Source organism: Nocardiopsis sp. KDC1DS13DA1, assembly GCF_055632325.1.
The window spans coordinates 1-115,343 of sequence record NZ_JBVMUY010000038.1 but is presented as its reverse complement, the minus strand read 5'-3'; the positions used below and the strand labels follow the sequence as shown (position 1 = coordinate 115,343).

General features: G+C 73.3%; 93 protein-coding genes (1 of these 93 running past the window's edge). 46 read left to right on the top strand and 47 right to left on the bottom strand.

From position 1 onward, the window contains the following. The 5 genes from ACTVAJ_RS25210 to ACTVAJ_RS25190 form a co-directional block, all read left to right on the top strand. Positions 1-3,544, top strand: partial view of a hypothetical protein gene (locus tag ACTVAJ_RS25210; protein ID WP_470390743.1) — the 3' portion only. The gene continues 1,859 nt to the left of window position 1, outside the view; only the last 3,544 of its 5,403 coding nucleotides appear in the window; its start codon lies beyond the left edge, outside the window; the stop codon is at positions 3,542-3,544. A gap of 68 nt (positions 3,545-3,612) precedes the next feature. After that, entirely contained in the window at positions 3,613-3,972 is a 360-nt protein-coding gene (locus ACTVAJ_RS25205) for a hypothetical protein (protein ID WP_470390742.1), read from the top strand. A gap of 403 nt (positions 3,973-4,375) precedes the next feature. Next, the gene (locus ACTVAJ_RS25200) at positions 4,376-6,712 is read left to right on the top strand and encodes a M20/M25/M40 family metallo-hydrolase (RefSeq protein WP_470390741.1); all 2,337 of its coding nucleotides are present in this window, start codon (positions 4,376-4,378) and stop codon (positions 6,710-6,712) included. A 352-nt stretch (positions 6,713-7,064) separates the two neighbouring features. Then, positions 7,065-7,268 carry a cold-shock protein gene (locus tag ACTVAJ_RS25195; protein WP_470390740.1) on the top strand — a complete coding sequence of 68 codons (204 nt, stop codon included), beginning with the start codon at positions 7,065-7,067 and terminating at the stop codon, positions 7,266-7,268. A 233-nt stretch (positions 7,269-7,501) separates the two neighbouring features. Continuing rightward, a complete protein-coding gene (locus tag ACTVAJ_RS25190; RefSeq protein WP_470390739.1) occupies positions 7,502-8,917 on the top strand; it encodes a DEAD/DEAH box helicase in 1,416 nt (471 codons plus the stop codon). Positions 8,918-9,066: 149 nt separating this feature from the next. Here the strand turns inward: ACTVAJ_RS25190 and ACTVAJ_RS25185 are convergent, their stop codons facing one another. The 9 genes from ACTVAJ_RS25185 to ACTVAJ_RS25145 all read right to left on the bottom strand — a co-directional run bounded on the left by ACTVAJ_RS25185 (position 9,067) and on the right by ACTVAJ_RS25145 (position 17,858). Continuing rightward, complete coding sequence (locus ACTVAJ_RS25185) at positions 9,067-9,588, bottom strand: DinB family protein (RefSeq protein WP_470390738.1); 522 nt, start codon at positions 9,586-9,588, stop codon at positions 9,067-9,069. Next, positions 9,585-10,292, bottom strand: coding sequence for an SAM-dependent methyltransferase (locus ACTVAJ_RS25180; RefSeq protein ID WP_470390737.1), 708 nt, complete (start codon positions 10,290-10,292; stop codon positions 9,585-9,587). The genes ACTVAJ_RS25185 and ACTVAJ_RS25180 overlap by 4 nt, the downstream gene beginning before the upstream one ends. Before the next feature lie 107 nt (positions 10,293-10,399). Continuing rightward, positions 10,400-10,999, bottom strand: a complete 600-nt coding sequence (locus ACTVAJ_RS25175; RefSeq protein ID WP_470390736.1) for a helix-turn-helix domain-containing protein — start codon at positions 10,997-10,999, stop codon at positions 10,400-10,402. Between the two features lie 116 nt (positions 11,000-11,115). Continuing rightward, positions 11,116-12,552, bottom strand: coding sequence for a BNR repeat-containing protein (locus ACTVAJ_RS25170; protein ID WP_470390735.1), 1,437 nt, complete (start codon positions 12,550-12,552; stop codon positions 11,116-11,118). A 39-nt stretch (positions 12,553-12,591) separates the two neighbouring features. Continuing rightward, a complete protein-coding gene (locus tag ACTVAJ_RS25165; protein ID WP_470390734.1) occupies positions 12,592-12,909 on the bottom strand; it encodes an L-rhamnose mutarotase in 318 nt (105 codons plus the stop codon). Positions 12,910-13,134: 225 nt separating this feature from the next. Next, positions 13,135-14,202 (bottom strand): rhamnose ABC transporter substrate-binding protein, encoded by a 1,068-nt coding sequence (gene rhaS, locus ACTVAJ_RS25160; protein WP_470390733.1) that lies wholly within the window; start codon positions 14,200-14,202, stop codon positions 13,135-13,137. Continuing rightward, positions 14,199-15,305 (bottom strand): ABC transporter permease, encoded by a 1,107-nt coding sequence (locus ACTVAJ_RS25155; RefSeq protein ID WP_470390732.1) that lies wholly within the window; start codon positions 15,303-15,305, stop codon positions 14,199-14,201. Before ACTVAJ_RS25155 ends, rhaS begins: the two co-directional genes overlap by 4 nt. Beyond that, positions 15,289-16,335 (bottom strand): ABC transporter permease, encoded by a 1,047-nt coding sequence (locus ACTVAJ_RS25150; protein ID WP_470390731.1) that lies wholly within the window; start codon positions 16,333-16,335, stop codon positions 15,289-15,291. Before ACTVAJ_RS25150 ends, ACTVAJ_RS25155 begins: the two co-directional genes overlap by 17 nt. Further along, positions 16,335-17,858, bottom strand: a complete 1,524-nt coding sequence (locus tag ACTVAJ_RS25145) for a sugar ABC transporter ATP-binding protein (RefSeq protein ID WP_470390730.1) — start codon at positions 17,856-17,858, stop codon at positions 16,335-16,337. The genes ACTVAJ_RS25150 and ACTVAJ_RS25145 overlap by 1 nt, the downstream gene beginning before the upstream one ends. 324 nt (positions 17,859-18,182) lie before the next feature. Between ACTVAJ_RS25145 and ACTVAJ_RS25140 the strand changes: the two genes are divergently transcribed. The 9 genes from ACTVAJ_RS25140 to ACTVAJ_RS25100 all read left to right on the top strand — a co-directional run bounded on the left by ACTVAJ_RS25140 (position 18,183) and on the right by ACTVAJ_RS25100 (position 30,211). Further along, the gene (locus tag ACTVAJ_RS25140) at positions 18,183-19,232 is read left to right on the top strand and encodes a LacI family DNA-binding transcriptional regulator (protein WP_470390729.1); all 1,050 of its coding nucleotides are present in this window, start codon (positions 18,183-18,185) and stop codon (positions 19,230-19,232) included. Positions 19,233-19,252: 20 nt separating this feature from the next. Next, positions 19,253-20,695, top strand: coding sequence for an arabinose isomerase (locus tag ACTVAJ_RS25135; protein WP_470390728.1), 1,443 nt, complete (start codon positions 19,253-19,255; stop codon positions 20,693-20,695). A gap of 239 nt (positions 20,696-20,934) precedes the next feature. Further along, on the top strand, positions 20,935-22,113 hold the full coding sequence (gene rhaI, locus ACTVAJ_RS25130) for an L-rhamnose isomerase (protein ID WP_470390727.1): 1,179 nt from the start codon (positions 20,935-20,937) through the stop codon (positions 22,111-22,113). A 44-nt stretch (positions 22,114-22,157) separates the two neighbouring features. Then, a complete protein-coding gene (locus ACTVAJ_RS25125; protein ID WP_470390749.1) occupies positions 22,158-24,194 on the top strand; it encodes a bifunctional aldolase/short-chain dehydrogenase in 2,037 nt (678 codons plus the stop codon). Beyond that, positions 24,191-25,684 (top strand): rhamnulokinase, encoded by a 1,494-nt coding sequence (locus tag ACTVAJ_RS25120; RefSeq protein ID WP_470390726.1) that lies wholly within the window; start codon positions 24,191-24,193, stop codon positions 25,682-25,684. Before ACTVAJ_RS25125 ends, ACTVAJ_RS25120 begins: the two co-directional genes overlap by 4 nt. Before the next feature lie 23 nt (positions 25,685-25,707). Further along, the gene (locus ACTVAJ_RS25115; RefSeq protein ID WP_470390748.1) at positions 25,708-26,457 is read left to right on the top strand and encodes a (Fe-S)-binding protein; all 750 of its coding nucleotides are present in this window, start codon (positions 25,708-25,710) and stop codon (positions 26,455-26,457) included. Beyond that, the gene (locus ACTVAJ_RS25110; RefSeq protein ID WP_470390725.1) at positions 26,454-27,920 is read left to right on the top strand and encodes a LutB/LldF family L-lactate oxidation iron-sulfur protein; all 1,467 of its coding nucleotides are present in this window, start codon (positions 26,454-26,456) and stop codon (positions 27,918-27,920) included. Before ACTVAJ_RS25115 ends, ACTVAJ_RS25110 begins: the two co-directional genes overlap by 4 nt. Positions 27,921-28,005: 85 nt before the next feature. After that, entirely contained in the window at positions 28,006-28,638 is a 633-nt protein-coding gene (locus ACTVAJ_RS25105; RefSeq protein ID WP_470390724.1) for a LutC/YkgG family protein, read from the top strand. A gap of 346 nt (positions 28,639-28,984) precedes the next feature. Then, positions 28,985-30,211, top strand: coding sequence for a PP2C family protein-serine/threonine phosphatase (locus tag ACTVAJ_RS25100; protein WP_470390723.1), 1,227 nt, complete (start codon positions 28,985-28,987; stop codon positions 30,209-30,211). A 366-nt stretch (positions 30,212-30,577) separates the two neighbouring features. Here ACTVAJ_RS25100 and ACTVAJ_RS25095 read toward each other — a convergent pair whose 3' ends face one another. Both ACTVAJ_RS25095 and ACTVAJ_RS25090 read right to left on the bottom strand, forming a co-directional pair. Continuing rightward, entirely contained in the window at positions 30,578-31,972 is a 1,395-nt protein-coding gene (locus tag ACTVAJ_RS25095) for an MBL fold metallo-hydrolase (protein WP_470390722.1), read from the bottom strand. 271 nt (positions 31,973-32,243) lie between these two features. Further along, positions 32,244-33,032, bottom strand: coding sequence for a hypothetical protein (locus tag ACTVAJ_RS25090; protein WP_470390721.1), 789 nt, complete (start codon positions 33,030-33,032; stop codon positions 32,244-32,246). A 223-nt stretch (positions 33,033-33,255) separates the two neighbouring features. Between ACTVAJ_RS25090 and ACTVAJ_RS25085 the strand changes: the two genes are divergently transcribed. Together ACTVAJ_RS25085 and ACTVAJ_RS25080 are read left to right on the top strand one after the other, a co-directional pair. Continuing rightward, a complete protein-coding gene (locus ACTVAJ_RS25085; protein WP_470390720.1) occupies positions 33,256-33,903 on the top strand; it encodes an HNH endonuclease family protein in 648 nt (215 codons plus the stop codon). 270 nt (positions 33,904-34,173) lie between these two features. Next, entirely contained in the window at positions 34,174-34,749 is a 576-nt protein-coding gene (locus ACTVAJ_RS25080) for a snapalysin family zinc-dependent metalloprotease (protein WP_470390719.1), read from the top strand. A gap of 162 nt (positions 34,750-34,911) precedes the next feature. On the opposite strand, the gene ACTVAJ_RS25075 is transcribed toward ACTVAJ_RS25080, so the two are convergent. Beyond that, positions 34,912-36,135 (bottom strand): ROK family transcriptional regulator, encoded by a 1,224-nt coding sequence (locus ACTVAJ_RS25075; RefSeq protein ID WP_470390718.1) that lies wholly within the window; start codon positions 36,133-36,135, stop codon positions 34,912-34,914. A 115-nt stretch (positions 36,136-36,250) separates the two neighbouring features. Between ACTVAJ_RS25075 and ACTVAJ_RS25070 the strand changes: the two genes are divergently transcribed. The 12 genes from ACTVAJ_RS25070 (at position 36,251) to ACTVAJ_RS25015 (ending at position 50,938) form a co-directional block, all read left to right on the top strand. Beyond that, positions 36,251-37,393 carry a Gfo/Idh/MocA family protein gene (locus ACTVAJ_RS25070; protein WP_470390747.1) on the top strand — a complete coding sequence of 381 codons (1,143 nt, stop codon included), beginning with the start codon at positions 36,251-36,253 and terminating at the stop codon, positions 37,391-37,393. Next, entirely contained in the window at positions 37,390-38,991 is a 1,602-nt protein-coding gene (locus ACTVAJ_RS25065; RefSeq protein WP_470390717.1) for a sugar ABC transporter ATP-binding protein, read from the top strand. The genes ACTVAJ_RS25070 and ACTVAJ_RS25065 overlap by 4 nt, the downstream gene beginning before the upstream one ends. Beyond that, positions 38,988-40,058, top strand: coding sequence for an ABC transporter permease (locus ACTVAJ_RS25060; RefSeq protein ID WP_470390716.1), 1,071 nt, complete (start codon positions 38,988-38,990; stop codon positions 40,056-40,058). The genes ACTVAJ_RS25065 and ACTVAJ_RS25060 overlap by 4 nt, the downstream gene beginning before the upstream one ends. A gap of 83 nt (positions 40,059-40,141) precedes the next feature. Continuing rightward, the gene (locus ACTVAJ_RS25055) at positions 40,142-41,167 is read left to right on the top strand and encodes an ABC transporter permease (RefSeq protein WP_470390746.1); all 1,026 of its coding nucleotides are present in this window, start codon (positions 40,142-40,144) and stop codon (positions 41,165-41,167) included. Positions 41,168-41,174: 7 nt separating this feature from the next. Next, positions 41,175-42,356: a substrate-binding domain-containing protein gene (locus ACTVAJ_RS25050; protein ID WP_470390715.1), complete on the top strand. Its 1,182-nt coding sequence runs from the start codon at positions 41,175-41,177 to the stop codon at positions 42,354-42,356. Then, complete coding sequence (locus ACTVAJ_RS25045) at positions 42,357-43,241, top strand: sugar phosphate isomerase/epimerase family protein (protein WP_470390714.1); 885 nt, start codon at positions 42,357-42,359, stop codon at positions 43,239-43,241. Positions 43,242-43,302: 61 nt separating this feature from the next. Further along, positions 43,303-44,307: a sugar phosphate isomerase/epimerase family protein gene (locus ACTVAJ_RS25040; RefSeq protein ID WP_470390713.1), complete on the top strand. Its 1,005-nt coding sequence runs from the start codon at positions 43,303-43,305 to the stop codon at positions 44,305-44,307. Positions 44,308-44,445: 138 nt separating this feature from the next. Then, on the top strand, positions 44,446-44,940 hold the full coding sequence (locus ACTVAJ_RS25035) for a hypothetical protein (protein WP_470390712.1): 495 nt from the start codon (positions 44,446-44,448) through the stop codon (positions 44,938-44,940). A gap of 186 nt (positions 44,941-45,126) precedes the next feature. After that, on the top strand, positions 45,127-46,299 hold the full coding sequence (locus ACTVAJ_RS25030; RefSeq protein ID WP_470390711.1) for a calcium/sodium antiporter: 1,173 nt from the start codon (positions 45,127-45,129) through the stop codon (positions 46,297-46,299). A gap of 160 nt (positions 46,300-46,459) precedes the next feature. Beyond that, positions 46,460-46,915: a LuxR C-terminal-related transcriptional regulator gene (locus ACTVAJ_RS25025; RefSeq protein WP_470390710.1), complete on the top strand. Its 456-nt coding sequence runs from the start codon at positions 46,460-46,462 to the stop codon at positions 46,913-46,915. Between the two features lie 296 nt (positions 46,916-47,211). After that, a complete protein-coding gene (locus tag ACTVAJ_RS25020; protein WP_470390709.1) occupies positions 47,212-47,544 on the top strand; it encodes a YciI family protein in 333 nt (110 codons plus the stop codon). Positions 47,545-47,905: 361 nt separating this feature from the next. After that, positions 47,906-50,938 carry a glycosyl hydrolase gene (locus tag ACTVAJ_RS25015; protein ID WP_470390708.1) on the top strand — a complete coding sequence of 1,011 codons (3,033 nt, stop codon included), beginning with the start codon at positions 47,906-47,908 and terminating at the stop codon, positions 50,936-50,938. A gap of 126 nt (positions 50,939-51,064) precedes the next feature. On the opposite strand, the gene ACTVAJ_RS25010 is transcribed toward ACTVAJ_RS25015, so the two are convergent. Beyond that, positions 51,065-51,646, bottom strand: coding sequence for a TetR/AcrR family transcriptional regulator (locus ACTVAJ_RS25010; RefSeq protein ID WP_470390707.1), 582 nt, complete (start codon positions 51,644-51,646; stop codon positions 51,065-51,067). Positions 51,647-51,755: 109 nt separating this feature from the next. Here ACTVAJ_RS25010 and ACTVAJ_RS25005 point away from each other — a divergent pair, with 109 nt between their 5' ends. Together ACTVAJ_RS25005 and ACTVAJ_RS25000 are read left to right on the top strand one after the other, a co-directional pair. Beyond that, on the top strand, positions 51,756-52,208 hold the full coding sequence (locus tag ACTVAJ_RS25005; protein WP_470390706.1) for a tautomerase family protein: 453 nt from the start codon (positions 51,756-51,758) through the stop codon (positions 52,206-52,208). Then, positions 52,201-53,226 carry a zinc-dependent alcohol dehydrogenase gene (locus tag ACTVAJ_RS25000; protein WP_470390705.1) on the top strand — a complete coding sequence of 342 codons (1,026 nt, stop codon included), beginning with the start codon at positions 52,201-52,203 and terminating at the stop codon, positions 53,224-53,226. Before ACTVAJ_RS25005 ends, ACTVAJ_RS25000 begins: the two co-directional genes overlap by 8 nt. A 39-nt stretch (positions 53,227-53,265) precedes the next feature. Here ACTVAJ_RS25000 and ACTVAJ_RS24995 read toward each other — a convergent pair whose 3' ends face one another. The 9 genes from ACTVAJ_RS24995 to ACTVAJ_RS24955 form a co-directional block, all read right to left on the bottom strand. Further along, entirely contained in the window at positions 53,266-54,432 is a 1,167-nt protein-coding gene (locus tag ACTVAJ_RS24995; protein ID WP_470390704.1) for a zinc-dependent alcohol dehydrogenase, read from the bottom strand. A gap of 383 nt (positions 54,433-54,815) precedes the next feature. Continuing rightward, positions 54,816-55,592 (bottom strand): methyltransferase domain-containing protein, encoded by a 777-nt coding sequence (locus tag ACTVAJ_RS24990; protein ID WP_470390703.1) that lies wholly within the window; start codon positions 55,590-55,592, stop codon positions 54,816-54,818. A 3-nt stretch (positions 55,593-55,595) separates the two neighbouring features. Next, positions 55,596-56,351: an SDR family oxidoreductase gene (locus tag ACTVAJ_RS24985; RefSeq protein WP_470390702.1), complete on the bottom strand. Its 756-nt coding sequence runs from the start codon at positions 56,349-56,351 to the stop codon at positions 55,596-55,598. After that, positions 56,348-57,208: a TauD/TfdA family dioxygenase gene (locus tag ACTVAJ_RS24980; protein WP_470390701.1), complete on the bottom strand. Its 861-nt coding sequence runs from the start codon at positions 57,206-57,208 to the stop codon at positions 56,348-56,350. The genes ACTVAJ_RS24985 and ACTVAJ_RS24980 overlap by 4 nt, the downstream gene beginning before the upstream one ends. 47 nt (positions 57,209-57,255) lie before the next feature. Continuing rightward, positions 57,256-61,614 (bottom strand): AMP-binding protein, encoded by a 4,359-nt coding sequence (locus tag ACTVAJ_RS24975; protein WP_470390700.1) that lies wholly within the window; start codon positions 61,612-61,614, stop codon positions 57,256-57,258. A 51-nt stretch (positions 61,615-61,665) separates the two neighbouring features. Beyond that, positions 61,666-62,199 carry a DUF6309 family protein gene (locus tag ACTVAJ_RS24970; RefSeq protein ID WP_470390699.1) on the bottom strand — a complete coding sequence of 178 codons (534 nt, stop codon included), beginning with the start codon at positions 62,197-62,199 and terminating at the stop codon, positions 61,666-61,668. A gap of 12 nt (positions 62,200-62,211) precedes the next feature. Beyond that, entirely contained in the window at positions 62,212-63,006 is a 795-nt protein-coding gene (locus tag ACTVAJ_RS24965) for a phytanoyl-CoA dioxygenase family protein (protein ID WP_470390698.1), read from the bottom strand. A 539-nt stretch (positions 63,007-63,545) separates the two neighbouring features. Further along, a complete protein-coding gene (locus ACTVAJ_RS24960; RefSeq protein WP_470390697.1) occupies positions 63,546-64,418 on the bottom strand; it encodes a hypothetical protein in 873 nt (290 codons plus the stop codon). A gap of 323 nt (positions 64,419-64,741) precedes the next feature. Then, on the bottom strand, positions 64,742-65,533 hold the full coding sequence (locus ACTVAJ_RS24955) for an MBL fold metallo-hydrolase (RefSeq protein WP_470390696.1): 792 nt from the start codon (positions 65,531-65,533) through the stop codon (positions 64,742-64,744). A 122-nt stretch (positions 65,534-65,655) separates the two neighbouring features. On the opposite strand from ACTVAJ_RS24955, the gene ACTVAJ_RS24950 reads away from it, so the two are divergent. Then, a complete protein-coding gene (locus ACTVAJ_RS24950; RefSeq protein WP_470390695.1) occupies positions 65,656-66,255 on the top strand; it encodes an ABATE domain-containing protein in 600 nt (199 codons plus the stop codon). Between the two features lie 3 nt (positions 66,256-66,258). Here ACTVAJ_RS24950 and ACTVAJ_RS24945 read toward each other — a convergent pair whose 3' ends face one another. Continuing rightward, positions 66,259-66,624, bottom strand: a complete 366-nt coding sequence (locus tag ACTVAJ_RS24945; RefSeq protein WP_470390694.1) for a UBP-type zinc finger domain-containing protein — start codon at positions 66,622-66,624, stop codon at positions 66,259-66,261. Between the two features lie 275 nt (positions 66,625-66,899). On the opposite strand from ACTVAJ_RS24945, the gene ACTVAJ_RS24940 reads away from it, so the two are divergent. Further along, a complete protein-coding gene (locus tag ACTVAJ_RS24940) occupies positions 66,900-67,283 on the top strand; it encodes a DsbA family protein (RefSeq protein WP_470390693.1) in 384 nt (127 codons plus the stop codon). Positions 67,284-67,413: 130 nt separating this feature from the next. Here ACTVAJ_RS24940 and ACTVAJ_RS24935 read toward each other — a convergent pair whose 3' ends face one another. From ACTVAJ_RS24935 to ACTVAJ_RS24925, 3 genes are all read right to left on the bottom strand, one after another. Continuing rightward, positions 67,414-68,931, bottom strand: coding sequence for a serine hydrolase domain-containing protein (locus ACTVAJ_RS24935; RefSeq protein WP_470390692.1), 1,518 nt, complete (start codon positions 68,929-68,931; stop codon positions 67,414-67,416). Between the two features lie 132 nt (positions 68,932-69,063). Next, the gene (locus tag ACTVAJ_RS24930; protein ID WP_470390691.1) at positions 69,064-70,593 is read right to left on the bottom strand and encodes a sodium:solute symporter; all 1,530 of its coding nucleotides are present in this window, start codon (positions 70,591-70,593) and stop codon (positions 69,064-69,066) included. A 33-nt stretch (positions 70,594-70,626) separates the two neighbouring features. Further along, entirely contained in the window at positions 70,627-71,805 is a 1,179-nt protein-coding gene (locus tag ACTVAJ_RS24925) for an anhydro-N-acetylmuramic acid kinase (RefSeq protein ID WP_470390745.1), read from the bottom strand. Between the two features lie 285 nt (positions 71,806-72,090). On the opposite strand from ACTVAJ_RS24925, the gene ACTVAJ_RS24920 reads away from it, so the two are divergent. Continuing rightward, entirely contained in the window at positions 72,091-72,396 is a 306-nt protein-coding gene (locus tag ACTVAJ_RS24920; RefSeq protein ID WP_470390690.1) for a YrhK family protein, read from the top strand. 164 nt (positions 72,397-72,560) lie between these two features. Further along, on the top strand, positions 72,561-74,420 hold the full coding sequence (locus tag ACTVAJ_RS24915) for a DNA/RNA non-specific endonuclease (protein ID WP_470390689.1): 1,860 nt from the start codon (positions 72,561-72,563) through the stop codon (positions 74,418-74,420). Positions 74,421-74,526: 106 nt separating this feature from the next. Here the strand turns inward: ACTVAJ_RS24915 and ACTVAJ_RS24910 are convergent, their stop codons facing one another. Together ACTVAJ_RS24910 and ACTVAJ_RS24905 are read right to left on the bottom strand one after the other, a co-directional pair. Continuing rightward, a complete protein-coding gene (locus ACTVAJ_RS24910; protein ID WP_470390688.1) occupies positions 74,527-75,918 on the bottom strand; it encodes a hypothetical protein in 1,392 nt (463 codons plus the stop codon). Positions 75,919-75,985: 67 nt separating this feature from the next. Further along, positions 75,986-77,095, bottom strand: coding sequence for an alcohol dehydrogenase catalytic domain-containing protein (locus tag ACTVAJ_RS24905; RefSeq protein WP_470390687.1), 1,110 nt, complete (start codon positions 77,093-77,095; stop codon positions 75,986-75,988). A gap of 163 nt (positions 77,096-77,258) precedes the next feature. Here ACTVAJ_RS24905 and ACTVAJ_RS24900 point away from each other — a divergent pair, with 163 nt between their 5' ends. From ACTVAJ_RS24900 to ACTVAJ_RS24885, 4 genes are all read left to right on the top strand, one after another. Then, on the top strand, positions 77,259-78,965 hold the full coding sequence (locus ACTVAJ_RS24900) for a helix-turn-helix domain-containing protein (RefSeq protein WP_470390686.1): 1,707 nt from the start codon (positions 77,259-77,261) through the stop codon (positions 78,963-78,965). A gap of 294 nt (positions 78,966-79,259) precedes the next feature. Continuing rightward, positions 79,260-79,823 (top strand): hypothetical protein, encoded by a 564-nt coding sequence (locus ACTVAJ_RS24895; RefSeq protein ID WP_470390685.1) that lies wholly within the window; start codon positions 79,260-79,262, stop codon positions 79,821-79,823. A 210-nt stretch (positions 79,824-80,033) separates the two neighbouring features. Further along, positions 80,034-80,828 carry a sigma 54 modulation/S30EA ribosomal C-terminal domain-containing protein gene (locus tag ACTVAJ_RS24890; protein ID WP_470390684.1) on the top strand — a complete coding sequence of 265 codons (795 nt, stop codon included), beginning with the start codon at positions 80,034-80,036 and terminating at the stop codon, positions 80,826-80,828. A 16-nt stretch (positions 80,829-80,844) separates the two neighbouring features. After that, on the top strand, positions 80,845-81,498 hold the full coding sequence (locus tag ACTVAJ_RS24885) for a phosphoribosyltransferase (RefSeq protein WP_470390683.1): 654 nt from the start codon (positions 80,845-80,847) through the stop codon (positions 81,496-81,498). A gap of 42 nt (positions 81,499-81,540) precedes the next feature. Here the strand turns inward: ACTVAJ_RS24885 and ACTVAJ_RS24880 are convergent, their stop codons facing one another. Beyond that, positions 81,541-82,791, bottom strand: a complete 1,251-nt coding sequence (locus ACTVAJ_RS24880; RefSeq protein WP_470390682.1) for a serine hydrolase domain-containing protein — start codon at positions 82,789-82,791, stop codon at positions 81,541-81,543. Positions 82,792-83,057: 266 nt separating this feature from the next. After that, the gene (locus ACTVAJ_RS24875) at positions 83,058-83,564 is read right to left on the bottom strand and encodes a carboxymuconolactone decarboxylase family protein (protein ID WP_470390681.1); all 507 of its coding nucleotides are present in this window, start codon (positions 83,562-83,564) and stop codon (positions 83,058-83,060) included. A gap of 60 nt (positions 83,565-83,624) precedes the next feature. On the opposite strand from ACTVAJ_RS24875, the gene sigJ reads away from it, so the two are divergent. The 3 genes from sigJ to ACTVAJ_RS24860 all read left to right on the top strand — a co-directional run bounded on the left by sigJ (position 83,625) and on the right by ACTVAJ_RS24860 (position 86,089). Continuing rightward, complete coding sequence (gene sigJ / locus ACTVAJ_RS24870) at positions 83,625-84,602, top strand: RNA polymerase sigma factor SigJ (protein WP_470390680.1); 978 nt, start codon at positions 83,625-83,627, stop codon at positions 84,600-84,602. 51 nt (positions 84,603-84,653) lie between these two features. Next, complete coding sequence (locus tag ACTVAJ_RS24865; protein WP_470390679.1) at positions 84,654-85,163, top strand: hypothetical protein; 510 nt, start codon at positions 84,654-84,656, stop codon at positions 85,161-85,163. A 245-nt stretch (positions 85,164-85,408) separates the two neighbouring features. After that, on the top strand, positions 85,409-86,089 hold the full coding sequence (locus ACTVAJ_RS24860) for a GntR family transcriptional regulator (RefSeq protein ID WP_470390678.1): 681 nt from the start codon (positions 85,409-85,411) through the stop codon (positions 86,087-86,089). A 166-nt stretch (positions 86,090-86,255) separates the two neighbouring features. Here ACTVAJ_RS24860 and ACTVAJ_RS24855 read toward each other — a convergent pair whose 3' ends face one another. Further along, positions 86,256-86,852, bottom strand: a complete 597-nt coding sequence (locus ACTVAJ_RS24855) for a TetR/AcrR family transcriptional regulator (protein WP_470390677.1) — start codon at positions 86,850-86,852, stop codon at positions 86,256-86,258. Between the two features lie 174 nt (positions 86,853-87,026). Between ACTVAJ_RS24855 and ACTVAJ_RS24850 the strand changes: the two genes are divergently transcribed. Continuing rightward, complete coding sequence (locus tag ACTVAJ_RS24850; RefSeq protein WP_470390676.1) at positions 87,027-87,977, top strand: alpha/beta hydrolase family protein; 951 nt, start codon at positions 87,027-87,029, stop codon at positions 87,975-87,977. Between the two features lie 250 nt (positions 87,978-88,227). On the opposite strand, the gene ACTVAJ_RS24845 is transcribed toward ACTVAJ_RS24850, so the two are convergent. From ACTVAJ_RS24845 to ACTVAJ_RS24825, 5 genes are all read right to left on the bottom strand, one after another. Next, positions 88,228-89,256: an MBL fold metallo-hydrolase gene (locus ACTVAJ_RS24845; RefSeq protein WP_470390675.1), complete on the bottom strand. Its 1,029-nt coding sequence runs from the start codon at positions 89,254-89,256 to the stop codon at positions 88,228-88,230. A gap of 210 nt (positions 89,257-89,466) precedes the next feature. Beyond that, on the bottom strand, positions 89,467-90,462 hold the full coding sequence (locus ACTVAJ_RS24840) for an alcohol dehydrogenase catalytic domain-containing protein (protein ID WP_470390674.1): 996 nt from the start codon (positions 90,460-90,462) through the stop codon (positions 89,467-89,469). Continuing rightward, on the bottom strand, positions 90,462-91,355 hold the full coding sequence (locus ACTVAJ_RS24835) for a carbohydrate ABC transporter permease (protein WP_470390673.1): 894 nt from the start codon (positions 91,353-91,355) through the stop codon (positions 90,462-90,464). The genes ACTVAJ_RS24840 and ACTVAJ_RS24835 overlap by 1 nt, the downstream gene beginning before the upstream one ends. Next, on the bottom strand, positions 91,352-92,272 hold the full coding sequence (locus ACTVAJ_RS24830; RefSeq protein ID WP_470390672.1) for a carbohydrate ABC transporter permease: 921 nt from the start codon (positions 92,270-92,272) through the stop codon (positions 91,352-91,354). The genes ACTVAJ_RS24835 and ACTVAJ_RS24830 overlap by 4 nt, the downstream gene beginning before the upstream one ends. Positions 92,273-92,317: 45 nt before the next feature. Continuing rightward, positions 92,318-93,679, bottom strand: coding sequence for an ABC transporter substrate-binding protein (locus ACTVAJ_RS24825; protein ID WP_470390671.1), 1,362 nt, complete (start codon positions 93,677-93,679; stop codon positions 92,318-92,320). A 193-nt stretch (positions 93,680-93,872) separates the two neighbouring features. Between ACTVAJ_RS24825 and ACTVAJ_RS24820 the strand changes: the two genes are divergently transcribed. Beyond that, on the top strand, positions 93,873-94,826 hold the full coding sequence (locus ACTVAJ_RS24820; protein ID WP_470390670.1) for a sugar-binding transcriptional regulator: 954 nt from the start codon (positions 93,873-93,875) through the stop codon (positions 94,824-94,826). 48 nt (positions 94,827-94,874) lie between these two features. Then, a complete protein-coding gene (xylB, locus tag ACTVAJ_RS24815) occupies positions 94,875-96,260 on the top strand; it encodes a xylulokinase (RefSeq protein WP_470390669.1) in 1,386 nt (461 codons plus the stop codon). 147 nt (positions 96,261-96,407) lie between these two features. Here the strand turns inward: xylB and ACTVAJ_RS24810 are convergent, their stop codons facing one another. The 11 genes from ACTVAJ_RS24810 to ACTVAJ_RS24760 all read right to left on the bottom strand — a co-directional run bounded on the left by ACTVAJ_RS24810 (position 96,408) and on the right by ACTVAJ_RS24760 (position 112,871). Next, positions 96,408-97,379 (bottom strand): bile acid:sodium symporter family protein, encoded by a 972-nt coding sequence (locus ACTVAJ_RS24810; RefSeq protein WP_470390668.1) that lies wholly within the window; start codon positions 97,377-97,379, stop codon positions 96,408-96,410. A 145-nt stretch (positions 97,380-97,524) separates the two neighbouring features. Then, entirely contained in the window at positions 97,525-98,277 is a 753-nt protein-coding gene (locus tag ACTVAJ_RS24805; protein ID WP_470390667.1) for a DUF1963 domain-containing protein, read from the bottom strand. 50 nt (positions 98,278-98,327) lie between these two features. Continuing rightward, positions 98,328-98,753 carry a VOC family protein gene (locus ACTVAJ_RS24800; protein ID WP_470390744.1) on the bottom strand — a complete coding sequence of 142 codons (426 nt, stop codon included), beginning with the start codon at positions 98,751-98,753 and terminating at the stop codon, positions 98,328-98,330. Positions 98,754-98,930: 177 nt separating this feature from the next. Beyond that, entirely contained in the window at positions 98,931-99,935 is a 1,005-nt protein-coding gene (locus ACTVAJ_RS24795) for a hypothetical protein (protein WP_470390666.1), read from the bottom strand. Between the two features lie 715 nt (positions 99,936-100,650). Then, positions 100,651-104,874 carry a TIGR02680 family protein gene (locus tag ACTVAJ_RS24790; protein ID WP_470390665.1) on the bottom strand — a complete coding sequence of 1,408 codons (4,224 nt, stop codon included), beginning with the start codon at positions 104,872-104,874 and terminating at the stop codon, positions 100,651-100,653. Then, on the bottom strand, positions 104,871-106,328 hold the full coding sequence (locus ACTVAJ_RS24785; RefSeq protein WP_470390664.1) for a DUF2398 family protein: 1,458 nt from the start codon (positions 106,326-106,328) through the stop codon (positions 104,871-104,873). The genes ACTVAJ_RS24790 and ACTVAJ_RS24785 overlap by 4 nt, the downstream gene beginning before the upstream one ends. Then, positions 106,328-107,842, bottom strand: coding sequence for a TIGR02677 family protein (locus ACTVAJ_RS24780; protein ID WP_470390663.1), 1,515 nt, complete (start codon positions 107,840-107,842; stop codon positions 106,328-106,330). The genes ACTVAJ_RS24785 and ACTVAJ_RS24780 overlap by 1 nt, the downstream gene beginning before the upstream one ends. 187 nt (positions 107,843-108,029) lie before the next feature. Next, on the bottom strand, positions 108,030-108,941 hold the full coding sequence (locus tag ACTVAJ_RS24775) for a carbohydrate ABC transporter permease (RefSeq protein ID WP_470390662.1): 912 nt from the start codon (positions 108,939-108,941) through the stop codon (positions 108,030-108,032). Further along, positions 108,938-110,308 carry an ABC transporter permease gene (locus tag ACTVAJ_RS24770; RefSeq protein WP_470390661.1) on the bottom strand — a complete coding sequence of 457 codons (1,371 nt, stop codon included), beginning with the start codon at positions 110,306-110,308 and terminating at the stop codon, positions 108,938-108,940. The genes ACTVAJ_RS24775 and ACTVAJ_RS24770 overlap by 4 nt, the downstream gene beginning before the upstream one ends. Positions 110,309-110,333: 25 nt before the next feature. Beyond that, positions 110,334-111,662 (bottom strand): ABC transporter substrate-binding protein, encoded by a 1,329-nt coding sequence (locus ACTVAJ_RS24765; RefSeq protein ID WP_470390660.1) that lies wholly within the window; start codon positions 111,660-111,662, stop codon positions 110,334-110,336. 12 nt (positions 111,663-111,674) lie between these two features. Further along, the gene (locus ACTVAJ_RS24760; RefSeq protein WP_470390659.1) at positions 111,675-112,871 is read right to left on the bottom strand and encodes an ABC transporter ATP-binding protein; all 1,197 of its coding nucleotides are present in this window, start codon (positions 112,869-112,871) and stop codon (positions 111,675-111,677) included. Between the two features lie 256 nt (positions 112,872-113,127). Here ACTVAJ_RS24760 and ACTVAJ_RS24755 point away from each other — a divergent pair, with 256 nt between their 5' ends. Next, positions 113,128-113,823: a response regulator transcription factor gene (locus ACTVAJ_RS24755; RefSeq protein ID WP_470390658.1), complete on the top strand. Its 696-nt coding sequence runs from the start codon at positions 113,128-113,130 to the stop codon at positions 113,821-113,823. Further along, complete coding sequence (locus ACTVAJ_RS24750) at positions 113,820-115,148, top strand: sensor histidine kinase (RefSeq protein WP_470390657.1); 1,329 nt, start codon at positions 113,820-113,822, stop codon at positions 115,146-115,148. The genes ACTVAJ_RS24755 and ACTVAJ_RS24750 overlap by 4 nt, the downstream gene beginning before the upstream one ends. The last annotated feature ends 195 nt before the right edge of the window (positions 115,149-115,343 follow it).

Here is a 115,343-nt window from a genome sequence, read left to right as displayed (position 1 = left end):
CTGGGGCAACGAGGCGGGCGAGCACCGGATCACCGTGCCGGACCACATCTCGCTGTGGCTGACCGCCTCCGTGCGCACCCCCGTTCCCGGGCCCCAGGTGAGCGGGGCGCACACCGGCAGCACGTCGGGGGCGTCGACCGGTCTTCGCCGCCGCGACAACACGTCGCGTACGCACGCGGTGGAACTGCGCGCGAGCGCCACCTGGCGGGGGGTGAACACCGTCGACTCCGGCGACGTCCCGCTGTTCTCCGGAGGCGGCGGGGGGCGGCTGACCGGCGAGCACCGCTCCCTGGACCAGCACGGCTCCGGCCGGTCGGTCACCGCGGAGGACAACGTCAAGGACAAGAGCGGAACGCAGCAGCTCTTCGCCGACGTCGAGTTCGGTGCCTGGATCGGCCCCGGCGACACCCTCCTCCCCCGGTCCGCGCGGATCGACCGGCCCGAGCCGCGTACCTCGCGCGACCTGTTCGCCGACGGCCGGGACCGCGTCCGTGGCCGCGTCGAACTGCACGCCCCGCGGCCGGTGCGGCCGGTCCCGCTCGACCCGGCGCCCACCCGGCCGCCAGGAGCCTTCCGACGGTTGTCGGCGGCCCACGCCCGTGACGTCTTCCGCGCGGGCGCGCCGATGCTGTTGACCGACGCGGGAACGGGGAGCGGACGCACCGGAGAGGACGCCGAGGGACCGCCGACGATCGAGCGCACGCGGGCCGCCGAGGTCCTCACGAACACCTTCCACGTCGTGCAGGTCTTCGACACCACCGTCGACCGGGACGGCGACCGCCCCACCAACGTCCTCTCCCACACCTTCGACGAGCTGAACCGGACGCTGCGCGACCTCCCCGGCAGGTTGGCGTCCCAGACGGGCGCCGGGGAGGTCCTCGCCCACCACATGTCCCCCCAGCAGCTCGCCGCCACCCCGGCGCTGATGTCCGGGTCCGGCAGCCGTCTGCGCTTCCAGACCGACCAGACGCTCCCGCCCACGCGCAACCGCCTGACCGTCGCGACCTGGTACCTGCCCACCAGGGTGGAGTCGCTGACGCCGCGGAAGTCGGCCGCGGTGGAGTCCTCCCACACGAAGGAGAGCGCGATCGGCACCGCGAGGGTCAGCACCAGGGGGCTGTTCCTCGGGGTCTTCGGCCGGAGCGGGCTGAACACCAACACCGGCGCCCCGCCCGGGGAGGCTCCCCCTCCGACCGCGGTGGACCCCATCATCGGCCCCGGGGCGGAGGCGCGCTACCGGCTACTCGGCCGGGGGGACACCACCTCGGCGACACAGAGCCTGCGCTCCCGGACCGAGGTCAAGCTCGCGGGGCCCTCGCTGGAGTTCGTCACCGACGGCGTGGTCGTGCAGGCGTTCGAGCACAAGCACGACCTCAGCCTGGGCCTGACGATCCCCCGCTCCCCGGGGGAGTCGGACCACGCCGCGTGGCTCGCACCGGTCGCCCGGGCCCAGAAGGGAGTGGTTCCCGCCCTCTGGGCGTACATGGAGGGCCTGGTGAAGGACCGTGTCGACTGGGCGCCCGACGGTACGCCCACCGTCGGCTCGCACGCGCCGCCCGCCGCCCCGCGGGCACCGGTCCGCCCCATGGACGGGCTCGCCGACAAGGGCTACCAGTCCCGCCCCCTGGACCCCGGGGAAGCGCTGGACGACCTCATCGCGGCCCTGTCGAACGGCGGCTACGAGCTGACCCGCACCAGCCGTGAGGACCTGCTCCACCAGCTGTCCACGCACATGAGCCGCGACCTGGACGGTGTTCCCCCGATGCGGGTCCGGGTCAACCCCACCTCGACCGTCCACCGGGACACCGGTTCCGACGGGTCCTCCACGCACCCCAGGGGCTTCTCGCGTACCGCGACCCTGAACATCTCCGTGCGCCGCGGCGCCACCCGCACCCGGCAGTTCGGCGGAATGATGGAGTTCGTGGAGCGCGTGGTCGTGGTCCGCAGCGCTGACAGGGGGACCCTGGAGATGTCCGGCTGGTCGTTCTCCGGACTGGTCGGGGCCCGCGCCCCCATCGCCGGCGGCACGGGCTCCAGCGCGGCCCTCCGGGCGGGTGGGGACGTCGTGGTCCGCCACCAGTCGGGTGTGGAGGAGTCGGACTCCGAGAGCGTGTCGGTCGAGCGCACCTACGAGCGGGTCGGTTTCGGGCCGTACGCCGTGGTCTCCACCGAGACCACCCTGACCCTGACGGTGGAGGTCGGCGAGCGCACCTACACGGGGACGGGGCGGAGCGGCACGGTGGAGACCGTCCAACCGGTTCCCTACCTCACCGTCGGGGACGCCACCGGCGCGACCGCGGCTCCCCCGCCCACGCCGGTGGCGGTGCCGACGGACGGCGGCACGGACGCGGGCACGGCCCCTCCCGAGGACGGCGGCACGGACGCGACCGGCGACGCCCCCGAGGCGGACGGCGCGGCCGGTCCGGGAGACGGTGCGGCGGCGGCCGACCCGGTGACCGCCTGGGCGGAGCGCCACGCGTCCCGCGGCTACACGCCGCTCCGGGGCGAGGGCGGCACCGACGCCCCCGTCGCCGTGCAGGGCGCCGGCCGGGGCGTGTTCGACGCGGCGGTGGAGTCGGCCGCCCGGGACAGGGGCTGGCGTCCCGAGGACGGCGGCCGCTCGGCCCGGGAGTATCTGGACGACGCGGCGGGCCGGGACACGGGCACCAACCCGATCAGCACGGTGGCGAGCGAGTTGGTGCTGCGCGGGCTCGCGCCCGAGGCCCTCCGGCACGCGGACGGCGTTCAGCTCTCGGACGTGCGGGGCACGGCGGTGAACCTCAGGGCGCTGGTCGACCCGGGCCGCGCCGCGCTCGTGTCGGTGAGCGGTGAGAGCCGCGCCAGGGACGCCGAACACGAACAGCACGGGTCCTCCTCCTCGCGGTCGGAGTCCGGTGCGAACGCCCTGGACGCCACCGCCCAGGTCCTGACCACCGGCCGTCCCGACGACCGGTTGCGGGAGAGCCCGGCCGGGGCGGACCTGGCGAGCAACGCGCGGTCGGGTCAGGGCCGGTCCTCCTCCGGCAGGACCGGCGCGGTGGCCACAGGACCCGGTACCTCCCGCCAGTTCCTCGTCCGGGTCCCCGCCGTGTGGCTGGCGTGGAGCGGACCGGCCGGTTCCCCCGCGACCCGACGGCACCCCGTCGAGGTGGAGGCCTCCCTCACCCTCTGGATCTCCGAGACCAGGGCCAGGGAGTGGGACCTGGCGACCGACTCCCCCGAGATCAACCGCCTGAGCAGTGCCGAGGCGGCCTTCACGCAGGCCGACGCGGCGTATCTGGACGCCCGCCTGCCGCTGCTGGAACTGGTCGGCACGCTCGATGAGGCCGGTGCGGACCTCCGCGACCGCTACGGCGCGCAGGTGCGCGTCCTGGAGAGGGCCGCCGCCGAACGCGAGCGGGCCCTGCGCGAGCTGGAACAGGCGCTGGCCGCGGCGCGCGGCCGCACATGGCCGCCCGGGCGGACCTCGGCGGACCCGGCCGGGGGGTTGAGCCGACAGGACCGGCTCATCCGGGACTTCGCCCAGAACCTGACGGCGCCGTGAACCGCGCCGGCCCCGTGACCGGTTCGGGCCGGGGCCGCACCGACCGCACCGCGAGAGGAAGACGACCGATGCCGACCCACGACGACCGACTGAGCGTCAGCCCGGAGGAGCTGAGCCGTGCCGGGGAGGGGTTGCGCGAGCCCTCCCGCCTCCTGCGCGAGTCGTTCGCGCGCCTGCACGCCCGGCGCGAGGCCCTGGGTCCGCTGTGGGGCGCGGGCACGGACGAGACCACCGAGTCCGTCCGCGCGAACCTCACACCGATGCTGGACCTGCTGGACGAGTTCGGCGTCGCACTGGCCGAGGCGTTCGAGCAGACGGCGGACGGGGTGATCCTCTCGGCCCGCAACTACGAGAACGCCGAGGAGTTCGCCGTCACGGAGGTCGGCGGGATCACCGCGGAGGGGGTGGAAGACTCCGGACGGCGCTGAGCCGTGCCCGGGGCGCGGCGGGCGCCCGCGAGCGGCGCGGTTCGCGGGGGCGGGCGCGCGCAGGCTCCCGGGTCGCCCGGTGGGAGGAGCCCCCGCCGGTCCGGGCACCGGACCGGGTCCGGGGGATCTCGGGGTTCCCTCAGGGATGTCTCAGGGGGTTCCGCGGTGGTGCCGATAAAAATATGTCGTTAATATTTTTCATGGCACGGGCAGCGACCACGGGCAGCACCGACACCGGTGCGCCGAGGAGCGCCCGCGGGAGGTCGACCCCGCACCGCCCCGTCACGGGAGGGGACCTCGACGCGGAGACGGTCCGTACATCCCTCCACACCCGCACCGACCGGTTCCTCCCCGTCCCCGAGGGTCCGCAGAGCCCCGTCCGCGCACCACGAAAGCGGCCCGCATGACCACTTCCACACGACCGACCGCCGATCGCCCGGAACCTGGGCCGGGGCCGGACTCCCGGATCCCACCGCTGCTCGGGCTCCTGCTGCTCCTCCTGCTGAGCGCGCTCACGGTCCGCGACCTCGCACCCCCTCCCCCCGAGCCGGAGAGCGCACCGGCGACGGCCTTCAGCGCCGCGCGGGCCCACGAGCACATCGAACGGATCGCCCGAGCCCCGCACCCGATGGGCTCCGACGAGCACAGGAGGGTGCGGGACCACCTGGTGGAACAGCTCCGGGAGACAGGGCTGGACCCCCGGGTCCACGAGGCCGTCGGCGTGTTCCCGCGCCAGGTCGACGGCCCCGTCTCCATGGGACGGGTCCACAACATTGTCGCCGTCATCGAGGGCACCGATCCCACCGGCCAGGTGGTGCTGGCCGCGCACTACGACTCGGTGCCCTCCAGCTCCGGCGCCAACGACGACGGAGCGGGTGTGGCGACGGTTCTGGAGGTCGCCCGAGCCCTCCGGGAGAGCGGGGAGGCGCCGCGCAACGACATCGTCATCCTGCTGACCGACGGTGAGGAGAGGGGCCTGCTCGGGGCGGAGGCCTTCGTGGACGACCATCCCCGCGCCCAGGACGGGGGGATCGTGCTCAACCACGAGGCGCGCGGATCGGGCGGACCGGTCGTCCTGTTCCGCGTGACCGAGGGGGGCGCGGAGCTGATCCGCACGTTCGCCTCCGTCGCGCCGTACCCTGTCGCCGACTCCGCCACGGCCGACCTCTTCGCGCTGATGCCCAACGACACCGACTACACCGCGTTCGACCTCGGCGGCCTTCGGGCGATGGACTTCGCCTACGCGGGCGGCAGCGCCCACTACCACAGCGCCCTGGACACGCCCGAGAACGTCGACCGGCGGTCGCTCCAGCAGATGGGCGCCAACACGCTGGCCCTCGCCTCGGCTCTGGGGGCGCGGGACCTGCGGGCGCTCGACTCCGAGGACGAACTCGTCTACTTCAACGTGCCGCCGGGGACGCTGGTCCACTTCTCCGCCGCTTGGATGCCGTTCCTGGCACTGGCCGCGCTCGGGCTGTCCGTCGGGGCCGCAGCCCTGGCGTGGCGGCGTTCCCTCACCTCGCCGCTGAGGGTCCTCGGCGGGCTCGGGCTGACCGTGGTGCTGCTCGCCGCGGGCGTGGCCGCGGGGATGCTGTACTGGTGGGGACTCGTGAGCGTTCGGGAGGACTTCGACCTCCTGCTGACGGGGACTCCGTACGCCCCCGGGTGGTTCCAGGCCGCCCTGCTCCTCCTCGTCGTCGGACTCGGCGGAGCCTGGTACGCGCTGCTGCGGCGCCGGGTGGGCGCGCACGGTCTCGCGCTCGGGGGGCTCCTGGCCCTGGCGCTGGCGGGGACGGCCACCGCGTTCGCGGCCCCGGCGGCCTCGGCGGCCCTGGTGCTGCCGACCCTGGGCGCCGGGCTCGGCGGACTACTCGCGCTCCCGGCCGCCGGGAAACGGCCCCTCCTGGGGGTGGTGCTCCTCACCGCCGGACTCGTCCCGACGGCGGTCCTGCTGCTGGCCGGGGCGTGGGTCGGCTTCGACGTCGGCCTGGAGATGAGCGTGTACACGTCCGTGCCGTTCGCGCTGCTCGGACTCGTGCTCCTGCTGCCGCTCGTCGAACTCCTGTGGCCCGAGCGCCGCACGGTCCTGGTGCCGCTGGTGGCGGTGGCGGCGGCCGCGGCCGTGACGGTCGCGGGTTCGGCGGCCAACCCCGTGGACGCCGCACGGCCGACCCCGACCATGATGACGTACACGCTCGACGCCGACACGGGAGAGGCCCACTGGTCCTCACGCCTTGAGCCGGACCACTGGAGCAGCCGGTACGTGGGCGGGGAGGCCGGGGAACCGCCGCCCGGGCCGTGGTGGCGGGACGTCCACGTCGGACCGGCGGAGGCGGCCCCGCTCGACGCGCCGGAGCTCCGCGTCCGCGAGGACCGGGAGGCGGAGGGGCGGCGCAGGCTCGCGCTCGACGTCTCGTCCGTGCGCGGGGCCGCCCATCTGGCCCTGTTCGTCGAGGGCGCGGGGACCGGCCGGATCGTGGAGATGACGGTCGGGGGCAGGGTCATCACGCCGCAGGAGGACCGGGGCGCGGTCGGATTCTGGTTCCACGCACCGCCCGAGGACGGGCCCGTCGCGGTGGAGATCGTCGCGGAGGCGGGGGAGGAACCGCTCGACGTGCGGCTCGTGGACTACGAGCAGCTGACGCCGGACTTCGAGGGGACCGCCGGATACGTGTCCCCGCCGGACGACCTCTACCTGTTGCTCGGCAGGGTGTCGGTGACCCGGACCTACGAGCTCTGACCCGGCGGACCGGCGCCGGGCGGTCGGGGCCGCGGGGTACCTCCTCGGCGGGGCGCCCCGCCGAGGAGGTACCCGGGACCGGCATCGCGCGCCGCCACCGGGAATCCGGCTCTGAAAACACGGAACACGCCGGGGCGAACCGGCTTCCGACATATTTTTCCCTGGTTTCGTTACCACATACGCCGGTGCCCTTCGACACATCGTTTTTCCGAGACGGGGAGGTCTTCGTGTGCTAGGTTCTAGGGAGTTGCAGTAGTGAGCCCGACGGATCCACATCTTCTCGGGAGATCACCGCGGTGACGGGGAAATCGTCATCTGCGGTTTTCTTCATTTTTCGACGAGAGGTGCCACCATGGCGACCGGTACTGTCAAGTGGTTCAACAGCGACAAGGGCTTCGGCTTCATCCAGCAGGACGGCGGCGGCCCCGACGCCTTCGCCCACTACTCGAGCATCCAGTCCACGGGCTACCGTGAGCTGGTCGAGGGCCAGGCCGTGCAGTTCGACGCCGTCGCCGGGGCCAAGGGCCCCCAGGCCGAGAACATCACCCTGATCTAGGGGAGCCGACGCTCCTCCAGCGGTGGGGTCCGCCCTACGGGCGCCGGACCCCACCGCTTTTCTTTTCCCGCCAGACTTCTTCACCGTCGCTCTTCGACCGCGCTGGCGGATCCGCGCCCCGGAATTCTCCGGGCGGGCGCGGGCTTCGTTTTCATTCACCCGGCGTCACCGGTTTCCCCCTGCGAGGCCGCGAGGCCTCCCGCCCGGCGAACGCCGTCGGCGAAAGGCCATACATGAGTCATCCGTACCCCACCGGTACGAGCCGCAGCCGCCCCGCCCGGGGATACGGCCGACAGCGGCCCCACGGGGGCCAGCGCCCCCGCACCGGCGGCCGAGCGCGTGGCGGCGCCGGCCCCTTCGGGGAGTTCGCGCTCCCCGTCACCGTCACCCCGGCGCTGCCGCCGGCGGAGTCCTTCGAGGCGCTGGACATGCCCGCGCCGCTCAAGCGGACCCTGGCCCGACAGGGCCTGACCACCCCATCCGAGATCCAGGCGGCGACGCTGCCCAACTCCCTGGCCGGGCGCGACGTGCTGGGCCGCAGCCGGACCGGGTCGGGCAAGACCCTGGCCTTCGGTCTGGCACTGCTCGCCCGTCTCGACGGGCGCGACGTGGAGCCCCGGCGCCCGCTGGCCGTCGTGCTCGCGCCCACCCGTGAGCTGGCCCAGCAGGTCACCGACTCGCTGGAGCCCTACGCCCGGTCGGTGGGAGTGCGCACGACCACCGTCGTGGGCGGCATGCCGATCCACCGCCAGGCCGGCGCCCTGCGCCGGGGGGTCCACCTGGTCGTGGCCACACCGGGACGGCTGCGCGACCTGATGGAACGCGGCGACTGCGTCCTGGACCGGGTGGAGTCCGCCGTCCTGGACGAGGCCGACCAGATGACCGACATGGGCTTCATGCCGCAGGTCACCGCGATCCTCCACCAGGTCCCGGCCGACGGTCGGCGCATGCTGTTCTCGGCGACCCTGGACCGCAACGTGGACACCCTGGTCCGCCGGTTCCTCAACGACCCGGTGGTCCACTCGGTCGACCTGTCCGAGGGTGCCGTCTCCACCATGGAGCACCACGTCATGCACGTGTCCTCCGCGAACAAGCAGGACGTCGCCACCCGGATCGCGGCCCGGGAGGGCCGCGTGATCATGTTCCTCGACACCAAGCGCGCGGTGGACCGGATGGCCGAGCACCTGCTCGCCAACGGGGTCCTCGCCGCCGCCCTGCACGGCGGCCGCAGCCAACCGCAGCGCACCCGCACCCTCGACCAGTTCAAGAGGGGCGACGTCACGGCGCTGATCGCGACCAACGTGGCGGCGCGCGGCATCCACGTGGACGGCCTGGACCTGGTGGTCAACATCGATCCGCCCACCGACCACAAGGACTACCTCCACCGGGGAGGACGCACCGCCCGGGCCGGGGAGTCCGGCAACGTGGTCACGCTCGTACTGCCCAGGCAGCGGCGCGACATGACCCGGCTGATGGGGCTGGCGCGGATCGAGCCGCGCACCCTGGAGTCGGCCGCCGGGGACCCCGAGGCGGCCGAGGTGACCGGGGCACGCGAGCCCTCGGGCCAACCGGTCACCGTGCGGTCCTCCGCTCCGCGGGAGCGGGCCCGTGGCCGGGCCCCGCGCGGACGGCGCCGCCCGCGCCGCTGACCCGGAGGCCGGCAGTCCTCCCGCGGGCCCGGAGCCGGTCGAACCGTCCGTGCGCACGGGACACGGCGGGGATCGCGCCGGAGGGCCCGGTCGGTCCGGAGCCGTACACGCTCCGGACCGACCGGGCTCTTCCCGCTTCGACGCACCGGTCAGCGGCCGGTGCGGCCGTCGATCAGCTCGCGGAGGATGTCGAGGTGACCGGCGTGGCGGCCGGTCTCCTCGATCATGTGCGTGAGTGCCCACCGCAGGGAGGGCCCCGGCCTGTTCGGGTCACCCGCGCGGACGGGCCGCCCGAGGTCGTCACAGGCGGCGATGACCCGGTCGGCGGCCGCGACGGCCTCGCGGTACCCCCGCAGGACGCCCGCCGTGGTCTCGTGCGCGTCGGCGTGGAACGTGGCCTGCCAGTCGCGGACCTCCTCCCCGAGGAAGACGTGGCGCTCGACGTGGGTCAGGTGTACGACCAGACCCAGCAGGTTCGTACCGGACGGAACGCCGGGAGCGCGCACGTGCCGCTCGGGCGCGTCGCCCACCTTGGCCAGGACGCCTTCGCGCAGGTAGGCCAGGAACCCGGTGAGCACGTCCTTCTCGCCGGAGCCGGTCGCGGGCGGAGGCTGGTCGCGCCGGCGCCGCGGTGGTCCGGGCGTGTCCGCACGTCCCCTCCGGCCGGTCATCGGCGGTCCGTGTCGTCCCGCGGCGGTGCGCCCGCGCGGCGCCGGGCCACCACCACGTTGTCGACCACCCGCGCGGTCTGGCCGCCGGGTCCGCGGGCCAGCCGCGAACGCCGCTCGCACACGACGCCGGTCCATGCGGTTCCCAGGCCGAGCGACCGCCAGAGGTCCTCCGGGGCGGGGTGGTCGTCGCGCTGTTCCCAGGACCAGGGGGCGCTGGAGCCGTGGTCGAGCACGATCAGCAACCCGCCGTCGGCCACCGATCGCGACACCCGCCGCAGGGCGGCCTCGCGGCCGATGTCCGCCATGGTGTGGAAGTAGCTCGCGTAGACGAGGTCCCACGGCCCGGTGTCCGGGACGGACAGGGCCAGGTCGTGCCGTTGCGTGGTGAGGCGGTCGCCGACACCGGTGCGGCGGGCCCGTTCGGCCAGGACGGCGAGCACGTGTCCGGAGACGTCGACGGCCGTGACGTCCCATCCCCGGGCGGCCAGCCACAGGGCGTCGCCGCCCCGGCCGCAGGCGAGGTCGAGCGCACGGGGTGCGCCCGTCGCGCGTCCCGGTTCCCGGGGCGGCGTCAGCGCGAGTTCACCGGCGAGCGCGGTGAAGGCCGCGTTCGGGCCGGGCGGTGGTGTCGAGGCGTCGTCGTCCTGGTAGCGGCGTTCCCAGAACTCCCGGTTGGGTGAGAAACCCTCGGAGGTGGTGTCCATGGCGCCAGTCTTGGGGGGTCGGCGCCCTGACGCCAGTCGGCGTGCAGATCTGCAACAGCGTGCGCGCCGGTTCCCCCCGGCGACCCCGCCCGGCGGTCCCCTCCCCCTCAGCCGCCGTGCAGGTGGATCCGTTCGCCCTGGGTCCCGAAGATCGCGATGACCTCCGCCGGCGCGCGCTCGGCGGGGTTGCCCATCCAGTGCGGGGTCCGGGTGTCGAACTCGGCCGCCTCCCCCTCGCCCAGCAGCAGGTCCCGCTCGGTACCGAGCACCAGTCGGACGGTTCCCGAGAGCACGTAGAACCACTCGTGTCCCTCGTGGGTGCGCAGCTCGGGTGCCGGAAGCGTCCGCGCCGGGGGGTAGACCACCTTGTACGCCTGGGTCCCGCCCGCGCGCTGGGTGAGCGGGATGAACGTCAGGCCGAAGCGCCGCACCGGACGCAGGTGCACCCGCGGATCGCCCACCCCGGGCGCGTCCACCAGTTCGGAGATCGGCAGCCGGTAGGCGCGCGCGAGCGGGAGCAGCTGGCCCAGGGTCGGCTGCACGCGCCCGGTCTCCAGCCGCGACAGCGTGCTCGGGGTGATCCCCGTCCGCTCCGACAGCTCGGCCAGGGTCAGCCGTGCCCGGTGGCGGAACCGCCTCAGCCGCGCGCCCACCGCGCGCAGTACCTCGGCGTCGTCCTCGTCAGGGTGGTTCCCGCCGTCGTCCATATCCGCAACGTACCGCGCGGCCGCGGGACAACGGTTCGACCGGCTCCCGTACCCGTGCCGAGGGGCCCGTGCGCGCGCACGGGCCCCGGTGGGCGCTCCGACGGCCCGCGGGCGGGTCAGCCGAGCCGGAAGTCGGCGACCCGGATGGGTGTGGACGGCTGGTCACCGGCCTCCTGGTAGAGGATCGACAGCACGCCCTCGGAGGCGACCCGGGTCTCGTCCACGAGCACCTCGCCGAACGCGTCGATGCCGGCCCCGTCGTGGACCATCGTCCAGTCGGTCCAGCCGGACTCGCCGGTCGCGGCCATGATCCGGCCGAAGGGCATGACCACGTAGGCGGTGTCCTCGTCGGTCAGGACCAGGCGGGACCGGCCGAAGGCCCCGAGCGGCTCGGGGATCTCGACCTTGTGCCACCGGCCCGCGTCGTCCTGGTGCAGGTGGAAGGCGTAGCCCTGCTCGCGTCGGTCGGCGACGAAGTCGGTGGAGCAGTGCCCGAACCGGCCCGGCCGGTAGCTGATCACCACGTGCGGGTTGCCCTCGGAGTCGACCGCCTGCGACTCCTGGTTCATCAGGGCGTAGTTCGGCGGCAGTGGGTCGACCACGTTCCCGGGGGTGTCCACGGACACCCGGTGGGGGGTCCCGGTCACGGCGGCCACGCGACCGTCGCCGGTGCGCCAGGTGCGCCCCTCGTCGTCGCTGTAGACGTAGCCGGTGTCGTGGTTGGACAGTCCGCCCGGGTGGCAGAGGACGTCCCCGCCCGCGGCGGCCTCCCGCCAGGTGAAGGACGCGTGCAGACGCCCGTCGTCCCCGTAGCCGATGCCGTGCAGGTACATGTTGCGGCTGGTGCTGACCGCCCCGTTGGCCGTGTAGGAGCCCTCGGGGGACGACCACGCGCCCAGGTGCGCCCAGCCGCCGTCCCCGTCGTACTCGGCCAGCTCCAGGGTGCCGTCGCCGGAGCCGCCGGTGCGGTAGGCGAGCTGGAGCCCGTCGTCGGGGGCGCTGACGAACCGGGGATAGGTGATCGAGCCGATGTCCAGACCCGCCAGGTCCCGGCTGACCGGGGCGAAGGAGGCAGCGCTCCAGGGCGCGTCGCCGGTGAGCAGTCCCACCGCCGAACGCGTGTAGTGCACCGGGGTGTTGTGGGTGTCCATGGCCACGTGCAGGCGGCCGTCCTCGGCCGAGACGCCCAGGGAGATGCTGTTGTGGGAGTCGTCCACCGAGAGCCGGTGCGCCAGCCGGACGGTCTGCCAGCCGCCGCCGTCGAGGTCGCGTCGGGCCACGACGGCGTGGCGGGACTCGGTGTACCAGGCGGCGTACTGGTAGTCACCGTGGGTGATGATTCCGGACTGCTGGTAGGAACCGTTGTTGACCAGTCCGTCGTAGGAGACGAAGTACAGGGCCCGCTCGTCCAGCGTCCGCTGGCCCAGCGGGGTGGCCGAGGGCGTGTCGGCGGCGGCCGCCGGGACCGCCGGGGCGAACCCGAGCGGAACGGCCAGCGCCAGGGCCAGGGCCGTGTTCAGGACCGGCCGCCCGGAGGGGGTGTGCGGGGGCATCGGGGGGACCTTTCTGCCAGGGGGTGTCCGAGACCGCGGTCAGGACAGGTGGAAGATCTCGGTGAGCGGGAGCATGCCCTCGTCGGGCCGACCCGGCAGGTCCTCGAAGAACGGCGCCATCTCGGCCTGCCAGCGGTCGTTGACGTCGGTGCGGGCCATGGCGGCGCGGGCCGCCTCGAAGTCCTCGGTCTCCAGGTAGCCCACGACCATGCCCTCGTCGGTGCAGAAGAGCGAGTAGTTGTGCCAGCCGGTGGCGCTGAGCGCGTCGCGCATCTCGGGCCACACGGCGGCGTGCCGTTCCTTGTACTCCGCCAGCCGCTCCTGGCGGACCTTGAGCACGAAGCAGACGCGCTGCACGGCACTCCTTTCGTGATGACGGGGTGGGGGCGGGCCGGAGGGAGGGGTCCGGTCCGCCCCCGGGGAGAGGGGCCACCGCACCGCGGGGGTCGGTTGAGGACGGTCGCGCGACCACCGCGCGCGGCGCCCCTGGGCGCCGGGTGGGACACCGCGCCGCAGGCGACCGCTGAGGGCGGTAGCCCCCGCGCGCGCAGCGCCCCTGGGCGATGGTGGGTGACGGGCGGGCTAGAAGTCGAAGTCGTCGACGTTGTCCTCGTTGAAGACCGTCGGCGGGCCGAGCACGATCTCGCCGCCCTCGCCGATGGTGTACTCACCGAGCTCACCGGCGGTGAAGGCCTCCCCCTCGGCGCCGGTGATCTGTCCGGCGCTCAGCGCGGCGCCGGTGTAGCCCGCCAGGTAGCCCAGCTCGTGCGGGTTCCACAGGGCGAACTCCCCGACGGTGCCGTCGTGGACGAACTCGCGCATCTGGTTGGGCGTGCCCAGACCGGTGATGGCGACCTCGCCCTTGTACTCGGAGTCGCTGACGTAGCGGGCCGCCGCGGCGATGCCGACCGTGGTCGGCGACACGACGCCGTCCAGGTCCGGGTAGGACTGCATCAGGCCCTGCATCTCCTGGAAGGACTGGAGGTCGTCGTCGTTGCCGTAGACGGTGTCGACCAGCTCCAGACCGGAGTACTCGTCCTCCTGGAGGATCTCCTCCATCGCCGCGATCCAGGTGTTCTGGTTGGTGGCGTTGGGGGTGGCCGACAGGATGGCGAAGGTGCCCTCGCCGCCGATCTGCCCGGAGATCATCTCGACCAGCGCGCGGCCGATGAGCTCGTCGGAGGACTGGTTGACGAACACGTCGGTGCAGTTGGCATTGGAGTCGTAGCCGACGATGGCGGCGCCGTTGTCCCGGGCCTCGTTGAGCGCCGGGCAGACCGCGTCGGGGTCGTTGGCGGCGATGACGATGACGTCGCTGCCCGCCTGGCTGGCGGCGTTGATGTACTCGACCTGGGAGTCGGCGGTGGGCTCGGTGCCGCCGCGCTCGGTGTACTCCCCGGCCAGTTCCTCCACGGCCTGGGCCCCGCCCGCGTTGACGATGTCGGAGTAGGGGTTGTTCAGCTGCTTGGGCAGGAAGTCGATCTTCAGGCCCTCGGGGATCTCCGCGTCGGGGTCGGCGGTACCGGTCGGTCCGGTGGTGTCGGCCTCCTCGGCGTCGTCGATGGTGGTGCCGCCGCAGGCGGCGGTCATCAGGACGGCGGCGGCCGCGGCGGCCAGGGTGAGGTGGCGCGGGCGCAGGGGATCGGTCATGACTGTTCTCCGATACGTGGACGGTCGGTGGAGGCGGGGACGGAGGCGGGTTCGGGGCCGGGTGCGCGTCTGGAGCGGACCCGGGCCACGAGGTTCGGCGCGACGACCGAGGCGATGAGGATCAGACCGGTGACGATCTGGAGCACCTCGCTGGTCAGACCGAAGAGCTGGAGGGCGTTGCGGACGGTGCCGAGCAGGAGCACACCGCTCATGACGCCCAGGATCGAGCCGACGCCGCCGAAGATGGACACCCCGCCCAGCAGGACGGCGGCCACGACCTGCAGTTCCAGGCCGAAGGCGGTGTCGGCGCGGGAGGTGCCGTACTGCAGGGTCCAGAACACCCCGGCGCCGGCGGCGACCGTGCCGCTGAGGGTGAACAGCCAGAGCTTGGTCCACCTGACGGGGGTTCCGGAGAAGCGCGCGGCCTCGTCGTTGTTGCCGATGTCGAACAGGGAGCGGCCGACGGACGTGGCGTGCAGCAGGACCGCGAACAGCACGGCCAGGACCAGGACGGCCACGGCGATCCACGGCAGTCCCTCGATGCCCAGGAAGGGGTCGCGGGCGCCGCTGACCCAGCCGCGCGGGTAGCTGGCGACCGCCCGGTCGCCGAGCAGGACGTAGGCCAGACCCCGGTACAGGGCCATGGTGCCGATGGTGACGGCCAGGGACGGCAGGCCCAGGACGGTGACCAGGACGCCGTTGACGGCTCCCAGCACCGCACCCACCGCCAGGCAGATCCACAGCGCGGTCTCGATCGGCACCCCGGCCTCCCAGAGCACACCCAGGGTGGCGCTGGTCAGGGCGAGGGTGCTCGCCACCGACAGGTCGATCTCGCCGGTGATGACGATCAGGGTCATCGGCAGGGCCATCAGGGCGATGGCGGCGATACTCAGCAGCAGGAAGCTGATGTTGCGCCCGGTCGCGAACATGTCGACGAACAGGGACGCGCCGAGCAGCGTCACGATGAGCACGGCGACGACCGGTGACTCGCGCAGGGACAGCAGCGACACGATCCGCCGCGCGCCCCCGGGGCGGTGGCCGGGGCCGGTCGCCGTAGCGTCGGCCGCCGGGGTGGTGATGACGCGTTCAGGCGCCACGGGCACCTCCTCCTCGAAGCTTGCGGGCCGTGCGCAGCGCCAGCAGTCGGTCCAGGCCGATCGCGGCCAGGATGAGCCCGCCCACCACGGCCTGCTGCCAGAACTGGTTGATCTGCCAGATGGGCAGGGCGGCGGTGATGGTGGTGAGCAGGACCGCGCCCAGGGCGGCGCCGTAGACGGTGCCCACTCCCCCGGCGATGGCGACGCCGCCGACGACGGCGGCCGCCACCACCTGCAGTTCCATACCGGTGCCGACGGTGGAGTCGACGGTGCCGTAGCGGGCGGCGAACAGGACCCCGGCGAGTCCGGCCAGGGCGCCGTTGGCGGCGAAGGCGACGATGACGCGGCGCCCGGCGGGGATGCCGGACAGGCGGGCGGCGTCGGCGTTGGAGCCGATCGCGTAGAGCTCGCGGCCGGAGCGGTAGTGGGCCAGGTAGAACCCGACCGCGACGACCACGGCGACGGCGATCGCCGCGGGCAGGGGCACGCCCAGGACGCTGATCCGTCCCAGGGCCAGGAAGGACTCGGGCATGTCGTGGGCGTTGACCTGGCCGCCCGCCGCCCACCAGTGGTCGAGGCCGCGGTAGGCGTACAGGGTGCCCAGGGTGACGACCAGGGCGGGGACCTGGACGGCGGTGACGAGCAGGCCGTTGGCCAGGCCGCACACCAGGCCGATGAGCATCCCGGCGAGCATGACGACGGGGACGGGCAGGCCGGGGAACGTCACGAAGAGGGTCCCGGTGCCGAAGGCGGCCAGGCCCATCACGGAGCCGACCGAGAGGTCGACGTTCTTGGTGATGAGGACCAGGGCCTGGCCGACGGCGAGCACGGACAGGACGGTGGCGCCCAGGAACAGGTCGCGTACGCCCTGGCTGGACAGGAATCCGGGGTTGTGCAGCCAGGTGGCGCCGATCAGCAGGACGACGGCCAGCAGGACGCCGAGTTCGCGGACCTGCCGTCGGCGGCCGGCCGGGCGCCCCGTGGACGCGGACGCGGCTCCCGTCGTGGCGGCGGGCGCGGTGGCGGGTGAGTTCATCAGGCGGCCTCGCTCGGTCGCTGTCCGGTGGCCGCGTACATGACCGACTCCTCGTCGGCCTCGTCGCGGTCGAGTTCGGCGGTGAGACGGCCCTCGTGCATGACCAGGACCCGGTCGGCCATGCCCAGGACCTCGGGCAGTTCGCTGGAGACCATGACGATGGCCAGGCCCTGACCGGCCAGGGTGGACAGCAGGCGGTGGACCTCGGCCTTGGTGCCCACGTCGATGCCTCGGGTGGGCTCGTCGACCAACAGCACGCGCGGTTCGGTCGAGAGCCACTTGGCCAGGACGACCTTCTGCTGGTTGCCGCCGGAGAGGGTGGCGACGGCGTCGGTGAACGCACCGGCCTTGAGCTGGAGCCTGGCCCCCCACTCGCGTGCGCTGGCGCGTTCGGCCCGGGAGCTGAGCAGCCCGAAACGGCTGAGCGGCCAGCGACGGGTGGCGGTGGCGTTGCGCTCGATGGAGGACTCCATGACCAGGCCCTGCTGGCGGCGATCCTCGGGGACCAGCGCCATCCCGGCGGCCATGGCGGCGCGGGGTCGGCCCGCGGGCAGGACCGCGCCGCTGACGCGGACGGTGCCCGCGTCGTGGCGGTCGACGCCGAACACGGCGCGCACGACCTCGCTCCGCCCCGCTCCCACGAGTCCGGCCAGGGCGACGATCTCACCGGCCCGCACCGAGAAGGAGACGTCGGTGAAGGCGCCGTGGCGGGTCAGGCCCTCGACCTCCAGGACGGTGTCGCCGAACTCGGCCTCCTCCTTGGGGTAGAGGCTCGTGACGTCGCGGCCGACCATGCGCCGCACGACGGTGTCCACGTCCAGGTCCCCGGTGGGGTCGCAGGAGACGAAGGCGCCGTCGCGGACGACGGTGATGCGGTCGCACAGACCGAACACCTCGTCGAAGCGGTGGGAGATGAACAGGAGGGCGGCTCCCCCGTCGCGCAGGGTGCGGGCGACGGTGAACAGCCGCTCGGCCTCGACCCCCGACAGGGCGGCGGTGGGCTCGTCCATGACCAGGACGCGGGCGTCGCGGGTGATGGCCTTGGCGATCTCGACCAGCTGCTGGTCGGCGATGGACAGTCCGCGCGCGGGGCGGTCCGGGTCGATGTCCACGCCGAGCCGGTCGAAGACCTCCCGGGTGGCGCGCCGCATGGCGGCGCGGTCGATGGTGCCCAGCCGGGTGCGGGGCTGGCGGCCGACGAAGATGTTCTCGGCCACCGACAGGTCGGGGAAGAGTGTCGGTTCCTGGTAGATGACCGCGACCCCGGCGCGCTGGGCGTCGGCCGGCGCGGTGAACTCGGTCGGCGTCCCGTCGACCAGGACCTGCCCGCCGTCGGGGCGGTGGACACCGGCGATGGTCTTGACCAGGGTGGACTTGCCCGCGCCGTTCTCCCCCACCAGGGCGTGGATCTCTCCGGCGCGCAGGTGCAGGGTCAGTCCTCGCAGGGCCCGGACGCTCCCGAAGGACTTGGTGACGTCGACCAGTGCGAGGGGTGGAGGCACCGGTGATCGGTCGTCCGCCACGTGCGCCCTCCTTCTTCGTGTGCCGGTCCCTGGAGATCCAGGACAACCGGGCAAAAACGTTTTAATATGAAGTGGATGTTAAGTGGGACACACCATCACGTCAAGGGGACGGCCCAAGAAATCCCAGGTCTCACCCTGGTAACGACCTGCGGCCACCCCTCCGTCCGAGCCTACGCCGCCTTCCTCCGCGATCGCGGCTTTCCGGAAAGTTATTGACACGTTTCAATCAGGGTGTGAGCATGAGGACCCGATCCGAGGGCCGTGTCAGTACGATGCGTTCGCGTCGCCCTACGACCGACCGTTCGAGCCTGCCCGGGAGAGTCCTTGAGCCCCAGTCCACGCGCCAGCCGCCGCACGGTGGGCATCACCGAGGTCGCCCGACACGCCGGGGTCTCCCCCGGAACCGTGTCCAACGTCCTCAACCGTCCCGAGCGCGTCGCCGAGGCGACCCGGCGCAAGGTCGAGTCGGCCATCGCCGAACTCGACTACGTGCGCAACTCCTCCGGCAGCAGCCTGCGCTCGGGCCGCAGCGGCTCGGTGGGACTCCTGGTCCTGGACGTCACCAACCCCTTCTTCACCGAGGTCGCGCGCGGGGTCGAGGACGAGGCCGCCGAGTCCGGACTGGCCGTGGTCCTGCTCAACTCCGCCGAGCAGCATGAGCGCCAGCGACGCAACCTGCGTCTGCTCGCCGAGCAGCGCGCCGCGGGAGCCGTCGTCATGCCCGTGGACGACGACCTGTCCGACCTGCTGTGGCTGAGCCGCCAGGGCACCCCCTGGGTGGCCCTGGACCGGGGCGACGTGTCCGAGGAGGTGGGGTGCAGCGTCAGCGTCGACAACCACGCCGGCGGCCTGGCCGCCGGACGCCACCTCATCGGGCTCGGACACGAGAGGATCACGTTCCTGACCGGACCCTTCGCGATCGAACAGGTGCGCCAGCGCCACCGGGGCCTGCTGGACGCGTGCGCCGAGGCCGACCTCGACCCCGACACCACCGTCCGGGTGGTCGAGCAGCCCCAGCTCAACGCGGCCCAGGGCGAACGCGCCGTCGACGCGGTCCTGGCCGGCGGCCCCCGCCAACGCCCCCAGGCCGTCTTCTGCGCCAACGACCAACTGGCGCTGGGCCTGTTGAAGGGCCTGGGCCAGCGCGGTGTCCGCGTACCCGAGGACATCTCGGTCGTGGGATACGACAACGTCGACTTCGCCGACCTCGTCCACCCCGGCCTGACCTCCGTCGCCCAGCCCAAGTACGAGCTCGGCCGTTCGGCCATGCGCCTGCTCCACTCGGAACTGGACGACCCCGACCACCGGCACGAGCGCGTGTGGTTCACCCCCGAACTCGTGGTCCGGGGGTCCACCGCCGCGCGCCGGACCTGACCCCTTGAGGAGTGTCCAGCATGACCGTCACGACCGACTCCGCCGCCGGAGCCCGCACCCGCCGCGACCAGCCCACCGTGGGACTGGTGGCGGGCGGACTGGGCACGTACTGGCCGCAGTTCCCCGACCTGCTGCCGCAGCTGCGCCGCTCCGCCGAGCGGGTGGCCGAGCGGATGCGCGGGTTCGACGCGGACGTGGTCGACGTCGGCTTCGTCAGTGACGCCGAGGAGGGGGCGGCCGCCGCCGAGCGCCTGCGGGCCGCCGACTGCGACCTCATCGTCTGCTTCCTGACCACCTACCTGACCTCGTCGATGATCGCGCCGATCGCCCAGCGCGGCCACGCCCCCGTGCTGTTCGTCAACCTGCAGCCGACCGAGTCCATGGACCACGCCGCCTTCGACACCGGGCAGTGGCTGGCCTACTGCGGCGCCTGCCCCCTTCCGGAGATGGCCAACCTGTTCGAGCGCCTGGGCGTGGAGTTCCGCTCGGTGTCGGGGTACCTGGAGGACGAGCGCGCCTGGGAGCGGATCGGCCGCTGGATCCGCGCGGCGGGAGTGCGGGCGACCATGCGGGACGCGCGGCACGGGCTCATGGGGCACGTGTACCCGGGGATGATGGACGTGGCCACCGACCCCACGCTCATCACCCGCAACCTCGGCGGCCACGTCGAGGTGGTGGAGTTCGACGACCTGCGCGAGCGGGTGCCCGGCCCGGAGGAGCCGTCGGTGGAGGCCAAGCTGGCCGAGGCCCGCGAGGTGTTCGAGGTGACCGACTCCGTGGTGGCCGAGGACTTCCGCTGGGGCGCCCGGGTGGCGGTCGGCCTCGACCGCCTCGTGGACGACTTCTGTCTGGACAGCCTGTCCTACTACCACCGGGGCCTGGCGGGCGAGCTGCACGAGCGGCTCGGCGCCGGGATGATCCTGGGCGCCTCGCTGCTGACCGCCCGGGGCGTTCCGGCCGTGGGCGAGTTCGAGCTGCGCACGTGCATGGCGATGCTGATGATGGACCGGCTGGGCGGTGGCGGCTCCTTCACCGAACTCCAGGCGCTGGACTTCACCCGCGGACACGTGGAGATGGGCCACGACGGCCCTGCGCACCTGGCGATCAGCGCGCGCAGGCCGCTGCTGCGGGGGCTGGGCGTCTACCACGGCAAGCGCGGCTGGGGCGTGTCGGTGGAGTTCGACGTCAGGCACGGCCCGGTCACCCTCTTCGGGGTCATCCAGCGCCGGGACGGGTCGTTCGCCCTGTTGACCGCCGAGGGGCGCACCGGACAGGGCCCGCTGCTGCGGATCGGCAACACGACCTCGCGCGTGGACTTCGGCTGCGACCCCGGTGAGTGGGTGGACGCCTGGAGCGCCACCGGCATCGCCCACCACTGGGCGCTGGGCACCGGACACCGCGCGGCCGACGTGCGCGCCGTGGCCGACCTCATGGGGCTGGAGTACGTCCACCTGACGGTCTGATCCCCCGGTCGCGCCGCGCCGTCCCCGGCGCGGCGCGACCGGCCGGACCGGTGAACGGCACGGGGACCCCGCACACCAATGTGAAACGTTCTACTCACCTGGGCGTACTTTCTCTCTGATACGCGCCAGCGTGATATTGACAACCCTGTCTCACTGTGGATACCTTCGACGCTGATCAGTAAAAACGATTTAACACACCTTCGCAAGACGGTCGTTCCAGCCACGAACGGAGACGCCCCGTGTCAGCCCTCCCCAACCTCCCCGCCGGTGTCCTGGACACCCTGGGGCGCCAGCACATCGAACTCCCCTCATGGGCGTTCGGGAACTCCGGCACGCGGTTCAAGGTGTTCGCGCAGCCCGGCGTGCCCCGGGACCCGTGGGAGAAGATCGCCGACGCCGCCCACGTGCACCGCCTGACCGGGGTGGCCCCCACCGTCGCCCTGCACATCCCCTGGGACCGGGTCGACGACTACGCCGCCCTCAGCGCCTACGCCCGCGACCTCGGTGTGGGCGTGGGCACGATCAACTCCAACGTCTTCCAGGACGACGACTACCGCCTGGGCAGCGTGACCAACCCCGACCCCGCCGTGCGGCGCAAGGCGGTCGACCACCTCCTGGAGTGCGTCGACGTCATGGACGCGACCGGCTCCCGGGACCTGAAGCTGTGGTTCTCCGACGGCACCAACTACCCCGGCCAGGACGACCTGCGCGCCCGCCAGGACCGCCTCGCCGAGGCCCTCGCCGAGGTCCACGACCGGCTCGCCCCGCACCAGCGCATGCTGCTGGAGTACAAGCTCTTCGAACCCGCCTTCTACGCCACCGACGTCCCCGACTGGGGCACCGCCTACGCCCACTGCCTGGAGCTGGGCGAGCGGGCCGTGGTGTGCGTGGACACCGGCCACCACGCCGCCCACACCAACATCGAGTTCATCGTCGCCGTCCTGCTGCGCGCCGGGAAGCTCGGCGCCTTCGACTTCAACTCCCGCTTCTACGCCGACGACGACCTCATGGTCGGCGCCGCCGACCCCTTCCAGCTCTTCCGGATCATGTACGAGGTGGCGCGCGGCGGCGGCCTGGCCGCCGACACCGAGGTCGCGTTCATGCTCGACCAGTGCCACAACATCGAGCCGAAGATCGCCGGGCAGATCCGCTCGGTGATGAACGTCCAGGAGGCCACCGCCAAGGCCCTGCTGGTGGACGGCGACGCGCTCGCCGCGGCCCAGCGCGACGGCGACGTGCTCGCCGCCAACGCCGCGCTCATGGACGCCTTCAACACCGACGTGCGCCCCCTGCTCGGCGAACTGCGCGAGGGCATGGGCCTGGACCCCGACCCGATGGCCGCGCACGCCCGCTCCGGCTACCTGGACAAGGTCACCGCCGAACGCGTGGGCGGAACCCAGGCGGGGTGGGGCGCGTGAGCACCGAACCGACCGCCGACGCCACCAACGACCAGGGAACCGACATGACCGACTCCACCGTCGCCGACCTGCTGGCGCGCAGCAACACACTGGGCGCCGACCCGCGCAACACCAACTTCGCCGGCGGCAACACCTCCGCCGCCGGGACCCGGACCGACCCCGTCACCGGCGAACCGGTCGACCTGCTCTGGGTCAAGGGCTCCGGCGGCGACCTTGGCACCCTCACCGAGGACGGGCTGGCCGTCCTGCGGCTGGACCGGCTCCGCTCACTCGTCGACGTCTACCCCGGCGAGGAGCGCGAGGACGAGATGGTCGCCGCCTTCGACCACTGCCGGTTCGGCGGCGGCGGGGCCGCGCCCTCCATCGACACCGCGATGCACGGGCTGGTGCGCGCCGCCCACGTCGACCACCTGCACCCCGACTCGGGGATCGCGCTGGCCACCGCCGCCGACGGCGAGGAGCTCACCCGCGCCTGTTTCGGCGACCGCGTCCTGTGGGTCCCCTGGCGCCGCCCCGGGTTCCAGCTCGGGCTGGACATCGCCCGCATCGCGGAGGAGAACCCGGACGCCATCGGCGTCGTGCTCGGCGGACACGGGATCACCGCCTGGGGCGCCACCAGCGCCGAGTGCCAGGCCAACTCCCTGGAGATCATCCGCACCGCCGAGCGCTTCATCGCCGACCGCGGGCGCCCCGACCCGTTCGGCCCGGTCGTCGAGGGCCGCGAGCCGCTGGAGCCGGCGCGGCGCCGGGCCCGCGCCGCCGCGCTCGCCCCCGTGGTCCGCGGTCTGGCCTCCACCGACCACCCGCAGGTCGGACACTTCACCGACAGTGCGGAGGTGCTCGACTTCCTCGCCCGCGCCGAGCACCCCCGGTTGGCCGCACTGGGCACCTCCTGCCCCGACCACTTCCTGCGTACCAAGGTCCGCCCGATGGTCCTGGACCTGCCCGCCGACGCCCCGGTCGAGGACGCCGTGGCCCGGCTGCGCGAACTCCACCGGGAGTACCGGGACGAGTACCGGGCCTACTACGAGCGCCACGCCACCGACGACAGCCCCGCCATGCGCGGCGCCGACCCGGCGATCGTGCTGGTCCCGGGCGTGGGCATGTTCTCCTTCGGCAAGGACGCCAGGACCGCGCGCGTGGCGGGCGAGTTCTACGTCAACGCGATCAACGTCATGCGCGGCGCCGAGGCGCTGTCCGCCTACCGGCCCATCGAGGAGTCGGAGAAGTTCCGCATCGAGTACTGGGCCCTGGAGGAGGCCAAACTCGCCCGCCTGCCCGAGCCCAGGCCGCTGGCCACCCGGGTGGCGCTGGTGACCGGCGCGGCCAGCGGCATCGGCAAGGCCATCGCCCGGCGCCTGGCGGACGAGGGCGCGTGCGTGGTGGTCGCCGACCTGGACGCCGACCGGGCCGCCGAGGCCGCCGCCGAACTCGGCGGCGCCGACACCGCGGTGGGCGTGGCCTGCGACGTCAGTGACGCCGACGCGGTCGCCGACGCCTTCGACGCCGCCGCGCTGGCCTTCGGCGGGGTGGACCTGGTGGTCAACAACGCCGGGCTGTCCGTCTCCAAGCCGCTGCTGGAGACCACCGAGCGGGACTGGGACCTGCAGCACGACGTGATGGCCAAGGGCTCCTTCCTCGTCTCCCGCGAGGCCGCCCGGGTGATGACCGGGCAGGGCATGGGCGGCGACATCGTCTACATCGCCTCCAAGAACGCGGTCTTCGCCGGACCCAACAACGTCGCCTACTCCGCCGCCAAGGCCGACCAGGCCCACCAGGTGCGGCTGCTCGCCGCCGAACTGGGCGAGCACGGTATCCGCGTCAACGGGGTCAACCCCGACGGGGTGGTGCGCGGTTCGGGGATCTTCGCCGGAGGGTGGGGAGCCCAGCGCGCCAAGGTCTACGGGGTACCCGAGGAGGAACTCGGAGCCTTCTACGCCAGGCGCACCCTGCTGGGACGCGAGGTCCTGCCCGCACACGTGGCCAACGCGGTGTACGCGCTCACCTGCGGGGAGCTGTCGCACACCACCGGTCTGCACGTGCCCGTCGACTCCGGCGTCGCCGCCGCGTTCCTGCGATGAGCACCGTCCACGCCGCCGTCGACCTGGGAGCCTCCAGCGGCCGTGTCCTGGCCGGGCACCTCGACGGCGGGCGACTGCGCACCGAGGAGGTGGCCCGCTTCCCCAACGGGCCCGTCCACCTGCCCGGGCCGGGCGGCGGCACCCTGCACTGGGACGTGCTCGCCCTGTACGCCAACGCCACCGCCGGTCTGCGGACCGCCGCCGACCGGTGCGGACCGCTGGCGTCGGCGGGCATCGACTCCTGGGCCGTGGACTACGGGCTGCTGGACGCCGGCGGCGCCCTGCTCGGCAACCCCGTCCACTACCGGGACGCGCGCACCGACGGGGCGCCCGACCGGGTGTTCGCGCACCTGCCCCCGGCCGAGCTGTACGGGGTGACCGGCCTCCAGGTGCAGCCGTTCAACACGGTGTTCCAGCTCGCCGCGGCGGCCGCCGACCCCGCCACGGACCTCGCCCGGCGACTGCTGCTCGTCCCCGACCTGCTCGGCCACTGGCTGACCGGCGCCGAGGTCGCCGAGCTGACCAACGCCTCCACCACCGGGCTGCTCGACGTGCGCGGCCGCGACTGGTCGCCCCGTGTCCTGGGTGTCCTCGCCGAGGTGTTCGGGGTGGAGGCGGGCGCACTGCTGCCCGAGGTGGTCGAACCCGGCACCGTGGTGGCCCCCGTGCGCCCCGGCGAGGCCGTCGGCGCCGCGGCCGGGACTCCGCTGGTGACCGTGGGCTCGCACGACACCGCCTCGGCGGTGGCCGCCGTGCCCGCGGCCGGGCCGGACTTCGCCTACGTCTCCTGCGGCACCTGGTCCCTGGTGGGTGTGGAGCTGGACGCGCCGCTGCTGTCCGAGGAGGGGCGGGCCGCGAACTTCACCAACGAACTGGGAGTGGACCGGAGCGTGCGCTACCTGCGCAACGTGATGGGCCTGTGGCTGCTCCAGGAGTCGGTGCGCACCTGGAACCGGCGGGGACGGGAGGTGCGACTGGACGACCTGCTCGCCCGGGCCGCCCGCGTTCCGGAACTGGCGTGTGTGGTGGACGTCGACGACCCGCGCTTCCTCCCACCCGGAGACATGCCCGCGCGCATCGACGCCTACGCCCGCGAGACCGGTCAGCGTCCGCCCGCCGACGACGCCGAGACGGCGCGGTGCGTCATCGACTCCCTCGCCCTGGCCTACCGGCGCTGGGTGCACCGCGCCGCCGACCTGACCGGCCGCCGTGTCGACGCGGTGCACCTGGTCGGCGGCGGTGCGCACAACACCCTGCTGTGCCAGCGGGCCGCGGACGCCGTCGGCCTGCCGGTGGTCGCCGGGCCCACCGAGGCCACCGCGATCGGCAACCTGCTGGTCCAGGCGCGCGCGGTCGGCGCGGTGGAGGGCGATCTGACCCGGCTGCGCCGCATCGTCGCCGACTCCGCCGACGTGCGCCGTTACGAGCCGACGGGGAGCCAGCGGCCGTGGGAGGATGCCGAGACCAGGATCGCCGGGGAACTCGGATGAGGGTCGACGGAAGGGGCACCGGTATGCGCGTGTCGCTCTTCGCCACGTGCGTGGTGGACACCATGGCTCCGGGGGCGGCGTGGGCCACCGCCCGCCTCCTGGAACGGCTCGGCCACACCGTCACCGTTCCCGGCGGGCAGAGCTGCTGCGGGCAGATGCACGTCAACTCCGGCTACCGCGGTCAGGCCGTGCGCGTGGTCGCCAACCACGTGCGGGCCTTCGAGGGGGCCGACGTGGTGGTGGCCCCCTCCGGGTCGTGCGTGGCCTCCATCCGCCACCAGCAGGCGATGGTGGCGCGCCGGGCCGGTGACGAGGGCCTGGCCCGGGCGGCGGAGGAGCTGGCCTCGCGTACCTACGAGCTCTCCCAGTTCCTGGTGGACGTACTGGGCGTGGAGGACGTGGGGGCGAGCTATCCGCACCGCGTCACCTACCACCCCGCCTGCCACGGCGCGCGTGTGCTGGGGCTGGGCGACCGGCAGCTGCGGCTGCTGCGCGCGGTGCGCGGCCTGGAACTGGTGGAGCTGCCCGGGGCCGACCAGTGCTGCGGTTTCGGCGGCACGTTCGCGCTGAAGAACGCCGACACCTCCGCCGCCATGCTCTCCGACAAGCTCGCCTCGATCGCGTCCACCCGCGCCGAGGTGTGCACGGCGGGCGACGCCTCCTGCCTCATGCACATCGGCGGCGGGTTGTCGCGGCTGCGGGCGGCCACCGGCACCGTCCACCTGGCCGAGATCCTCGCCGCCACCGAAGACACGAAGGAGGCCGCCCCGTGAGCCGAACCTTCCTGGGCATGCCCGCCATCCCGCACGGCACCGGCAACCTGGGGGGTGGGGAGCCGTTCCCGCGTTCGGCCGCCCGCCACCTGGCCGACCACCAGATGCGCGCCAACCTGGCGGGCGCCACCGGCACCATCCGGGCCAAACGGGCCTCCGTGGTGTCCGAGCTGCCCGACTGGGAGCAGCTGCGCGAGTCCGGCCGCGCGGTCAAGGAGGCCGCCATGGCCCGCCTCGACGAGCACCTGGTCGAGCTGGAGCGCCGGGTCACCGAGCGCGGCGGAACCGTGCACTGGGCCCGCGACGCCGCCGAGGCCAACCGGATCGTCACCGACCTGGTGCGCGCCACGGGGACCGAGGAGGTGGTCAAGGTCAAGTCGATGGCCACCCAGGAGATCGGCCTCAACGAGGCGCTGGAGGAGGCGGGCGTCACCGCCTGGGAGACCGACCTGGCCGAGCTGATCGTCCAGCTCGGCGACGACCGGCCCTCCCACATCCTGGTCCCCGCCATCCACCGCAACCGCGCCGAGATCCGGCGGATCTTCCTGGACACCATGCCCGGCGTGGATCCCGGTCTGACCGACGATCCCCGCCAGCTCGCCATGGCTGCCCGCGCCTACCTGCGTGAACGCTTCCTGCGCGCGAGGGTGGCGATCAGCGGCGCCAACTTCGCGGTGGCCGAGACGGGCACGCTGGCGGTGGTGGAGAGCGAGGGCAACGGCCGGATGTGCCTGACCCTTCCCGAGACGCTGATCACCGTCATGGGGGTCGAGAAGACCGTCCCCACCTGGCGGGACCTGGAGGTGTTCCTCCAGACCCTTCCGCGCTCGTCCACCGGTGAGCGGATGAACCCCTACACCTCGACCTGGACCGGTGTGACCCCCGGCGACGGGCCGCGCGAGTTCCACCTGGTGCTGCTCGACAACGGCCGCACCGCCGCGCTCGCCGACCCGACCGGCCGCCAGGCGCTGCACTGCATCCGCTGTTCGGCCTGCCTGAACGTGTGCCCGGTCTACGAGCGCACGGGCGGGCACGCCTACGGGTCGGTCTACCCGGGGCCGATCGGCGCGGTGCTGTCCCCCCAGTTGACCGGGGTGGAGGCCAACCCGTCGCTGCCGTACGCGTCCACACTGTGCGGTGCGTGCTACGAGGTGTGCCCGGTGGCCATCGACATCCCCTCGATCCTGGTCGAGCTGCGCAACCAGCAGGTCGAGTCGGACCGGAGGCCGTCGGCGGAGCGGATCGCGTTCGGGACGGTCGCCCGGGCCATGGCCCGCCCGCGCCTGTGGCGGTCGGCTCAGCGGCTGACCCGGCTGGGGCGGCTGATCGCCCGCGGCCGAACCACCCTGCCCGCCGCGCTGCCCCCGCCGTTGTCGAAGTGGACCCGCACCCGCGACCTGCCCACCCCGCCGGGTGAGACGTTCACCGAGCGCTGGGCCCGCGAGCACGGTGACCGGACATGAGGCGCCGCCGCCCCGGCCCGACGACCAGTCCGCGGGAGAGCGCTCCCGCGCCCGCGGACGCCGAACAGACGAGGAGTTCCCACCGGTGAGCGCACGCGAGGAGATCCTGGCGCGCATCCGCGCGGCCAACGGCGCGGCCCGGGCGACCGTGACCGAGGTGCCGCGCGACTACCGGCGGCTCGACGGTCGCCCGCCCGGCCATTCCGCACTGCTGGACCTGTTGGAGGACCGGCTGGTCGACTACCGCGCCACCGTGCACCGCTGCGGGCCCGGGGAGGTGGCCGCGACCGTGGCGACCGCCCTGACCGGGTCCCTGGGAGCGGACCGCGCCGAGGTGCTGGCCGCACCCGGGCTCCCCGAGGAGTGGACGCCCCCGGGCACCGGTCGCGACGACGGCCGTCCCGCCGTCAGCCTGAGCGACTGCGGGGCCGCGGTCACCGGCACGGCCGTCGCGGTCGCCGAGACCGGCACGCTCGTCCTGGACGCGGGGCCCGCGTGCGGACGCAGGGCGCTGTCCCTGCTGCCGGACGTGTGCGTGTGCGTGGTCCGCGCGGACCAGGTGGTGGGCGGGGTCCCCGAGGCGCTGGCCCGCCTGGACCCGCTCGCCCCGCTCACGTTCGTCAGCGGCCCGTCGGCCACCAGCGATATCGAGCTGGAGCGGGTGGAGGGTGTGCACGGCCCCCGTACCCTGCACGTCGTGCTGGTGGCGTCGGTCTGACGGTCACCGGCCGGTGTCGTGGGCCGGGGTGGTGACCGCGCCGGGCCCGCCCCCGCCGGCGCCCCGACGGAACCCGCGGCTGCGCTCACCGTGTCGCCCGACACGTTCCCGGCGTTGTCGGCGGGTCAGGCGGTCGGGTGCCCCGTTCGTCGCCGCGAACGGCGCACCGGTCGGTACCGATGGTGTGCCGCGACCCGCCGGGGCGCGTTCGAGCAGGCAGGATGTGAGGAGGGGACGGAAAGCGCCGTGAACCGCCCAGTTCCTTCGGTCGCTCCGGCACGGCAGGAACGCCGACCGGCGCGGTGAGCCGGATACGGGCAGGGCGAGGAGCGAGAGAAGGCGGGCCATGGCACAGGACGGGGCGGAGCGGTCGGAAGGCTTCGGCGAACAGCTGCTGGGGCTGCTGCTGGACCGGGCACGGCTGCTGCCGCCGCAACTGATCGCCCCGCTGGTCGCGGAGGAACTGACCAGGGTCGGCGGTCGTGACGTCTCCATCCTGCTCCAGGACTACGTGCAGGAGCTGCTGGTGCCGCTTCCGGGCAAGGGGCTGCACGTGGGCGAGCCCGAGCCGGTGGACGGCTCCCCCGCCGGACGGGCCTTCCTGCGCATGGAGGCCGTCGAGGTGCCGCAGGAGCGTGGCGGCACCCGCATGTACCTCCCCCTGCTGGGCGGAAGCAACGAGGTGGGGGTGATGGCCCTCACCCTGGGCTCCGTCAGCGACGACGACCGGCGCCTGCTGGGCAGGCTCGCCAGCCTGGTCGCCGACATACTGGTGGCCAAGAACGCCTACACCGACCAGTTCTTCCTGGTCCGGCGCCGGGAGCCGATGAGCGTGTCCGCGGAGATCCAGTGGGGTCTGCTGCCGCCGCTGACGATGTCCGTGCCACAGGTCGAGGTGGCCGGCATCCTGGAGCCCGCCTACCGCGCGGCCGGTGACAGCTTCGACTACGCGCTCAACGGCGACATCCTGCACGCGGCCGTGATCGACGCGATGGGCCACGGCCTGGACGCCGCCGCGATGGCGACGGTCGCCATCGGCGCCTACCGGCACGCCCGGCGCGTGTTCATCAGCCTGCCCGAGAAGTACGCGTTCATGGACGACGCCATCTCCCGGCAGTTCGGGCCCGACCACTTCGTCACGGCGCAGCTGATGCACGTCAACATCGCCACCGGTGGGCTGGAGCTGGTCAACGCGGGTCATCCCGCCCCGTTGCTGATCCGCGAGGGCCGGGTCGTGCGGCAGTTGGAGAGCGCGACCACGCTGCCCATCGGCCTCAACGGTGAGGCGCCCCGGATCGAGGAGCACGTGCTGCGGCGGGGTGACCGGGTGCTGTGCTACACCGACGGCATCATCGAGGAACACCTCGCCGACGGGGAGCTGTTCAGCGAGGAACGCCTCATCCGCTGCATCGACCGCCTCGGGAGGGAGCCGTCGGAGGGGGTGCGAGCGGATCTGCGCCGGCTCTCCCACACCCTGAAGGGGGAACGGGGCGGGCGTACCAGCGACGACGCCACCCTCTTCATGATCGAGTGGCGCGGGGGAGCCGCCGACCACCTCGCCGAGATCGAGTGAGGCGCCGGAGGTCCCACCACCGGGGCGCGGCCCGGCGGACCGGGCGCAAGGGCACCGCCACCGCACCTGTCCCGGTTCCCCACCCGGCGGGCGGAGCGGGCAGCCCGACCGCCGCCTCAGCCCGAGGGCTGATCCGCGGGGTGAGGTCGCCGTGGCGTTCACCGCTGCCGCCGTCGGATCGGGAGAAGGAGCGTTCGGCCGCCTCCACCAACAACGGTAGGCAGACACGGCCGCGGCCACACGGGCAGAAGGCGCCAACGCACCCGCACATGACGCCGAGCCGCGGCGCGGGCGGGGAGGAAGGATCCCTGTCCTCAGGGCGCCCGGACACGGTCCGAGGTGAGGGGGAGGACCCGAAAACACAGCCTAGGCGGAGTCGGTCATGGGGACGCCCTTGTCGGCCGCGGCGGCGAAGTCGTCGTCCACGACCACCACACGGCGGCCGGCGCGGGCCAACAGCGAGGCCGCCGCGGTCGCGCGGTATCCGCTGCCGCAGTGGATCCACACCGCTCCCTCCGGAACCTCGCCGATGCGCCGGGGCAGCTCGGGCAGCGGGATGTGCACGGCACCGACGACGTGGGACTCGTTCCACTCGTTGCGCAGCCTCACGTCCAGCACGGTCTCCGGAGCGGGCAGGCCGTCGGGGACGGCTCCCTCCAGTGCCGCGGACAGGTCCGCGAAGTCGGCGGTGTCCATGGTGCGGATCTGGTCGGGTCCGGCGGCCAGCCGCTCGGGGGCGCCGGTGGCCGCGGCGGCGACGCGGTCGATACCGATACGCACCAGCTCGCGCCGGGCCCGGGCGACCTGTTCGGCGGTCTCGCCGAGGAGGGTGAGCGGCGCCCCCCAGTCGATCAGCCAGCCCAGCCAGGTGGCCATCGGGCCGTCCAGGCCCAGGCTGACGGTACCGGCCAGGTACGCCTGGACATAGGCCTTGCGGTTGCGCAGGTCCACGACCCACTCACCCGCCTCCAGACGCCGACGCAGTTCCAGCGGGTCCGCGGTGGCGGGCGGGCGCAGGTCCACCGGTTCGGGGCCCGCGAGGTTGGTGACTCCCATGTGCGCGTAGTAGGCGGGGTAGGCGCCCAGGCCCGCGAGGGTCCGGGTGACGAACTCGTCGGCGGCCAGGCGCAGCGCCGGGTTGAGCTCCCTCTCCCGTCCCACGGTGGAGGCGTCCCCCTCGGCCTGGGTGGCCGAGCAGAAGCTGCCGAAGCCGTGGGTGGGCCATACCCGCGCCCCCTCGGGCAGCAGGTCGGCGAGCCGGTGCGCGGAGGCGTGCTGGTGTCGGGCCAGGGTCTGGGCGTGCTCGCGTCCCAGCAGGTCGGTGCGCCCGGTGGTGCCGAACAGCAGCGAGCCGCCGGTGAAGACGCCCTCGGTTCCCTCAGGGCCCTCCAGCGCGTAGGAGAGGTGGTGGAAGGTGTGTCCGGGGGTGGCGATGACACGCACCCGCATGCGCGGGGAGACCTCCACCAGGTCGCCGTCGGCCAACGGCACCCGGTGGAAGGGCACCTCGTCGGCGGCCGCCATCGCGTAGGTCGCGCCGGTGAGCCGGGACAGTTCCAGCCCGCCGGAGACGTAGTCGTTGTGGACGTGGGTCTCCAGCACGTGGGTGATGCGCACCCCGAGGCGTCCCGCCAGGGCGATGACGCGGTCGACGTCGCGTTGGGGGTCGACCACCAGCGCCACCTCGCCGTCGGTGGCCAGGTAACTGCGGTCACCCAGTGAGGACGTCTCGATCACCTGGACGTCGATCCCGGACGTCATCGCGATCCCCCCTGCTCGGTCTGGCCATGCGGACCACACGCGTGGCGACGGTCCGGCACTCTCCGTTCTACACCCCGGTCGGCCTCGGGCTCCTGTCCGACGGGCCGCGATTCCCCGCCCGTGGGGCGACGACCGGCACGGGTGGGGTCCGTCGTCCCGGACCGGGCCGACGCCGCCCGGTCCGGTCGCGGTTGGGCGTACGGGCGCCGACCGCGGCGGGCCGGTGCCCGTACGGGTAACGCCCCGCGGCGGACCCCGGGCGGGGCGGGGATCAGTGGTGGGCGCGCGATCCGTGCCGCCCGAAACTCCGGAACCTGCCCTTGTGCTCCTCGGAGGCACGGGGACGCGGCGCGGTGGGCTTCTCCCCCGCCTCCGCCCCGGCCTCGACCTCCGGTCCGGCCTCAGTCTCCGCCCGCGGTCCGACCTCAGCCACCACGCCGGTCCGCACGGTCGTCCAGGCCAACGGCCAGAACGCCACGATCGTGGCGAGGCCGATCACGTAGAAGGCGGCGAAGAACGGGGTCACCGCCGCCAGGCCCGCCACGACCAGGGCGGCCGCCACCACGATCGTCATCGTCCGGCCCATGATCCCGGCGCGGACGACGCCCCCCGCGAAGGCCAGCGCCCCGAGCAGGAAGACGATGGTGCCGCCCGTCAGCAGCGTCAGGAACCACGGTTGCAGGGCCTGCACCAGCGTCAGGGTGTCGATACCCGTGGGGATCGCCGCCGCGACGGCCACCTCCATCCCCGCGAGCGCGGCGATGAGCACGCCGCCCACGATGACCAGCGGAAACGCGAAGAAGCTCCACTGCTGCTCCCCCTCATCCCGCAGAATGCCGCGCAGCCCCTGGAAGGCCAGGACGAACAGGGCCAGGGCCCCGACCGCCAGCAGGTGCGCCAGGGCCCACCGCATCGGATCGGCCTCCATCGCCTGCGCCACGAACGCCGAGGACAGGGTGGTGCCCAACAGGAAGGGGTGGTACAGGATCACGGCCAGCAGGACCACCGGGGCGAGAGCCATGGCGGCGGCCCGGAACCAGTTACGCGTGCGTGTGGACATGGCGTCCACCTCCGGTCCGAGAACCGGCCCGGGCGCCCGCGCGGCCCGGGCACAACGGCTTTCCTCCACCCTACGACGACGGGCCCGTGCGGTACAGGCGGACGGGTTCGCGCGGACGGGCCCCGCCCGTTCGCGCGGCTCGGAGCGGCTCGGGCGCGCCTCCGTCCGCGGCCCCCCTTCACCCGCAAGATGGTCACGGAGAGTCATCAACCGAAGGGGTTCCATGCGTCCCGCACTCGCGGTCACCAGCGCCGCCGTACTGCTGACCACCGTTCTGACACCCGCCGCCGCCCACGCCGGCGAGGAGGTGCCGCTCACCGAAGCGATCACCGCACTGACCGTCGCGGCCGAGTCCCGCGACGGCTACGACCGGTCGCTGTTCCCCCACTGGGTGGACGGCGACCGGGACGGCTGCCACACCCGCAAGGAGGTGCTCATCGACGAGGCCACCGCCTTCCCCGAGGTCGGGCCCCGATGCGCCGTCACCGGAGGGGAGTGGGAGTCCTACTACGACGGTCTGACCGTCGACTCCTCCCGCGCGCTGGACGTCGACCACATGGTCCCCCTCGCCGAGGCCTGGGACAGCGGCGCCTCGGACTGGACCACCGCGCGCCGCCGCGACTACGCCAACGACCTGGACGAGAAGGTGGCGCTGGTCGCGGTCAGCGCCCGCTCCAACCGCAGCAAGGCCGACCAGGACCCCGCCACCTGGCTGCCGCCCCTGGAGGAGGCGCACTGCCGCTACGTCACCGAGTGGGTGACCGTCAAGACCCGCTGGGGCCTGTCGGTGGACGAGCCCGAACGCGCGGCGCTCACCGAGACGGCCGCGGCCTGCCCCGACGCCGTCGTGCACACCCGCCCGGCACCCTGATCCACCGGCCAGCGCGCCCGGAGCGGAGTTCGCGGCGCCCCGCGGGGCGCCGGGAACGCCCGCGTGGACGACCCGCGTCGGCCGGCCGACGGCGCACACACGCCGTCGGCCGGCAGCGCCCCGCGACCGCGAACGGGCCGCCGATCCGGTGCGCCGCGCCAGAATTATGCGTTCTGCACGTCTTGTGGTGATACGTCACTACACATAGCATCGGGCCGACCCCACCGGGTCACCGTACAGATCAGCCCCCTCACCCCCAGGGAGCCCCCCATGCTGAGACGTATCCTCACGCCCCTCCTGATCGCACTGAGCGCGCTGACGCTGACGCTGGCGGGCGCCGCACCGGCCTCCGCGGCACCCGCGGAGCAGGACCGGCCGCTGCGCCAGACCGTCCTGTACTACGACGCCAGCCAGGCGGCGGAGTACGCCTCCGCCGTCTCCTCGGCCGTGAGCGTGTGGAACTACAGCGTCAGCAACGTCCGCCTGGAGCCGGCCCCCGCCGGCTGGCGCGCCGAGATCCGCATCATCGCCGACGACGGCTGGCCCCGCGCCCACCTGGGCCCGGTCCGCCCGGGCGGGCAGGTCACCGTCTGGATGGGCCGCCAGGGCACCGACGCGGGCTACGACGCGGTGCGCATCGCCGCGCACGAGCTCGGCCACAGCCTGGGCCTGCCCGACGCCAAGCCCGGCCCGTGCTCGTCGCTGATGTCGGGCTCCACCGGCGGCGTGAGCTGCACCAACGTCTACCCCAACGCCTACGAGCGCTCGCGGGTCGAGGCCAACTACGGCGGCGGCCTGAGCGGCCAGCGCGCCACCGACGGACAGGTCCTGGTCGACCGCGCCTGAACCGGCGCACCGGCTCCGGACCCGACGGCCCTCGGCGGCGGCCCGTATCCGTGGACCGCCACCGGGGGCGCCGCCCCTCCGCCCCACCCGCGTGCGAGCGGAACCGCGCGTGGACGGCACGCCTCGGGTCCAAGGCGCGGACCCGCGACCCGGGCCCGCCGCTCAGACCCCGTTGACCAGGGTGTCGGCGTGCTCCGGGCTCAGGCAGTGTTCGATGACCATCACGGCCGCGCCGATGACGCCCGCGCTCTCCCCCGCGGTGGAGGAGACGATGCTCAGGTGCTCGGTGGCCAGGGGCAGTGAGCGCTGGTAGATGATCTCGCGCACGCCCGCGAGCAGGTGGTCGCCCGCCCGGGCCAGGGCCCCGCCGATGACGATGACCGACGGGTTGAACATGTTCACCGACGCGGCGAGGACCTCGCCGATGTCGCGCCCGGCCTGGCGCAGCGCGCGCAGCGCCGGGACCGAGCCGTTGCGGGAGAGTTCGACGACGTCGCGGCTCCCCCGGGCCGGAACACCCCTGCCGCTGAGCGCCTCGGCGAGCGCGGCCCCGCTGGCCACGGCCTCCAGACAGCCGGTGTTGCCGCAGCGGCAGAGCCGCCCCTCCCCGCTGGGCACGTAGATGTGCCCCATGTCCCCGGCGGCCCCCTGCGCGCCCCGGTAGACCCGGCCCTCGCTGACGACGCCGCAGCCGATCCCGGTGGCGACCTTGACGAACATCAGGTGGCTGGCGGTCGGCCAGGACACGTGGTGCTCGCCGACGGCCATGATGTTGACGTCGTTGTCCACCAGCACCGGCACGGGGAGGCGGGCGCCGACGTAGCCGGGGACGTCGAAGCCGTCCCAGCCGGGCATGAGCGGCGGATTGACCGCGCGCCCCGTGGCGTGCTGGACCGGCCCGGGCAGCCCGACGCCCACGCCGAGCAGGTCGGACTCCCCCCGGCCCGCGACGTCGAGCAGAGCCCGGCCCCGGTCCGCGACCCAGTCCAGGACGGGCTCGGGCCCCAGTGAGATCTCCAGGTCGGCCCGCTCCTCGGCGAGCACGTTCCCGGACATGTCGGTCAGGGCGAGCCGTGCGTGCGTCGCGCCCAGGTCGGCGGCGACGACGACCCGGGCGTCCGGGCGGAACGAGAAGGTCGCGGGCGGCCGCCCCCCGGTCGAGACCGCCTCTCCGGCGGGCCCGATGAGGCCGCTGGCCAGCAGGGCGTCCACACGCTGGGTGACCGTGGACCGCGCCAGCCCGGTGACGGCGGCCAACTGTGACCGGGTGCGCGGTCGGCCGTCGCGCAGTATCCGCAGCAGCGCGCCCGCCCCCGGTGCGGCGGTCGCCGCACGCAGCCCCGTCAAGCTCCCGTCCCCTGTTCCCGTCAGCGTGTCTTCCGTCATGCGGCCAGTCAAGCACAGGATCTGTTGGCTGATGGCCTCCCCACTAAGGTACCTCGAACAATCAACTTCTGCTTGACGCTCGACAGAAGTCCGCCGTACGGTAACCCCCATGTCAGTGAGAAAGGTCACAAGCCCGGGAGAAGTGGTCGATCCCGCGCCCGCCACGGCCTACCGGGCCGCCGTGATCGGCACCGGCTTCATGGGGCGCGTCCACACCCACGCCGTCCGAGCCGCGGGGGGCCGGGTCGTGGGGGTGGCGGGCTCCTCCCACGCCAAGGCCGAACGCTTCCGGGACGCCCACGGCGTGGACCGCGCCACCGCCGACGCCCTCGACCTCATCCACAGCCCCGACGTGGACGTCGTCCACGTGTGCACCCCCAACCACCTGCACGCGTCCCTGAGCCTGGCGGCGCTGACCGCCGGCAAACACGTCGTCTGCGAGAAACCCCTGGCCACCGATGCCGCGTCCGCTCGTGGACTCGTCCGGGCCGCCGGGGAGGCCGACCGGGTCGCGGTGGTCCCCTTCGTCTACCGCTTCCACCCCATGGCCCGCGAGGCCCGCGCCCAGGTGGCCTCGGGCCGCATCGGCCGGATCAGCCTGGCGCACGGCGGCTACCTCCAGGACTGGCTGCTCCGCCCCGAGGACGACGACTGGCGGGTGGACCCCGAGACGGGCGGCCCCACCCGGGCCTTCGGCGACATCGGCTCGCACTGGTGCGACATGCTGGAGTTCGTCACCGGCGACCGCATCACGGCGGTCAGCGCCCAGACCGCCCGGATCAGCGACACGCGCGGCCGGGACACGCGCCCGGTCACCACCGAGGACCTGGCCTCCTTCCAGTTCTCCACCGCGGGCGGCGCGATCGGCACCGCCGTGATCAGCCAGGTCTCCCCCGGCCGCAAGAACCGACTGGTGCTGGAGGTGTCGGGGACCGAGGGGTCGCTCGTCTTCGACCAGGAGCGCCCGGAGACCCTGTGGGCCGGGTCACGCGGCCGCACCGGCCTGATCTGCCGGGACGACCCCGAACTCAGCACCGACGCCGCTCGGCTGGTCACCGTTCCGGTCGGGCACCCGCAGGGCTACCAGGACTGCTTCAACGCCCTGGTCGCCGACACCGGGGCGGCCATCGCCGGGCGGCCGCCCGAGGGCCTGCCCGACTTCACCGACGGACTGCGCGCCGCCGTCCTGGCCGAGGCCGTACTCGCCTCCGCGCGCGGGCGCCGATGGGTCGAGGTCCCGGAGGTGGACGGGGGATGAGCACACCGCCCCTGCTGCGCACGCGCGGCGTCACCAAGTCCTTCCTGGGCGTGCGCGTACTGCACGGTGTCGACCTGGAACTGCGCGCCGGTGAGCTGCACGCCCTGGTCGGCGAGAACGGAGCCGGGAAGTCCACCCTGATGAAGGTGCTGGCCGGGGTGCACCGCGCCGACGGCGGCACGATCGAGCTGGCGGGCGAGGAGGTCTCCTTCGCGCACCCCCTCCAGGCACAGCGGGCCGGGGTCGCCACGGTCTTCCAGGAGTTCAACCTGCTCCCGGAGCGCACCGTCGCCGAGAACGTCTTCCTCGGCCGCGAGATCCGCCGCCGCGGCCTGGTGGACGGCCGCGCCATGGAGCGGGCGACCGCCGCACTCCTCGCCGCCCTGGGGCTGGAGGGTATCGCACCGGGGCGCAGGGTGCGGACTCTGTCGGTGGCCGAGCAGCAGATCGTGGAGATCGTCAAGGCGCTCTCCCTGGACGCCCGCGTCATCTCGATGGACGAGCCCACCGCCGCGCTGGCCGACCACGAGGTGGGGGTGCTCTACCGGATCATCGGCCGCCTCCTCGACCGGGGCGTGGCCGTGCTGTACGTGTCGCACCGGCTCAAGGAGGTCTTCGACCTGGCCGAGACGATCACCGTGCTCAAGGACGGCCGCCCGGTAGGCACCTTCCCCAGGCGAGCAACCGGCCCCGACGCACTGGTCCGCGCGATGGTCGGCCGCCCGGTGTCGGCGGTCTTCCCCGCCCCCCTGGAGCCGCGCGGCGAGCACGTCGGCCGGGTGCGGCTGTCGGTGACCGGCGGCGGCAACACCCGGGTGGACGGGATCGGGTTCGAGGTGCGCGGCGGCGAGATCCTCGGCCTGGCGGGGCTCCAGGGCAGCGGCCGCACCGAGGTGGCGCACGCCCTGTTCGGGGTGGACCGGTTCACCCGGGGCGAGGTCCGCGTCGACGGGCGCGCGGTCGACCCGCGCTCCCCGCGCCAGGCGGTACGCGCGGGACTGGTGCTGGTCACCGAGGACCGCAAGGCCCAGGGGTTGGCGATGCACCAGTCGGTGCTGGCCAACGGTCGGCTGGCCCTGGACGCCGTCTTCCCGTTCGGCTCACGCGCGCGGGCCCGGCGGCTGCCCGGTCTGCTGTCCTCCCTGGAGCTGGTCGCCCGCGGCGGCGGGCGGCAGGAGGTGCGGTACCTGTCCGGAGGCAATCAGCAGAAGGTGGTGCTGGCCAAGTGGCTGGCCGCCGAACCGGGCGTGATGGTGATGGACGAGCCCACGCGCGGCATCGACGTGGGCGCCAGGCAGGCCGTCTACCGGCTGATGCGCGAACTGGCCGCCGACGGTGTGGCGATCGTGCTGATCTCCTCCGAGCTACCCGAACTACTCGGGATGGCTGACCGCCTGGTGGTGCTCGACGACGGCCGAACAGCCGGTGAACTGCCCGGTGGCTCCAGTGAGGAGGCCGTCATGGCCATGGCCACGGGTTCGGCCCGACACGTGTCGGCCCACCCCGAACCCACCGTTCGCGACCCGGACCGCCCTCCGCCGGACGGCCGCGGCCGGACCCGCCCCGATCCGACCCGTCGCGAGGAGGCCGCACCGTGAGCGCCCTCATCGCCACCATCCGCGGCCTGGGCGCCCGGACGGGGACCACCGGTCCGGTCTACCTGGCCCTGGCCGCCCTCCTGGCCGTCAGCGCGGCCTACTTCGCCGCCCGGGGCGCCACCCTCCTCACCACCGCCAACACGGTCGACCTGTTCACCCGCAGCAGCCTGCTCGGCTTCCTGGCCGTCGGACAGACGCTCGTCATCCTGTGCCGGTCCCTGGACCTGTCGGTGGGCTACGTCGCCGCCCTGTGCACGGTGGTCGCGGCCACGACGATGGCCGGGGACCCCGCCAGAATCCCGCTCGGAGTGGGCGCGGCGCTGGGCACCGCCGCGCTGGTCGGCCTGGCCAACGGCCTCGTGGTCACCCGGCTGCGGGTCAACCCCTTCATCACGACCCTGGGCACGGGTCTGGTGGTCAAGGGCTATCTGGACACGAACTTCCAGGGCCCGGCCGGGGCGGTGCCCGCCGCGTTCCAGACCTTCGGCCACACCAGGATCGGCGTGCTGCCCGTCTCCACACTGGTGATGCTCGTCCTGGCGGTCGCCGCCGTGGTGTTCCTGCGGCGCACCCGCACGGGCTACCACATGTACGCCGTGGGCGGTGATGTCGAGGTCGCCCGGCTGTCGGGCATCCGCGCCGGGGTCCCTGTGGTCACCGCGCACGTGTTGTGCTCGGTCACCGCCGGGGTGGCCGGGCTGCTGCTGGCCGCGCGCTTCGGCGCCGGCAGCGCCCTGGTGTACGGCAACGGCTACGAACTGGAGGCGATCGCGGCGGTCGTCCTGGGCGGAACCTACCTGCTGGGCGGACGCGGCGGCGTCGCCGGAACGATCGCGGGCGTGTTCGTCCTGGCCACCCTCGACACGGTGTTCAACGCCCTGGCGGTCGACCCGTTCGTCAAGGACGTGCTGCGCGGCGCGGTCCTCGTCGCCGCCGTCGCCGTGTACGCCCGCGGCCGGCACGCACGGGCGCCGGCGCGGGTGCGCTTCCCGTCCGGATCGACGCCCTCGCCCCCGCCACCCTCCCCTCCGGCCGGGGAGCCCGAACCCCTGGGAGGCCCGCGTTGACCCCCTCCACCTCCCCCGGAGCCCCCGGCGGTCCCGGCTCCCGCGGTTCCTCCGGCTCCCCCGCCCGCACGGCCCCGTCACCGCTGCGCACCGTGCTGCGCGCCCCCTTCCGGGGCGGCACGGCGACGGTGGCACTGGTGCTGGCGCTGGTCTTCCTGGTCATCGCCGCCCGGAACCCGTCGTTCTTCGAGGGGCCGCCGCTGATGGCGTTCGGCAAGCAGGCCGCACCGCTGGTCGTCCTCGCCGTCGGCCAGTACCTGGTGATCGTCTCCGGCGAGTTCGACCTGTCGGTCGGATCGCTGGTGGGGGCGCAGGTCGTGATCGCGGCCCGGCTCATCGACGGGGACGAGGCCATGACCTGGCCGGTCCTGGGGCTCATGGCCGCCTTCGGACTGGTGGTCGGCCTGGTCAACGGGCTGGTCACCAGCGTGCTGAGAGTGCCGTCGATCATCACCACCCTCGGCACGATGCTGATCCTGTTCGGCGCGGTGCGGTACTGGACCGGCGGTGCCCCCACCGGCGCGCTGTCGGAGGCCTTCCGCGTCCCCGGCCGGGGCGGGATCGACGGCGTACCCGTGCTCCACCAGATCCCCTGGGCGCTGCTGATCGCCGTCGCGGTCGTGGCCGCCGGGGTACTGGTGATGCGTTCCCCCCACGGCCGGTCGCTGCTGGCGACCGGCGACAACGACACCGCCGCCGCGTTCTCCGGGGTGCGGGTGTGGCGCGTGCGCACACTGGCGTTCGTGTCCTCCTCCCTGCTGGCCACCCTGGCGGCGGTCCTGATCGGCGGGTTCGCCGGGGTGACCGCGCAGGTCGGCCAGGGCCTGGAGTTCACCGCGATCACCGCCGTGGTGCTCGGCGGAGTGGTGCTGGGCGGCGGGCGCGGCACCGTGGCCGCCGCCGCGCTCGGCGCGCTCACCGTCGAGGCCCTGTTCACCCTGTTCAACCAGCTGTACCTGCCATCGACGCTCCAGCCGACGGCACAGGGACTCATCATCATCGCCGCGGTGGCCTACGCCTCGCACCGCGGCGGCCCGAGAACACCGGGGCGCCCGCGGCGGCGCCCCGACCACCCGACCGAGCGGCAGCTCGGCACTGCGAGGAGGTAACACACCCATGCGCGTCCCCCACGTGCTGCTGGCCGGTGCCGCCGGCCTGACCCTGGTCCTGACGGCGTGCACGACCGACACCCCCGACGGGTCCGACCTGGTCCCGGACGGAGAGTGGTTCGACCAGGCGGAGTTCGACGCCCAGCTCGCCCAACGCTCCCTCACCCCCGAGGGCTCCCCGGACGAGCCCTGGCTCCAGGCGATCGCCCCCGAGTGGACCGACACCTCCGCGTTCGCCCTCGACGACCCGGGCGAGGCCACCGTGTGCTTCTCCAACGCCTCGGTGTCCAACCCCTGGCGGGTCACCGGGTTCATCACCATGGAGCAGCAGGCGGAGGCGCTCCGGGCGGAGGGCCGGATCGGCGACTTCCGGGTGTCGGACGCCGCCGACGACGACAACCAGCAGATCTCCGACATCCAGGCGTTCGTGGACTCCGGCGACTGCGACGCGATCATCGTCTCGCCGTCCACCACCGCCACCCTGACCCCGGCCGTGGAGACCGCCTGTGAGAGCGGCGTCCCCGTCATCGTGTTCGACCGGGGCGTCAACACCGACTGCATGGTGACCTTCATCCACCCGATCGGCGGCTACGCCTACGGCGCCGACGCAGCCGAGTTCCTCGTGGAGAACCTGGAGCCCGGTTCGACCGTGCTGGCGCTGCGTATCCTGCCCGGCGTCGACGTGCTGGAACACCGCTGGGCCGCCGCTCAGGCCGTCTTCGGCGAGAGCGGACTGGAGGTGATCGGCCACGAGTTCACCGGCGGCGACGGCGCCCAGATCAAGGACCTGGTCTCCCAGCACCTGCAGCGCGGCCCGGTGGACGGCATCTGGATGGACGCCGGGGACGGCGCGGTCGCCGCCCTGGAGGCGTTCGAGGACGCCGGACAGCCCTATCCGGTCATGACGGGCGAGGACGAGCTGAGTTTCCTGCGCAAGTGGGACGAGGAGGACATCACCGCGATCGCACCGGTCTACTCCAACTTCCAGTGGCGCACCCCGGTCCTGGCGGCGAGCATGATCCTGGCCGGTGAGGAGGTCCCCGCCGAGTGGATCCTGCCGCAGGAGCCCATCCGCGAGGACGACCTGCGGGACTTCCTGGACCGCAACGCGGACATGCCGTCCCTGCACTACGCCAAGTTCGGCGGCGAGGATCTGCCGGGCTTCCCCGAGGCGTGGGAGGAGCGGTAGGTGCGGGCGCTGGGGGTCAACACCTGGGTGTGGACGTCGCCGCTGACCGACGCCGCGCTGGAGCGGATCGCGCCCCGCGTGGCCGGGTGGGGGTTCGACGCGATCGAACTGCCGGTGGAACGGGTCGGTGACTGGGACCCCCGGCGTGCCCGGCGCCTCCTGGACGGGCTGGGCCTGGCCGCCACCGTGGTGCTGGTCATGGCTCCGGGACGGGAACTGGTCGCGACCACCCCCGCCACCCGGTCGGCCACCCGGGACTACCTCAGGGCGGTCGTGGACGCGGCGGCCGCGGTCGGTTCCCCCGTGATCGCCGGACCCGCCTACGCCTCGGTCGGGCGGACCTGGCGGATGTCCGCGCGGGAGCGCGCGGGGATGCGCGCCGAGCTGACCGAGGGGCTGGCCCCCGTGGTCGACCACGCCGCCGCGGCGGGGGTCCAGGTCGCCGTCGAACCGCTCAACCGGTACGAGACCAGCGTGCTCAACACCGTGGACCAGGCCCTGGCGGCCCTGGCCGACCTGCCGGAGGAACACTGCGGGCTGGCCCTGGACGTGTACCACCTCAACATCGAGGAACGCGACGTGGCCGCCGCGATCGACCGGGCCGGGAGCAGGACCAGACACGTGCAGGTGTGCGCCAACGACCGGGGCACCCCCGGCGCCGACCACCTGGACTGGCCCGCCATCACCGCCGCCCTGGACCGGTCCGGGTACCGGGGGCCGCTGGTCATCGAGTCGTTCACCGCCGACAACGCGGCTATCGCCACCGCCGCCTCGGTGTGGCGGCCGCTGGCCGAGAGCCAGGACGCGATCGCCGTCGACGGTCTCGCCTTCCTCCGCTCCCTGCCCACCGGCCCGCGCGCCGCGGAGGGAGGCGCCGTGCGCTGAGGCCCGGCACCGAAACCGCCCGTACCGACCGACTCCCCATCCCCGCACGGAGGTAGCGAGAATGCCGCGACCCGTCACCCTGTTCACCGGCCAGTGGGCCGACCTGCCCTTCGAGGAACTGTGCTCCCTGGCGGCCGCGTGGGGCTACGACGGCCTGGAGATCGCCTGCTGGGGCGACCACCTGGACGTCACCCGCGCCGCCGAGGACGACGAGTACGTGAAGGACCGCCTGGACACGCTCGGGCGCCACGGGCTCGGCGTGTGGGCGATCTCCAACCACCTGCTCGGCCAGGCGGTCTGCGACGACCCCGTCGACCACCGCCACCGCGACATCCTGCCCGCGCGGGTGTGGGGCGACGGCGAGCCCGAGGGGGTGCGGCGCAGGGCGGCCGAGGAGATGCGCACGACGGCCCGGGCGGCGGCCAGACTGGGCGTGTCGACGGTGGTGGGCTTCACCGGTTCGGCGATCTGGAAGTACGTGGCGATGTTCCCGCCGGTGGGCGCGGACGTGATCGAGGCCGGCTACCGGGACTTCGCCGACCGCTGGAACCCGATCCTGGACGTGTTCGACGAGGTGGGGGTGCGCTTCGCGCACGAGGTGCACCCGTCGGAGATCGCCTACGACTACTGGTCCACCCAGCGGGCGCTGGAGGCGGTGGGGCACCGCCCCGCGTTCGGGCTGAACTGGGATCCCAGCCACATGCTGTGGCAGGACATCGACCCGGTGGGGTTCCTGTGGGACTTCCGGGACCGGATCTACCACGTGGACTGCAAGGACACCCGCAAACGGGTGGGCAACGGCCGCAACGGGAGGTTGGGCTCGCACCTGCCGTGGGGGGACCCGCGGCGCGGATGGGACTTCGTGTCCACCGGGCACGGCGACGTCCCGTGGGAGGACTGCTTCCGGACCCTGAACGCGATCGGCTACGAGGGGCCGGTCTCGGTCGAGTGGGAGGACGCCGGGATGGACCGCCTGGCGGGTGCCGCCGAGGCGGTGGACTTCGTCCGGGCCAACGCCTTCGATCCGCCGGAGGCCGCCTTCGACTCGGCGTTCGGCACTCCGTAGGAACCGCGGTCAGGTGGGGGCGGCGGCCCCGACTCCCTCCGGGGGCGCTGCGCGGCCCTCGGACACGCGAGCCCGCCGTCCCCGTCCCGGAGACGTCCGCGCGGGGAACCACCGCGCGGATCGCACCGTCCCAGCAGCATGAACTCCACAACCCCCACTCCCCCGAAACCCATGGGTTGCGTCAGCAGGATCTTCGTCTGGACGATGATCGTCGTCATCCCCGTGTTCACCGTCACCATCGGCCTGTTCCTCGCCGCCGACGGCCTCTCCGGGCGCGACGCCCTGGCCGACGGCCCGGTGGGCACGTTCACCGCCACCGACAAGACGTGCGGTAGGGGCAGCTGCTCCCTGGAGGGAACGTTCACCAGTGATGACGGGACGATCACCCGCCGGGGCGTGGACCTGAGGGACGCGATGCGCGTCGGTTCGGGCGATCCCCTACCGCCGCCCATCGACGACGTGCGTCTGGACACCGGGGCCAGCAGACCCACTGCCTACACAGCTGACTACTCATGGGGGTGGGCCGTGGTGGCGGGGGCCGGGATCACCGTCGTGGGACCGGTGTTCTCGGTCGGTCTGGCCGTGGGAACGAGGCGCTACCAGGCCAGGGCTCTGGCCGGGGGCGGCCGCTGATTGCGGGCGCCGGTACCTCGCCGGGTGCGGCACCCGCGCCACCCGGCACGCGACCCGGGCACCGCCACCTCGGCCACGGCAGGCTCGGTACGGTCCGGGCGGGGAGGAACCGAGTAGTCTGCATGGCGAAACCCCGCAGCGGACGGGCATGCCGAGCGCGGCACGGCGGATGATCGAAGGGTTCGAGTGAACGCACTGGTGGTTCTCGCTCTGGTGGCGGGGTTCGTCCTGTTGGTGGCCGGAGGCGAGACACTCGTACGGGGCGCCAGCTCCCTGGCGCGGAGTCTGGGGATGTCCTCGCTGGTCGTGGGGCTGACCGTGGTGTCGTTCACGACGTCGGCACCCGAACTGGCGGTCAGTACCGACGCCGCGCTCTCCGGGTACCCGGGCCTGGCCGTGGGCAACGTCGTGGGCAGCAACATCGCCAACATCCTGTTGGTGCTCGGCACGTCGGCGCTGTTCGTTCCCCTGGCCGCGCACTCGCAGGTCGTGCGCGCCGACATCCCGGTGATGGCGGCGTTGTCCGTGGTGGTGCTCCTGATGGCCCTGGACGGGAACCTGAGCCGTTTCGAGGGCGCCGCGCTGTTCGTGATCCTGGTGGTCTACGTCACCGTCACGGTGATCGTCTCCCGGCGGCGGGCGACGGGCGGTCCGGGCTCCTCCGTGCGGGCGGACGCCGACGGCACCGGACCCGGTGCGCACGGCCCGGTCCGCGGCACCACGCGGACCAGGCGCGTTCTGGTGGACGTGGTGCTCGTGGTCCTGGGCGCGGGTCTGCTGGTGGCGGGGGCGCGGCTGCTGGTGTACGGGGCCAGCGCGATCGCGACGGCGCTGGGGGTGAGCGACCTGCTCATCGGACTGACCGTGGTCGCGATCGGTACGTCGCTGCCCGAGCTGGTGACCGCTGTGGTCGCGGTGGTGCGCGGCGAGCGCGACATGGCGGTGGGCAACATCGTGGGCAGCAACGTGTTCAACATCGGCGCGGTGCTCGGGCTGACCGCCGTCGTGTCGCCCGTGGGGATCGCCGTCGCGCCGACGGCCGTGCGGTTCGACCTGCCGATCATGACGGCGGTGGCCCTGGTCCTGCTGCCGATCGCCCTGACCAGGTTCGAGGTGGAGCGCTGGGAGGGCGCGCTGCTCGTCGGGTTCTACGCCGCCTACCTCACCTACCTGGCCCTGGAGGCCACCGGACACGCGGCCCTGCGGCCCTTCAGCGCCGCGATGCTGTGGTTCGTCATCCCGCTCACCGCGGTGTGGCTGCTGTCGGTGGCGGTCTACGAACTGAGCACGCGGCGCGGCAGGAGGAAGCACACGGCCCCCCGCACGACACCGGACGCGCGGGGGCGGACACCGGGGTGAGGGACGGGACCGCGCAGGAAGGAAGCGGCCTCCCGGCACCGGTCCCGGGAGGCCGGGGCTCCTGATCGCCGGCGTGGGTACGAGAGCCGGACCTGGGGCACGATCTCTCGGGTCATCACCGCGGTGCGGCGCGGAGCCGCCCGACAACAGCGACGACGGGTTGCGCGCGGCACTCGACATCACCCGCACCCGTCCGGGCGTGGGCATCCTCGTCCTGTCGCAGTACGTCATCCGGGGCACCGCGACCGAACTGCTGAACAGCGCGACGTCCGGTATCGGCTACCTGCTCAAGGACCGTGTCGGAGAGGTCGACGAACTGATCGGCACGCTGGAGCAGGTGGCTGCGGGCGGAACGGTCATCGACCCCGAGGTGGTGCGGGGGCTGCTGGAGCGCCAGCGCAACCGGTCGGTCCTGGACCGGCTGTCCCCCCGGGAAAGGCAGGTCCTGGGACTGATGGCACGGGGGCGCTCGAACGCGGCGATCGCCGGAGAACTGGTGATCACCGAAGCGGCGGTGGCGAAGAACATCAGCGGAATCTTCGCGAAACTCAACCTGCCGGTCGCACCGCAGGACAACCGGCGGGTCCTGGCCGTGCTCGTCTATCTGGGCACGTGAGTCAGGGGCATGATGTCCCGGAATCCGTGCGGAAGGTTCTCCTTGCGGAATTCGACGGAGTTCCGGTGTTCGCGGACGAGTTCCCAGGTGTGGCCGATGCGTGTCAGGCCGGGTTGACGAAGGCCTTGAACAGGGCAGAAAACACTGCCTTCGACAACGGGCCGGTACGACGGCCGCGAGAGGACGTCCGCGCGGCTTGTCAAGGCGTATTTCCCCTACGGCGCGACGATGGGTGTGGGTACGGTCGGTGGGCGGTACCGGTGAGCACTCCGCACGTATGAGAGGAAGGTCCTGTTGTGGCGAAATTCGTGATTATCGGGTACGGAGACCAGGACGGCTACGACCGCACCGACGCGGCTGTACGGGACGAGGCGCACGCGCATGACGCCCGCCTACGTGAGGCGGGAGCTGTTCTGGGTATCGCCGGCTCACCCGTACAGGTGAGCAACCACGACGGAGCCGGCACGGCGGTCGAGCGCGGCCCCTTCATGTCCTCGACCCTCCCGGTGGCCGGGTTCGGGATCATCGAGGCCGCGAGCGTCGAGGAAGCCGTCCAACTCGTGTCGAAGACCCCGTGCGCGGTCGCACAGGGCGTGGTCGAGGTCTGGCCGTTGCGGGAATCGTCCTAGCACTCCCACCGGCCGGTACGTCGAAGGCGGGCCGGCCGGGTCGATCATGCCGCGGTGCGGTGGGGTCGGCACCCCTACGGGTGCGGGCGACAGACCGGCGAAACCCACGCGAGTGAAACGTTCTCATAACACCGACCCCCCTCCCGGATCCCGCATGCCCGACAACAGCCGTGGACACAACGGCCTTCCAACAAGGGGGGTGAAGTTTCCCCGCACAACCATTGACCATCGGGGCGATCTGATGGAAACTTCATTGAAACGTTTTAAGGCCGCTCTCCGGCCTGCCCTCCGTGTGCGCGCACGACCTCCCCCTGCCCCCTCCGCCGCGCCCTGCTCCAGCGAGCGCAGGAAGGAAACCCCCATGCCCCGCCACACACCACCGCCCGCGGAAGACCCGTCCTCCTCCGGCCTCACCACCACACGCCGCCTGTTCCTGGGGCTGAGCGCCGCCGCGGGCACGGCCGCGACCCTGCCGACCGTCCTCGGTACACCCTCGGCCGCAGCGGCCCCGCAGGCCTTCACCAGCGGCTTCGAAGCTCCGGCGGCCACGACCCGGGCCAAGTTCCGCTGGTGGTGGCCGCACGGCCTGGTCGACCCGCAGGAGGTGGCACGCGAGATCGACCAGGCCGCCGACGCCGGGTTCGGCGGCATGGAGGTGGCCGACGTCCACCACAGCTCCTCGGAGTCGCTCGACCCCGAGGGGCACGGTTGGGGCACCGGGCCCTGGCGCCGGGCCGTGGAGGCGGCCCTGTCCCGGGCCGAGGAGCGCGGGATCGTCGTCGACATGACCATCGGCCCGTCCTGGCCCGCCGCGGTGCCCACCCTCACCCCGCAGGACGGGGCCGCCGTACGCGAACTCGCCCACGGCGTGCGCTACCTCGCCTCCGGTGAGGAGACCTCGGGCGCCCTGCCCGACCCCGTGGCGGAGCCGGGGCACGGGGTCGAGTCGCGCGCACTCCTCGCCGTGCAGGCGGTACGCCTGGCCGAGGGCGCCTCTCCCGAGGACAGGCGCACCGCCCTGAGCGCCGACACCCTGCGGGACCTGACCGCGTCGGTGCGGGACCAGGAGCTGACCTGGACCGCCCCGGGCGAGGGGGACGGCTCCACCTGGGCCCTCATCGCCTACTGGGAGCGCGGTTCGGGCCAGCGCCCCGAGGGCGGACCGCACACCGAACCGATCTCCTACGTGGTCGACCACTTCGGCCGCGCCGGAGCCCAGGCGGTCATCGACTTCTGGGAGGAGAACGTCCTCACCTCCCGGATCCGCTCCCTGCTCCGGGGGCCCGCGGGCGGCGCGGTCTTCGAGGACTCCATCGAGATGGAGACCGACGCGACCCTGTGGACGCACGGCCTGCCCGCCGCCTTCGAGGCCCACCACGGCTACGACCCGCTGCCCTACCTGCCGGTCCTGGTGCGTGTGGACGAGGACCAGGTCTTCTCCTTCGACCCCGACACCGACCGCCGGGTGCTGAACGACTTCAACGACCTGCTCTCCCAGCTCTACATCGACCACCACATCACTCCCCTCCAGGAGTGGGCGCACGGGCTCGGGATGGGCTACCGGATCCAGCCCTACGGCCTGCAGACCGACGCCGTGGCCAAGGCCGCCGTCGTCGACACCGCCGAGGGCGAGTCCCTGGGTTTCAAGAACCTCGACGACTTCCGTTCCCTGGCCGGAGGGCGTGATCTGGGCGGCAAGAAGGTGCTCAGCAGCGAGGCCGGCGCGGTCTACGGCGGCTCCTACAGCACCACGTGGGACCGGACCGTGCGCACCATCGCGCGCGAGTACGCCGCAGGCGTGAACATGGCGGTCCTGCACGGATTCTCCTACGCCGACGCGCCCGGAGCACAGTGGCCGGGGTTCGCGGCCTTCACCCCCTACGGCGGCGGGGTCGGTTACAGCGAGTCCTGGGGACCGCGCCACCCCACCTGGCAGCACGTGTCCGACGTCTCCGGCTTCCTCGCGCGGGCCCAGCACACCCTCCAGACGGGTACCTCCACGGTCGACGTGGCCTTCCTCCGCCAGAAGGGCTACGCCGGATCGGGCTTCGGGGCCGCCTACTTCAGCCACGAGGGGGTACGCCGGGGCTGGACGCACCAGTTCGTCAGTCCCCGCCTGCTGCGCATCACCGAACCGCGGGTGGAGGGGGGCCGGCTGGCCCCCGAGGGGCCCGCCTACAGCCTGCTGGTCTTCGAGGGGGACGCGTTCAGCGGACGGCTCCCCACCATGGAGCTGGACACCGCCCGGCGGATGGTGGAGTACGCGCGGTCGGGGTTGAGGATCCTCGTCGTCGGCGACTGGAGCGCCCCGCAGGAACCGGGGAGCGACCAGAGCTCGGCGGAGGAGCTGACCCGGACCATGGCGGAACTGCTCGCCGAACCCGGCGTGCACCGGGTCGACACCCGCGAGGACATACCCGACGGTCTCGCGGCGCTGGACGCGCGGCCCGCCGTCTCCTACGCCCAGGAGTCCCCGCTGCTGCACGCGCGGCGCCGGGGCGACGGGCTGGAGCTGTACTACCTCACCAACAGTTCCGACTCCGAGACCGTGGACCACCGGGTCACCCTCCCCGCCGACATCGACCACGCCTATCCCTTCGCTCTGGACCTGTGGAGCGGACGGATCACCCCCCTGCCCGAGCACACGCGCGGCGACGGAACCGTCGACGTCGGCGTGCGCCTGGCTCCGGGGGCCTCGACGGTGATCGCCCTCGCCCCGCCCTCGTGGACGGCGGGCCACGGCGATCCGGGGCGCAGGATGCCGCCGGGGCGGCTGAAGAAGCTGCGTGTGGACAGCACCGACGCCGACGAGGTGCGTGTGGAGGGCGGAAGGGCCGTGGTGCGGGCCTCCTCCGCTGGCACCTACACCACCGCCCTCTCCGACGGGAGCACCGCCGCCACGACCGTCGGCTCCGTCGGCGACCCGGTCGACCTGACCTCCTGGGAACTGGAGGTGGAGGACTGGCGGCCCGGAGGGTCGACCACCGACACCGAGGTCGTCCTGCACGAGCGCTCCCTGTCCTCCCTCGTCCCCTGGCGGGAGATCGAGGGACTGGCCGACACCTCCGGTATCGGCCGCTACACCACCACCGTCGACCTGGGCGAGGGGTGGACCGGAGGACACGGCGCCCTCCTGGACCTGGGCCGGTTGAGCGACACCTTCCGCGTCACGGTCAACGACACGGACCTGCCGCCCTGCGACCAGCAGGACACCGTGGTCGACGTCGGCCCCTGGCTGCGCGGCGGCACCAACACGATCCGGGTCGAGGTGGCCACCACCCTGATCAACCGCATGCGGGTGTTCCGCCCCGACGTCTACGGCGACGTGTCCCGACAGGACCACGGACTGCTGGGCCCGGTGCGGCTGCTGCCCTACGGCCAGGCCGAACTGTGACCGCCCCCGTCCGGGCGGTGCGCCGCGCACCGCCCGGACGGGCACGGGGGACACCGGTTCGGCGGGAGGTTCCCGCCGGGCGCTCTCCGGCGGCCGCGACGACCCCGCCGGGGTGCCCGCGGCTCCTTACTCCGTCGCGGCCCGGATGAGGGCATCCAGCTGTACCTCCACGGCGTCCAGGGAGGCCGTGGAGCGCTGGGCGCGGCACATCGCGACGGCGCCCTCCACCGCGGCGACGGCGAGCGCGGCCAGCCGCGCGGCCTGCTCCGGCGGCGTCCCGTGCTCGCGCAACGAGGCCGACAACAGGCCCTGCCAGGTGTCGAAGACCTCGGCCGCCGCCTCCAGGGCCGCGGGCCGCTCCTCGGTCTGGGGCTCCTCGATGGCCACCGCCAGGACCGGGCACCCCACGCGGTAGTCGTTGTCGACGATGACCGCGCGCCACAGGTCGAGGTAGGCGCGCAGCCCGGCCGCCGGCCCCTTCCGCAGCGCACGCCGCAGGCCCGCGGCGACCGTGTCCCCGGCGAAGCGCACGGCCTCGGCGGCCAACTGCCCCTTCCCGCCGGGGAAGTAGTGGTAGGTCGAGCCGAGCGGCGCGCCGGCGTGCTTGGCCGTCTCACGGATGCTCGTGGCGTTCAGTCCGCGTCGGCCGAGCATGTCGGCAGCACCGACCACGATCCGTTCGCGCGCGGAGAGCTCGTTCTCGCTCACGTGGGCAACCCCTCGACTCACTTCGTCATGACAGTCGTTATAGTCTACTCCCATCTTCGCTTATAACGACTGTCATAAGCGCGTTGTGACCGGTGAGAGAGGACGCGGCATGCCCATGATCCGACTGACCTGCCCTTCGGGGGCGTTGACCGAGCCGGGGCGCGCGAGCGTCCGGCGCGATCTGGCCGAGGTGCTGTTGCGCTGGGAGGGGGCTCCCGACACGGCGTTCTTCCGCGCCCAGGCGTGGAGCCACCTCGACGAACTCCCCGCGGGAGCCCAGACCACCGCGGAGGACGAGGACCCGCGGTTCCTGGTCGACGTGACCGTGCCCGAGGGCGCGCTCTCGGACCGGCGCAGGGCCGGCCTGGTCCAGGACGCGACCCGCGTCGTGCTGGAGGCCGCGGACCTGGCGCGGGACCAGGCCCTGCGCGTGTGGGTGCTGATCCACGAACAGCCCGACGGCACGTGGGGAGCGGGAGGGTCCGTCATCCGCCTCGCCGACCTGGTCGCCATGGCGGGCGGCGCGCGGAACGGGGAAGACGGGGAGCGGAGCGGTGCGTGAGCTGACCTACACCGGACGGCGGGCGGTGGAGTGGCGCGAGTCCCCCGACCCCGTGCTCGACTCCGACCTGGGGGCGATCGTGGCCCCCGTCGCGGCGACCTCCTGCGACGTGGACTCGGCGATCCTGGCCGGGCACGGCTTCGTCGACCCGCCCTTCCCCCTCGGGCACGAGTGCGTGGCCCGGGTCGTGGACGTCGGCGACGCGGTGACCGGGGCGGCCCCCGGTGATCTGGTGGTGGTGCCCTGGTCGATCAGCTGCGGCGCCTGCGCCCCGTGCCGGTCCGGCCTCACCGCCCACTGCGCCTCCGTGCCGCACATGGCCATGTACGGGGCCCCGATCGGCGGATCCTGGGGCGGCCTGTTCTCGGACCTGGTCCGTGTGCCCTGGGCCGACGCCATGCTCGTCCCCCTGCCCGCGGGCCTGGACCCGGTGGCCATGGCCTCGGCCAGCGACAACTGGTCACTGGCCTGGCGCCTGGTCGCCCCGCACCTGAAGGCCCGGCCGGGGGCGCGGGTCCTGGTGGTGGCGCGCGGCAGCATCGGCCTGTACGTGTGCGACATCGCCCGCGCGCTGGGAGCCGGGGACGTCCTGTACGCGGACCCCGACCCCGGCCACCGCGCGATCGCCGAGAGCTTCGGCGCCCGCACCGTCCAGACCCCGGAGCCGGTCCGCCACGGGTTCGACATCGCGGTGGAGGCGACCGGCCGCGTCGACCAGCTGGAAGCCGCCCTCAGGAGCCTGGCGCCCGAGGGGATCTGCGAGAGCGCCGGCAACCACTTCCGGCCGGGCGGGCTACCGCTGCTGGACATGTACCTGACCGGCGTCACCCTGAGGATCGCCCGCGACAACGTCCGCGGCCACATCCCCGACGCCCTGTCGCTGGCGGCCTCGGGCACGGTGAACCCCGAGCGCGTGGTCTCCCATGTCCTGGACTGGGAGGACCTGCCCCAGGCTCTGCCCGGGCGCCACCTCAAGCCCGTCTTCGTGCGGGGCGACCTCCTGCCCGAGACGCGCTGACCCGGTGCCGCCCCACCGGGGCGGGGCGGCACCGGTGGCCTATCCGGCGGGTTCGGTGGCCAGGACCGGATCACGCCGCAGGACGACCTTGGTGGTCCTGCGGGCGTAGGCCCGGGGAGCCTGGTCCCAGTCCGCGGTCACCGTGGTGACCCGTTCGGCCTCGAACCCGGTGCGCGCCACGAAGCCGAGCAGCTCCTCCAGCACCGCGCGGGGGTGGGAGACCCCCAGGCGCAGGGTGGCGTCGGTGGCGTACATCCGCATGAGCGGCACCCGGGTGGCCGGGGCCACGTAGTAGCCCACCGCCGTGCACACGCCGCCCGGGGCCAGTGCCCGCACGGCACGCCGCAGGCCCCGGGCTCCCGAGGTGGCCTCCACCGCCACGTCGTAGCCGCCCCGGCGGGGTCTGGTGCCGGGATCGTTCAGCGGGCGGGTCCGGGCGCCGAAGGACGCGGCGATGGCGCGTCGATCGGGGTCGTCGTCGACGTAGTCGACCTCGGACGCGCCCAGGGCGACGGCGAGCCCGGCGGCGTACAACCCGATGCTCTTGGCTCCCCCGCCCAGGACGAGCACCGTCCCGGCGGGCCGTTCGGCCAGCGGCCCGGCGACCGTGCGCCAGGCGTCGGCGAGGTTGTCGCTGGCCGCGGCCACGCGTGCCGAGGGGACGCCGTCGGGGACGGGCACGAGCATGTGGTCGGCGAAGGGCACCCGGAAGGCGTCGGTGACCATCCCGCCCCACTGGCCGCTGGCGGGGCCGAATCCGTAGGCGGCGAGGGTGGAGCGGGCGGTGGTGGAGCACTTGGAGGTCAGGCCGCGCCGGCACCGCTCGCAGGTGCCGCAGGAGACCGACCAGGGGACGATGACGCGGTCACCCGGCCGCACCCCGCGCACGTCCGGTCCCGTTTCCAGGACCTCGGCGACGCATTCGTGGCCGAGGGCGAACGGCCCCTGGAAGGGGACCCTGCCGCAGATCGAGCCCACCACCGGGTCGACGGCGCCCAGGGCCATCCCCGCCCACATGGCGCGGGACACGGGCCGGTGGATCGGCAGGGTGTCACCGTCGCAGCGCCCGGCCAGGAACGGGCGCACGATCGCGTCGGTCCCCTCCCGCAGGTCCGGAGCAGGGCGTTCACCCCACTCCAGCACCCCGGAGCGGAGGAACAGGAGTTCCCGCACGGTGGCATCGCGGGCGGGGTGGTGACGGTGCATGGACGCCTCCGTGTCGGCGGTGGGGGCCTTGGATTATAACGACTGTTATAGCAGGCGGCGGGTGGATCCCGCGCTCCCCCCACCTCGCGCCCTCCCCTGGGCGGCCCCGCCCCGCTGCCGACGGGACCACGCCGTCCCGGCCTCTCCCGCCCCGGCGCGCGAGGCGTCCGACCCCTGGCTTCCGGGGGCCGGGGGCTGTCGCGGCGAACCTCCCGGGCGCTCACCGCGTCGCCTGCGGGGCGTGGGCGACAGGGGAACCTGCCGCTCCGGGCGCTGGCCCCCGCTCCGGTGCCCGCGCAGGCGGGCCCCATCCGCTCGGTGGTCGCGTGGACGCGGCCGTGGGCTGCGGTCGGCACCGGGACCCGACGGGAGTCCGCCCGGATCTACGGCCCCCGGTCGGACCCCCTTCCCGGCCGGCCCCGCCCCTCCCCGAGGTGACGCCACCGCACGGGGTCCACGTCGGCCGCACCGTCCCGGAGGGAGGGCAACGCCCCGCGGTCCGCGCATTCCAGGACGAGCATCTGGTCGCCTCCGCGTTGGAACTCGTAGCCCACGCGTTCCAGCCGTGTGGCGACCCCCAGGCCCTCCAACCACGCACGCGTCCTGTCGAGTGCCGTGTACCGCCGATCACTGGTGTGGAGCAGCACGGGGAACAGGCGCACCTGCCGGTCGGCCACCCGGACCAGCTCCACGAGAGCGCTCCGGTGGAACCCCTCCCCCAGGGTCGCCCCGTAGGAGAAGAGCAGGTGGGAACTCAGGACGAGGTCGAAGGAGCGGTCGGCGAAGGGCAGGCGGGGCAGCGAGCCCTCGACGTAGCGCTCCGGTCGTGCCCGCAGGTCGGCGGCGAAGGTCCGCGCGGACTCGGTTCGGTGACGTGCGTGGTCCTCCGGGCCGCTGAACCACCCCCAGACGAACCGCGACGCGTTCTCCTCCAGGTCGGCCCGCTTGTACGCGATCTCGCGCAGGACCATCGCGCCCAGCGCGTCACGCCCCGGCCCGTACCGGGGGTCCACGGCGACCGCGTCCGTGCCCCGGGCCACCGCGCCCGCCACGAAGCTCGCGGCCCCGCCGGGGCAGTCCAGGACGCGCAGGTCCAGGTCCGCCTCCGTCAGCGCGAACATCGCCCGGTACTCCTCGAAGGACCGCGAGCTGACGAGCACGGTTCACCCCCGGCCCACGAACGGCATCGCCGACGGCAGCACGGTGAGGGACTGGACGTTGGCGTCCAGCGGCATCGACGCCATGAGCAGGACCGCCTCGGTGAACCGCTCCACGGGGATCGTCGGCTCCACGGCCATCGTCCCGTCGGCCTGCATCGCGGCGGGTTGGGCCGCACCGTCCACCGGAGCCACGTTTCCGACGTCGATCTGACCGCAGGCGATGCCGTGTCGGCGCCCGTCCAACGACAGCGCACGGGTCATCCCCAGAACGGCGTGCTTGGCCGCGGTGTAGGCGATGGAGTGGGGACGCGGCACGTGCGCGGAAGGAGCACCGTTGTTGATGATCCGCCCGCCCCGCGGCGACTGCCCCCGCATCACGCGGAAGGCCTCACGGGCGCACAGGAACGTCCCGGTCACGGTGGTGTCCATGATCCGGGTCCAGTCCTCCAGCGCCACGTCCTCGACGGGCGTGCGCGCAACGGCCGCGCCGGCGTTGTTGACCAACAGGTCCACCCGGCCGAAGCGGTCGCACGCGGCCGCGAAGAGGGCGACGACCTCGTCGGGCCTGCTGATGTCCGTCGGTACGGCGGCCATCCGGTGCGCACCGGTCCCCGCGAGGCCGACCGTCTCCGCCAGGGCCTCCTCACGGCGTCCGGCCACGGTCACCGACCACCCGCCCGCGACCAGGGCGAGCGCGCAGGCGCGGCCGAGCCCGCTGCCGCCGCCGGTGACGACGGCCGACCCGGCGCGGCTGTTCACAGGACCTCCGATCGCATCCAGGCGCGCATCACGCGGCGGGAGCGCGGCGGCGGGACGTCGACGTAGGCGGAGCGCCCGTGCAGCACCCGGCTGTTGCGGATGAGCAGGAGATCGCCTGCCTCCAGCAGCAGGGAGAAGGCGATCTCGGGCCGGTACAGGACCTCGTCCAGGACGTCCAGGGCCTCCCACTGGCGGTCGCTCAGCGGGGGACCTCCCCGTTCGGGTGAGGTGCGGACCGTGCGCGTCTGGTAATAGCAGCCCGTGGCCCCGTCCTTCTGCGTGAAGAGGATCGGGGAGACGATGACCTGCGGACCGGCTCGGCCGGTGCGGTCGAAGTACCAGTCCTGCTCCAGCACGGCGAGGATGTCGGGGCGCTCGGCGGCGACGGTGTCCCGGATGGTCTTGGCGCTGGCGAGCTTGGTGAACCCGCCGCCCAGCACGGCGGGTTGGAGGCACAACAGGACCAGCACGTCGCAGGTGTCGCAGTGGAACCCCAGTTCCGTGGCCCCGTCCCCGTCCCTGTCACGCAGCACCTGGACCAGGTCGCCGTCGGCGTTCTGGGGGATGATCTCACCGAACCCGGCCGTGAGGAACCTCAGGACCGACTCGGACTCGTGTTGGGCGTCGGACGGGTCGGTGAGGTTGCGGACCAGCGCGAAACCGGTGTCCCGGCTGCTCGCGCGCACGAAGGCGTCGAGCTTCGCACGGACCGGCTCGGCGGTGCTCCACACCCCCTTCCGGACGTCCGCCCGCACCAGGGCCCGCTCCTCGTCGCTGAGGGAGAGGGACCACCGCTCCCGCCGGGACTCCAGGTCCTCGGTGTTCCACCCGCTGTCGGTCATGGTCTCGTCGGACATGCGTGGCTCGTTCCCTTCGTGGGCGCGGTCGTGGGTCGGTCCTGTGGTCAGAACACCCCTTCGGAGACGGCGGTCGGGGGGAGGAAACCCTCGGCGGTGGCCCACTCCAGGGCCGTCGACCACCATCCGGGGGTCGGCGCGGTGAACCGCACCCCGAGGCGGTCGAGCACGGAGACGGTGTAGGAGCTGTCGATCTCGACGTTGCGCTCCTCCATCTGGGTCCACGCCGAGGCCAGCCCGGCCTCCGTGGGGTGGTGGCGCCCGGCCTCGGCGAGGGCCGCGGCGAACGCGCGGTCATCGGTCAGTTCGACCGGGTGGCCGTGCCGGGCGATCCACTCCACGAGCAGGTCGTGGGGAACCTCGTGGGGGCTCTCGACGTGGTAGGTGCCGGGCGCCGCGTGCGGATGCGTCGCGATCTCCGCGATCCCCGCGGCCACGGTGTCGACGTGGGAGAAGGCGAAGGTCACCGAGGGCCGTCTCGGCGCCGCGCCGGCCATCACGTACCCGCGGACGAGTTGGTAGACGCGGTTGTCCGCGACGTTGTCCTGGAAGGCGCCCGTCCGGCTGTGCGCCGCCACGTGGCCGCTGCGGTGGACGTAACCCTGGCGTCCGGACGCGATCCAGGAACGGACGGTCTCCTCCGCCGCGAACTTCGCCCTCTCGTAGGGGGTCCGGAAGGTCTGGCCGATCCGCAGGTCGGCTTCGCTGAAGCGTCGGCTCGGCCCCTCGACCGCACCGCAGACCGCGAGGGTGGACACGTGGTGCAGGCGCGCCCCCTCCGTCTCGGCGTCGATCCACGACAGGAGCCGCCGTACCGCGTCGTGGTTGGTCCGTTCGAGTTCGGCGGGCGGCGCCACCAGGCGCACGTCCGCCGCGGCGTGGACGACGAGGTGGACGCCTCGGGCCCGCGCCAGTCCGGCCTCCCCGAGCCCGAGACCCTCGCGGTTGATGTCACCGGAGACCACGTCGACACCTCCCCGGGGGAGGTCCGGGTGCCGGGCCGCGTCGACGTCGCGCTCGCCGCGGACCAGGCAGGTCACGTGCGCGCCCCGTGCGGCGAACGCGGACAGCAGGTGTCGGCCCACGAAACCGGTGGAGCCGGTGAGCAGCACCCGGGTGGGCTCGCGGAGTGTCCGGATCCTCGCGGCGGGTGGCGCGGCGGCGTCGCCCTCGTCCGCGCGGACGTGCCCGGTGTGCAGGAGGTGGCCGGAGGTCGACACCGGCGATCGTGTGTGCGGCGGCGGCGCGGCCCCGGCTCCGGCCGCGACGGTCCGCCCGAAGTCGCCCATGACGTCGGCGGCCTCCTGGTGGGACAGGCCGGGACACGCGTACACGAGGTCGGTGACCAGCCGTCCCTCCACGATGCGAGCGGTGAGCCGCGCCAGGTAGAGCGGATCGCCGCTGGGGCAGCGCGCCGTGCCCGCCTGTTCCCGGGCCACGGACCAGTCCAACTCCGGGCAGTCGGGGAGCTGGAAGGTCCCCAGGAAGTTGAAGCCGATCACGGGCCGGACGCCACCGGTGTCCATGGGCAGCTCAGGGGCCGCGCGGACCAGCCGGGCGACCTCCCCGATCCGGTCGTCGGGCGCCGTGGCGTTCGGCGACCGCTTCGGGGTGTCCGCGTCGTGTTCCGCGTCCGGGGCGGAGCCGGTGTCCGGACCGGGACGGTCGACGCTCACCCGCCGCACCGCCGTGAACCACCCGACGGTGTCCGTGTACACGGCGCCCGCACCGCTGGTGTCCCGGCCGTGGGTCTCCACCTCGACGTCGAGCCGGGGGCCCGCGATCCGGTCGGGCACCGCGTCCGCCAGCGCCGACAGCAGCAGCGCCTCAAGACGCTGCGACCGCCCGTGCCGGGCGACGAGCCGGGCGGTGACGTCCTCGCCTAGTGCCCAGGTGAGGGCCGTCGGCGCCGTTCCCGCGCGGGTGGCCCGGTCGGGTGGAGGCGGCGGGAGGGCCGACGGCACCGCACCGGGCGGTTCCGGCGCGGCGGCGCGGGCCCACGCGTAGAAGTCGGCCCTGGGTCCGGCTGCGGTGCTTTGGCCCTGCAGCGCCGCCCGGTAGGCGTGGGCCAGGTCCTCCAGCAGGATGCGCCAGGACAGACCGTCGACGGCCAGGTGGTGCACGATGACCGCGAGCCGGTCGCCCACCCCCGCGGGAGCGGTGAACAGGTGCGCGCGGAGCAGGCGCCCCGAGGCCGGGTCGAGACTCCGGTGGAGCTCGGTGCACAGGCCGTCCACGGTCTGCGCCACCAGCTCCGGACGGACCGGAAGGCGGGAGAAGCTCACCGCGTCCACGTCCTCCTCGGGCCGGGGCTCACCGGCGCCGAACGGGCCGACCGGTCGGCGCAGCGCCGGGTGGCGCCGCAGAAGGTCGCGGACCGCGGCGGCCAGCGCCGCCCCGTCCACCGCGGTGCCGCAGCGCAGGAGGACGGACTGGTTCCAGTGACGGGGGTCGTCGAGCCGCTGGCGGAGCAGCCAGCGCTGGGCCGGGGCGAGCCGCACGGACCGGCCGTCCGCACCGGCCGGGGCCGCTGGCGGGGGTGCCGTGTCGTCCTTCCCGTCGCGGACCGCGGCGGCCAGGAGCGCCGGCGTGGGGTGCTGGTAGAAGTCGTCGAACGTGACGCGGTGACCGCAACGGCGCAGGAACGCGATGGTGCGCATCGCCAGGATCGAGTCCCCGCCGAGGGCGCGCACGTCGGCGTGCGGATCCACGGACGGCAGCCCGAGCGCGCCCGCCCACAGCCGCGCGATCGCCTCGGCCACCGGCCGCCGGGCGCCGCCGTGCGCCTCGGCCGGGCCGGTGTCCGACCGCCGTGCCCTGCGCTCGACGGTCTCGTCCACGATCGCGGTGAGGCGCTCGCGGTCGAGCTTGCCGTTGGGCCCGGTCGGCAGGGACGGCAGTGCGAGGATCGGGTGCGGCACGGCGTACTCGGGCAGACGGTCGCGCAGGTGGGCGCGGAGCGCTGCGGAGCCGTCGCCGTGCGCGGCGTGGGACCCGTCCCCGGACCGGACGGGTCCGTGGTGGCGGTTGCGCGTGGACACCACCGCCATGAGCTGGCGGCCCGCCGGTGTCTCCCGCACGATCACCGCGGCCCGCCCGACAGCGGGGAACTCCTCCATCACCCGTTCGACCTCGACCGGGTCGACGCGAAAGCCCCGGATCTTCGTCTCGCGGTCGGTCCGGCCCACGAACACGAGGTCTCCCCCGGGCCGACGTCGGCACACGTCCCCCGTCCGGTACGCACGCTCCCCGCCGTGGTCGACGAAACGGCGGGCGGTCTCCTCAGGGCGTCCGACGTAGCCGCCGGTGACACCGCTGCCGGCGATGAGCAGTTCGCCCTGCGCACCGTCGCGGACCGGCCTGCCGTCCGCGTCCACCAGGTGCAGCCGCACGTCGCCGAGCGCGGTCCCGACGGGGACGGTCGGCTCGTCCTCGGGCAGGTCGGTTCCGGAGGAGGCGAGGAAGCAGGTCGCGCCGATGGTCGCCTCGGTCGGCCCGTAGTGGTTGACGACCCTGCGCGCGGCACCTCCCCCGGCGAGGAGGGCGGCGGCGAGGGAACGCGGCAGCGCCTCGCCGCCGAGCAGGAGGGTGTCCAGGACCGGCCCGTCCTGGGGGCGTCCGTCCAACAGCGCCGCCATGTGCGACGGGGTCGTTTTCAGGACCGACACGCCGGCGCGGCGCAGCGCCGCCCAGAAGGCCTGGGGGTCCCGCGTCACCTGGTCCGGTACGACGTGCACCGACCCGCCGGTGGCCAGTGCCAGGAGCCAGGCCGTGTGCCCGAGGTCGGCCGCGAAGGTGGTGACGTGCCCGACGCACGGCGCGTCGGAGTCGCCGTAACCGAGCCGGGACCGCAGCGACCCCGCGTAGTGCACGGCGTTGGCGTGGCTGACCGACACGGCCTTGGGCTCCCCGCTCGACCCCGACGTGAACGACAGGTAGGCCGGCTCCCCCGCCAGTTCCGGGGCGGCCGGGTTCCCTCCCGGTACGCGGGCGGGGGCGGTCGCGGCCGCCGCGTCGACGTCGACGACGTCGGTCGGGCGCGCGCCCGGTGCCCTGAGAGCCGGGTCGGGGGTCAGTGCGCGTCCGACCGCGACGGCGTCCAGGCGGCGGCGAAGGTCCGCCCCGCTCCAGTCCGGATCGGCCAGCACCGCCGCGGCGCCGGAGCGGAGCACGCCGTACAGCAGGGCGCACACCCGGGCGTCCCGTGCCCCGAGGACGGCCACGCGGTCACCGCGGCCGACGCCCTCGGCGTTCAGGGCCGCTCCGACGTGGTCGGCGACCGTGTCGAGCGCGCGGTAGTCGAGCACGCGGGCCCCGTCGGTCAGGGCGGTGCGGTGCGGATGGCTGCGCGCCGCGTACGTCAGCAGATCGGGAAGTGACAGAGCGTCTCGGTGTGCACGCCTCACGTTCGGCCGTCCCTCGGCTCGTGCGGTCTGGTGGTCGGTCGGTGCCCGGTGTCAGCGCGGTCCGGCGGTGGGGTCCCCGGCCACGAACGCGTCCAGCCCGTCCCGCTCCGGCAGGCGCTCCCCCAGTTCCCAGGCGATCATGCGGTGCAGGCCGTCGAGGTGGAAGAGGCCGTCCCGGGCGAGGAGGTCGGAGTAGTCGGAGTGCGGGACGGGGCGGACGCTGAGGTAGACGGGGGTGAACGGTGACCCGCGCATGAGGTCGAGCTTGCGGGTACAGGTGGGGTTCGCCCGTGCCAGCTGCGCGCCTCCCGAGCGGACGCGCTCGGCCGCCTGCCCGACGGTCAGCCCGACGCGCGGGACCAGTTCGTGCCCGCCGCCCTCGCTGAGGTGCCAGGGCAGAGTGACGCCGAGGACGTCGGTCCGGGAGAGCCGGACCCTGAACCAGCTGCGGAACATCGCGTCCGCCATGTCCAGAACCTTCTCACCGTCCTGGTTGGTGTTGTTCTCATGCGACCGGTCGGCGGGATGGTCCCGGGTGAAGACCTTCTTGACCTCGGCGAAGCCGACCGGACTGACGATGTCCACGCTGGTGCTCCCTCATACGGTGCCGTACTCGGAGAAATGGCGCGCCGAGAAGAGTTCCGGCCGCCGTCCTCCGTCCAGGTTGAGTTCCCGAGCGCGGGCGAGCATGTACCGCCAGTACGGCTTCACCGGCCGCCATCGCGCACCCGTCTGACAATACGAGGCGTCGATGAAGTAGCGCGGCTGTCCGGTGGCGCCCGCGGCGGGTCTGCGCGCGTGGAAGAGGGCGGAGTTGAGCAGGACGGTGGATCCGGGGGGCAGGGAGTCGACGACGACCTCGCCCGGGAGGCTGGCGACGCCGAGGTGGGAACGCGCGGTCCTGTCGGCGCGCTCGCGGTGGGAACCGGGCAGGAGGGCGAGGCCGCCGACCGTCGGGGAGAGTCCTCCGGGGTAGTGCAGGGCGTGGACCATGACCAGTCCGTGGTCCTCGGAGTCGTTGGGCTCGTGGTCGTGGTGCCACGGCTTCCCCCCGACGTCGGGTCCGTGCCGGGCGCTGTGCAGGTGGTGGAAGACGAACGAGGGTCCGATCAGGTTCGTGAGCACGTGCATGAGCGGCTCGTAGGTGAGGAGTTCGCCGTGCGCGGGGAGCTCCAGCTCCAGCGTGGGAGGCGGGCCGGAGGCGTCGTGGCCGACGCAGGCGGCGATGGAGAGGTCGCGCAGTCCCCCGTCCACCCAGTGGTCCACCTCGGGGATGAGCCGGCTCAGGAGGTGGTCGGGCAGGAGGTTGGGGAGAAGAAGGAATCCGGACTCGGCGAAACGCTCCCGCCACGTGTCTTCGTTGTCGATTTCACCGAGCAGCGGACGTGCCAAATCATCACCTCTCATCACGTGTGGCCGGAGTGATCAACACGGGGGAATCGCAGGTCGACGCAGGGACCGAAGGCTCTGGGAATGGCGTGGGCACGAGAGCGGGCGCCCCAACCGGCCGCGGTCCGCGAGGTGGCGCGGTGCAAAGCGGGCGACGGGACGGTCACCGGTTCACGTTTGGCTCTCACTTATTGTGCATCCGGCGACACCGATGTCAAGAGGGCCCGTGGAGAACAGAACACGGGAAAAGACATCGCCATGACGCACATATGCCCTGGTCAGAGATCCCGAAGAAGCGAGACCCGAAAACACTCCGCAGCTTTTCCGGACAGGTGACTCCTACCGTTGGCCAAGGTGAACCTGATGATCGTGTTACACAGAACAAGATAATTCTCTGTAATATGCGAAGAATGTCGCATTCGACGCGATCCTCCTGCGGCCATTCCCCGCCGAAGATCATTCCCGCTTCCCGCTGGGTACCGGGGCGACACGTGAGGCGCCGCAATGTCGGCCATCGTTTCTTGGGACCGGCGGCGGCACGTTCACCGGGCGCAGGAACACACCTCGGCGGGGTGACGGCATCCGGGTGTCGGCGAGGGCGCCGCCCGGCGGACGGGCGGACCGAGCAGTCCCGGCTGGGCAGCCACCCGCCCCTCGGCGCGGAAGAGTCGGCGCACCGTGTCGCGCACGGCCGGATCCCCGGCCCGCTCCACGAACGACTCGGGGGTGGAGCCGCACACACGGCGCAGTTCGGCCGACTCCATCAGCAGGGCCCGGATCAGGGTGACCTGGCCGGTCAGCCCGCGCGGCCGCCCCTCGCCGTCCAGCAGGCAGCCGTGCCCGCCGACGTAGACGGAGCAGGACCGGAGCCGCGTGCCCGACTCGAGCGTGACGGGGTACCGCTCGGCCGGCAGGAGCCGCCGCCGGTAGTTGGGTTCGGTGGCGTCCAGCGCGCGCAGTTCCGCGTCGTCCGGCCAGAGGACGAACAGGCGGCTGGTCCGGCCGGGGGACGCGACGGGGGTCGCCGGAACGTAGCCCGAACGGTTCACGTGCGCCGACACACCCGGCGCGACACCGTCCACGTCGGCCCACGTCATCGGGATGACCGGCGGTTCGGACCGGCCGAGGAACTTGCGCCGCAGCTGGGCGGGCGCGGCGTTGGACCCCACCGCCACAACCGGGTGACGGCCCGCCATGCCGGAGCGTTCCACCCGTGAGAGCACACCGGCCAGCGGGACCCGATCGCCCGCGAACTCCACGCAACGGTCGCCCACCGGCGTGTCCCGGCAGGGCCCGAGCGGGAGGTAGTCGTCTCCCAGGAGGAGACCCGACGTGTCGGGGATCCTGCCCGGATACGTGAGGGGAAGAGTCGTCGGATCATCGCCGAACGCGTCGGCGACCTGGATGTCACTCACTGGGCGCCCACCTCACAGGCAGGGAGGGTGCGGCGATCGCCCGGCCTGGTCGAAACCATGGCGCGCACCGGTACATCTTCGTGGTACCCCGTGCGGCGCTCTCCTCCCCGGGGCCTTTGCACCGGACGGACACAGAGCGGGAGCGAAGGCCCCGGTCGGCGACATGCGGCACGCTCTCCCGGGGGGTGCCTTCCCCACGGCGCAGGGGCGGTCGCGGCACCCTGCCGCGTACGAGGCCCGGGTTCGCGGACCGGCACCTGGGCCGGCCCACCGGAGCCGAAGCCGGCGCGCGACCCTCGTGTGGCCCCTCCGCCCCGGTGGGGTCAGCCGCGACTGCCCCAGTCCAGCCGGTCGGCCAGCCCCGCCCTCCCGAAGGCGGCCGCCAGGTCCGCGCGCCCCTCCGTGAAGTGGGTCCAGCCGTCGTAGTGGACGGGCACCACGCGGTCGGCGTCCAGGATCCGGCCGGCCTCGGCGGTCTGGGCGCTGTCGAGGACGAGGGGCCGACCGTCGAAGAGTCCGGGGAACCGGGGCGCTCCGGCGAACATCACGGCGGTGCCGATCGGGGCGAAGCGCCCGGCGATCTCACGGACCAGGTCGAGGGAGGCGTTGTCGCCGCTGACGTAGACGGTGGGCAGGCCCTCACCGGACAGGACGAAGCCGACGACCTGGCCGGTGAACGGTTCGACCTCCTCCCGCGGCCCGGGGCCGTGGACGGCAGGGACGGCGGTCACGGTGACCGTGCCGCCCCCGGGGCGGTCCAGCTCGGTCCGCTCCCAGTCGGCCAGGCCCCTGGCCCGCGCCCCGAGGCGCTGACCGCCGCCGGGGGTGGTGAGGGTGAGCGGGACGTCGGCGAGCAGCGCGCGGCCGGAGTCGTCGAGGTTGTCGGGGTGCTCGTCGTGGGAGAGCAGCACGACGTCCACGCGGCCGAGGTCGGCGGGCGCGCCCGCGGCGGGCGCGGTCTTGGTCAGGGTGGGGCCGCCCGGCCTGGGGTGGTCGCCTGGTCCGTCGAAGGTCGGGTCGGTCAGGAAGCGCAGGCCGCCGTACTCGAAGAGGGCGGTCGGGCCACCGAAGACACGGACGGGAAAGTGGTCGTTCGTCGTGGCGGACGAGGACATGACAGAAGCTCCTCACGGATACATTCGTTGTTGACCGTGACAAGAGCGTAGGCGAGTCTCACGGTCTTTGGCAATTTCAAACGTGAGACTCGTGGATGGCGGTGCCCCGTACCATGAAGTCCATGGAAGACCCCACCACCACCGAGCTCGAACTGCCGCCGGCGCCGGGCGAGGACCGGTACTCCTCCCTCGCCCTCGCCAACAGCGTCATCGCGCTCCCGGGCGGGCGCTTCGCCGACCTCCTCGGCACTCCCTTGGCGGCGAACCGGTGGATGGCTGAGCGCGGTCTGGCCCCGGTGGACGCGGGCATGCGGGAGATGTGCGCGGCACAGCTGCGCTCACTGCGTGAACAGGTCAGGGCGCTGTTCGCCTCGCGCGCCGAGGGGCTGCCCGCCCTGCCCGCCGCGCTGGGCGCCGTCAACGACGCGCTGACCCGTGTCCCCACCGCCCCGCTGCTGCTGTGGGACGCCAGGACCGGCCCCTACCGCGCCGCCACCCACCCCACCACCCGGATCGTCGACCACGCCCTCGCGGTCCTGGCCGCCGACGCCGCCGACCTGCTGACCGGCCCCGACTCCGAACGCCTCACCGCCTGCGGGTCACCCCCCTGCAACCGGTACCTGATCCGGCACGGCCGCCGCCACTGGTGCTCGACCCGCTGCGGCGACCGCGCCCGTGCGGCCCGCGCCTACGCCCGGCGCTCCCAGGCCGGGGCGGACTGACGGTCAGTGCAGGTGGGCACGCCAGTCAGCCGGGACCCTGCCGGCCGGACCGGGCGAGGGCTGGGACGCGGGCCGGGAGGTCGGCTCGCAGAGCGCGGGGCCCCGGTGGAACGTCCGGGTCTCCAGGTTCCAGAACCAGTCCTCACCCGGCTCGAAGCTGGCCAGGAACGGATGCCCGGCCGCGCGCGCGTGGGCGGTGGCGTGCTGCGAGGGCGAGGAGTCGCAGCAGCCGATGTGTCCGCAGGCGGCACAGCGGCGCAGGTGCACCCACCAGCCGGGGCCCTCCCCGGCCAGGCACTCCACGCAGCCCTCGCCGCTCGGCGGGACGGTCGGATCGATACCGCTGCTCTCGGCGTCCGCCACGGTCACGCACCTCCTCGGGCCTACGGGGGCATCGTACGCCGACGGGCGCCGGGCCGCCCGGAGACGGGCCCTCAGCCTCGACACGGACTCGCGGTCACCAGCGCGACTCCACGCAGGCCGCCGGTGCGCCCCGGACTCGCGAGCGTCGCCCACGCACGAGCAGGCCCCGGGCAGGACCGCCGAGTCGCGGTTGCGCGTGCCGCACACCCCGGTCACGCCCCCGACGCGGACGGTCCGAACAGTGGGAGCTTCCCGACCCGCGAGCCCCCACCGTCCGTCGCATGAGGCGACACACGCCCTTCACCGACCTGTCCGCCGAGGCGGGCTGGTGGACGGCGGGGCGGGAGGGGCACAGTGAGGAGATGGACGTACAACTCCTCTACCTCGACGGCTGCCCCCACCGGGAGCTGGCCCGGACACGCCTGAGCCGGGCGCTCACGCTCGTCGGCCGCCCCGACGACGTGGTCGGCCTGGTCGCCGTACGCACCGAGCAGGAGGCGCGGGAGCGGGGTTTCCCCGGCTCGCCCACGATCCGGGTGAACGGCCGCGACCCGTTCCCGCACAGCGGGTCCTTCGGCCTCTCCTGCCGGGTCTACCCGACCCCGGAGGGACTCGCGGGCGCCCCGACCGTGGACCAGCTCGTCCGCGCGCTCACCGGCCCGTGACCGCGTGCTCCCGGTGGACGACGGGCCGGTCGGCGGCGCCCGTGTCGCCTCCCCGGGGACGGTGCCGGTCACGGGGGTCGACCATGCGGCCGACCTGTCACGGGTGGCCGCCCGCGAGCGTCGGCCCCGGTCACACCGGGCGGCCTCCCGCGCGGTGCTCCCGCACCAGACCCGCGACGCGCGCGGTGACGACCGCCGTACAGCCCAGGGCGGCCGCGGCGAGCAGGACGACGAGGGTCGGGTACAGGTAGGGCACCTGGACCCAGGCCACGTCGCGCCCCCGGTACAGGAAGCCGACCACGCGGTGGACCTCCGCCAGGAGCAGCGGCGGCAGGGCCAGCGGCAGCAGCCGTGCCACCGCCCGGAGCGGCCTGCGCGCCCGGAGCCGCGCCCAGCGCCCCGAACGCCGCACACCGCGCCAGGCCGCGGCGACCACACCCGCGGTCAGCGCGAGCAGCGCCGCGTCGATCCACGGCGACGCGGTGTCCGGGGCCGGACTCGGTACCTCCTCACCCTCCAGTACGGCGATCAGCGCCTCGGCGATCACCTGGGCGTCCCCGTGGGCCATGCCGGTGTTGGCCATGACGGCGAGGCCGTGGCCGGACTCGGGCAGCAGGGCCTGGTAGGCGGTCGAGGTGAACAGGTCGCCGCCGTGCGCGACGAGCGTCGAACCCGACGCGGTCTCCCCCACGGACCAGCCGAGCGCGTAGGAGCCGGAGTCCGGTGAGGGCGTGTGCGCCAGCGCGACGCTCTCGGGCGTACCGATCCGGCCTCCCCCCGGCCCCACCCCACCGTTGTTCTGCGCGACCAGCCAGGCGGACATGTCCGCGGCGGAGCTGATCACGCCGCCGGAGCCGTTGCCGAAGGCGCGCGGTTCGGGCACCGCCACCGGCTGTCCGAGCACCCTGAGGTGACCGTGTGCGCTGGGCGGCAGGTCGCGTTCGGTGTCGCCGGTGAAGCTGTCCGCCATTCCGAGCGGGTCAAGGACGAGGTCCTTGAGCGCCTCGGCGAAGGGTCGGCCGGAGACGACCTCGACGAGCCGCGCGGCGACCTGGAAGTTGGGGTTGTGGTACTCGTGCCGCTCCCCCGGGTCCGCGGCCAGCCGACCGGTGCGCATGCCGGCCACCGCCTCGCGCAGGGTGTCGGGCTGGTCGCGGGTGAAGGCCGGGAACGTGGTGTCGGACATCCCGGAGGTCTGGTCGAGGAGCTGGCGCACGGTGATCCGCGAGGCGCGCGGATCGGCCATCACGAACTCGGGCAGGTAGGCGGCCACGGGCTCGTCCAGGTCCACCTCACCCGCCTCGACCAGCCGTAGCACGGCGGCCGCGGTGAAGGACTTGCTCACCGAGGCCACGGCCATCGGCGTGTGGGCGGTGACGGACCGGCCCGCGGGGGTGGTGCCGTAGCCCGCCGCGTGCACGGTCCGGGTTCCGTGGGTGAGGGCCACCGCGACGCCCGGGACTCCCCTGGCCCGCATGTGCTCCCGGACGACGGTGTCGATCACCGCGGGCGCGGTGGCGGACGCGGTGTCCATCGCCGCGGAGGTGGTGGCGGCCGTGCCCGGCGCGGCCGCCACGGGGATCAGGAGGGCGAGGCACAGGGCGGCGACGCCGTGCGCGAGGGCTGGGAACGGTCGGAGTGCGAACACCCGTGGCACGCTAGTCGCGCGCGGCGGCCGCGACGATGGGGGCGACCGCCCGGTCCCGGTGGTGGGGACCCCCGGTCGGGGTTGTGGCCCACCCCAGCCCGAGAGGGGGCCGCACGGCTCGGCGGTCGCCGCTCAGGCCCGCTCCTCCCCCTCCAGGGCGCCCTCCGAAGGACGTGTGCCGCCGGTTCCGTCCCCGCCGGTTCCCACCTCCGGCGCCGGGTCGCGGTGCCGGAGCGAGAGCAGGGAGCCCAGGCCGAGCACGACGGACACGCCGATGGCCGTGTACCAGGTGAACCCGACCAGCTCGCGCTCGAACAGGAACAGCCAGGCCATGGTCGCCACGGCCGCGCAGAAGGCGGCGAGGGCGTCGGTCTGGCGCGCCCGGCGCACCCACAGGCCCAGGAGGAACGAGCCGAGCAGGCCGCCGTAGGTCAGGCTGGCCACGGACAGGCCCAGTTCGACGACCGGGTTGTCGGTACCGGTGAACATCGCGGCGGCACCGACGAACACCAGCCCCCAGCCGAGGGTGAACAGCCGCCCGAGCCGCAGGCCCCGGGCGGCGGCGAGCGGTCGGCGGGTGAACCGCTCGTACAGGTCGACCATGGTCGAGGAGGACAGCGCGGACAGCGACGAGGAGAGCGTGCTCATGGCCGAGGCCATGATCCCGGCGAGGAGCAGGCCCGACAGCCCGGGGGGCATCCCCTCGACGACGAACGTCGGGAACACCTCGTCGGAGCCGGAGAGCCCGAGCCGGTCGACCGGGGCGCCGTCGAAGTAGGAGTACAGCGCCAGGCCCACGGTGAGGAACAGTGCGAACTGGAGGAACACCACGACGCCGCTGCCGATCACCGCCTTCTGGGCGTCGCGCAGGGTGCGGCACCCCAGCAGCCGCTGCACGATGATCTGGTCGGCGCCGTGCGAGGCGGTGGACAGCAGGGCGCCGCCCAGCACCGCGGTGACCGTCGCGTAGGGGGCGGAGACCGGGTTGGACGTGAGGTCGAGGAAGCGGGTCTTGCCCTCGTCGGCCGCGACGGCGAGGAAGTTCGCGTCCAGGCTCGTGACGATGACGGCCAGCGCGACGACGCCGCCGACCGCGTACAGCCCCATCTGGGCCACATCCACCCAGACCACGGCCCTGATGCCGCCGACGAGCGTGTACAGGACCGTGACCGCCGCGAGCAGGGCGATGATGGCGAGGTAGGACAGCTCCACCCCGTAGTGGTCCAGGACGATCTTCATCGGGATGGCCGCCGCGAACAGGCGCACCCCGTCGGCGAGCAGGCGGGTGAACAGGAAGGTGACCGCGGCGGTGCCCTGCATGCCGCGGCCGAAGCGCCGCCCCAGGTAGGTGTAGGCCGTGGTCATCTCGCCCTGGTGGTACCGGGGCAGGAGCACGAAGGCCACGATGACGCGCCCGACCAGGTAGCCGACCGCCACCTGGAGGAACGTGACGTCGCCCAGGTAGGCGATGCCGGGGACGCTGATCACGGTCAGGGCGCTGGTCTCGGTGGCCACCACCGACAGGCACACCGCCCACCAGGGCAGCCGTCCGGCACCGACGAAGTAGTCCCTCAGGTCGCGTTGCCGGCCCGACAGCTTCAGCCCGAGCCACGCCGAGCACAGCAGGTACACGGCGATGACCACGAGATCGACTGGTTGCACTGCGGTCCTCCGGGGGTGAGGTGTGCGGATGGCTCAGGCGGCCCGCGCGTCCACGCGCAGGAGCCGGGGGAGGGTGGTCGCGGGTTCGGGCAACCGGAGCGGGGCGTGTCCGGGGGTGAGGCGGCCCGCCACCGGTGCCCGTCGGGCACCGGTGCAGGCGGGCACGGAGCCGGGCAGTCCGTGCCAGGTGAGGAAGCCCAGGAGGGCGAAGAGGTAGGCCTCCTTCGCGTCGCCGGGCAGTCCGAGGCGGTCGAAGGTGCCGAGCCTGGCCGGGGCGATCCGGGCGGCGATCCGTTCCATGAGGACCGGGTTGCGCACGCCGCCGCCGGAGGCGAGCACCTCGGTCACCCCGTGGGGGCGCAGCGCGTCGGCGACGGTGACGGCGGTGAGCTCCACCAGGGTGGCCACCAGGTCGCCGGGGTCGGGCACGGCGACCCGCCGCAGCGCCGCGTCGAGATGGGCGGGGCCGAACAGTTCGACGCCGGTGGACTTGGGGGGAGGGAGGCGGTAGTACGGCTCGGCGAGCAGGTACTCCAGCAGGGCGGGGTCCCGGCGGCCGGAGCGGGCGAGCGCGCCGTCGGCGTCCAGGTCCGCGCGGCCGCCGGTGATCCGTCGCACGGCCGCGTCGATCAGGGCGTTGGCCGGACCGGTGTCGAACGCCGTCGGCGGGGCGCCGGGGCGAACGACCGTGGCGTTGGCGATGCCGCCGAGGTTCAGGGCGGCGGCCGGTTCCGCGCGCCCGCCGAGCAGGAGCACGTCCAGCAGGCTGGCCAGGGGCGCTCCCTGTCCGCCCGCGGCCACGTCGGCCGCGCGCAGGTCGGACGCGACGGGCAGACCGGTGGCCTCGGCGATCCACGCGGGCTGGCCGAGTTGCAGGGTTCCGCGCACCGCGGCGTCCTCGACCCAGTGGAACAGGGTCTGGCCGTGGGAGGCGACCAGGTCGGCCCGGCCCCCGGCGAGTTCGTCGATCCCGTACCGGGCGGCCTGGGCGAACTCGGCTCCGATCCGGGTGTCCAGGCGGCAGACGGCCTCCAGGGTGGTCGCCGCGGGAGGCAGGGCGTCGCGGATGGCGCGGCGCAGGTCCGCGGAGTAGGCCACGGTGCGGTGGCCCAGCGGTGCCAGGCCCACGAGCGGGCCGTCGAGGCGCAGCCGTGCGGCGGCGACGTCGATACCGTCGGCCGAGGTGCCCGAGGAGAGCCCGACGACGATCATGGGGCGCACGGCCGACACGCGCACGGCCGGGCCGACCGCCCCGGACCGCTGGACCATGGGTCCCCGTGGACCCGCCCGACGCCCATCCGCACCTCCGACCGCACACCGGCTATCACCGATATACCTCGTTCCGGCGCGACGTCAATCCCCTGGCCCGCCCCTCCACGGGGAACCGCCATGCGTATTCATTGCCGTACGTTCGGCGGCCGCGGGGTGATTCGGGTGCGGCCCGGGGTAGGGCCGTCATCTGTACGCGAGAAGACGAGCCCCGCCTCGGGAGGCACCATGCCCGGCCCCCACACGGAGAAGCCGTTCGACGTGCGGATCGGTCGGCGCGAACTGGTCATCCGACAGCGCTACGAGGCGGCGAGCATCTCCAACGACATCCTCATCGGCCTGTGGTTCGTCGTGGGGAGCATCATGTTCCTCTCCCCTGTCTGGGCGACCACGGGAACGTGGCTCTTCCTCATCGGCAGCGTGCAGATGCTCGTCCGCCCGGTCATCCGCCTGTCCCGGCTGGTCCACGTTCGGCGCGTCCGCTCCCGCTCGGGGGTGGGACCGGCCTCCCATGAGGCGTCGATGGATTTCTGACAGGACCGGCCGAAGGCCCCCGGCGAACACCCGGACCGGCGTGCTGGGACGCTGACTCAGTTATGTCTTTTCTGGGTGGAATGTGGGGTTTCTCCAGCGTTAGCCTGGGAAAACGAGCAGGAGTTCCAGTGGGGACTGAGCATCGGTTCCGAGGAGATCCTCCCATGGCCACCGAGCACGGGAACACGTCCTTCGAGGGCGCCCCTGACCAGAGCGGACTCGTCGCCGCCCTCAAGAGGTTCATCCGGACCCAGGGAGAGGGCTACCTGAGAGATCCGAACGTCTCCTCCATCGGCATCGCCCGCCGGACGACGGACGGTGCTCCGGAGGGGGAGATCACACTCCAGTTCACGGTCGACGAGAAGGCCCAGCCCGAGCAACTGGAGGCGCTGGGCACGAGGAAGCTCCCGGAGTCGATCACCGTGGACGGCGTCGAGGTGCCCACGCAGGTGCTCCAGCGCAGCTACGAGCCCCAGTTCCGGGTCGTGACCGAGGCCGAGAGCCCGACCCGCCAGAAGCGTCTGGACCCGGCGCTCCCCGGCGTGAGCGTCGGACACGTCGACGTCTCGGCGGGCACCATCGGCTGCATCGTCTTTGACAGACACGACGGAACCCCCTACGTCCTGAGCAACTGGCACGTACTGCACGGAGCCTCCGGCGCACCGGGCGAGGACGTCGTGCAGCCGGGACAGGCGGACGACCCCCACACCGACCGCAACCGCCTGGGCAGGTTGGCCCGTTCCCACCTGGGCCTGGCGGGGGACTGCGCGGTCGCCACGGTCGAGGACCGCCGTTTCGACACGGACATCCTCGACCTCGGTGTCGCGCCGGAGGAGCTGGGCGAGCCGGAGATCGGCGACACGGTCGTCAAGAGCGGACGGACGACCGGGGTGACGCACGGCGTGGTCCGCAGCCCCTTCACACTGGTCCAGATCGACTACCGCGGCGTGGGGCCCCGGAACATCCTCTGCTTCGAGATCGGCGTCGATGAGGACCTACCACCCGAGAACGGGGAGATCAGCCTGCCCGGCGACTCGGGCTCGGTGTGGATGTTCACGGACCCCGGCGGCCGACCGGGCAGGGTTCTGGCGGGCCTCCACTTCGCGGGTGAGGGCCGGGCGGATCCGGACGAGCACGCGCTCGCCTGCCTGCCCCAGCTGGTCTTCGAGGAGCTGGGGATCGCGCTGCGGCCGCCCGTACCCGAAGCGGTGGAGGTGCTGGAGGGGTACAACCCCAACTTCCTGGGCACACGTGTGCCGGTCCCGCGTCCGGACCCCAGGATCGAGCACGACCTGTTCCGGCTCGGGGACACCGACGACATCCCCTACACGCACTTCTCCCTGGCGCTGAGCAGGTCGCGCCGCTTCGCCCTCTGGGTGGCCTGGAACATCGACGGCGGTGCGCTCAGGAGGCTCAGCCGCAGGGGGATCCCGTTCTCCAGGGATCCGAGGATTCCGGACGAGGCACAGGTCGGCGACGAGCTGTACCGGGCCAACCGGGTCGACCGGGGACACCTGGCCCGCCGGGCCGACCTGCTCTGGGGCGGCCCGGCCGAGGCCGGGAAGGCCAACACGGACTCGTTCTTCTTCACCAACATCGCTCCGCAGATGGACGACTTCAACCAGAGCAGCCGAGGCGGGTTGTGGGGACGGCTGGAGGACGCCGTGTTCGACGACGTGGAGGTCGACGACCTGAGGGTGAGCGTGTTCGCGGGGCCGGTCTTCCAGAGCGACGACCGGCTCTACCGCGGGATCCGGTTGCCGCGCGAGTACTGGAAGGTCCTCGGCTTCTGCGACCACGGCGAACTCAGGACCGCGGCGTTCCTGCTGACGCAGAGCCTCGACCGGCTGGAGGCGCTGGAACTGGACGAGTTCCGCGTGTTCCAGGTGGCCCTGAGCGAGGTGGAGGAGCGCGTCCGCCTGCGGTTTTCCGACTCCCTGCACGAGGCGGAGACTCTGGTCGTGCCCGAGACGCTCGCGGAGCGCACACCCCTGGGAAGCCTGTCCGAGATCCGCTGGGTCTGACGGGTCCGCGGCGCGCGGGCCGCGCGCGGACGCCGCGGGGCCGGGAGCCGCTGGTCCGTCCGACCGGAGGGCAGGGGCCCGTCCACGTGTGGACGGGCCCCTCCGGTCAGTCCCGGAGCGCGGTGTCGGCGGACCTCCCGCCGTGGGCGATCACGCCGTCGTCCTCACCGGAGAGGAACCGGCGCCCGTACACGAGCAGGCAGAGGACGATGCCCACGGCGAAGCCCCAGGCGGCGCCGTTCAGCGCCAGGACGGCGCCGGTGACACCGGCGATGCCCAGGTCGGTCCTGCTGCGCGCCTCGAGGATGCCGACCTTGACGCTCACGAACCCCTGGATGATGAGCGTCAGGGCGAGGGCCACGCCGAGGACGGGTTCGACGAGCGAGACGATCGGCAGCAGCCACAGGCCGGTGTTGGTGCCCCAGCGGAACGAGCCGGCGCCGCCGAAGATCGACTGCATGGCGTCGCGGCCCTTCTTGTACCGCTCGGAGATGGCCACGTGCATCGCCGCCCACAGGGGGCCGCACATGGTGACGTCCGGACCGATGACGCCCATGACGGCGTTGCGTGCGCCGAAGATGATGTGCGCGCGGTTGGGGTTGTAGCGCACCCTCTCGTCGGTGCGGACCTCGGCTGCCTCGTCCAGGACGGCGCGCGCCTGCAGCACGTCGCCGAAGACCACGATGTAGGCCGCGGCCACGGTGGGGATCGCGGTGAGCAGGGTCGTCGCCGGGGGAAGGCCGACGCCGAAGACGGTGTACTCCGTCCACAGGGTCACGAAGTCGGGTCTGGCCAGCCCCCACTCCAGGGTGGGCCACGGCGCCTCGCCGAAGAGCGGCGCGACCACGACGGCGAGCAGGATGCACGGCAGGATGCCGAGACTGCCGATCAGGCGCAGCACCCTGCTGCGTTTCTGGGCCTGGGCGAAGCCCTTGGAGTACAGCAGGACGAAGGCCAGGCCGACGGCGATCGAGATGGTCCACGGGAAGGTCTCGAACCGGCCCCCCTCGGCGAAGACGCTCTGGACCGCGGCGAACCCGGCCCCCACGACGATGCCCGCGCGCAGCGCGTTGGGGATGAAGCGGACCACCTTCGCGGCCAGACCGGTCACCCCCAGGGTGATCGACAGTGCCGCGAGCACGAGTTGGAAGGCGACCAGCGCCTGGACCCGTTCGGGGCCCTCCGGGAACTGCTGGCAGTACACCATCAGCAGCGGGATGGCCGGTGTGATCCAGCCGGGCACGACAGGGTCGCCCAACAGGTGGTGGACGAGGTAGAGGAGCCCGTTGAGGACGACGACGGCGAGCGCCGCCTCGAACGGCATCCCGAGGAGTTCGGTCAGCAGGGGGATCGCGGCCAGGTCGACCGCGCACATGACCAGGCCCTGGGTGTAGTCCTGCCACTGGAGCCGGTAGTGCACGAAGGGCAGGCGGACGTCGAAGGGGCCCATCTTCCAGTGCGGTGAGGCCGCGTCCGGCCGGGCGGGGGTCTGACTCATGGAGAAGGTGCTTTCGTGTTCCCCGGGCACGGGGGTGCCCGGGTCGGTGTCTACTCGGAAGGCCGGGTCACTCGTCGAAGACGATGACCTGGCGGACGGCCCTGCCCTCGGCGAGCTCGTCCATGGCCTCGTTGATCTCGTCCAGTCGGATCCGGCGGGTGATCAGGTGCTCCACGGGCAGTCGGCCCTCGCGCCACCACCGGGCGAACCTGGGAATGTCGCGCGCGGGCACGGCCGAGCCCAGGTAGGACCCGATGACGGTGCGCGCCTCGGCGGTCATCGTGAGCGGTGAGAGCCGGGCCAGGGCGGTCGGTCCCGGCAGCCCCACGGTCACGGTGCGCCCGCCCGGGGCCGTGGCGGCGAACGCGGTCTCCAGGGCGCGCGGGTGCCCGGCGCACTCGATGGCGTGGGAGGCCCTGACACCCAGTGCGGCGACCTCGTCGGGGGTGTAGGCGTGCGAGGCGCCCAGCTCCCGCGCCAGCTCCAGTTTCTCGGGGAGCGTGTCGACGGCGACGACGTCTCCGGACCCCTGCGCCACCGCGGCCAGCAGCGCGGCCATCCCGACACCTCCCAGGCCCACGACCATGACGCTCTCGCCCGCCTCGGCCCGCACCGCGTTGAGCAGCGCGCCCCCGCCGGTGAGCACGGCGCAGCCGAGCACCGCCGCGATCTCGGGCGGTACGTCGTCATCGACGGGGACCAGGGAGGCGCGGTCGACGACGGCGTGGGTGGCGAAACCGGAGACCCCCAGGTGGTGGTGGACGGTCGCGCCGTCACGGGTGAGGTGGGACGAACCGTGCAGCAGCCTGCCCTCCTCGTTGGCCGCGCCACCGGGCCGGCAGGGCAGTCGGCCGCCGGTCCGGCAACCGTCGCACTCGCCGCAGCGCGGCAGGAAGGTCATCACCACGCGACGGCCGACGGCGACGTCGGTCACCTCCGGACCGACGGCCTCGACCCGCCCCGCGGCCTCGTGGCCGAGCAGCATCGGGACCGGGCGGACGCGGTTGCCGTCCAGCACCGACAGGTCGGAGTGGCACACGCCGGCCGCCTCGATCCGCACCCGGACCTCGGTCGGTCCGGGCTCGGCGAGCTCCACCCGGGTGACGCTGATGGGGGTCGACTCCGCGTAGGGGCGCTGGCATCCGATCCGCTCCAGCACCGCCCCAGTGATCTGCACCGTCGTCCGTCCTTCCTTGTCGGACCGCGCTCTCGGCGGCCGGTCGTGGGAACCGGTCATGCACCACCACATGGCGCCTGACCAGGCAACTTTCCGAAACTTAACCCGCAGGTGATGTGAGACACGATGTTCGGGTGACCACTGGTCGGCCTAGGCTGTGTGCATGGTGAACACTCTGGGGCGCTCGCGGGAGGACCTGCTGAGAGTCCTCCTCGACACGGCCACCGACCTCACCGCCCTACGCGACGTGGAGGCCGTGCTCCAGGCGATCGTGCGCCGCACGCGCGCGATCGTCGGCGCGGACATGGCCTACATCAGCCTCAACGACCCCGAACGCGGCGACACCTACATCCGCCAGTCCGACGGCGTCACCACGCCCGCCTACCGGGCCCTGCGCATGCCGCTCGGTGTGGGGGTGCTGGGTCAGGTGGCCACCGGCCTGGCGCCCTTCCAGACCTGCGCGTACCTGGACGACGCGTCGGTCGTCCACGACCCCGAGGTGGACGAGATCGTGCGGGCCGAGGCGGTCGAGACGATCATGGGCGCGCCGCTCACCGTGGCGGGCCGGGTGATCGGCGCGCTCATCGTGGCCGAGCGCCGGTCCCGCCGGTTCGAGCCGGAGGAGGTCAGCTGCGTGGAGTCGATCGCCAAACAGGCGGCGGTCGCGATCGACAACTCGCTGCGCTTCGAGGAGATGGCCCGCCGGACCGAACTGCTCAACATGGAGCACCGGCGCAGCGCCGCCGAGCTGCAGTTGGCCACCCGGATGCTGGAACTCGACCGCAGGCTCCTGGACGCGGTGATGGTCTCCCCGGACGTCAGGCGCGTCCTCACCATCGGTCGCGGGGCGCTCGACGACGACCTGTACCTGCGGGACGCCTCGGGCGGGCTGCTCGCCGCGACCGCGGACCCGGCCACGGCGGGCGCGGTCCCCGAGCCCGGCACCACCGTCGCCATCACCGCGGCGGCCGAGACTCTCGGCACCGTGCACACGGGTTCGGTCCTGGACCCCGACGGCCGGGCGCTGCTGGAGAGGGTCGCGGTGCACGCCGCCCTCGCCCTGCTCTTCGCACGCGCCGAGGAGGACGCCGACCTGCGGGGGCAGTACGAGCTGATCGACGTCCTGCTCTCCGGTACCGACCTCCCGCACGACCGGCTGGAGCGGCGGATGCGCAGGTGGGGCCTACGCTCCGACGACCGCCTGTGGTGCGTGGCCCTGGACGTGCCCCCCGCGGACGCGCGGCGGTGCCAGCAGGTGCTGCGACCGGTGGTCGGGCGGGCCGTGATGACCGTGCACTCCGACCACCTGTGCCTGATCACCGCCTCGCCCAGGTGGGAGGGGGCGCTGCGCGAGGCGTTCGCGAGCCGCGGCTGGCCGCTGCGGGCGGGGGCCTCCGGCCCGGTCGCGGCACCGCGGGACCTGCCCGACGCGCACCGGCGGGCGTCACTCGCCCTCGGATCGCTCATCACCCTCGACCAGGTCGGCGTGCTCGACGGCGACCGCCTGGGCATGGTCCACGCGCTCCTGGACCTGGCCCGCACCGGCGGCCTGCCCAGGTCGCTCACCAGTGCCATCGACCCGCTGCTGGCCTACGACGACGAGCGGGGCACCGACCTGGCCCGTACCGCCTTCCACTACCTGGAGACCGACGGCAGCGTCGCGCGGGTCGCCGAGCTGCTGCACCTGCACCGCAACACCGTGCGGCAGCGGCTCACCCGGATCGGTGTCGTGCTCGGCCCGGGGTGGGACGCCTCCCCGCGCCGCCTGGAGACGCACCTGGCGCTGCACGTGCGCGACGCCCAGGTCGGTCTGCGACGTCCCGGGGCCGTCCCGTCGGCCGGCGGGACGGCCCCGGCGAACACGATCTAGCCGTGCGCGACCTCCCTGACGACGCGCGCAGGAGGCGGGCAGGTCCCCGGGGGCGCGGCTCGTGGTCACGCCCCGGTCGGTGGCCACCTCCGCCTTGCCCCGGTCCACGAAGCCGCGCGCGAAACGCATGGCGGCACGGTTCCCGCGCAGGTGGTCCGGGTTGACGGTGCCGCCCGTGTCCCCCCTCGGCTCGCCCCGAGGACACCGCGACCGTACGCGGCGCCACACGGGCGGCCCCACCCTCCGGCGGTCTCCTCACGCCAGCGCGGACCCGACCGGCGCTAGGGTCGTGGCATGGGCGCGCTCGAGTTCCAACTGGTCCTGCTGCGCAGGATGGCCGACTTCCAGCCGGATCTGGTCGAGGAGGCGGTGCGCCAACTCGGCGCCACCGCGACCGGGATGCGCGAGGCCAACCGGCGCTGGCAGGCCATGGCGCGGGGCGGGCGCGGGGCCGGCGGCGCGGTCCGCCGGTTCACCGCGGTCCTCGGCCCCGCCCCGTCCCGGCGCGACATCACCGTGGGCGGCATGTCGTGCGAGGCCCGCCAGTGGCCGGTGTCGCTCTGGCCGGACCTGCGCTTGGAGGTGGTCACCGCCCCCGGCGGCGCCCTGGTCCAGGAGTGGCTCGTGCGCGCCCCGCGGGTACCGGCGCCCCCGTTGCGCGGTGTCGACGACCTCCGGCCCTGGTCGTTCGTCATCGACGACGTCGCCCGCGCGCTGCCCTCGACACCGTTGGAGGGCACCGCGCCCTCGCGCTGGCGGCTGCTGCTCACCGACTCCGCCGGCGGCCGTCACCTCGCCGACTTCACCTGGGGCCTGTTGCAGGAGGTCACACCCGTCACGCCGGCCGACCGGCCCTGACCGCGCCCTGCCGAGGGGCGCCGGCCCGGCGTGCGGGCGCACCGGCGACGGCCCGACGGTCGTGGAACCGGTGTTGCGTGCCGGTCTCCCCGGGCCGGAGGGACCTTCGCCCCTGCCTCCGGGGTCCACCGCCCCCGGTCAGGAGAGCCCGCGTACCCCAAGCTGGGAAGAGTAGGGGGTCTACCCCTTGGAGACCAGGCAGGGGCTGTCATGAACCGGCCGACGACGTGGGCCGCCCCCGAGGTGGCCGTGGAACACCGGGGAGCGGTGCCGCGCGACTCCGCCGACCACGCCCGCTCGACGGTCGCAGCGGTGTTCGGGCGCGCGCCCGAACCGGTGCTCTTCGCCCGCGTGAGACTGACCATGGCCGCCGATCCGGCGGTGGCGCGCCCGGCGGTCGCCCAGGCCAACCTGGACGTCAACGGCCGCCCGGTGCGAGCGCAGGTGGCGGCGGCGACCATGCGTGAGGCCGTCGACCTGCTGCACGACCGGTTGCTGGCCCGGCTCGACCGGGTCGGGCGGCACTGGGAGGCCCGACGCGGGGGCCGGCCGGCGGCGGGACCGCACGAGTGGCGGCACGGCGCCGAGCCCACCCACCGCCCGGACCACTACCCGCGTCCGGCGGAGGAACGGGAGGTGATCCGGCACAAGTCGTTCACGCTGGCCGCGGAGACCCCCGACGAGGCGGCCTTCGACATGGAGGCGCTGGACTACGGCTTCCTGCTGTTCACCGACGCCGAGACCGGGCAGGACAGCGTCATCTACCACGCGGACGAGGGGTACCGGCTGGCCCAGGTGGACCCGCGCCCCGGCCGCGACGGCACGACCGCCGTCCCCCTGACGGTCAGCCCGCACCCCCCGCCGCGCATGGGCGTTCGGGAGGCGATCGACCGGTTGGAGACCACCGGACTGCCGTTCGTCTTCTTCCTCGACGCCCGGACCGGACGGGGCAACGTGCTCTACCACCGCTACGACGGCCACTACGGTCTGATCACCCCCGCATAGCCCCGGGGAGGACACGATGACGGAGTTTCGGGACCGCGTCGACGCCGGGCGGCGCCTGGCCGAGCGACTAGGCGAGCTGCTGGGCGACGAGGACGTCGTCGTGCTGGGGCTGCCACGCGGCGGCGTGCCCGTCGCCTTCGAGGTCGCCCGGCGGCTGCGCGCGCCGCTGGACGTGATCGTGATCCGCAAACTGGGCGTCCCCCACCAGCCCGAACTGGCCATGGGCGCGATCGGCGAGGGCGGCGTGCGGGTCGTCAACGACCCGATCATCCGCATGGCGAGCGTCAGCGAGGCGGAAATGGACGGGGTGCGGCGTCGCGAGCAGGCGGAGCTGGACGCGCGGGTGGAACGGTTCCGCCGCGGCCGGTCCCGGGTTGCGCTGACCGGCCGGACGGTCGTCCTGGTCGACGACGGCGTGGCCACCGGCGCGACCGCCCGGGCCGCGTGCCAGGTGGCCCGGGCCCAGGGCGCCGACCGGGTGGTGCTCGCGGTGCCCGTCGGCTCCCCCGACTCGATCGCGGACCTGCGCCGGGTGGCCGACGAGGTGGTGTGCGTCCAGGAGCCCGAGGTGTTCCGCGCCGTCGGTGAGTGGTACCAGGAGTTCTCCCAGACCTCGGACGAGGAGGTGGTCGGGCTCCTGGAGCGCGCCGCCCGGGCCGACCGCGGTTGAGTTCGCCGGCGGAGGCGGTGCGGCGGACCAGGGCCCCGCGGGTCAGAAGTAGAGCGGCGTGAGGTCCTCGGTGGGCCAGGTCCCGACCTGGTTCACCGCGGTCCACAGGTTCGGGTCGATCTCGCCCCAGTTCAGGTCGTCGCCCTCCTTGCGCTGGTTGAACAGCGCCACGACGGTGTAGCCGTTGCTGCGCGCGAGGAAGGTGTAGGTGCCCGGCATGCTCCCGTAGTGCCACGTGTTCTGGCCGTTGCCGGTGGGGCGCACGGACCAGCCCAGGCCGTAGTGGGTCGCGCCCCCGCCGATCTCGGGCGCCGCGAACGCCGTGGTGATGGATGCGGGCGTCAGTACCCCGGCCGCCTCGGGGGTGTCGTAGACGGTGCAGAACCGGGCGAGGTCGGCGGCCGAGGCCACCCACCCCCCGTTGCCGAGCTGGATCTCCAGGTTGAACCCGCCGTAGGGGTAGGGGACCCGGGCTCCCGAGGGGTCGACCGCGGAGGTCACCGTGTACTTCGAGTTGTACTCGACCTCGCCCTCCTGGTCGGCGGCCAGCGACCGTCCGGCGCGCATCCGCGCGATGTCCACCGCGCCGAGGATGTCGGAGACGACGTAGTCCTCGTAGCTCACGCCCGTGACCCGGGCGATCACCCGGGAGATCAGCAGGTACCCGTAGTTGCTGTAGGCGTAACGGGTCCCGGGCGCGTGGTCCAGCTCCATCCCGCTCGTGTGGGAGACGACCTCGTCCTCACCGAGCGGCAGCTCCCAACCCCGCTCACGGGAGATCCGGATGGTGCTCCACAGCGGGTCGTAGGACAGGTTCCGGTCCCATCCGCCGAGGTGTTGCAGCGCACGCCGGACGGTGACCTGGGCCAGGCGCGGGTCCGCCGCCTCCCCCGGCGGCGGCGCGAGGTCGATGAGGTCGGCCAGCGGCGCGTCCAGGTCCAGGACCCCCTCCTGGACGAGCCGCATGACGGCTGTGCCCGCGATGGGCTTGCTCAGGCTCGCGATGCGGAAGACGTCGGTGGGCCGGGTGGTCGCGACGGTGTCGTCGCCCCACGTGTAGCCGCGTGCCAGGGTCAGCCTGCCGTTCCTCGCCACGGCGAGCGAACCCGCGGTGATCCCGCGCGCCCGCATGTAGTCGCGCATGACGTCGTCGAAGTGGGCGAGCGGGGCGACGTCCTCGCCGGTGACCCGCCAGGTGCGTTCGGCGGCACGGGCCCGTGCCGCCGGACCGGCCACGCCCACGGCCGCCATTCCCGCCGTACCGGCCAGTCCGAGCATTCCGCGTCGGGACATGTCGAACGGGGAACCGGGATGCGCGGGGGAAACGGAGCGGGAAAGGGCACGGTGAAACACGAAACCTCCGGGGAAAAACACGGATACCGCTGATGACGTGCGAAAGAGAGGGAGCGTCAAACCTTGTGCTGCTCTTTGCCGCAGGAAACGCACCGTACCCGGGTTCCACTGCGGCGGCAAACACGAAAGAAAGGGGGTCGCATTCTTTTCCGCACCCGCGCTCAGGACGAGGCACCCGTGCCGTCCTCGTCCTGAGCGGTCGAATGCTATTCGCTGTAGTTCTGCCCGAGGGGTCTACCCGGGGTCGGCCTGGCGATGAGGGCGACGGGGACGAAGAAGCAGATCTGGCTGATCGCCAGGATGAGCGTCCACAGCTCCCTGTCGTCGTAGTGTGCCGACGCCCTGGCGTACAGCTCGTCGGGGACGCGCTCCCCGGAGGGGTTCGGCGTGAGGACGGCCTCCACGAGCTCCAGCGCGATCCGTTCCGCGCCGGTGAAGAAAGGGGCGTCCCACCACGACGCCACGGCGGCGATCCGTTCCTCGGCCTCCCCCGCCTCGCGGAGGAGGCCGGTCTGCCGCACGGCGTGGTAGGTGCTGCCGACGATCTGCCCGGCGCGGAGCTGCACCAGGGTGACGGTGGTCTGCGGCACCGGACCGTTCCGGACGGCCTGGGAGATCACCCCGGCGACGCGCGGCAGCTCGGGGAGGAACCGCGCGGGGTCGGGCATACGTGACCGGAGTTCGTCCCGGTCGGTCGTCGTGGTCGTGGTCATGGTGAGGTGTTCTCCTGTCGGTCCCGACGGCGGCCCGGGGCGGAGGGGAGCCGAGGACCCGTGAACAACCCGGCAGAACCAGGAAACGGCCCGCTCGACCCGGGCCTGGGCGCGATCATGGGCGAACGGCGTCAGCTCGTCGGTCTCGCGTACCGGCTCCTCGGTTCCCTGGCCGAGGCCGAGGACGTCGTACAGGAGGCCTACGCCCGCTGGTACGCCATGTCCGCGCGGCAGCGGGAGGCCGTCACGTCCCCCGGCGCCTGGCTGACCAGGGTCGCCAGCCGCATCTGCCTCGACCTTCTCCGGTCGGCACGGGCCCGGCGGGAACGTTACGTGGGCGCATGGATCCCCGAACCGCTGCCCGGACACGCCGGGTGGGTCAGCGGACGGTGGGGTGGCGCGGAGGACGATCCGGCGGACCGGGTCACACTCGACGAGTCGATCCGCATGGCCTTCCTCGTCGCGCTGGAATCGATGACCCCGGCCGAGCGCGTGGCGCTCATCCTGCACGACGTCTTCCACTACTCCTTCGCCGAGGTGGCCGAGATCGTCGGCCGCACACCGGCGGCATGCCGCCAACTGGCCTCCTCGGCCCGCCGTCGGCTCCGGTCATGGCGGGAACCCGCGGCTCCGGCGGCCCGGAGCGCCGACATCGTCAGGGACTTCGGGCGGGCGTGGGAGGCCAAGGACATCAGGGCCCTCATCGGCCTCCTGGACCCCGACGCCACGATGACCGCCGACGGAGGCGGCCTGGTCCGTGCCGTGCTCCGCCCGCTCCAGGGGAGCGGGCCGATCGTCCGCCACATGGTCGGCGTCGCCGCCCGGGTCGAGCACCTGGCCATCCTGGAGTGCACGGTCAACGGCCAGCCCGGCCTCATGGTCCGGACGGACGGCGTCGCCTCGACGGTGGCGGCCTTCGACGTCGAGGGCGACAGGATCCGGCGTATCTGGGCGGTGCGCAACCCCGAGAAGCTCCGGCCGTGGAGGGTGACCGACCGCTCTCGCCCGGATGTCCCCCGAAGGGGTCTACATTCATGAGAAAAGGCGTGAACCGGTCACGCGGCGAGCGGGACCAGGAGGGCGGAGACGGTGCGCATACGGGGCACGACGACGGTACTGGGCCCGCGGGCCGCAGCTCTGCTCCTGGTCGGCGCCGTCACGGGCTGTGCCTCGGTGATCGGCCCGGGAGGGGTCTGCACGGAGATCGGCGTCCCGGTGGGCGTGGCACTGGACGTCGCACCCTCGGACGCCGCGGGAGCGCGGTCCGCGAACGTGGAGGTGTGCTGGGACGGGCGGTGCGGTGACTCCGAGATCGAGCTGTCGGAGTCGACCGAGAGCGTCGGCGAGGGCTGTGAGGACGGGGTCTGCGGCGCGCGGTCCGTTCCCGCCCCGGGTCTGCACGGCTTCGCGTTCGTCGACGGACTTCCGGCCGAGCCCGTGGAGGTGACGGTGGCGCTCCTGGGGGAGGACGGCGGGGCGCTCCTCACCGGCACGGCCACCGTCACCCCCCAGATGCTGGAGGCCAACGGTCCGGGCTGCGGGGAGGGCGGACCGCAGGCGGGGGTGGTCGTGGAGGAGGGCATCCTCCGCCAGAGGTGACCGAGGCGGCCGGCGTCCGCCCCCGCTTGTTCGGCGCGGTGGTCGAGCCCGCGCCGAACGGCCTCCACCCGCCCCTCGGCGGCGGACCGGGGGCGCGGACGGCACCATCGACACGCTCGCCTGTGGAACGGCCGGGGGCGGAGCGCATGAAAGGACGTGACCAGCACGGGATCCCCACGGGTACACGCGGCAGCAGCGATATCATATGGAGAACTTCATATGAAAACGAGAATCGGTGATGTGGCATGACAACCGTGGGCAGCAAGGCACGCGGCCTCCCGGAGGAGGTCGCCGCCTATGTTCGGGAGCTCATCCTCTCGGGCAAGGCCCGTCCCGGAGAGTTCCTGCGACTCGAGCCGATCGCCGAGGCCGTGGGCGTCAGCAACACGCCGGTTCGCGAGGGGCTCCTCGCGCTGCGCAGCGAGGGCTTCGTCAAGCTGGTTCCCCGGCGGGGCTTCATGGTCGAGACCTTCACGGCCGAGGACGTCCACGACATCTTCTGGGCCCAGGCCAAGCTGGCGGGCGAGCTCGCGGCCCGCGCCGCGAAGCGCATCACCCCCGAGGAGATCACCCGTCTGGAGGAGATCCTCGACGACTACGAGAAGGCCGTCGGGGTCGGTGACGAGGAGCGGATCGGGGCCCTGGGCCACGCGTTCCACCGCCAGGTCAACCTGGCCGCGCGATCCCACCGCCTGGCGCTGATCCTGGGTTCGATCGTTCAGCACCTGCCCAACCGCTTCTACGCGACGGTCGAGAGCCACGTCGAGGCCACCCGCGACGACCACCGCAGGATCATCGAGGCGCTGCGCTCGGGCAACGCGCGGGAGGCCCGCAAGCTGGTCGAGGGCCACCTCCAGGAGAGCACCAAGCACCTGGTCGATCTCCTGCGGCGGCGCGGCCTCTGGGAGGACCAGGAGTCCGCCTGACCGGTCGCCCGGCAGCGGACCGGGGCGGTGGGTGCCACGCGGCCTCCGGGGCTGGCGGGGGTGACCGCCATGTTCGGGCCCGCGGTCGGATGCCGGGGCCCAGAGAATAAACTACGCGGTCTGCACTGGGGCGAGAACGCGGGCGGGTTCGACTCGCGCGACCGGATCAGGACGGCTCCGGCCGCCGCAGCCCCCGGAGCAGCAGGTCGACCAACCGGCGGGGGTCGTAGCGGGGGTCGCCCTCGTGCCCGATGCAGAGGTTGCCGATGCCGCGCATCAGCTCGTAGGCCCGCGCGCCGGTCCCGATCTCACCGGCGTCGACCGCGGCGTCGAGCAGGCCCGCGCAGACGGGCACCAGGCGGTCGAGGAAGTAGGCGTGCAGCGCGTCGAAGCCGCCGCCGTCCGATCCCAGCGCGTTGGCGAGCCCGTGCTTGGTGACCAGGAAGTCGACGAAGAGGTCGACCCACCCGCGGAGCGCCGCGAACGGGGAGTCGGCGTCGGCGAGCAGACGCGGGCCCGCCTGCGCGCACTCCTCGACCTGGTGGCGGTAGACGGCGACGACCAGGTCCGCCCGGGTCGGGAAGTGGCGGTAGATCGTCCCCATCCCGACACCCGCCCTGGCCGCGATCTCGCGGATGGGCGCGTCGACGCCGGAGGTGACGAAGACCGCCGCCGCCGCGGCGAGTAGTTTCTGCTGGTTGCGGCGCGCGTCGGCCCGCTTGCCCCGGACGGGCGCCTCCCCGGACTGGTTCGGACCGGACACCACGTTCTCCTCCCACCTCCGACACAGCGGAACACTACTCCGTTTACAAAGCGGAGCAGTGTTCCGTATATTAAGCGGAACATCGCTCCGCTTATTGGACCGATGCGCGCTCCGCCCCACCCGCCGCACGCCGCCGTGAACGGTGGCGGAAACCGTCGAAGGGAACCACGCCCCATGCGTGAACCGACCTACACAGCCGGCTCCCCCGCGCCCGTCCTCTCGGTCGGCCCGGTGGTGCTCCCGGTGCCCGGACGAGCCGTCGACCTGGAGGTACGGGTCTCGGCGCCCGTGACGGGCAGCGGCCTGCCGGTCGTCCTGCTCTCCCACGGGCAGGGGCCCTCGCACCACCTCTCCTCGCTGAACGGCTACGCGCCGCTCGCCCACCACTGGGCGGCGCACGGGTGCGTCGTCATCCAACCCACCCACCTGAGTTCGCGAAGCCTGGACCTGCCCCCCGACACCCCCGGGGCGCCCCTGTTCTGGCGGTCGCGGGCCGAGGACATGACACGCGTCATCGACCGGCTCGGCGCGATCGAGACCGCGGTCCCGCAGCTCCGCGGACGCGTGGACCGGGACAGGGTCGCCGTGGCCGGGCACTCGATGGGCGGGCACACCGCGAGCCTGCTCCTGGGCGCGCGGCTCACCGACCCCGACGACGGAACGGAGGTGAACCTGGCCGACCCCCGGATCAGGGCGGGCGTGCTGCTCGCCGCGCCCGGCAGGGGCGGCGACGCCGTCACCGGGTTCGTGGCCGAGAACTACTCCTTCCTCCTGACCACGGACTTCTCCACGATGACCGCGCCCGCGCTCGTGGTCGCCGGTGACAAGGACGCCTCGGCCCACCTGACGGTCCGGGGCCCGGAGTGGCACACCGACCCGTACTTCCTGGCGCCGGGCCCCAAGTCCCTGCTCACCCTGTTCGGCGCCGAGCACGGGCTCGGCGGGGTCTCCGGATACGACGTCGCCGAGACCACGGACGAGAACCCCGAGCGCGTGGCCGAGGTCCAGCGGCTCACCTCGGCCTACCTCCGCTCCGCGCTCCGCCCCGGGGACACCGGCTGGCGGGAGGCGTGCGACGCTCTGGCCACCGCAGCCCACCCGCTCGGACGCGTCGAGTCCAAGTAGGTCCCCGTGTCCGGGCACCGTCGGCCGAGACGGGGCCCGGACACGGCGAACAGCCCGGCGGGCACGCTGAGGCCCGCCGCGTGGACGCCATCCGGACCGCCGCGGTGGAGGACGGACAGGGGGCGGCCACGGCGTCCGCCCCGGGAGCCGGACCGACGGGGCCTCGGCGTCGACGGCGATCCCCGTCTCGCGCTCCCCGCGGACCGCGGGGGCGGGGCGTGTGCCGCGATCCTCACGCGCAGCCGCGGCGTCAGCACGCGCGTGCGTACCGGTGCACCGTGTCGGCCGTCTCGACGGCGGCCCGCCCCCGCATGACGAGAACGTCCAGGTGGGCCACGGTCTCGTTGACCGCGAGCATCCGGTTGACCGCGTCCAGCCCGTCGAAGGGCACCGCGCGGCGGGTCCAGGTGAGGCCGCGGGCCACGGTGAACGCGTCGTGCGCGCCCTCCCCCAGGACCGCGAGGGTCGCGCGCAGCCGGACCTCGTGGTGCGCGAGCAGCTCGGCGACCCTGGTGTGCGCGCTGTCGGTGACCGGACCGTGCGCGGGCAGCAGCCGGGCGTCGCCGTACCCGGCCATCAGGTGCAGCGAGTCCAGGAAGTCGGCCAGCGGCCGCCCCCCGGGATCGGCCGGTTCGAAACCGACGGACGGCGTGATGTGCGGCAGGATGTGGTCACCGGAGAACATCAGACCGCGCCGTTCGTCCAGGTAGACGACGTGTCCCCGGGTGTGGCCCGGGGTGGGGACGACCCGGAGTCCACCGCCCGGAAAGCGCAGCGTCTCCGCGCCCAGCCAGCGGTCCGGGGCCTCCCAGTCACGGGGGTCGTAGCCGTCGGAGTAGATCGGCCGGACCTCGTCGGCCAGTGCGGCCGCCCCCGCCTGGCGCAGGGTACGGAGCAGGAAGGGCAGTCCGCCGCGCCGTTCGTTGAGCAGTTCGAGGCCGCGGCGCTCCCCGGCTCCGAGGTGGACCCGGCAGCCCAGCGACCGGCGCAGATCCACCGCGTGGGTGTAGTGGTCGCGGTGGACGTGCGTGACCAGGATGTCGCGGATCTCGGCGAGGTCGCGGCCGATGGCCGCCAGGCCCTCCTCCAGGGCCCGGCGCGCCCCGGGAAGGGCCCATCCGCTGTCGATCATGACGAGACCGCCGCCCTCGGCCAGGTCCTCCAGCACATAGACGTTCACGGCGCGCAGGGCGTCGCTGGGCAGCGGCAGGGGAATCCGGTGCACCCCCGGGCGGAGTGTCTCCACCCCGGGCTCGGCCCACGCCCTTCGGTCGACCATGGCTGTTCCCTCACTGGTGATGCGCGGTGCGCGCTGGGGCGGCGGCCCCTCCCCATGGCGCGACCCCTCTCCGAAGACGATCAGAAGCACAAAAAATAAAATATCTTATCGGTGGTCCGCAGGCAAGCCACGCCGGAGACGGAGGTCGGCCCGGCCGAGGCCCCGCCCGCACCCGCTGAGGACGGCCGCGGGCGGGGCGGGACCGCGCTGCTACGCGCGCGGGTCGATCTGGAGCTTGCGGCCCCGACCGGCCCGGAAGGCGTCGACGGCGGCGCCGTACTCCTTCAGGGCGAAGGTGTCGGTGACCATGGCGTCGGCGTCGACCACCCCCTTGGCCATGATGTCGACCGCCCGGCCGTAGCTGTGCAGGACGGCCATGCTCCCGACCACGGTGATCTCGTCGTTGTAGACGCGGAACGGCGAGAACGTGGCGGTCGCCTCGGCCGGGGCGACCCCGAAGACCTGGAAGGTGCCGCCCTTCGCCACCCGGGTCAGGCCGTCCTCGATCGCGGCGACCACGCCGGTGCAGTCGATGACGACCTCCCACTCGCGGCGGTCGAGCTCGTCCGGGCCGGTGCCCACCGCGTCCGCGGCCAGGCGCGCGGCGACCGCCAGCCGGTCGGTGTTGGGGTCCACCACGGACACGCTGGCCGCACCGGCCGAGCGTGCGAGCTGGGCCATGAGCAGGCCCATGGTGCCCGCGCCGTAGACGAGGTAGTGCTCCCCGACGCGTCCCGGGAGCAGGTCGAAGCCGTGCACGGCGCACGAGAGCGGCTCCACCAGGGCGCCGTGGGCGAAGGGCATGGCGTCGGGCATGCGGTAGCAGGAGGCGGCGGGGGCCGTCGCGAACTCCGCGGCGGCCCCCGGCCCGGTGACGCCGATGGCGTTCCAGTTCGCGCACAGGTTGCCGCGGCCCACCGCGCACTTGGCGCACTCCCCGCAGAACAGGGAGGGGTCGACCGCGACACGGTCGTCCACGGACAGCTCGGTGACCTGCGATCCCACGGCGACCACCGTCCCGGCGAACTCGTGGCCCGGGATGATCGGGTACGGGGTGGGGGCGAACTCCCCGTCGAGGATGTGCAGGTCGGTGCCGCACACACCGACCGCCGCGGGCGCCACGACGACCTCGCGGGGGCCGGGGGACGGGTCCTCGACCCGCTCGACGGCGTAGGTTCCGGGTTCACTGATGACGAGTGCGCGCATTACTTGATGGCTCCCAGGGAGAGGCCGCGGACCAGCCAGCGTTGGGCGGTCCATCCGGCGATGATCACGGGCAGGGCCGCCATGGTGGAGGCGGCCGACAGGCGGGCCCAGAACAGTCCCTCGCCGCTGATGAAGCCGACGAGGAACACGGGCACGGTGGAGGCCTGCGAGGCGGTCAGGTTGACGGCGAAGAAGAACTCGTTCCAGGCGAAGATGAAGCAGATCAGGGCGGTGGCGGCCAGGCCCGGAGCGATCATCGGCAGGATGACGCTGCGCATCTCCCGGATGCGTCCGGCGCCGTCCATGCGCGCGGCCTCCAGCACCTCCTCGGGCAGTTCGACCAGGAAGGAGCGGATCATCCACACGGCGATGGGCATGTTCATCGCCGTGTAGACCAGGGTCAGGGTCCGCACGTCGTCCAGGACGCCGAGGTCGCGGGCGATGACGTACAGCGGCAGGATCATCGCCACCGGCGGCAGGAGTTTGGTGGACAGGAAGAAGAACAGCGAGTCGCGCCACTTGGGGATGCGCACCAGCGAGAGCGCGTAGGCCGCGGGCACCGCGAGGACGATGGCCAGGGCCGTGGACAGCAGCGACGCCTGCAGCGAGTTGAGCAGGTAGGGGACGAAGTCGCGGCCCAGGACGGCCGCGTACTGGTCGAGCGTCGGCTGGAACCACAGGGTGGGCGGGTCGGTGGAGGCCTGCGACTCCTGTTTGAACCCGGTGAGGAACATCCAGAGCACCGGGAAGAACATCAGCACGCCCAGGATCCACGCGGGCAGGCCCGCGCCGATGCGGAACCGGCGCCGTCGGCGGGGTCGCGGGGCGGGCCGCCGGGCGGGAGCCGGGGCCCGTCCGGTGCTGGGAGTGCCCGTACCGGTCAGGGTCGTCACGACTCCTCCTCGAACAGGTGGGAGACCACGCGCAGCACGAGCGTGCCGACGGCGAGGGTGGCCGCGACCACGATGACCCCCGCGGCCGCCGCCTCGCCGACCTCGAAGGCGCGGAACGCCTGGAGGTAGATGAAGTAGGGGAGGTTGGTGGTCGACTGGCCGGGACCGCCCTGGGTGATCATGTAGATCGCGTCGAAGGTCTGGACGATGTAGATGGTGCCGAGCAGCAGCGCCAACTCCAGGAAGCGCCGCAGGTGCGGGAAGGTGATGCGGCGGAAGGTGGCCAGCGGCCCGGCTCCGTCGACCTTGGCCGCCTCCAGGACCTCCGGCGGCTGGCTCTGCAGTCCCGCGAGCAGGATGAGCATCATGAACGGGGTCCACTGCCAGGTCAGCACGAGGATGACGGACAGCAGCGGGAAGTCGTTCACCCAGTCGGCCCGCACCCCGAGCGGGGACAGCGCCCAGTTCAGCAGACCGTAGACCGGGTGGTACATGGACGTCTTCCACAGCAGCGCGGCGGCGACGGGCATGACCAGGAACGGGGTGATGATCAGGGTCCGCACGATCCCGCGTCCGGGGAAGGCCCGGTCGAGCAGGAGGGCCAGCCCCAGCCCCAGCACGAGGGAGAGCAGGACGGCACCGACGGTGAGCAGGACGGTGTTCAGGACGGCGTTGCGGAACAGCGCGTCGCCGAGGACGGCACCGTAGTTGGACAGTCCGGTGAACCCGCCGGAGTCCGGACGCAGCAGGTTGGCGTCCTGGAAGCTGTAGTAGACGGTGAACAGGAACGGGATCTGCGTCATCGCGATGACGAACAGCAGTCCGGGCAGGAGCGGGCCCCTCCTGGCCCAGATCCCGGTCCGGGTGGAACCGGGCGGCCCGCCGCGCACCGTGTCCGGCGTGGTCTGAGCGGTCATGGTCGGTCCTCGCGGGTGTGGTGTTCGGGTCGGTGTGCGTGGGGGTCAGTCGCGGTAGCCGCCGGACTCGGCGGTCTCCTGCGCGTACTCCTGGGCCTTGCGCAGCGCCTCCTCCACGCTCTGCTGCCCGGCGATGGCCGCGGAGATCTCCTGGGAGACGCGGGTGCCCAGGTCCTGGAACTCGGGGATCGCCACGTACTGCACGCCGGTCCACGGCTGCGGGTGCAGGCCCGGCTGCTGCACGTCGACGTTCTCGATGGCGTCGAACGTGGGGCCGGCGAAGGCCGCGGCCGCCTCCTGGTACTCGGGGATCTCGTAGGTGGAGGTGCGGGCCCCCGGCGGAACGCGCTCCCAGCCCAGTTCCTCCCCGACCAACCGGTGGTACTCCCTGGACGTCGCCCAGGAGACGAACTCCCAGGCCGCCTCGGGGTCGGTGGAGGTGGCGGGGATGGACAGCGCCCAGGCCCACAGCCATCCGGCGTGGTCGGTCTCGGCGACCGGGGCGGCCACATAGCCGATGTCGCCGACGACGCTGCTGGACTCGGGGTCCTCCAGATTGCCGGCCGCGACCGTGGAGTCGTAGAACATCGCGGCGTCGCCCTGGGCCATGGTGGTGAGGCACTCGGTGAACCCGGCGTTGGGCGCTCCGGGCTGGCCGTACTCGGTCACCAGGTCGACGTAGGTCCGGACGGCCTCCTCGACCTCGGGAGAGTCCAGGTGGGCGTTCCACTCCTCGTCGTACCACCGGCCGCCGTGGGTGAGGATCACCGTGTTGAGCGGGGCCAGGAGCTCGCCCCAGCCGGGAACGCCGCGCAGGCAGATGCCCGCCGTGCCGTCGTCGGGGTCGTCGAGTTCGGCGGCGAACCCGGCCACCTGCTCCCAGGTGGGGTTCTCGGGCATCTCCAGGCCGGCCTCCTCGAACAGGTCCTGCCGGTACATCAGGAAGGACGACTCCCCGTAGAAGGGCGCTCCGTACATCTGGTCGTCGAAGGACAGTGCGGAGCGGACGGTGGGGATGATGTCCCCGACGTCGTAGGCGGGGTCGCCGGCGTAGTCCTCGAGGCTGAGGATCCAGTCGTTCTCCGCCCAGATGGGGACCTCGTAGGTGCCGATGGTGACGACGTCGTACTGGCCGCTCTGGGTGGCGATGTCCTGGGTGACGCGGTCGCGGAGCTGGTTCTCCGGCAGGACCACGAACTCCACCGTGATGTCGTCGTGTTCCTCGTTGAACGCGCCGATGAGGGACTCGATGTCCTCCATCTGGGGGTTGGCGACCGTCGCCACGGTCACCACGCGCTCCGCGCCGGAGGCGTCGCCTCCCGCCCCGGCGCAGGCGGTGGCCGTCAGTGCGAGTACGGCGGTCGCCGCCGCCAGGGGCAGGCCCCGAGGCGGGGTGCGTTCCGACATGTCTTCCTCCCGGGGGACGGGCGGTCGGGTCCGGGCCCTTCGGCCACCTGACCCATCCGCGCTCATTCGAGCGGTATTCGCATCATTCGAGCGATCCGCGGCTCATTCAAGTTGTGACGGCTGTCACCAGTCAAGGTCAGATGCAATAATGAGCAATGAACCGCTCATATGAGCGAAACCTCAGGAGGTGTGGATGGCAGCGCGACGCACGTTCCGGCCGGCCGAGCTCATCCGCGCGACGGCGGTCGCGCGGCGGTACTACGTCGAGGGCGACTCCAAGGTGCGCATCGCCGACGACTTCGGCATCAGCCGGTTCAAGGTGGCGCGCATCCTGGACGAGGCCCGCGAGGCGGGAATCGTGCGCATCGAGATCTCCGCCCCCACCGAGATCGACCCCGCCCTGTCCCACGAACTGCGCGAGCGGTACGGGCTGCACGAGGCCGTCGTGGTCGACCAGGTCGGCGACGACGACACCGTGCGCCGCAGTATGGGCCGGATCGCTGCCGAGTACCTGACCGAGATCCTGGAGGAGGGCGACACCCTCGGCCTGGCCTGTTCACGCACGCTCAACGCCATGACCCTGGCCCTGGGCGAGCTGCCGCGCTGCACGGTCGTCCAGCTCACCGGCGTCCTGCCGGGCGGGGTCGAGGAGAACTCGGTCGAGCTGGTCCGCCGCGTCGCCAGCCTGGCCCGCGGCCCGGCCTACCCGATCTACGCCCCCCTGGTGGTCTCCGACGCCGCCACCACCCACGCGCTGCACGCCCAGCCCCAGGTCGCCGACGCCATGAAGCGCTACGAGCAGCTGTCCAAGGCGGTGGTCGCGATCGGCGCCTGGACACCGCACAGGTCACTGGTCCGTGACGCCCTCTCCCCGGAGGAGGGCGACCGGCTGGAGGAGCAGGGGGTGCGCGCCGAGGTGTGCGCCCGCGCGGTGGACGCCCACGGCTCTCCCGTGGCCCCGGGGTTGTCCCAACGCGTCGTGGCCATCACGCTGGAACAGCTGCGCGCGGTTCCCGAGGTCGTCGCGGTCGCCGGGGGCACGGGCAAGGCCGAGGCCGTCCGTGCCGTCCTGCGCACCGGAGTGATCAGTTCCCTGGTCACCGACGTCGCGACCGCGCGGTTCCTGCTGGAGGCCGAGGGCACGTGACTCCCCCGGCCCCACCCATCCGATCCCCCCACCACACCCGGAGCGAAAATGGCCCTGGTCGCCGGAATCGACAGTTCGACGCAGTCCTGCAAGATCGTGGTCAGCGACGCCGACAGCGGCGCGGTGGTGCGTGAGGCGCGCGCACCGCATCCCGACGGAACCGAGATCCACCCCCGTGAGTGGTGGTCGGCGCTGACCGATGCCGCGTCCGGCCTGCTCGACGGCGTGTCGGCGGTGGCCGTCGCCGGACAGCAGCACGGCATGGTCACGGTGGACGGCGAGGGCGAGGTGGTGCGCCCCGCCCTGCTGTGGAACGACCTGCGCTCCGCTGAGGCCGCCGACGACCTGGTGGCCGAACTCGGCGGCCCCAAGGCGTGGGCGGACGCCGTGGGCAGTGTCCCCATGGCCAGCTTCACCGTCACCAAGCTGCGTTGGCTGGCCGAGCACGAGCCCGAGGCCGCCGCGCGCGTAACCGGGGTGATGCTGCCGCACGACTGGCTCACCTGGCGGTTGGCGGGCGGCGAGGGCGAACCCACCACCGACCGCGGTGACGCGTCGGGGACCGGCTACTGGTCGCCGCCGGAGGGCGTCTACCGCACCGACCTGCTCGTGCGGGCGTTCGGGCGCCAGATCTGCGTGCCGCGGGTGGCCGCACCGAACGAGGCCGTGGGGCACACCTCCTCGGGCGCGCTCGTCGCCCCGGGCACCGGGGACAACATGGGTGCGGCGCTGGGGCTGGGACTGCGCGCGGGGGACGCCGCGCTGTCCCTGGGCACCAGCGGAACCGTGTTCGCGGTCAACGACGGGGCCACCCGCGACCGCACCGGAACGGTGGCCGGATTCGCCGACGCCACCGGACGGTTCCTGCCGCTGGCGTGCACCCTCAACGCCGCGCGGGTGCTCACGGCCACCGCGGCGATGCTGGGCGTGGACCTGGCCGGGCTGGACGAGCTGGCCATGGCCGCCGAGCCGGGCGCGGGCGGGGTGGTCCTGCTGCCGTACCTGGACGGTGAGCGCACACCGGTACTGCCGGACGCCGCCGGTTCGCTGCACGGCCTGCGCCGGTCCAACATGCGGCCGGAGAACATCGCGCGCGCGGCGGTGGAGGGCATGCTGTGCGGGCTGGCCGACGGGCTCGCCGCGCTGACCGGCACCGGGGTCCCGGTGCACCGGGTGCTGCTCCTGGGCGGCGGCGCCCGGTCGGCGGCGGTACGCGCGATCGCCCCCACGGTCCTGGGCACGCCGGTGGTCGTGCCCGCACCGGCGGAGTACGTGGCCCTGGGCGCGGCGCGTCAGGCGGCGTGGGCGCTGTCGGGGGTCGGCCAGCCCCCGGAGTGGGACACCGTCGAGACCGGCCCGGAGATCGAGCCCGCCCTGGTGCCGCACGTGCGTGAGCGCTACGCCGCCGTCCGTCAGGACGTGCACGGGGTGTAGGGACGGTGCAGGGACACGGTCGCCCGCGCTCCCCGGGCTCGGCGCTGGCGGCATCGGAGGCCGGACCCCCGCGCCGCGGGGCCCGGGCCCGGCACCGCACTGGCGAGCGCCGGAGCCTGCCATGCGCCGCCCCCGGCGGCCGGGCGGTCATCCTGCTTCGGTGACCTCCGCTCCCGTCCGGGCGGCCGGGTCCCGCGGCGGGCGGCGGGACCACCACGACGCCGCTGCCGCTCCGGACATGTTGTGCCACACCGAGAACAGCGCTCCGGGCAGCGCGGCCAGGGGCGCGAAGTGCGCGGTGGCCAGGGCGGCGGCCAGCCCGGAGTTCTGCATACCGACCTCGACGCTGACCGCGCGGCGCCCGCTCTCGGGCACCCCGCCGATCCGGCCGACCAGGTAGCCCAGAGCCAGACCCAGGGCGTTGTGCAGCACCACGGCCAGCGCCAGCAGGGGGCCCGTACCCAGGACGGTGTCGGCGTTGGCGCCCACCACACCGGCGACCACGACCACGATCCCGGTGACCGACACCAGCGGCAGCGCCGGGAGGGCGGCGGTGACCGCCCGGTCCGCGAACCGGCGCAGCAGGAGTCCCGCCAGAACGGGGAGCAGCACCATGGTGACGATGGACAGGAAGAGGGCGCCCGTGTCGACGGGCAGCGTCGAACCGGCCAGAGCCAGCACGATCAGCGGGGTGAGCACCGGAGCCAGCAGTGTGGAGACCGACGTCATCGCGACCGAGAGCGCCACGTCCCCGCGGGCCAGGTAGACGATGACGTTGGAGGCGGTTCCGCCCGGAGCCGCGCCCACCAGGACCATGCCCACCACGAGCATCGGGGGCAGGTCGAGCAGATGGGCGATCCCGTACCCCAGCAGCGGCATCACCGTGTACTGGGCGAGTACGCCCAGGGCCACCGCCTTGGGGCGGCGGACCACGATCGAGAGGTCGACCGGGCGCAGGGTGAGACCCATGCCGAACATGATGACGCCGAGCAGGAGGGGGATGTGGGGGGTGAGGGCCGAGGCCAGGTCGGGCGCGAGCAGTCCGAGAACCCCTCCGAGCAGGACCAGGGGGGCGAACCAGCGGCCGACGGCGTCGGCGACGCGTGAGATGACAGACATGGAGGAACTTTCCCGTGGAGTACCCCGGGGCGGCGGGTACCGGCCCCCGGTCGGTTGCCGCCGCGAGGGGTCGACACCGCACCGGTCAGCGTAGCCCCCCGTTTCCTCCGGCCCGCCGACCGCCCCGCCCGTTCCCGGGTCCGCCTCAGTGGTAGTGCCACATCACCACCTCGGCCGCGGCGAAGTTCATCGACTCCAGGTCGTCACGCCGGATGATCCAGAACGGGCATCCGGTGAAGGAGGGTTCGTCGTGCATCTCGTACTGCGCCTGGGCCAGGAGCACCCAGCCGCCCTTCTCGTCGTCCGGGGAGGAGCCCATGATCGGAGGGTCCTGCGGCGAGTAGGCGTATCCGCCCAGGAGCAGCTCGGCATCCGGGGCCGTACCCCCGTCGAGCCGGTCCTGGAGCCCGTATCCGATGTAGGTCCGCCGTGTCTCCTCGTCCGCCACGACGGCGTCGTCCCCGTCCGTCGGCAGGCACCAGACGGTCCGGGCGTGGAGGGGGCGGGGCTCGGTGTGGGGGGCGTCCTCCTGGTCGGGTGAGCGTTCGGCCGTGGCCGTTCCGGCCGGTACGTGAACGACGCGGCCGCCCCCGTCCCCGTCGGGGTCGGTCTTGTGGGCGAAGAACAGCAGGTGCCCGTCCTTGGGCAGCGGGATGTCGAGCGCGTCCCGCGGAAGAGCCGCGCAGTCGACCGACGCGACGAAGTCGGCGCCGTCGTCCCACGCGACCTCCCGGGGAAGACGCGGAAGCCCCCCGTAGCGCCCGGCGGCGGCCCCGCCGCCCCCGTTCGTCGAGCTCAGCTCGATCTGGGGGCGGGCGAGGCGAAGAGCCAGTTCGATGGCCTGTTCGGGGACCCCCCGCTCTCGGGCGGAGTCGGAGTACCGTTGAAGACTGTCCATACCTGGCATGGTGCCGCGGCACGGTGACACCCTCCGTGCTCCGGCCGGCCTCATCCGAGCTGCTCGGCCAGGCCGACGATGACGCCCTCGGGGCCGCGGACGTAGCAGAGGCGGTGGCTGTCCTCGTACCGGGCCACCTCGCCGACGAGTTCGGCACCGTGGGCGCGCAGGCGGGCCACAGCGTCGTCGATGTCGTCGACGGCGAACATGACGCGCCTGATACCCAGCGCGTTCGCCGGTGCGTTCGCCGGCTCGGTGGCGACCGCCCACGGCGTGTGGAACCTCATCAGTTCGAGCCGACTGTGGCCGTCCGGGGTCCGCAGTACCGTGATGTCGGTCCGGACACCGTCGAGTCCGACGACGCGGTCCGCCCACTGTCCCTCGACCCGTCCCTCGCCCTCCAGTTCCATGCCGAGTTCGAGGAAGAACGCGGTCACGGTATCGAGGTCGTCGACGACGATGCCGACGTTGTCCATCCGTTGAATAGCCATGTCACCGAGCTTAGGTAGGTGGCCGGACACATGCTGTGGTAACGGGAGACCGCGGCGTGCCGCGGGTCGGAGCGCGCCGCCCCGGCCCGCCGTCGGGGACACCGCCCGGCCTGGTCCCGCCCGCGTACCGGGACGGTGTCGCCGATTGTCGCGGGCGAGGGCTCAGGAGCCGCCGCCCTGCCGCGTCACCCGCAGTTGGCGGAGCAGACCGCCGTAGTCCTCGTCGTCGTCGCTGATGAACATGGGAAAGGAGCCGTCGACCAACGCGACCCCCTCGACCTTGAGTCCCGAGCTGCGCGCGAGCTCCTGCGGCGGACTGACCGGACGCAGCCGGGCCCCGATGGGTCCGCCCGGGCGGACCACGGCGGCGCGGTACACGGCGCTGTCGAAGGGGCCGAGGTCACCGGGGTCGTAGGCGGACGAGACGTAGACGTTGCCTCGCCTGTCGATGTCCATGCCCGAGGCGGGGCGCGCGCCGGGCGGGGCGCTCGCCGTGAAGGAGACGGACGTCCACTCCCCGCCGAACCTGATCTCGCCGTTCCTCCCGATCATCAGGCGGGTCATGTTGATGTTGGTGGTGTCGCTTCCCTGCGCCCGCTCGGCGTACACGAAGTAGTCCCTTCCGCGGACCGTGGCGACGGCCGTCGCCTCGACGTTGACCAGCGGTTCGGGCGTCCTGGGCCAGGGCACCGAGCCCGCGATGGTGATGTCGAGGTCCTCGTCCCACCTGGCGAGGTAGATGGTGGGGTCGGGATCGTCACCGTCGGCGTTGCTCTCCACCAGCAGGGCCTCGTCGCGCCCGGGTACCCGGGCGATGCTCTCCAGGTCGTTGGGCACGCTGGGGAACGCGACGTCGAGTTCCTGGACGATGATCCCATCGGTGTCGACGGGGGTCCGCACGATCGACAGGCGTGGGAGGTCGCGCTCGGCGTAGTTGTCCCGCGTGTCGTGGCAGACCAGGAAGATCTGCTGGGGCTCCCCGTCGCTCCCCGCGGTGTCGGAGTCGGCCAGCCAGGTGATGCCGCTGAACTCGCGTGGCGCGATGATCTCTCCCCGGCCGGTCGAGGGGGTGCCGGAGGCGGCCTCGGCGCCGCCCGCGGTGAGTGGCAGCACGCTCAGCGCGGCGACGGTCGCCGCCAGAGGGCGTGTGATGAATGGGCGTCGCATCAGTTTCCTCCCGTCATGCGGCGGGCACTGCCGCCGGATCCGCTCCGCACAAAGCTAAAACAAAAGAACGGAATCCCGGTTCAGGCACCGCCGATCTGCTGCGAGAATGCGAAATCCCTCCGACCGGAGAAGGCCGGGGAGGTCACAGGGGATGTGCACCCGCCGGATCACCCCGTGCGCATCGGCCATCGACATCCGTTTCATCATCAGAACTTTTCATCAGGAAAACCCCGATACCGACCTGGAGCAGAAATCCTGTTTCCGCACCCGCCCATCGGCCGGCGGGCTCGCCACCAGGCGTCGGCACCGCGGAGAACACCGACCAGACCCAGGGAGAGCGCCTCATGACCGACCGCGGTCAGCCGCCGGCGGTAGCGGTCCTGGCACGGCTGGCCGCCACCGCCGCCCTACCGGCCGGGGTCACGGCGGTGCCCGGCCCCTCGGAGCCGGTCCTGATCGCCACTCCGAACCACAGGACCCCCTCCCCCCTACGACGGAGCCGCCGCCGACCGCATCACCGAACCGGAGATCGTCCCGGAGGCGAACACCTCCCGCGTCAGCCGCACCACCGGCCACCACGCCGACGGCCGACAGGACACCTACCGGCTGGTGCAGGCGCACGACGGAGGAAACCCGGACCGCCCCTGCGAGGGCGGGTGAACTCCTCGCGCGCAACGGTGCGGGAACACTCTCCCCGGGCAGCACGGCGGGGGGTTCACGCCCCGGCCTCCTCCAGCAGGGTCCCGGCCGTGGACTGGGGCACGAACCGGCTGGGGGTGATGCCCAACAGCTCGGCGGCCAGCTCCTCGTTGCCGGAGAACCCGGCGTCGGCGTCGATGGTCTGGTCCCCGTCCCACAGCATGAGCAGCCCCGAGACCGTGTGCGCGCCCTTGTCGTGGTGCATGTCGTAGTGGGCGGCCATCGGCACGGTGTCGTAGTGCACCCACAGGTCGTGCCCGGTCATGAACATGTCCAGGCCGAAGGTGACGGTCAGCCCCATGAGCTCGGGCTTGTAGCGGTCGTCGATCCCCGCGAACGCCTCGTCCAGGGCGACCACGCGCGGGCAGGTCGGGGCGGCGGAGGAGTACAGCGCGTTGGCGGCGGCGAACAGCGGCAGGTGGATCGCCGCGGACTTCTCCCCGCCCGACATCTGCTCGTGCTTGTTCCGGGTGAGCCGTACCTCCTCCTGGCCCGGGACGGCCAGGCGCAGCTCGAACCGGTACCACTCGCGGTAGTCCAGGACGGCGGCCAGGACCTGCTTGTAGCTGGCGCGCGGGTGGGCGGCGTGGTGGTCGCGGATCATGTCGCGCAGCACCGCGCGCAGTTCGGCCAGGCCCGAGGGCCCCAGGCCCGCCTCGTCGCGCTTGACCAACCGGGTGGCCAGGCGCTCCCGGTCGGTGAGGGACTCGTCGCGCACCCAGCGGATACCGATGCGCGTCCCGGAGGACATCGGGCGGGCACGGGTGTCGCGGTCCATGTCGCGGACCAGGTCGCGGGCGTCCCGGACGCGTTCGTGGATCTGCTGGGCGATGCCGCCGAGCAGTTCGTCCTCCAGGACCTGGTGCTCCTCGTCCCTGAGCAGCGCGCCCTGCTCCTCGACCCGGTCGGCGATGGTGCGCGCGAACGCGGAGACGGGGTTGCGGCCGTCCTCGTCGTTGACGAACACGGTGATGATGCCGGTGGACCCGACCTCGTGGTCGACCCGGTAGCCCTCGGCGTCCCCGCCCAGGGTCTCCTGGAAGGCACGCAGCGCGTTCGACATGCGGGTGGCGCTGGACTTGATGTCGCTCTCACCGACCGACGGCGCGGTGCCGACGGTGGCGGTGAAGGCCTCCAGCAGGGCGCCGACTCCGTCGGGGAGGGCGTCGCCGACGGTGTCGGCCGCGCCGGTGAGGATCCGCTCGGCCATCTCCTCCGGGGTGGGCCAGGTGCCCCGGTCGGGCCAGGCGGTGGCCGGTTCGATCCCCATGACGGCGCGTACGGCGGGCTGGGTGAACTCGGTGAGTGACTCCACCGCCTCGTGCAGGGCGCCCAACGAGAGGGTGAGCGCGCCCCTGCCCTGGTCACGTCGGGTCTCGGAGCGGATCGCCTCCTCACGCCGGGTCTGCGCGGTGCTGCGGGCGGTGTCGCGCTCCCGGGTGAGCGCGTCGCGTTCGGCGCGCAGCGAGTCGAGGCGGGCGAGGATCTCGCGGACGGGCGCGTCGATGGCCGACTCCGTCGCGGCCAGCGCGGCGGCCTCCTCCTCGTGCGCGGCGCTCTGCTGGGCCAGCTCCTCCCGCTCCGACTCCAGCGCGTCGGTGAGGCGGTCCACGGTCTCGTGCCGCCCGGCCAGGTCGCGTTCGTACTCGGCGGCGTCGGCCCGGGCGGTGTGCAGGGCGTCCGCCGTGGCGAGGAAGTCGGCCAGGGCCGAGGCGACGGCGTCGGCGCCGGCGCGGTCGGCGGGCATCGCGCGTTCGGCGGCCACGGCGCGCACCCGGCGGCGGTGGGCGTCGACCTCCGCGACGGCCGTGTCGAGCTCGCGGCGCGACCGCTCGGCGTCGGACCGGGCGGAGGCCAGGAGGGTGGAGTGGCGCTCGACCGCGCGCACCGCCCGCGCCACGGGGGTGGGGTCGGGCAGGTCGCCGCGGGCGCGGCCGTGGTCCTTGAGCCGTTCACGGGCCCGCCCGAGCCGGTCGCGCAGGTCGTCGAGGAGTCCGGCGAGTTCGGCGAGCCGCGCGTCGCACGCGGCGAGCCGTTCACGGCGGCGGTGGGCGCGGTTGGTGGCGCCGATGTACTCGGCCGTGGCCTTGGGGCGGGCGCCCACGAGCACCCCCAGTCCGAACCGGGCTCCGGTGTCCACGCCCCCGGTCGCGGTGACGGCGCCGACCGTGTCGGAGGGGTCGGTGGCGTCACGGTGCAGGGGCACCGAGCGCAGGACGCGCGTGATCGTCTCGGCGGGGACGTGCGCCTGGTCCTCGGGGACCAGGACGTCGGCGAGGGTCGGCCCGGTGCGCGGTTGGGTCGGCAGCAGGTAGGCGTCGGCGTCACCGTCGTCGAGGGCGGTGCGGGTCAGCGCGGGGTCGGGGTGGACCCAGGCGGTGAGCAGCCCGGCGGCGTGCAGGGCGCCCTCGACCGCCGCGCCGCGCTCCTCGGCCAGGCCGTCGGCGAAGCGGACCAGCCGCCACAGGGGCGCGCCCTGGCGGCCGCCGCGCGGTGCGGTGCGGAGCGGGTCTGCGGGCGGGGCGTCGTCGCGTTCGGCGGCGATGTGGTCGCGTTCGCGCCGCACGCGGTCGAGCTCCCCGCCGGTCTCGGTCTCCTGGTTCTCCAGGCCGTGCACCCGCGCGGCGATCGCCAGCTGCGCGTCGTGCACCCGCTCGTTGAACACCTCCACCAGGGTGGGGGTGCCGGGTTCGCCGAGGTGGGCGAGGGCGTCCAGGAGGGCGTCGCGGCCGGCGCCGTCGACCAGGTCCCAGCGCCCGTGCCAGGCGTGTACGGCATCGGCGGCCCCCGCGCGCAGCTCGGCGAGTTCCTCGGCCGCGCGGGCGCAGTCCTCCTCGTGCCCGGCCAGCGCGGCGGCGGCGCGGGCGCTGTCGGCCTCGGCGCGCTTGCGGGCGGCCTCGGCGGTGTCGAGCGCGTCCAGGTGTTCGGCGACCGCGCGGACGTCGCCCCGGCGGGCGGCGGCGCGGGCCCGGGCGGTGGTGGGCAGGTCGTCCCCGGTGTCGACGCCGCCCTCGGCGTCGTGGTGGATCCCGGCGCGGTCGGCGGTCTCGGTGAGTTCCGCGGCCAGGCGGCTCGCCGTGGCCCGGTCCCGTTCGATGCGCTCGGCCACCCGCGCGGCCTCGGTGCGCAGGTGGGCGATCTCCTGTGCCTGGCCGTCGAGCCGGGTGCCCTGGGCGGCGAGCCTGCGGCCCCGTTCCTCGTGGCGCTGGCGGCGCTCGCGCAGGCGGTCGTGGTCGCGCAGGGCCTCGTCCGCCTCCAGGGCCGCGACCTGGGCGGACTTCTCTCCGACCCGGGCGGTGAGCTCCTCGTCCCGGGCCCGGGCGCTCTCGTGTTCCCCGGTGGCCCGGCGGTGTTCGGCGGCGGCCTCGGTGACGGTGCGGCCGTGCGCGGCGGCCTGGTCGACCGCCGCGGTGACCCTGGTCAGCCGGTGGCGGGCGTTGGTGGTGAGGTAGTGGGCGTACTCGCCGAGGAAGGTCCGCACGGCCTCGTCGGCGGCGGTGGCGTTGTCGAAGCGGATCTGGACGGCGGCGAGGTTGGCGAAGTCGCGGGCGGCCTGGTCGACGAGGTCCTCGTCCAGGGGGCTGAGCCCGCTGGCGAGGGTGTCGGAGACCTTCTCCGGGTCCAGGTCCTTGGCCAGGAGGGGGCGGCGCAGGGCGAGGAGGAGGTCGAGGAGCTGGATGTAGCGCTCACCGAGGCCGAACAGGCGCGCGTCGACGGCGCGGCGGTAGTCGGCGGCGCTGGTGTGGTGGGAGCCCTCGCCGAGGGCGGTCTTGAGCTGTTTCTCGGTGAGGGGGCGGCCGTCGGTGGCGAGCAGGCCGAAGTCGACGCCGAGGCGCTGGTCGGTGACGAAGAAGGAGGGAACGACACCGTCGCGGTGTTTGTGGGCGCGCAGGCCGATGACCAGGGTGACCGTCTCCGGTCCCGAGGCGGGGCCGTCCTCGGGCGCGGGCCGCGCGAACTCCATCCACACGTACCCGTACTCGGACTCCTGGCCCCGGTAGAGCAGGTTGGACTTCATCGTCCGGTTCTGGCCGCTGAACGGGTCGAGCCTGCGCGCGTCGGTGTAGCCGTCCAGGATGAACGGGAAGAGCACCTCCAGCGCCTTGGTCTTGCCCGAGCCGTTGTGCCCGCGCAGGATGAGGCGGCCGTCGGCGAAGGCGAACTCCTCGTCGACGTAGTCCCAGACGTTGATCACACCGGCGCGGCTGGGCCGGAAGCGGTCGCTCCCTCGGGTGGTCATCGGCTTCCTTCGGTCTCGTGCGGAGCGGGGTCGGGGGCGGCGTCGGTCTCCGGGGTACCGGCCCCGGGGGCGGCGTCGGGTTCGGCGAGGGGGCCGAGCGGGAGCAGGCCGGTGTCCTCGCGTTCGGGCAGGGCGCCCTGGATGTTGCGGTAGCGCAGCGCCGCGGGGGTCACCAGGACGCCGCCGGGAACGGGACGGACCAGGCGCAGGTCGGCCAGGAGCGCCAGTGCGGCGTCCAGGAGCCCGTGCGGGTCCTGCTGCCAGGCGTTGGTGAAGGAGGCGGCGCCGAACTGGGCGAACAGGTCCGCGACCATGCCCTCCAGGCGGCCGCGTTCGACCAGGGGCATCCGCGTCCCCGCCTGCGGCGGGGATCCGGCCGTCGGGTCGTGGTCGCCGGGCCCGGTCCAGGCGAGCTCACCGACCACGCCGTGGTGGGGCAGCCCCGCGTCGACGAGGCGGACGAGGTCGTCGTGCTCGCGGGCGCAGGACGGCGCGTCCAGGTGGGCCAGGGCCGCCCAGGACTCCTCGAACAGGGTGGCGATCTGGGCCAGGAGCAGCCCGGCGGCACGGGTGACGGCGCCGCCGCGGCCGGGGAAGGGCCGGTCGGTGAAGGTCCCGGCGGGGTCGGCGAGCAGGACGCCCTCGGCGCGGCGCTCCACCTTCAGGCCGGTCACGCGCGCGACCTCCTCGGCCGCACCCCTGCCGCGCAGGGCGGCGGCCACCTCGGGGTCGAGGTCGGCGTAGTAGACCGCGGGGTGCTCCACGAGCAGGCGCCGGGCGCGCTGGGCGGCGCGGTCCCGGTTCTGCCCGCCCGGGGCGTCGCTGAGCAGGCCGGTGACGCTGCCCAGGTGCTGGACGGGGCGGGCGGGCCGGAAGAGGATCTCGCAGATCTCGTGGTCGATGTCGAAGAGCGCGTCGGCCTGGTCGTACCCGCGTGCCCACGCCTCCAGGGAGCCGTCGGACAGGTGGAGGGCGCCGCGGTCCAGCAGCCAGTGGGCGGCGTCGACGAGGGCGGCCTTGTGCGCGGAGTCGGTGGGGTCGTAGCCGAGCCCCTCGATCTCGTTGGCCGAGGGGGTGAACCGGCCGACCAGGTCACCGAGGCTGATCTCGATCTGGGAGCGCTGGAAGGCGGCCAGCAGCAGACACAGGTAGGCGAGTCTGCGGCGGTCGAAGGGGCGCCCCCTGCGGGAGAAGACCTGGCGCTGGGTGGGGTCGAGCTCGTCCAGTTCGCGTACGAGCCGCACGTGCGCGGTGGTGGCGATGAGCGTGTACCCGAACAGGGAGCGCAGGTCCTCGGCCATCTGGTCGGCCCAGCGCAGCACCTGGTCGAGCACCCCGGGGCGGGGGCGGGTGGCGGTGATGAGGTCGTGGGTCAGGACCCGGCGCACGGCCTGCTGGTAGGTGCCCAGTTCGGCGGGGTCGACGGTGCGCGCGGGGCCTCGGCGGCGGGCCATCACGTCCCCTTCGTGGCGAGTTCGAGGCGGAGTCCGGGCAGGTGGATGCTGCCCTGGGTGGTGCGGACGGTGCTGCCGCGTTCGCTGGGCACCAGGCGGACGATCGTGCCGCCGTCGGAGCCGGCGGCCGAGCGCAGTCGTCCGGCGACCACGCCGCGCGACTCCAGCGCCCGGGTGACCAGGCGCAGCAGGACACGGGTGTCGGTCTCGTCCAGGACGCGGCCGTGGGCGCCGTCGGCGACCAGGCGTTCGGCCGCGTGGCGTTCGGCGGCGCGTTCACCGGCCTGGCGTAGGCGTATCTCGGAGCGGACGCCGGGGTTGCGGCGGACGGGCTTGGGCACCCCCGCGCTCGGTGCCCGGTCACTGCGGAAGAGGGTGACCGACACCTCCACCCCGGGTGCGTCCCACCAGGTGGTGGTGGGCGGGATCTGTTCGTCGTCGTCGTGCGCGGTGCCCAGGTGGCGGGCCGAGCGGACGTTGAACGCCGCGCCCATGAGGGCGTGGGCGGCGCCCTCGTCGGGGGTGTTGAACACCCACTCGGCGAGGTGGCGCAGCTGGGTGGAGCGGTTGACCCCGCCGCGCCGGGCCTCGGTGATCTGCCGCAGCAGCGCGATGACGCCCGAGACCGCCGACCGGGTGGCGGAACCGAGTTCGGCGGCCCGGGTGGGCGCGGTGCCGTCGGAGGCGAACCAGGCGCGCACGGCCGTCCAGCGGCGGCGCCAGTCCTCCAGTCGCTCCTCGCGCGCCATGAACACGCGCTCGTCGGCCTCGGCCACGCGGGACAGGAGGGTGGCCAGGCCGGTGGCCTCGACCTCGTGCACGGCGCGGTCCAGGCGCGGCAGGTGGCGGTCGAGCTCGGCCACGAAGTCCGACATGTGGACGAGCAGGGCGTTCTTGTAACGCAGGAAGGTGTCCGGGGAGGCCTCGGTGGAGCGCAGGATCTCGCCGAGGGTGACGTGGAAGCGCGCCGAGCGGCGGCCCATGTCCTCCATGACCGCGTCCACGCGCGACAGCCGGCGGTAGACGTCCTCGGCCTGCCCGGTGCGGTTGGCCTCGGCCAGGGACCTGAGGTCGTCCAGGACGTCGGAGAAGACCAGGCGGGAGAGGTTGACGTCCTCCACCCGGGCGCCGAGCACGTGCTCCACCGCCTGGTAGACCCGGTAGCCGAGTTCGCTGAACTGGTAGACGGACTGGCGGTTGCGGTAGCTGGCCAGGTTGCCCGCGCGGGAGGCGTCGTCGAGGCGGTGGACGACCCCGTCGGCGGCCAGTTCGTCCAGCCGGTGGCGCAGGCCGCGCTCGGGCACCGACACGTCCGGACGGACGCGGGCGAGTTCGCGCAGGGCGGCGGCCACGTCCTCGGCGCCAACCTGCACCTGGTGGACCTCGCGCAGCCGGTCCACGGCCCGCAGGATCCACAGGTAGGTGATGTGGTCGTCGCGTCGGGTGAAGTTGAACAGCCGGAAGCGGTCGCTGACCGCGAGCGCGTCCAGATCCAGCGCCGTGCGCTCAACCACCCGTGTTCCCCGTTCAACCGCTCGTCCCGGCGCGCCTCCCCCGACGCGGCCCCTCCCCCGGAACCGCTGACGGCGCGTCCCGGCCATTATGGCAGCGCCGCGTGACCGACGGTCCCACGTCGCGGACGCAGCGGGAGGGCACCCGGCCGGAGGGCGGTGGCCGGGCGCCCGGTCGCGGGACGGCTCCCTACTTGGTGGAGCCCGCGAAGACCCCCTGGACGAAGTACCGCTGGAAGGCGAAGAACACCAGCAGCGGAACGAGCATGGACAGGAAGGCCCCGGAGGCCAGGATGTCGACGTTGGTGCCGAACTGCCGCAGCTGGGAGCGGAGCGCCACGGTCAGGGGTGCCGACTCGGGACTGGTGAACACCAGGGCGACGAGCATGTCGTTCCACACCCACAGGAACTGGAAGACCGCGAGCGAGGCCAGCGCGGGGCGTGCGACGGGCAGGACCACCCTGCGGAAGATGCGCCACTCGCTCGCACCGTCCATCCGCGCCGCCTCCAGCAGGTCCCGGGGGATGCCCACGAAGAAGTTGCGCAGCAGGAACACCGCGAAGGGGAGGCCGAAGGCGACGTGGAACAGGATGACCCCGGTGATGGAGCCGAACACGCCCAACGCCCCGTACAGCTGGGAGATGGGGATCAGGGCCGCCTGGATGGGCAGGACGAGCAGCCCGACGACGGCGACCATGATCCAGTCGCGTCCGGGGAAGTCCATCCACACCAGCGCGTAGGCGGCCAGGGCCCCGATCCCGACGACCAGGACCGTCGAGGGCACCGAGATGTAGACCGTGTTGAGGAACGACTGGACGATGACCTCGTTGCCGACGAGCGCGCCGTAGTTGTCCAGCGTCAGTTCGGTCGGCCGGAGCAGGACCGTCCACCAGCCGCTGTTGGTGTTGTCCGCCTCCGAGCGCAGCGACACCAGCATCAGGCCCAGGACGGGGACCATCCAGAACAGGGCCACCAGGACGAGGACCGTCTGGAGGGTCCCCGACCCGAGCCGGCCGACGATCCGGGACACCGCGCCGCGCCTGGGCGCTCCGGACACCGACACCTCGACGACGGAGTGCGGCTTCGGGGTCGTGGTGCTCACGGGCGCTCCCGGCGGAATCGGCGGATGTTGAAGTACACGATGGGCAGGACCAGGACCAGGAGGAGGACCACGAGGGCGCTGCCCAGTCCCTGGTCCCCCCCGGCGCCGAAGGAGACCTGCCACATCTGGAGGGCGATCACGCTGGCGTCCGCCTGCACCGATCCGGGCGCGATCACGAACACCAGGTCGAAGATCTTCAGCACGTTGATCACCAGGGTCACGAAGACCACCAGCAGGAGCGGGCCGAGCAGGGGGACGGTGACCTTGCGGAAGACCTGCCACTCGGTGGCGCCGTCCACCCGTGCCGCCTCCAGGGCGTCCCGGGGGATGGCGGCCAGCCCGGCCGCGATGAAGGTGATGGCGAACCCGGTCATGATCCACACCCAGGAGGAGATGATCACCGGGGTGACCAGGGACGGGCCCAGCCAGGTGAGGCCGCGGAAGGGCTCGGTGAAGTTGCTCTCGGCGAGGTGGATCGCGTACTCGCCCTCGTCCAGCCCGGTCAGGGTGAACCGGCCGTCGTCCCCGGTGGTGGCGCGCGCGACCACCGCACCGTCGCGGACCGCCTCGACGGCCACGCGCGGCATGCCGTTCTCGCCGCCGTCGATCGCGCCGGCCTCGCCGCCGAGGGCGGCGTCCAGCCAGACGACGCCCTGGATCTGGCCGTCGGCCCCCTCGGGCTCGGTCGCCGCGGCGGCCTGTTCGGGCAGTTCGGTGGGGCGCACGCCGACCAGCGGCAGGGCCACGCTCTCGCCCGGGGCGTGGGTCGACTCCGTGGTGAACCCGCCCCGGGCCGCGTCCGCCGCCGCGACGTCCTCGCGCGGGCGGGCGCCGGGGTAGTCCGAGGGAGCGGCGAACGCGTCGTGGACGGTGACGACGGCGGCGTTGACCACGCCGCGGTCGGGGTCCTCGTCGTAGACCAGTCGGAAGATGACACCGGAGGCGAACAGGGAGATCGCCATCGGCATGAAGAGCAGGACCCGGAAGGCGGTCGCCCACCGGATGCGTTCGGTGAGCACCGCGAGGATCAGCCCCAGCCCGGTGACCAGCGCCGGGGCGACCAGCACCCAGATCCCGGTGTTGCGGATCGCGGTGAGGGTGCGGTCGTCGGTGAACATGCGCGCGTAGTTGTCCAGCCCGACGAACCGCGTCCCCGAGGAGTCGAGGAGGCTGCGCACCACCGAGTACACGGCCGGGTAGGCCAGGAACACGGCGAGCAGGAGCAGGGCGGGCAGGAGGAAGAGCGTCGCCGGGCCGAACAGGCGGCGAAGCCGGGGGACGCGGCCGTCGTCGGGTGCGGTGGGCGGGGGCGCGCCCCCGCCGGTGTCGGTCGCACCGGCGGGAGGCGTCTGGTCAGCCGTGGTCATGTGTGGTCTCTCTCGGTACCGGGCGTCACTCGCCGTGGGCCTGGGCCGCCTCGGCCTCCAGGCGCTCCATGGTTCCCTCGACGTCGGAGGGGTCGGCCATGAAGTCCTGGAGGGTCTGCCACATGCCGTCGCCGACGGTCGCGCCGAACGCGGCGGGCTGGAGGTCGGACAGGTCGAAGCGGACGCTGTCCCCGGCGGTCACGATCTGCTCGGCGACCTGGCCGGTGAGCGGGTCGGCGTAGTCGTCCGCGGTCAGGTTGCGGTTGGGCGAGAGGAAACCGCCCAGGGCCGCCCACTCCCCCGCCGCCTCCGGGCCGGCGAGGAAGCGCAGGAGCTCCATGGTGGCCTCGTCGTCGTTCATGGCCACGGCGGCGTCACCGGCCACGACCACGGCGCCCTCCTCCCCCGCGACGTAGGGGAAGGAGAAGACCCGGGCGTCGTCGCCGACGGCGGCGTTGGTGCTGCCGGAGACGACTCCGCCGATGAAGTCGGCGCCCACGACCATGGCGGCCTCGGGGTCGTCGCTGAAGACGTTGACCACGGAGGTGGGGAAGTCGGTCTGCAGGGTGCCGTCGGTGCCGCCCGCGAGCAGCCGCTCCTGGCCCCACACCTGGGCGAGGGTCTCCAGGGCGACCTCGACGCTGGGGTCGGTCCACGGGATCTCGTGCGCGGCGAGCTGGTCGTACATCTGCGGACCCGCGGTCTGGAGGTAGACGTTCTCGAACCAGTCGGTGAGCACCCAGCCGTCGGCTCCGGCGACGGACAGCGGGTCGACACCGACGTCGGAGAGGTTCTCCGACAGTTCGACGAAGTCCGCCCAGGTCTCGGGCGGCGCGGCGCCGGTCTCGGCGAAGAGCGGGTCGTTGTACCAGACCAGGGACTTGTTGGCGACCTTGAGGTAGACGCCGTAGGGGGTGCCGTCGACCGAACCGATGTCGGTCCAGGCCCCGGCCGTGTTCTCGTCGAGGGTCGCGACGACGTCGTCGCTGAGCGGGGTGAGGGCGCCCTCCTCGGCGAAGTGCTCGATGAGGCCCGCCTGCGGGATGAGGGCGACGTCGGGCGCGTCGCCGCCCTGGATCCGGGTCTGCAGCACGGTCTGGAGGTCGTCCCCGGCCCCGCTGTACTGGACGGTGGCGCCGGTCTGCTCCTCGAAGAGGCTCAGGACCTGCTCGAAGGACTCCTGTTCGGCGCCCGCCCAGGGGCCGACGATCTCCAGGGTGGCGCCGTCGAGGTCGGTGGCGGCACCGGTGCCGCCACCGCCACCGCAGGCGGTGAGCGCCAGGCCGAGGGCCAGCAGTGCGGCGGACGTGGTCGCGGGGCGGGGGAGGCGGGGGCGGGACGTGCGTGGTGACATAGGGGATGCTCCTCAGGAGTCGTAGATCGACGTGCCCGTGGTCGGGTCGAAGAACTGGAGCCGTTCGGTGTCGACGGCGACGGTGATGGTCTGGCCCTCGAAGACGTGGGTGCGGGGACTGAACCGCCCGACCAGGACGACCCCGCTCTCCGCCGCGCTCGGGGCGTCGTCCGCGCCCGCGTCCCGGGCGAGTTCGCGGGTGTCCTCGGTGACGACGGGGGCGGCGTCCAGGGGGAAGTGCACGAGGACGTCCGAACCCATCGCCTCGACCAGGTCGGCGACGGAGGTGAGGGTGGCGTTCTCGGTGGCTCCGACGATCTCGGCGTCCTCCGTGTCCTCGGGCCGGATGCCCAGGACGACGCGCCTTCCCTCGTAGGCGCGCAGGGCGGGACGCCGGTGCAGGAGCCCGTCGGGCAGGTCGAGGTGCTGACTGCCCACGCGGACGCGGAACCGGTCGTCCTCGCGGATCAGCTCCGCGCCGATGAGGTTCATGCCCGGGGAGCCGACGAACCCGGCGACGAAGAGGTTGCGGGGGTGGTCGTAGAGCTCCTGTGGCGGCCCCACCTGCTGGAGGACCCCGCGCTTCATGACGGCCACCCGGTCGCCGAGGGTCATCGCCTCGGTCTGGTCGTGGGTGACGTAGACGGTGGTGACGCCGAGGTCGCGCTGGATCCGGGCGATCTGGGCCCGCATCTGCACCCTGAGCTTGGCGTCCAGGTTGGAGAGCGGCTCGTCCATGAGGAACGCGCGGGGCTTGCGGACGATGGCGCGCCCCATGGCCACGCGCTGGCGCTGCCCGCCGGACAGGTTGCCCGGTTTGCGGTCCAGGTGCTCCTCCAGCTCCAGGACTCTGGCGACCTCGCGTACCCGCTGGTCGATCTCGCCCTTGGGGAGCTTGCGCAGCCGCAGTCCGAACGCGATGTTCTCGTAGATGTTCAGGTGCGGGTACAGGGCGTAGGACTGGAAGACCATGGCGACGTCGCGGTCGCGGGCGGGCACCGCGTTGACCACCCGGTCGCCGATGCGGACGGTGCCCTCGCTGATCGCCTCCAGGCCCGCGACCATCCGCAGCGCGGTGGTCTTCCCGCAGCCGGAGGGGCCGACCAGCACCAGGAACTCACCGTCCTGGATGTCCAGTGAGAGGTCGTTGACGGCGCGGGTCCCGTCTGTGTAGACCTTGCCCAGGCCGTCGATCACGATTTCTGCCACGACACCTCCGAGGGACGGGCGCTGGGACGCGCCCCCTGCCAGACCGGAGCCGGTGCACACGGGGGTTCCGCGCGCTGTGACGCGGGCCACTGACCGGCGATGTGCAACGACCGTAGTGTCGCGCTCCCTAAGGCAGCCTTAACGCAACGTCTCGTTCGGCTTAAGGCCGCCCGGTACGTCCCCGTCAGTGGCGTTCTCCCTGTTTGAGAGCCTTCCCGGGGTCGTGTCGGAGTTCACGTTCGGTTAACTTGACCACATGGCAACGGTGTTACTGGTCGAGGACGACCAGATGGTGCGCGACGCCCTCGTGCGGGCGTTGCGGGGCCAGGGGCACGTGGTGCGCCCGGTCGGTACGGCGCTGGACGCCCTCCGACAGGCCGCCGAGCACGAACCGGACCTGGTGATCCTCGACCTCGGGCTGCCCGACCTGGACGGGGCCGCGGCGCTGCGCATGCTCCGGGGGCACAGCGACGTGCCCGTGATCGTGGCGACGGCGCGCGGCGACGAACCGTCGATCGTGCGTCTGCTCAACGACGGCGCCGACGACTACGTGGTCAAGCCCTTCTCCAGCGCCCAGTTGGCGGCCCGGATGAACGCGTTGCTGCGCAGGTCGGCCCGGTCCTCGGTGGGCACGTCCGACCCGGGCGACCTGGCCGTCGGAGAGCTGACCATCAGTCTGACCACGCGTCAGGCGGCGCTGGCGGGACGCCCCCTGGAACTGTCCCGACGCGAGTTCGACCTGCTGGCCTACCTAGCCGAACACGTCGGCCGGGTGGTGAGCCGCCGGGAGCTGGTCGAGGCGGTCTGGCACGAGCACCCCTTCGTGGGGCACGACCAGACCATCGACGTGCACATGTCCTGGCTGCGCCGCAAACTCGGGGAGAGCGCGAGCCGGCCCCGGTACCTGCGCACGGTGCGCGGCGTGGGGCTGAAACTGGTGGAGCCCGAGTGAGGTCCCTCCTGGCCCGGGCGGTCACCCTGGCCACCGTCCTGGTGGCGGGGGTCCTGGTCGCGGTGACCGCCCTCTGGGGCTGGAACGACGCCCGGGCCAGGACCGGGGAACGGGTACGCACCCAGTCCGACGTCGTGGCGGCGGTGGTCGCGGCCGGCGCCGACCCCGACGTGCTGCGCGCGGCGGTGGCCGCCACCGCGGCCGGGGAACGGGGGCACCTGGCGGTGCACCTGCCCGACGGGACGACGGTCGGCGCGAGCCACGTGCGGCCCGGGGACACCGGGGCGCGCGGGGACGCCCGGGAACCCGGCCAGGTGCGGGTGGAGGGCGGCACCGCGTACCTGTTCCCGGCCCCCGTACCGGCGCAGGAGGACGCCGTCGTCGAGGTGTACGTACCGCGCGGCGAGGTGGTCGCGGAACTCGGCCGCACCGTGGCGACCCTCGTCCTGGTGGCGGCGCTGTCGGTCGGGGCCGCGGTCGCCCTCGCCGACCGGCTCAGCCGTCCCGCCCGGCAGGCCCTGGGCGCGTTCGCCGCGACGGCCGTGGCGATCGGCGAGGGGCGGCTGAACGCCCGGGTCCGTGTACGCGGCCCCCGCGACCTGGTGCTTCTGGGGGAGTCGATCAACGCGATCGGCGACCGGGTCCAGGGGCTCCTGGACCGGGAACGGGAGATGGCCGCGGACGTCTCCCACCGGCTGCGGACCCCGCTGACGGCGCTGCGTCTGGACACCGAGGCCCTGCCTGGACCGGAGGGGGACCGGATCCGCGAGGCGGTCGGCGCGTTGGAACAGGACGTGGACGACATCATCCGCAACGTCCGTCCCGCGGAGGAGGCGGGGCCGCGCGAGTGCGACCTCGCCGAGGCGGTCCGGGACCGGATGGGGTTCTGGTCCCTGCTCGCCTCGGACCAGGGGCGCGACGTGGAGGTCGGGCTTCCCGGGACGCCCGCCCGGGTCGGACTGTCGCGCGAGGACTGCACCGCGGTGCTGGACGCCCTGGTCGGCAACGTGTTCCGGTACACCCCGGCGGGCGGCCCGTTCGCGGTCACCGTCGTGTGCCACGCGGGGTGGGTGACCCTGATCGTGGAGGACGCGGGTCCCGGGTTCGCCGACCCCGCCGGGGCGCTGCGGCGCGGGGCCAGCGGCGGCGGGTCGACCGGCCTGGGGCTGGACATCGTCCGGCACGCCGTGGAGGCGACCGGCGGCACCATCCACCTGGAACGGGGAAAGCTCGGCGGCGCGCGGGTGCGGTCGCGCTTCGCCGAACCGGGTGTCCCGCACGATCAGGACCAGCCCCGGGCGTGGCGGTTGCGCCGCTCGGGGTGAGGGCCGGGACGGGCGCCCGCGGGGCCGCCCGGGACGCGGGACGGTCACGCCCCGGACGGCGGTCAGGGGTGCCGGGCGGGCGGTGGGCGGGCGACCGGCGGTCCCGCTCCGGGAGGAGCCCGGGCTACCGGTGTCGGTCGAGGAGTCGGGCGCAGCGGATCAGTCCCAGATGCGAGTACGCCTGGGGATGATTGC

What these genes read in the sequence shown, in the direction of transcription:
- ACTVAJ_RS24830 (WP_470390672.1), bottom strand. Translation starts at nt 92,272, where the DNA reads ATGACCGCTCAGACCACGCCGGACACGGTGCGCGGCGGGCCGCCCGGT.
- ACTVAJ_RS24880 (WP_470390682.1), bottom strand. Translation starts at nt 82,791, where the DNA reads ATGTCCCGACGCGGAATGCTCGGACTGGCCGGTACGGCGGGAATGGCG.
- ACTVAJ_RS25050 (WP_470390715.1), top strand. Translation starts at nt 41,175, where the DNA reads ATGCGCGTCCCCCACGTGCTGCTGGCCGGTGCCGCCGGCCTGACCCTG.
- ACTVAJ_RS25205 (WP_470390742.1), top strand. Translation starts at nt 3,613, where the DNA reads ATGCCGACCCACGACGACCGACTGAGCGTCAGCCCGGAGGAGCTGAGC.
- ACTVAJ_RS25095 (WP_470390722.1), bottom strand. Translation starts at nt 31,972, where the DNA reads ATGACGTCCGGGATCGACGTCCAGGTGATCGAGACGTCCTCACTGGGT.
- ACTVAJ_RS25170 (WP_470390735.1), bottom strand. Translation starts at nt 12,552, where the DNA reads ATGCCCCCGCACACCCCCTCCGGGCGGCCGGTCCTGAACACGGCCCTG.
- ACTVAJ_RS25190 (WP_470390739.1), top strand. Translation starts at nt 7,502, where the DNA reads ATGAGTCATCCGTACCCCACCGGTACGAGCCGCAGCCGCCCCGCCCGG.
- ACTVAJ_RS24805 (WP_470390667.1), bottom strand. Translation starts at nt 98,277, where the DNA reads ATGGACAGTCTTCAACGGTACTCCGACTCCGCCCGAGAGCGGGGGGTC.
- ACTVAJ_RS24785 (WP_470390664.1), bottom strand. Translation starts at nt 106,328, where the DNA reads ATGGCCCGCCGCCGAGGCCCCGCGCGCACCGTCGACCCCGCCGAACTG.
- ACTVAJ_RS24915 (WP_470390689.1), top strand. Translation starts at nt 72,561, where the DNA reads ATGGCCACCGAGCACGGGAACACGTCCTTCGAGGGCGCCCCTGACCAG.
- ACTVAJ_RS24755 (WP_470390658.1), top strand. Translation starts at nt 113,128, where the DNA reads ATGGCAACGGTGTTACTGGTCGAGGACGACCAGATGGTGCGCGACGCC.
- ACTVAJ_RS24885 (WP_470390683.1), top strand. Translation starts at nt 80,845, where the DNA reads ATGACGGAGTTTCGGGACCGCGTCGACGCCGGGCGGCGCCTGGCCGAG.
- ACTVAJ_RS25115 (WP_470390748.1), top strand. Translation starts at nt 25,708, where the DNA reads ATGCGCGTGTCGCTCTTCGCCACGTGCGTGGTGGACACCATGGCTCCG.
- ACTVAJ_RS24850 (WP_470390676.1), top strand. Translation starts at nt 87,027, where the DNA reads ATGCGTGAACCGACCTACACAGCCGGCTCCCCCGCGCCCGTCCTCTCG.
- ACTVAJ_RS24800 (WP_470390744.1), bottom strand. Translation starts at nt 98,753, where the DNA reads ATGGACAACGTCGGCATCGTCGTCGACGACCTCGATACCGTGACCGCG.
- ACTVAJ_RS25135 (WP_470390728.1), top strand. Translation starts at nt 19,253, where the DNA reads ATGACCGTCACGACCGACTCCGCCGCCGGAGCCCGCACCCGCCGCGAC.
- ACTVAJ_RS25005 (WP_470390706.1), top strand. Translation starts at nt 51,756, where the DNA reads ATGCCCATGATCCGACTGACCTGCCCTTCGGGGGCGTTGACCGAGCCG.
- ACTVAJ_RS24950 (WP_470390695.1), top strand. Translation starts at nt 65,656, where the DNA reads ATGGAAGACCCCACCACCACCGAGCTCGAACTGCCGCCGGCGCCGGGC.
- ACTVAJ_RS25015 (WP_470390708.1), top strand. Translation starts at nt 47,906, where the DNA reads ATGCCCCGCCACACACCACCGCCCGCGGAAGACCCGTCCTCCTCCGGC.
- ACTVAJ_RS24795 (WP_470390666.1), bottom strand. Translation starts at nt 99,935, where the DNA reads ATGCGACGCCCATTCATCACACGCCCTCTGGCGGCGACCGTCGCCGCG.
- ACTVAJ_RS25065 (WP_470390717.1), top strand. Translation starts at nt 37,390, where the DNA reads ATGAGCACACCGCCCCTGCTGCGCACGCGCGGCGTCACCAAGTCCTTC.
- ACTVAJ_RS24790 (WP_470390665.1), bottom strand. Translation starts at nt 104,874, where the DNA reads ATGACCACCCGAGGGAGCGACCGCTTCCGGCCCAGCCGCGCCGGTGTG.
- ACTVAJ_RS24995 (WP_470390704.1), bottom strand. Translation starts at nt 54,432, where the DNA reads ATGCACCGTCACCACCCCGCCCGCGATGCCACCGTGCGGGAACTCCTG.
- ACTVAJ_RS25180 (WP_470390737.1), bottom strand. Translation starts at nt 10,292, where the DNA reads ATGGACACCACCTCCGAGGGTTTCTCACCCAACCGGGAGTTCTGGGAA.
- ACTVAJ_RS24875 (WP_470390681.1), bottom strand. Translation starts at nt 83,564, where the DNA reads ATGACCACGACCACGACGACCGACCGGGACGAACTCCGGTCACGTATG.
- ACTVAJ_RS24955 (WP_470390696.1), bottom strand. Translation starts at nt 65,533, where the DNA reads ATGTCCTCGTCCGCCACGACGAACGACCACTTTCCCGTCCGTGTCTTC.
- ACTVAJ_RS25075 (WP_470390718.1), bottom strand. Translation starts at nt 36,135, where the DNA reads ATGACGGAAGACACGCTGACGGGAACAGGGGACGGGAGCTTGACGGGG.
- ACTVAJ_RS24940 (WP_470390693.1), top strand. Translation starts at nt 66,900, where the DNA reads ATGAGGCGACACACGCCCTTCACCGACCTGTCCGCCGAGGCGGGCTGG.
- ACTVAJ_RS24925 (WP_470390745.1), bottom strand. Translation starts at nt 71,805, where the DNA reads ATGATCGTCGTCGGGCTCTCCTCGGGCACCTCGGCCGACGGTATCGAC.
- ACTVAJ_RS24820 (WP_470390670.1), top strand. Translation starts at nt 93,873, where the DNA reads ATGGCAGCGCGACGCACGTTCCGGCCGGCCGAGCTCATCCGCGCGACG.
- ACTVAJ_RS25175 (WP_470390736.1), bottom strand. Translation starts at nt 10,999, where the DNA reads ATGGACGACGGCGGGAACCACCCTGACGAGGACGACGCCGAGGTACTG.
- ACTVAJ_RS24860 (WP_470390678.1), top strand. Translation starts at nt 85,409, where the DNA reads ATGACAACCGTGGGCAGCAAGGCACGCGGCCTCCCGGAGGAGGTCGCC.
- ACTVAJ_RS24900 (WP_470390686.1), top strand. Translation starts at nt 77,259, where the DNA reads ATGGTGAACACTCTGGGGCGCTCGCGGGAGGACCTGCTGAGAGTCCTC.
- ACTVAJ_RS25120 (WP_470390726.1), top strand. Translation starts at nt 24,191, where the DNA reads ATGAGCACCGTCCACGCCGCCGTCGACCTGGGAGCCTCCAGCGGCCGT.
- xylB (WP_470390669.1), top strand. Translation starts at nt 94,875, where the DNA reads ATGGCCCTGGTCGCCGGAATCGACAGTTCGACGCAGTCCTGCAAGATC.
- ACTVAJ_RS25080 (WP_470390719.1), top strand. Translation starts at nt 34,174, where the DNA reads ATGCTGAGACGTATCCTCACGCCCCTCCTGATCGCACTGAGCGCGCTG.
- ACTVAJ_RS25035 (WP_470390712.1), top strand. Translation starts at nt 44,446, where the DNA reads ATGAACTCCACAACCCCCACTCCCCCGAAACCCATGGGTTGCGTCAGC.
- ACTVAJ_RS25090 (WP_470390721.1), bottom strand. Translation starts at nt 33,032, where the DNA reads ATGTCCACACGCACGCGTAACTGGTTCCGGGCCGCCGCCATGGCTCTC.
- ACTVAJ_RS25150 (WP_470390731.1), bottom strand. Translation starts at nt 16,335, where the DNA reads ATGAACTCACCCGCCACCGCGCCCGCCGCCACGACGGGAGCCGCGTCC.
- ACTVAJ_RS25085 (WP_470390720.1), top strand. Translation starts at nt 33,256, where the DNA reads ATGCGTCCCGCACTCGCGGTCACCAGCGCCGCCGTACTGCTGACCACC.
- ACTVAJ_RS24895 (WP_470390685.1), top strand. Translation starts at nt 79,260, where the DNA reads ATGGGCGCGCTCGAGTTCCAACTGGTCCTGCTGCGCAGGATGGCCGAC.
- ACTVAJ_RS24890 (WP_470390684.1), top strand. Translation starts at nt 80,034, where the DNA reads ATGAACCGGCCGACGACGTGGGCCGCCCCCGAGGTGGCCGTGGAACAC.
- ACTVAJ_RS24840 (WP_470390674.1), bottom strand. Translation starts at nt 90,462, where the DNA reads ATGCGCGCACTCGTCATCAGTGAACCCGGAACCTACGCCGTCGAGCGG.
- ACTVAJ_RS24825 (WP_470390671.1), bottom strand. Translation starts at nt 93,679, where the DNA reads ATGTCGGAACGCACCCCGCCTCGGGGCCTGCCCCTGGCGGCGGCGACC.
- ACTVAJ_RS25185 (WP_470390738.1), bottom strand. Translation starts at nt 9,588, where the DNA reads ATGACCGGCCGGAGGGGACGTGCGGACACGCCCGGACCACCGCGGCGC.
- ACTVAJ_RS25125 (WP_470390749.1), top strand. Translation starts at nt 22,158, where the DNA reads ATGACCGACTCCACCGTCGCCGACCTGCTGGCGCGCAGCAACACACTG.
- ACTVAJ_RS24765 (WP_470390660.1), bottom strand. Translation starts at nt 111,662, where the DNA reads ATGTCACCACGCACGTCCCGCCCCCGCCTCCCCCGCCCCGCGACCACG.
- ACTVAJ_RS25040 (WP_470390713.1), top strand. Translation starts at nt 43,303, where the DNA reads ATGCCGCGACCCGTCACCCTGTTCACCGGCCAGTGGGCCGACCTGCCC.
- ACTVAJ_RS24770 (WP_470390661.1), bottom strand. Translation starts at nt 110,308, where the DNA reads ATGACCACGGCTGACCAGACGCCTCCCGCCGGTGCGACCGACACCGGC.
- ACTVAJ_RS24810 (WP_470390668.1), bottom strand. Translation starts at nt 97,379, where the DNA reads ATGTCTGTCATCTCACGCGTCGCCGACGCCGTCGGCCGCTGGTTCGCC.
- ACTVAJ_RS25100 (WP_470390723.1), top strand. Translation starts at nt 28,985, where the DNA reads ATGGCACAGGACGGGGCGGAGCGGTCGGAAGGCTTCGGCGAACAGCTG.
- ACTVAJ_RS24910 (WP_470390688.1), bottom strand. Translation starts at nt 75,918, where the DNA reads ATGAGTCAGACCCCCGCCCGGCCGGACGCGGCCTCACCGCACTGGAAG.
- ACTVAJ_RS24920 (WP_470390690.1), top strand. Translation starts at nt 72,091, where the DNA reads ATGCCCGGCCCCCACACGGAGAAGCCGTTCGACGTGCGGATCGGTCGG.
- rhaS (WP_470390733.1), bottom strand. Translation starts at nt 14,202, where the DNA reads ATGACCGATCCCCTGCGCCCGCGCCACCTCACCCTGGCCGCCGCGGCC.
- ACTVAJ_RS24845 (WP_470390675.1), bottom strand. Translation starts at nt 89,256, where the DNA reads ATGGTCGACCGAAGGGCGTGGGCCGAGCCCGGGGTGGAGACACTCCGC.
- ACTVAJ_RS25195 (WP_470390740.1), top strand. Translation starts at nt 7,065, where the DNA reads ATGGCGACCGGTACTGTCAAGTGGTTCAACAGCGACAAGGGCTTCGGC.
- ACTVAJ_RS25200 (WP_470390741.1), top strand. Translation starts at nt 4,376, where the DNA reads ATGACCACTTCCACACGACCGACCGCCGATCGCCCGGAACCTGGGCCG.
- ACTVAJ_RS24980 (WP_470390701.1), bottom strand. Translation starts at nt 57,208, where the DNA reads ATGTCCGACGAGACCATGACCGACAGCGGGTGGAACACCGAGGACCTG.